The sequence below is a fragment of the Trichlorobacter lovleyi genome, from assembly GCF_015239775.1.
Classification (GTDB): Bacteria; Desulfobacterota; Desulfuromonadia; order Geobacterales; family Pseudopelobacteraceae; genus Trichlorobacter; species Trichlorobacter lovleyi_B.
Genome location: NZ_CP058409.1, coordinates 168,515 through 283,857 on the forward strand (window position 1 = coordinate 168,515; position 115,343 = coordinate 283,857).

Here is a 115,343-nt window from a genome sequence, read left to right on the forward strand (position 1 = left end):
AAATGGTTCCTGAGCAAGTTCGTCGAGTTGAATGCTCTGGCGAGATCCCAATGGATGCGTTTCGGCCATTACAGCAAGAAAATGTTCCTGAAACAAGACCTCACCTGCCAAATCCGGGTACCCGGGAGGTAACGGGCGGGTAAAGCCGATATCGATTTCCCCACGGCTGAATGCGGCCAATTGCCTGTCCGGCGTCAGTTCGTGCATACGTATGGCAACATTTGGATAGATTGCCCGGTAACGACGTATCAGATCCGGCAGAAAAAGCATTGTTGGCGCTGAAAAGAACCCAATGGACAATTGCCCCTCTTGGCCGCGCGACGTACGCAACGCCCTGTCCTTTGCAGCATCCGCTGCAGCCAGAATCGCCTGAGCCTCGATCAGAAACACCTTGCCAGCGGCAGTCAGCTGGACCGAACGTGTATTGCGCAACAAGAGCGGTGTACCGATCTCCTGTTCCAGGTCGATAATTTGCGTACTCAGCGCAGGCTGGGCCACCAGCAGTTTTTCAGCAGCCCTTGAAAAGCTGAGTTCCTGGGCCACGTTCACAAAATAGCGAAGATGTCGTAGTTCCATAGGTAATTAATAGCAAATACGTATAACTGAAACAATAATTATGTATTTAATAAATAGGTAAAAGTGCCCTAAGATCTGAACCAACAAAGCAGTACACAAACAGTGCCAGCTGAAAACCTCACGCTGGCAGTGCAGCTGCACTAACGCACTGCAGGGGACCCTGTACATGAGCATCTCTCTTGAAAACAGCACAGAGCCAAGCTGCCCGCAACCATCCGAAAACCAGCTGACAGCGGCACTGGTAGTGTTTTTAGCCGCGGGAGGCGGCCTGGCAGTGGCCACCCTGTATTACAGCCAACCGATGCTGGGGATACTGGGGGGTGCTATCGGCGCCTCTGATCATGCAGTGGGTTTGGTGCCAACCTTGACGCAACTGGGGTATGCCATGGGGATTCTGCTGCTCGCACCGCTTGGAGACCGCTACGACCGGCGGCGGATTATCCTCGTCAAGGCAGCAGTACTGGTCCTTGCACTGCTGGCTGCAGCAGTAGCGCCTTCGATCCTATGCCTGTTGGCAGCCAGCCTGGTGATCGGTCTTTCCGCCACCATGGCACAGGACATCGTACCTTCAGCAGCCCACCTGGCCTCCGACTCCCAACGGGGCAGGGTTGTTGGCACCGTGATGACCGGGCTGTTGCTTGGCATTGTACTGTCGCGCGTGGTCAGTGGTTACGTGGCAGAGCACTTTGGCTGGCGCACGGTCTTCTGGGGCGCTAGCGCCAGCATTGTGCTGACAGGTGTGGTGGCATGGCGCCGCCTGCCGCGCTTCAAGCCGACCATGCAGGTGCCATACGCTGAACTGATGCGATCGCTGGTGCAGTTGTGGAAACGCCATGGCGAGCTGCGTCGAGCAACCTTGGCGCAAGGCCTGCTGGCGGTCGGATTCAGCGCCTTCTGGTCAACGCTGGCCATAATGCTGCATGCTGCGCCATTTCATCTCGGCAGTCAGGCTGCTGGCGCCTTTGGCCTGGCTGGAGCGGCTGGCGCCTTGGCAGCCCCCGTTGCCGGGCGTGTTGCCGATCGGCAAGGGCCTGAACAGGTGACCAAACTGTGTGCAGCACTCGTTGCCCTGTCATTCGCTGCCATGTTTTTTCTGCCGTTTTTGTCTCCCCATGCTCAACTATGGCTGATTGGGGCCAGTGCAATCGGTTTTGATCTGGGCGTGCAGGGCACCCTGATTGCCCATCAGACCATTATTTACAGCATCGATCCCGGTGCACGGAGCCGCCTCAATGCGATCATGTTCGTAGGTCTGTTTATAGGCATGGCCGCTGGTTCGGCACTGGGCAGCCTGATGCAGGCTGCATGGGGATGGATGGCGGTAACGGCACTGGCAACACTTGCGGCACTGGGTGCATTGGCAACGCGCTTGTGGCCTGCCAGCAGAGTTGCCAGCAGGTCAGCCCTTGCCACTGAAGAAGCATAAGCGCAACAGGACTGCAGACAGGTAAAGCTGTCAGACAGCTGGAGCCAGGGTGTTATGGCTACTCCCCTGCACCCCCCATGGACCACTGCAGGTTGGTCGTGGGCATCATCCACCTCAAGCCGGGTCTTGGTCCCGCACTCAAAGCCCTTTTCTGTCACCTGCAACAGCCGTTCCGCCTGTTTGACCATGCCGGGCACGGGCAGGCATGTATTTCAACTGGCAGGACGGGCAGACTGATGTGCTATACTTCAACGACATGTCAGTGATGCCGTATCTCCATTGGTAGGGTCTTATTATGCCGGAAATCGCCATTTACGCCGAGCTGCTGGATCAGAACGCCCGGGATCAGATCAGGCTGATTCAGGAGCATCCTGCCTTTGAAGGCAGGATCGCCATCATGCCGGATGCCCATGCCGGGGCCGGTTGTGTGATCGGCTTTACCGGCAGGTTCGGCTGCGGGGTGATCCCCAATATTGTTGGGGTGGATATCGGTTGCGGCGTGGCAGCGGTTCCGTTGGCCAGACCGGGACGGATCGATTTTGCCGCACTGGATCGCTACATCCGTCAGCAGATCCCGCTGGGGATGACCTCCCGCAAGAACGACCGCTTTCTGGGCGAAGGCAGCGTGCCCAAAGCACTGGTGACCCAGGCTGCTGCGCTTTGCAAGCGGATTGAAGCGGATTTCTACCGGGCCGGCAAGATCAACAAGTTCATCCCGCCGCTGCTGCAACTGGGTACCCTGGGGGGCGGCAACCATTTCATCGAGATTGGCCGGGAGCAGTCCAGCGGAAGGCTGTACCTGATTGTCCATTCCGGTTCCCGCAACCTGGGCAAGCGGGTGGCGGAGCAGTTTCAGGCCAGGGCGCGGCGCTTCACTGAGCAACGCCATATTCAGGTGCCGCGCGGCCTGGAGTATCTGCCGCAGCAGGAAGGGGGCGCCGACTACATCCACTGCATGCAGGCTGCCCAGGCCTATGCCCGGCTGAACCGGCGGATGATGCTGGCGATCATGCTGGGCTTCTTTGATCAGGAACTGGATGAGGGGCAGGTGGTGGAGTCGGTGCACAACTACATCTCGGAGCAGGATGGGCTGGTGCGCAAGGGGGCCATCTCGGCCCGGGCCGGTGAGGCGGTGATCATCCCGCTCAACATGGCTGACGGCACCATCCTGGGGACCGGCAAGGGGAACCCGGCCTACAACCGCTCGGCACCCCACGGCGCCGGCCGCCTGCATGGCCGCAAGGAGATGTTTCGCAGGCTTCAGGAGGGACAGTTCAGCATGCGCCAGTATGCCGACTCCATGCAGCATGTCTTCTCCACCTCCATCAGCCGCGACACCTTTGATGAGAGCAAGTTTGCCTACAAGCCGCTCTCTGCCATCGAGAAGCATCTGCAGGAAACGGTTGAGATCAAGCAGATCCTGCAGCCGGTCTACAACCTGAAGGCCTCCGGCGACTGATGCGGCTGTTTGTGGCCATAGAGCTGCCTGAGGTCGTGCAACAGCAGCTGTCGCTCCTGCACGAGGAACTGCCCGGGGTCCGCTGGGTGCGGCCGGAGCAACTGCATCTGACGCTGGCGTTTCTGGGGGAGCTGGCAGAGCAGCAGCTTGGGCTGCTTGGTAAGGCGCTTGAAGGTGTCAGTTTTGAACCGTTTACCCTGCGATTTGAGCAGCTGGGCTGTTTCCCTGATCAGCGTCATCCGCGGGTGGTGTGGATCGGCCTGCAGTCCAACCCGGCGCTGCAGCAACTGGCCCGCCAGGTGCAGGCTGCGGCAATGGCCTGCGGCATCATGCTGGAACAGCGTCCCTTTACCCCCCACATCACCCTGGCCCGTTGCAAGCAGGTCAATCCGCAGCAGGTAGCCGCGTTGCTGCTGAAGCAGCAGCCCGAACTGCCGGAGGTGGCGGTCGATGCATTTCTGCTGTTTCAGAGCAGCTTGTCAGCCCGGGGGGCGGAGCACCGGGTGCTGCGCAGGTTTGCTACTCCCCCGCAATCCCCATGGCCCACTGCAGGTTGACCCGGGCCGTCAGGTAATCCCGGTTGGCCCGGGCCAGGTTGCTCTGGGCCCGTAGCAGGTTGGTCTGGGCATCATCCACCTCAAGCCGGGTCTTGACCCCGTACTCAAATCCCTTTTCTGCCATCTGCAACAGCCGTTCCGCCTGTTTGACCGTGCCGGACAGGGCGGTGATCGTCTCGGCGGCCTCAGCCAGGCTGTAGCGGGCCGTGCGCAGCTCCAGGGCAATGCTGTCCCGCAGTTTCTGCTCCTGCAACTGGCTGGTGCGCAGGTCACTGCGGGCCTGCTGGGTGCGGCCCCGGCTGCGCAGGCCGTCAAAGAACGGAAAGGTCAGGTAGATACCGGCATTCCAGGCCGGGCCGTCCGATTGTCTGCGCGGCCCCGGATCAGAAACCTCAAGCTGGTGCCAGCCGGCCGTGCCTTTCAGATCCAGGCGCGGCTTGTCATCGGCATTGGCAATGGTGACCAGTTCCTGGTTGATGCCGATCTGCAGTTTCTGATTGGCCAGTTCAGGCCGTTTATCCAGGGCGATCGTGAGCGATTCGTCAAAGCCCGCGACCTGTTCCGGCCTGGCCTCGATCCTGCCCACCACATCCAGTTCCGGCTGGTCTGCCCCCAGCAGAAAGCGCAGCCGTTCCCGGCTGGTACGGATGCTGTTTGCGGTGCGGATCAGCTCGGGCCGGGCATTCTGCAGCTCCACCTCGGCTGCCAGCAGATCATAGTCGGTGGCTACCCCGGTCTCAAACTTGCGCCTGGCTTCGGTGTGGTGCCGTTCCTTCTGGGCCAGAGTCTCCTGGGCCAGGCGGTGCAGCTCCTTGGCCAGCAGCACGTCATAAAAGGCGATCGAGACATCCCTGAAGGCGGCCTGACGGAACAGCCGCAACTGCTGGTCGGCGGTCTTGAGCCCCACCTCGGCCGCTTTGAGGGCCGCGCCGATTTTGCCCCAGGTGTAGAGCGGCTGGGACAGAGAGAGGTCCACGCTGCGGTTGGCCTGCATCTGGGCTGCTCCGTAAAGTGCCTTGGTGCTGTCATCCTTGCTGTAGCCGAACCCGGCCTGCAGACCCAGCTGCGGCAGGGCAGCAGCCCGCTCTTCGACATATTTGCCCTGGACATAGTTGGCATATTCCCTGGCCTTCCGGATATCCAGGTTCTGCTCCAAGGCGATGCTCAGGCAGTCCTCCAGGGTCAAGAGCCGGGGGGCTGCCAGGGCTGATGTGGCAGAGATGACGATCAGGATGATCGCGAATATTGCAGAGTTCTTAAGGCAGACAACCCACCCCCCGCCCTCCCTTGTCAGGGAGGGGGCTCCCGTTACCCACAAGATACGTCCCCCCTGACAAGGGGGGATTGAGGGGGGTTGGTTTGAACTATTCAGTACTGTTAATCTACCGTTCACGTCTCTACTCCTTTAATCAGCTCGGCCCGCAGCCAGCCCCGCACGCTGTTGATCAGCCAGATTTCCTCGGCCCGCTGCAGATCCTGCGGGTACAGGAGCCGTTCTTCGATGGTGCCCTGCTCCAGCAGTTGCTGGCGCATCACGCCGGGCAGCAGCCCACTGGCCAGCGGCGGTGTTACCAGGCGGTTATCCAGCTTCAGCACCAGGTTGGTGAAACTGCCTTCGGTCAGCTCCCCCCGTCTGTTGCAGAGCAGTACCTCGTCCGCCTCAGGCTGTTCCTGGCGGGCCTGGTCGTAATGTTCGCGCTGTTCAGTCTTGAGGTACAGCAACAGCTCAGCCGGGTCCACCAGGGTGGTGGCCAGGGCAACCTTGAGCGGCTGTTGGAGCTGCTGCAACGGTGCTGATTCGATCTGCAGACTGCCATCCGGAGCCAGCAACAAACGGGTTTTATGCTGACCGGTTGTGCCGGCGGCATGGGCCAGCAACGCCTGTCTGATCTGTTCCCGGTTACCGCAATAGCCCAGCCGGGATGCAGACCAGCAAAGCCGTTCAAGGTGCTGCTCCAGGCGGGGATAGCTGCCCTGCTCCAGCAGCAGCGATTCCAGCAGCCTGGGCTGCGGTCGCGGCTTGAGAAAGGCGGCCTTGTTCAGGCATTCGGCGTACTCGCTGGTGGCCCGGGCATCCCAGGTAATGGCGCTGCCCACCCCCATGCTGATCCGGCCGGTCTGCTGCTCCAGCAGCAGGGTGCGGATCGCCACGGAAAAGGCTGCCTCGCCCCCCGGTGCCAGATAGCCGATGGCGCCGCAGTAGATGCCGCGGGGCTGTTGTTCAAGCCCGCTGATCAGCTCCATGCTGCGACGCTTGGGAGCACCGGTGACCGACCCGCAGGGGAACAGGGCCTTGAACAGGGCTGGCACGCTGGTATCAGGCTTCAGCTTGGCCGTGATGGTGGAGGTCATCTGATGCACGGTGGGATAGGTCTCTACCTCAAACAACCTCTCGGTCTGCACCGTGCCGGTCCGGGCCAGCTGCCCCAGGTCGTTGCGCAGCAGGTCCACGATCATCAGGTTCTCGGCCCGCTCCTTCATATCCTGCTGCAGCTGCTCCCGCAGTGCCCGGTCCTCGGCAGGAAAGCGTCCACGGGGGGCGGTCCCTTTCATCGGCCTGGTGGTGATGGTCTCTCCCTGTACGGCAAAAAACAGCTCAGGCGAGGCAGAGATGATGGTGTGGCTGCCGGTCTCCAGATAGGCACCGAAGGCGGGACGCTGGGCCAGCAACAGGCTGCGATACAGCTGTCGCGGATCACCCTGCCACTGCCCCTGCAGTGGAAAGGTGTGGTTGATCTGGTAGCTTTCACCCTGCTCAATCGCCGTGTGAATCCGGCTGATCGCAATCCCGTAGTCGGCCGGACTGCAGGCAGGCTGGAGCCCCGGTGTGGCAGTTGCACGGTCCGGCAGGCCATCCCCCGCTGTTACGCAATGGCGCTCCCTGAACAGGCTGAACCAGGCCAACGGCAGACCTGACCTGGGAGGCAGCGCCGGCAGGTGCGGATTGAACGCCTGGGCCGCCTCATAGGCCACAAACCCCACCGCATAAAAACCCTGCCGGGTGGCGGTCTCGGCCTGCAGCAGTACCGACAGTACCTGATCCGCAGTCATGGCAGCGAGGGTGCCAACATGGCCGGAAAAGCGCCAGGAGGCGCTGAAACGGTCTGCGCTGCAGGAGTCCAGCAGTATGGTGGGGCAGGTGTCAGGCATGTTTAATCCTGCGTCTTAGATCATCATAGACACCTTCAAGGTTGTGCATGATTTCGTGGTTGGTATAGCGAACAACCGTAAGGCCATAAGCTTCCAATATTCTGGTCCGCTCAGCATCATATTCGACAGCCTCTGCATGGCTGTCACCATCAATTTCAATTACGAGTTGCAAGTCAGAGCAGTAGAAATCGACGATATAGCCCCCGATCGGTTTTTGGCGGGTGAATTTGTAGTTAAAAAACTGCTTGTTGCGTAGAAGTTCCTGCCACATTTTCTGTTCAGCCACTGTCGGGTTCTTACGGTTACTCCGTGCAAGGCTAGTAAGCGTTGTCTTGTACTGCAGGAAACCCACCCCCCGCCCTCCCTTGTCAGGGAGGGGGCTAACAGCACATCCAATATGCTTCCCCCCTGACAAGGGGGGATTGAGGGGGGTTGCTTTTTGCATCAGTGCTGTTCGCCTTTCCACTTCCGTTTCAACCAGAGGCTGAAATCATCCAGATAGGTGTACATCACCGGCACCACGATCAGGGTCAGCACGGATGAGGTGATCAGCCCCCCCACCACGGCGCGGGCCATCGGCGCCCGGCCTTCGCCACCGGCACCGATACCGAAGAAGAGCGGCAGCATGCCGAAGATCATGGCCAGGGTGGTCATGACGATCGGCCGCAACCGGGTGCGGCCCGCCTCGATCACCGCTGCGGTGCGCTCCAGCCCGTCCCGTTTTCGCAGCACCTTGGCATAGTCCACCAGCAGGATCGCGTTCTTGGTGACCAGCCCCATCAGCATGATCAGGCCGATCAGGGACATGATGTTGATGGTGTCGCCCGTGATCCGCAGCATGCCGGCCATCCCCACGATGGAGAGCGGCAGGGAGAACATGATCGCCAGCGGTTCAAAGAACGACTCGAACTGGGCGGCCAGGATCAGGTAGACGAACAGCACCGCCAGGATCAGCGACTCACCCATGTAGCCGAACGATTCGGCCATATCCTCGGCCTCGCCGGAAAAGCCGATGCTGTAGCCCGGCTCCATCTTGATCCGCTTGGCTACCTCTTCCACCTGTTTGACCGCGGTGCCGATCGGCAGGTTGTCCAGGTTGGCCGAGACCGTTACCAGGCGGGAAAGGTCACGGCGGTTGATCTCGGTGGGGGAGGAGGCCACGGCCTCGCTGGTGATACTGGCCAGCGGCACCAGCCGGGTGCTGCCGTCGGGATCGCTGACCGAGATCTTCAGTTCCCGCACCTGGGCCGGATGCTCCCGCAGCTGCCTGGGCAGGCGTACCCGCAGGTCAACCGCATCACCGTCCTCATCTTCATAGGAGGAGACCGCCTCCCCGCCGATCAGCCGTGAAAGGCTGTCCACAATGGCACTGGAGGAGACCCCGGCAGAGCGGGCCTTTTCCCGGTCCACCCGCAGCCGGTATTCCGGGGTGTCGTACTCCAGGGTGGCGGAGATATCCACAACACCGGGAATGCTGTACATCTCCTGCTTGAGCTGGGCTGCGTACTTCTTGAGCCGGGCCGTATCATCCCCCTTGATGTTGACGTTGAGCGGTTTGGCAGCCGAGCCGATCGCCCCCACCTCTTCAAGCGAGAAGTTGATCCCGGCAATGCTGCGGAACCGCTCCCGAATGACCTGTTGAATCTCAAACATGCCCCGGGTACGTTCCGATTTCTCCTTGAGTTTGACGTACAGCAGGCCGTCCCGCACCGTGCCGTTGTCGCCGGCGCCGATGGTGGCGTAGGTGTGGCTGATCTCTTTGATATCCTTGATCAGGGCCAGCATCTGCTGCAGGCGGCCTTCGCTCTCCTTGATGCTGGCATCCGGTGCCGCCTGGAAGGAGATCTGGAATTCGCTGGTGTCCTCTTTGGACATGAAGGATGATTCCAGGGTTGCCATCACCACCAGGCCCAGCACAAAGGCGATTCCGGCTGAGATCACCACCTTGCGCCGGTGCTGCAGGGCCCAGGCGATTATGCCGCGGTATTTGTCGGCGCTGCGGTCAAACCAGTCGTTGAACTGTTCCAGCCAGCGGGCCAGCCCTTTGCGGTTGCCCCGGTTGTGGATCGAGGGGTCATGCCAGCGGGAGGAGAGCATTGGGTCCAGGGTAAAGGAGACAAACAGCGAGACCAGCACCGCAAATGAGACCGTGATGCCGAACGGGAAGAAGAAGCGCCCCACGATCCCCCGCATGTAGGCCACCGGCACAAACACCGCCAGGATCGACATGGTGGTGGCAAAGACCGCCAGGCCGATCTCGGCCGTGCCGAAGCGGGAGGCCTCCATATGGTCCTTGCCCAGTTCCAGGTGGCGCACGATGTTCTCCCGCACCACGATGGCGTCGTCGATCAGCAGGCCAATGGCCAGTGACAGCGCCATCAGGGTCATCACGTTGAGGGTCATCCCCATGGCGTTCATCACGATAAAGGAGGAGATGACCGAGATCGGCAGGGTCACACCGGTGATTACGGTGGAACGCCAGGAGTTGATGAACATGAACACGATCAGTACGGTCAGGATACCGCCCACCAGCAGGGTCTCCTCCACATCGGCCAGTGACTGGCGGGTCATGATCGAGCCGTCCCGTACCAGCGAGATGGTCACCCCTGGCGGCATTTCAGCTTTAACCTTTTGCATCACCTTCTTGATGTTATCCACCACCTGGACCTGGTTGGCGCCGGACTGCTTGTAGATATCCAGACCAATGGCAGGCTGGCCGTTGACCAGGGCCAGCTTGCGGCGCTCCTCCACCCCGTCGGTGACCCTGGCCACCTCCCCCAGGCTGATCGGCCGGTTGTTGCGGGCGGCAATCACCATGCTGCTGTAGCTGTCAGCCTGTTCAGGCTTGCCCTCGATCCGCAGCGGGTATTCGGCCGTTGACTTGGTGATCTTGCCCAGCGGGGTGTTGATGTTCTCCCCCTTCAGGCCGTTCACCAGGTCATTGACCCCCAGCCCTAAGGAGTCCAGCCGGACCGGGTCCACCTCGACATTCACCTCGCGCTTGGCGCCCCCTACCAGTTCCACCTTGCCCACACCGGTGACACTTTCAAACCGTTTGCGGATCTTCTTGTCCACCAGGGTGGTCAGGTCGCGCTGGGAGAGGCTGCTGGACTGGATTGCCACTGCTGCCGACGGCATGGCATTGAAATCCAGCTTCTGGATGATCGGCTCTTCCACCTCTTTGGGCAGCTGGCCGCGGATCGAGCTGATCTTGGCCCTGGCCTCCTGGGCCACCTCGTTGGTCCGCTCTTCCAGCCGGAATTCAGCCACCACCGTGGAGACCGACTCGCGGGAATAGGAGGTGACATGCTTGATCCCGGCGATCTGGTTGACCGCCTCCTCCACCCGTTTGGAAACCTCGCGCTCCACGGTTTCCGGCGAGGCGCCGGGATACTTGGTGACAATCGAGATCACCGGCATCTCAACATTGGGGTACATCTCCACTGAAAGCCGCTTGTAGGAGAAGAACCCCAGGGCAACCAGGGCCAGCATCATCACCGTGGCAAAGATCGGCCGTTTGATGGACAGGTCTGAGAGGATCACTTGGTAGCTCCTGCGCCCTGTACCGCTATCCGGTCGCCATCCCGCAGGGTAAACGCGCCCCGGCTGACATATTTTTCGCCCGGCTTCAGCCCTTCCCTGACCTCGATCAGGTCGCCATTGGCCGCACCGGTCTTCAGCTGGCGCTGGCGGGCTATCTGCCCTTCTGCCACAAACAGGCTGGCGGTCCGGGCAGCACTGTCATACTGCCCCAGCACTGCCCGGGGTACCTGCAGCACACCGGCCCGCTTGCCGGTTATGATCCGGCCTTTGGCAAACAGGCCGCCTTTCAGCAGCTCCGGCTGGTTCCGCACCTCGGCCACCACCTTCAATGAACGGTCTGCCGTGTTCAGCTCCGGGTTGATGAACATGACCCTGCCGCTCAACAGCTTGCCGGGCAGGGCATCCACGCTAAACTCAAGCGGCTGGCCCACCTTGATCCTGGCCGAGTCAACCGACGGCACGGTCACGGTCAGGTTCAGGACCCGGTTGTCCACCACCCGGAAGATCGGCTTGCCTGCTGCAGCGTCGCTGGCCAGATCACCCACATTGACATCCCGCAGGGCAACCACGCCATCCAGCGGCGCCGTGACCAGGCCCTTGCCAAGGCGGGCCCGGCTCTGACGCAGCTCTTCCTCTGCCACCCGGATCTGGGCCTTTGACGAATCAAGCCTTGCCCTGGCTGCAGCGGTCTCGGTGCGGCTGTCATCCACGGCCTGCTGGGTGGCCAGACCGGCCTCCTTCAGCTTGACTGAGCGCGCCTCTTCCCGCTCAGCCCGGGCAAGGGAAACCTGCGACTGGGCCAGCTGGGCCTTGGCCGCCACCACGGCAGCCTCGGCCCGTTTGGTCAGCGCCTCGGTTTCCGCCACATCGATCCGCGCCAACGGCTGGCCCTTGTGGACCCGCACCCACTGGGTTACATAGACCTCTTTGACCAGGCCGGGGATCTGGGTCTTGACGTCGGCGCTGAACTTCGGCTCCAGAGTGCCGGTCACCTCAACCCCTTCAATCAGTTCAGCAGCTGCCACGGTTGCCAGCTCCACCGCCAGCGGCGGTTTGACCGTTGCCGCCTGTTTTTTGCTGCAGCCTGCCAGCAGGGCCAGCGCTACTGTCATCAGTATTGCGGTATATCGTTTCATTTCCTGATCCCTTCAAACAAAAGTGACAAAAGCCGCAGCAAACCGGCGCGATCAACCCGCACCGGCTTGGTCTGGTTGAACTGTTCTTCCATGGCGGTATTGAGCAGCGCCACAATGGCCCAGGCCGTATCAACCGGGTCAACCTTACGAAACTCGCCGGTGCTGATCCCTTCGTTGACCAGCTGCTCCATATGGGCCAGCATGGTGCTGAAGGAGGCCTCAAAATCGATGTGCGGCGCGCCTTGGGGCGGACCGTAGTAGATGGCGTAAATCAGTCGCGCCACCGGCAGCCGTCCAACAAAGATATCCAGCAGCGCCGTGCAGTAGCCGCAGATCCGCTCCCGTACTGAACCGGGCGCCAGACGGGCCTGCTCTGCCACCTGATGAAACTCAGCCAGTCCATCCCCCAACAGGGCCAGATAGAGCCCTTCCTTGTTTTTAAAGTAGTAGTAGAGCACCGGCTTGGTAACACCGGCCGCCTCCACCAGCTCACGCACCGAGGTGGCGGCATAGCCTTTACTGGAAAACAGCTGCAGGGCGGCATCCAGCAGGCGCTGACGTACATTGCCGGATGTATCGGAAACAGGTTGCGTTGACATGGCGGCCTTTCGGAAAAGGGTGTTTACCGATCGGTATATAGAGGATTCCGTTGCAGCTGTCAATTGGCAACTTACCGATCGGTAGGTATACGATACGGAAAAGGCCCGCTGCAGGTGCAACGGGCCTTGGTAGAGATCGTACGGTTCCTTGTCATTCAATATCCGGCGGGCTTTCCCCGCTTCGGCAGAATCCCTCTAGGTACATTCAGCTGAGCAACGTCGTTGGCATGGCAGGGCACATTGTTGAGCCGGCAGAACCGGGAGCAACGTTGTTACTCATCAGCTGCCGGAGCTGTCCACTTCTGCAGTAAGGCCAGCAGTTCCGGTACCTCAAGCGGTTTAGCCAGATAATCATCCATACCGGCAGCAAGACATTTGTCTCTGTCTTCCCGCATGGCGTTGGCAGTCAGGGCAATTACCGGTATGGCATGATTCCTGACTGCCGAGGCGGGGTCCCGGATTGCAGCCGTTGCGGTATAGCCGTCCAGCACCGGCATCATACAATCCATCAGTACAAGCGTGTAGTCGTTCTTTTTCAGTAAATCCAGCGCTTCACGCCCATTTTGCGCCAAGTCCAGCTGGTAACCAAATTTCTGCAGTATTGATCGTATAAAGATCTGATTGGTGGGCTCGTCTTCAGCCAGCAACAGACGGATGGTATCGGCAGCCGGCAACAGGGGCACCACCTGTTGCGGCAGGCTACCCGCTGCGGGGTAACTGCCCCCGGAAACCGTTCCTTCAGGCTGTTTTGCCAGAGGGACGGTAAACCAGAAGGTTGAACCCGTACCTTCACTGCTTTCAACACCGATCGTTCCGCCCATCAACTCAACCAGCTGCCGCGAAATAGTCAGCCCCAGGCCTGTGCCGCCAAACGAACGGGTGGTTGAGGTATCTGCCTGGGTAAAGGGGGCAAAGATTTGCTCCAGCTTGTCAGCGGCAATGCCGATACCGCTGTCCTGTACGGTAAAACGCAGGGTGGCTTGGTGCTGATTCTGCTCCTCCAGACTGACATGCAGCGAAACGGCACCTTTTTGAGTAAATTTAATGGCGTTGCCAAGCAGGTTCGTGATGATCTGGCGCAGCCGCCAGGCATCACCCTTTAACAGCAGCGGAACTTCAGGGTCTATAACCGTAGTACAGGTTAAATCCTTTTCCCGGGCGTGGAGAGTGAGCAGGTTGCTGGTGCTGGCAATTTCCGCTTCAAGATTAAAGTCATGGGTGTCAAGTTCAATCTTGTGTGCCTCAATTTTCGAAAGGTCCAGAATGTCATTGATCAACTGGACCAGATTCCTGCCGGATTGTTTGATGGATGCGACATACCCCTGCTGTTCGTTGTTCAGATCGGTTGTTGCAAGCAGCTGCGCCATACCGATGATGCCGTTCATCGGGGTGCGAATTTCATGGCTCATATTTGCCAAAAACCGGCTCTTCGCCATATTGGCCGCTTCTGCCTGCTCTTGAGCCTCCCGCAGCATTTGATTGGATTCCTGCAGTTCTTCGGTCCGCTCCTGAACCCGCTGTTCCAGGTTCTGATTGTACATAAGCAGCTCTTGTTCAGTCCGCTGGAGATTTTCGGTCATGGCATTAAAACAGCGTGCCAGCTCTCCAATCTCATCATCAACACCGACAGATGCCCGTACCGTTCGGTCTCCATCGGAGATCTGCCGGGTGGCCGTCACCAGTTCGCCGACCGGCCGGGTAATCTGGCGCGAGAGAAACGATGATAAGAACCGTCCCGCAACAATGAAAGTAATGAAAAGTGCCAGCATGAAAACAGAAGCAGCGAATATTCGTTGGCGGATGCCCTGTCTGACTTTACTTTCAAAGGTTTCGCAGATCCGGTTGATCTGCTCCGAAGCGGCAGTAAGTTCCTGTTCGGTTTTTGCTGTCTGCTGCTGGTAGAACAGAAAACGTTCAAAAGCGGAGACGTACTCTTTGGCATCACGGATAATCAGAAAAAAATGCCGCTGCGTCAGACTGTCTGCATGCGTACTTTTTATCTGATTGCCGGATGCAACAAGCTTGTCAATAAGAGGACGCAGCTTCTTGGAAGTAGAAAGTGCCCAGCCTGCATGCTGTTCCTGGCCATGCCTCTGAAGATCAAACAGCTGGTTGATGCTGCTGTAGAATTCATCGCTATCAAATGTAAGCCTGGTGATGGCCCGGGCCCGGGCTGTTGATGTCTCCAGTTTTCTGCCAAGGGCGATGACCCTGCTTTCAAGTGCTGCGGTCTGGTCCTTCTCAACCACAAACTTTTGAAAGTTCCCCTTAAAACGTTCTATCTGCGTGCTGATTCCAGCACCATTGCTGCCTGACTCCAATCGCCCCGGGATCTCTTGCAATTGTAAGCGGGCAGATTCAAGCAGCTGGTATACCTGGTTTGCATCCTTGCGGGAAAGTGTGTGGGTAAAGCTGCGCTCAGAAATGGTAATCTGGTTAACGGTTCGGATCATCTGCTCAATCTTCCAGAGATCGTTCATCTGTGTGGTGATCGAGAAGACGGTAATGCCGGCCACGGCAGCATAGAGCACCATGAGAAGCAGCATGGCAGTAAAGCTGAAGCGGACTTTTTGTCCAAATTTTAATCGTAACAGGAAGCCCGCAATCATTTTTGATTGGCCTTCAGCTTCCGGAACTGACTGGCTGCATCCGTTGCCAGTTTCTGTTGGATCGTCTGGCGGTCTGCCGGGAATTCGAGAAATTCAGTGAAGGCGTTAAGCCCGATCTCTGCTATTTCAGGTGGTGTTGACAGATCATAATTAAAGGCAAAGTGGCTGCTGCGTGCAATCTCCTGCAGGACGCGCCTCTGGATATCTCCATAAAAAGATACGGGTACGGTCCGGCTGGGAGCAAGCGCACCAGAGCCTTTGCTCAGGGCTTCCTGCGGGGCTGCAGCGGTCAGAAAAGCCATGACCTGCTTGGCACCGTCTTTGTTGGTTGCCTTGCGGGGGACCACCAGACCGTCAATCGGCCCCATGGAAACCAATGGCAGGGTGGGGTCAATGATCGGAAACGGGAAAAAATCAAAGTCTTTGCCGGCAACCCATTTGTGAGAGGTATTCGTGAAATAACCGATCACCCAGGTGCCCATTAAGGTCATTGCCGCCTTGCCGGTGTATACGAGCTCATTTGCGCCGCTATCCCACGACAGGTCATTGAGGTTCCGGTTAAAGTATCCCTTCTGTATAAGCTGCTGCCACTGTTCAAAAACTGCGGACACACGAGGGTCTTGGTAGCCAATCTTTCCCTGCATCAGCGCTTGGCGGAACTCATAGGGAGCGGTCCGCAGGAGTAGCAGATCAAACCAGAATTGGGCTGGCCATTTTTCCCTGGCGCCAAGGGCAATCGGAGTGATCCCTTTTGATTTTAGGATCGCGCAAACGTTCAGGAATTCTTTCCAGGTTTTGGGGGGAGTCAGGCCATGGGCGGCAAAGACCTTTTTGTTGTAGAAGAAACCGATGTAGTGTTGCGTCAAGGGTATAAAATACTTTTTGCCGTTGTACTCGCAGGCTGCCTTAATAACCGCAGGCGAGAAGCGCTCATCAAGCCTGGTCTGCGCCCAGACATCGTCAATCGGTTCCAGATACTCGATAATCGAAGCTGTTCGAGCACCTGCCCAATAGGAGTAAAGATCAGGAGGGTTGCCTGCTTCAAGATTGTGTCTGATGCTGGTCTTGAATGATTCGTGATCCAGGGGAATCGGCTTGAGATCATAACGGCTATTCTGGCTGTTAAAAATCTTGGCCATATCATCCAGGCCGCCGTTCATGGAGTCGGTAAAATAGTGCAGAAAGGTAATGCTGGTCTTTATGGAAGCACCCGTCTTTGAACTGTTTGTTCTATCGCAGGCGGCAAGCAGGATGAGAAGCAAAGAAATAACGGCAAAACGCAAGAAATAACAGGCCATCCCATTGTTCTCCGGCTGCTTGCCAACCATTCAGGGCAAAGCAGGTAAAATTATTTTGGCGAGATCATTACTTCCAGGTAATGGTTTCTCCCACCGTCATCTGATGCATCAGAAATTCAAGGCCGTAACGGCGTAGAGCCTTTTTAAACTGTTCCGGGGTGCCGGTCAAGGCCGGGAAGGTGCCAAAATGCATCGGAATGGTCTTTTTTGGGCGGATCATCTCCACGGCCTGGGCTGCCCGGACCGGCCCCATGGTAAATTTGTCACCGATGCAGACCAGCATCAGATCAACCTGGCCTTTCAACAGCGCCATATCGCTGAACAGGTCGGTGTCACCGGTATGGTAGATACGGGGGCCATTTTTGACGCTGATCAGGAAGCCTCCCGGCTCACCGGCATAGACCGGACCGTTGGGGGTATCCATGCTGGCACCGTGGATGGCCGGTACGAACAGCACCGTCACCTCGCCATCCAGCAGGCTGATGGTGCCGCCAAAGCTGCCGGTTTCAGCCCGCTCGGCCTGCTTGGCCGGGAAGCCTTTGTAGGCCACCATCGCCTTTTGCAGGTCAAAGGTGGCCACCAGCTTGGCGCCGGTCTTCTTGGCGATCTCCACCGCATCACCGATATGGTCGCCATGGCCGTGGGTCAGAAAGATCAGATCAACCTTGGTCAGCCCGGCCAGATCCTTTTCAGCGTTGGGGTTGGACGGGTTGCTGATCCAGGGGTCCACCAGCAGCACCTTGCCGTTGGGGGTGACCACCTTGAAGGCGGCATGGCCGTACCAGGTCAGCTGGGCCGGGGCAGCCAGGGCGGCATTGGCTGCAAGGATAATGAACGCAAGCAGGGTAACAATGATGATCAGGCGTTTCATGGTAGGCTCCCTTCTTCAGGTTTGTTTCTCAAATCAGTGCGGTTCATCAGGATGAAATCATGCATGGCCCACATTCACCCTCTGTATCTCTTCTACCAGCAAATCGGGATCGAGTACAACCAGCATATCATCAATCTTTCCACACATCTCCGGCTTGATGATGCTTTTTACATAGCCTGAGTCGGCACCGATAATCGGTGGGACACGCTCTAATCGGGATGCGTCAAATTCCGGCACGGCGTCAAGATCCTGCACCAAAAGCCCAACCAGCCCTTTGGCTGTCCTGATGATCACGATATGGTCTTTGTAGGACAACTCGAGTGCCGTGGTTTGCAGCCCTTGATGCGGTACAATCCCCTTTTTCTGATTGAACAACAGCTTTGGGTTGATGACCGGAACAACTTGCGGGGTACCGCCGAATTCAGCCGTAACAAACGGGGTTGTTCCGACCAGGTACGGCTTTGAACCGGGCAGTGGCACTAGTTTATCGGCCTCAACAGCCTCAACAACCGATGCAGCAGGCAGTGAGTAGATTTTGTCGCTTACGATAAACGTCGCAAGCTCAACCGTCTCGGCACTCTTAATGGTTCCGGTGTTGTAGGTTGCGTTGGTCTGACTGGCCGGCCTGTCCCGGACATCCCCGATCGGCACAAAGACAAACGCGATTAGGTCATTTTTGTAGTCACCGCTGTTCTTGTATTCCCGATATCCACATGAGGTCATACAGCCGACGATAAAATATTTCTGGCGGTGCACAATGATCCGGGAAATCCCTTCACCGTTCGGCAGTGCAAAAAAATCATGGTCAAGTGTGAGCCTGGAACCGATCCGGTAGTCGTCGCAGGTGGTTGAAATAACAACGCCGCTTCTATCGGTAAAGACGGCAAAGGCCCCGCTCTTTTGAGGCAGGTTGTCGTTCAGCATCGCCATAAACTCCGGGGCAGCATCAAAGACGATCCCGATACCTCCAACAACCGTAGCGGTGTCATCCAGGGATCGAATAGCTGCGTTATAGACATAGGTTTCGCATTCACCATACAGCCAGGTCTTCTGAAACGCTGAAACCGAGTATTTTTGGCTGTTGTCGAGCCCCATAACCTTATGCAGCTGGGCCTGATCATACTTCTTGCCGACCAGATTAATGTTGTCACCATGCAGATTGCTCGCCGCCACAATGGTGCCATCCGTGTCATACACAAAAATCCTCGTATAGACCGTGTAGAGCGAGTTGATGTAGATCAGGATATCGGTAATTGTCTGCAGATCGTCTTCACTCCGCTCCGACAAGCTCAGCACCCTGCGGATATCATTGGTCAGCGCCCACCAGCGGCAGTCATTCGCCCTCTCGTACAGGTTGCGATCCATGATGTCGATCATCAGCCGTGCAATAAATTTCACGTCTGACAGACTTGATGAAATAACGGTCTGGTACAGGTTTGAGATCGAACTCTCAAACACCTCCCGGGTCTTTTGCCCGTTTTTCGATATCTGGCGCAGGATCGCCTTGAGCCGCACCAGATCGCCCTTGCCGCCGGCCGCCATGACCTGGCCGTTCCAGACCACCCGGCGCAGTGCCAGGTTGATATCGTCGGCCCCGGAAACGATGGCACTCAGATCCGGGCAGAACGAGTCAGCGTACTGCATGATGTTGTCGAGGGTTTCAGCATCAATCTCGCCCAGCAGCCCTGTTGCTGCCTTAAAGGCGTCCGCAGGAACCATGACATGGCCCTGCCACCCCAGCCCAAAGAACCCCTGGTAGCCTCTGGTCTTGCAGGTCTTGGCGAGATAATCCCGGCCATTGTGTTCAATGACACTGTAGGCGCTGTCTTCCTGAATGGGGAATGCCTTCCCCAGGGAGACCGATGATTCATCGCTGGAGGCGATCACCAGCCCATTATCATCAAGAAGGCACATAATGGATTTGTCCCCTTTGTTCTTCAGGCTGGCAAAAATGCCCTCCATTTCGTTTTCAAACCTGAAACAGAGGCAGAGAACACCAATCACGTTGCCTGATTCAGGGTCTTCAATCTTTTGTGAATAGATCAGGGAACGGTCGTTCATGGGGCGTAGATCAGATTTTTTGAAGCTCTCCAGATAGCCGTCCTGCTGGATGGTGTCCATGACCAGCGGGTCCTTTGAGGAAATGATACCGCTTGTTTCGTCAAGATTTGCCAGCACTCTTTTATAGGTGTCGAGGATGATGATCTCGTCATAGACGGTATATTTGTCGCGGTATTCCTTGAGGCGTTGCACAATCGCCTCCTTCGGCACCTTGCCGAGAATAAACTGGCGGATGTCATTGTCGGTTGCAAGAAAGCCGACGTCGGCAGTCCGTTCGTACAGGTTACGGATGATGATATCGACGACCACCTGCGCCTTTGAGGTGATATCCAGCACAACCTTCTTGATATTCTCGGCAACTAGATTTTCAATGAGTTTTTCTTCGAGAACCCCAAAGCCTTCCTGGGTCTTTTGCATGGTGGAGAGAATAGTCACTGCTTCGTGGGGACAATTCATTTCAGCATTGGCTGAAATAACCGACCAGATAAGATCCAACCCATCGAGACTTTGTTTGCAACGCCTGACGGATGGCATGTAATCAATCATTTCTTCAATAAACTGTTTTTGCATACAACGACTCCTTTGAGTTGGAATGTCAGGACATCGTTGTCCGCAATTTTATAGTTGGTATGTGGTTCAGGTTAGTTTTGTATGGAATGTCCTTTTTGGGGTAGTGTCTTCATGTTGGCTGGTTACAGTTGTGAGGTACAGTGAGGACAACGGCTTGCCTCGTCATGCACCGCTGATTTACAAAAAGGGCACTCACGCGGTGCCGGTGCCGGAGCGGGTTCTTCAGTCTTGCGCACCTTGTTGGCGGCCTTGACAATCATGAAGATCACCAGCGCCATGATCAGAAAATCCAGGGTTGTGTTGAGAAAGATACCGTAGTTGAGGGTGGGGGCACCGGCCGCCTTGGCTGCCGCAACAGTCGCATACTCGCCCCCTTTCAGGCTGATGAAGAGGTTGCTGAAATCAACCTTGCCCAAGGCCAGGCCCACCACCGGCATGATCAGGTCGTTGACGGCAGAGTTGACGATTTTGCCAAAGGCAGCGCCGATAATTACACCAACCGCCAGGTCCAGCACGTTGCCCTTCATGATAAAGGTCTTGAATTCCTGCAGCATGGCAACCTCCCCTATGAAATGTCGTCCGGCTATGCCTGCTCGATCAGAAAGCTCGAGCTGCCGGTAAGCGTAATGGTATCACCGGGATAGAGTTTGCGTCCCCGGCGGGTCTCAACCGCTCCGTTGACCTGAATCTGGCCTTCCTGAATCACGATCTTGGCCTCGCCGCCGCTCATGACCAGGTTGGCAAGCTTCAGGAAGCTGTCCAGCTTGATGTAGTCGGTATCGATTGAAATTTTTTCAGACATGGGAAACCTTTCTATCCAGACTACGGTACTGAATCGCCTCGGCCAGATGCGGTTCATGGATCGCTTCAGATCCGGCCAGGTCGGCAATGGTGCGGGCCACCTTGAGGATGCGGGAGTAGCTGCGGGCCGAGAAGCCCAGCTTGTCTCCGGCCAGTTCCAGCATCCGGTGACCGGCGGCATCAAGCTCACAATGCTTCTTGATCAGGCGGGCGTTCATCTGGGCATTGCAGTGCACCTTGGTGCCGGTGAACCGTTCCTGCTGCACCTGGCGTGCCCGGATCACCCGGGAGGCAATGACGGTGGATGACTCGGTTTCACGGCTGTCGGACAGGTCGCGGTAGGCCACGGCCGGCACCTCGACATGCAGGTCGATCCGGTCCAGCAGAGGACCGGAGATGCGGGAACGGTACCGTTTGATGGCAATCGGCGTGCAGGTGCAGGCATGGGCCGGGTCCCCCAGATAACCGCAGGGGCAGGGGTGTGTGCACCTTTCTCTACTATTCCCATTCAAGACGGCACTCGTTCTCAATCTACATTCCCCTCGCAAAACAGCAGCTTCCCGGTTATCCCGAATTCCCCATCACAGTTGGTGAACACATCCGTAAGAAACGAATGGATCTCGGACTCCTCCAGAGAGAAGTCGCCGAGATCATCGGAGTTACTGAGTCATCAGTATGGAATTGGGAGCACGGAGTTGAACCAGAACAGCACTATAACCCCAATATAATCAAATTTCTAGGGTATATTCCGTTCGACTGTCCGGATGACACTGTTGGTAGGCTTGCGTGGTATAAGAGAGCGAATGGACTCACCCTGAATGAACTGGGGCAACAGATGCAGCGACACCCGGATCAGTTACAGGAGTGGTTGAGCGGAACTAGGATACCATTCAGAAAAAGCCAGGAACGGATCGAGCTGTTTCTGGAAAACCAGGAAACTTTCCTTCAGCAAGGGAAAAAACGAGGGCATATTACTCTTCCAGACGACTCAATGCCTTTTCCAGGATGACATTGTTGACTCCCATGCCCAGATAACCGGTCTGGCCGTATGTGTCGTAGTTCGTCACTTTTTCCGCCAGCTCAAGTATGTCGGCTTCCCTGGCGTGGAATCTGTCCCGGTTTTCAATGATCCAATAGATACGCTCCGCCAAAAAATTCGGCAGCTCCTGTTCATTCTGAGCAGCTTCCGTAACGGATTGTAACTTCTCAAATACTGTCATCGCTATTCCTCCAGCCAGCGCAATGTCCGTTTAATGTCTTCATGGTCGTATGCCCATTTACAACAACCTGCCTCGGCGTAGACATCGTACTCCCGGACCTGGGCGGCAAGAATTTCGACCAGATACTCTTTCCCCTGATAAAGCTCAGGGCTTCTAGCCACCATAAGGACGGGGTCGGCAAGCCATTTCGGCAGATCTTGGTGTTCATACTGCTCAACGGTAACCTCTTCCAGCTCTCTGAATATGTCGCTCATTTGAACCACCTTCCTTATCCGCGCAGCGCACGGAGAATAGTTTCCACTTCATGCCAATCCACTTCAGGGGTCATGTGGCACCACGACAAGCGGATTGATTGTTCAACTTTTTCAGGCGTTAACCCCATTGCTGCCAGTACATGGCTTGGCGTGTGAGTATGTGAGGTGCATGCCGAGGTGCTGGACACTGCAATAACATTTTTCAGAGCTTTAATTGCCAGATCCGAGTTGATTCCTGGCAGCGACACATTGAGCACATGCGGCAACGTATGATCTTCTGCGCCGTTCCTCTGCGCACCAAGTGCCGAGAACGTTGCCAGAGCCTGTTCCCGAAAAACCCGGCATTTATACGTCCGCTCATTGTTGTTTCGTACCGCAAGCTTTGCAGCCTCCCCGAGACCGGCAATCAGGGGAACCGGCAGCGTGCCGGGGCGAAGTCCCTGTTCCTGCCCGCCACCAAACATGAGCGGGCGCAGCGGGGGAAACTGACGGTCACGCTTGCGGGCAATTAGAGCGCCAACACCTTTGGGGCCGTATATCTTGTGACCACTTACGGAAATGAGGTTGATACGCGGATGGCGGAGCTGCTCAAACTCCTTGCCGAATCCCTGGGCAGCATCAACATGCCACCAGGTTTCATGGTTCGATACTATATCCGCAACCTCCGTCAGCGGTTGCAGTACCCCGGTCTCATTGTTTACTTGCATGGTTGAAACCAGAAGCGTGTCCGGACGAAGCGCATCCGCCAATAGCTGCGGATCAAAGCGGCCATCTGTCTCTACCGGAATAATCTGTACCTCGAAGCCCAGACGCGCCATCTCGTCAAACGGTTCAAGCACCGCCTTGTGTTCAATGGCAGTGGTGATCAGATGACGGCGACCGCGCCGTATTCCCTCCTCGGCGAGTCCGAGTATCGCAAGGTTGTTACTCTCCGTTGCACCGCTGGTAAAAATTACTTCATCACGTCGAGCCTTGACCACCTCAGCCACTTGCCCCCTGGCATGTTCCACAGCGGCAAGCGCAAAGACTCCGTAGTCATGAATGGGACTCGCAGCATTACCGAAATCCTTTTCCAGAAATCGCATCACCACTGATGCCACTGACGGATCTACCGGCGTTGTAGCGTTGCAATCAAGATAAATAGCCATGTCATCCTCCCTCAGCGGTAGTTATTGCCAAGTATATGCAGAACATGTATATAAGAAAAATATATTGTTTTTATCATTGCTATATAAATATCGAATGGCTTTGAGGTGAAGAAATCTATGGACGTAAAACAGCTTAGATTCTTCCTGGGTGTGGCGGAGTGTGAAAGCTTTACCAAGGCAGCAGAGAAACTGCATATAGCCCAGCCGGCCCTCAGCATAGCCATCAAAAAGCTTGAGGAAGAGCTGGAAGTGCTTCTGTTCAATCGTAGGGATAGGAAGATAACCTTGACTGCCGAAGGTGAAGCGCTGTTACTTCATGCACAAAGTATTCTTCAGGGGGTAAACAACGCGAAACAGGAGATTGCCGATCTGCGGGGTCTGCTCAAGGGGGAGGTGCGCGTCGGTCTCACCCCGATGTTAAGCAGTTTTTTCTTCCCGAAGATAATCGCATCATTCAAACATAGTCATTCTGGCCTCAGGATTTCCATTTCCGGTGACAGCGCCTGGAATATCCAGCGAAAAATCGAATCTGGTGAATTGGATGTCGGAGTTATCGCCGGAGAAGTGCCAGAGGGCTTGGACTCCCACCACCTTTTACGGGAAGAAATCGTTGCGTGCGTGTACCCCGGACACCCCTTTGCCGGACGTAAAAAGGTTGCGTTGCGCGAACTGCTCAAAGAACCGCTGATTCACTACAAAGAAGGGTATCATCTGCGCGAGTTGATTGATGAACTACATGCCGGGGAAGGGATAACGCCTCTGGTGGTGGCAGAATCTAATTTGTTCACCTTGATCCGAAGTCTGGTCAAGGAGAGGTTGGGGCTGGCGTTTTTCCTCAAGATGGTAGTAGCACGCGATGCAGAAGTAGTCGCCATCTCATCTGATCCGCAACTTTTTATGGATCTCCACATCGCGTGGAAGAAAAATTCGTATCTTTCGAGGGCAAACCGCGCCTTTGTAGATTTTCTTATCCGGGAACTGGATGAGTATTACATGATTACGCAAGCAGCAGGGTCGTTTCCATTACCTTGATCAGAGAATTTTCAACGCTGGAACTTCCGACACAAACTGTCGTCAGAAATCATCATTGACTTTAACCACGCTACGAACCCGCTTGGGCAGCAAGGCCAACTTGTCGTCAATGTGCCTCCCGAAAGTATATCGGATTGAATTCTCTTCGTCGCTGAAAAGCTTTACTCCGACTATATTGGCAACCTCGAACACCAGGCCGATCTCACATTTCGGATCACCCCACTCGATCTTCTGCAAGGTCCTTCTGGAAATCCCCGCCCGTCCGGACAGCTCTTCCTCGGTTATCTTGCGTTCTTTTCTGCCAAGCCGGATGAGTTTACCCAACAGCTCAGCGGCATCCCGGGTCTGACGGAGATATGTGCGGTTAACTGGAGAGGCCATAAAAAACACCAAATGGATATTATCGCAATCGCTAAACAATTGTATGGATACGATAGTATCCGTTTAGGTAAAGATCTAATGAAACGCGGGAAGCATGAAAGCTTACTCAACGCGGCACGAACGGACGAAAGCGGCAAATGGTCGTATATCGCCACCGAATGAGGCAGCATCAAGCGCTTCCATGTATTCTTTACGTCGGTCCACCGGAATGATAGTCCAACTGAAACCGCCCGAAGCGAGCATGGCGTTCATCAGGAAACGACCGATCCTGCCGTTGCCATCCATGTAGGGGTGAATGTAGACAAAGATGAAGTGACCCAGCACCCCCCTGACAGCAGAAGAGGACTCAGCTTCAAGCAGATCACATAACTCCGGCATCATCTCGCGCACAGCCTCCTTCGAAGGGGGCACATGGGCGGCGTTGCGGATATACACCTGTGCGTTGCGGTATCCCGCAAGATCGACAGCCGACAGGATGCCGGCATCCACACTGGGCGAAAACAGACTGCGGTGCCAGGCGGCATGGTCTGAACGGAATGCCGTGCCCGGGTTTGCACCTGAAAATATCCTGCGGATCGTGGCCATGACTTCATTGTGGGCCAACCAATAACCGCGCGCAGCCATGGCATTGCGCGACTCGGAATCCTCCCGGGTATTTTCCGGGTTCCAGTCACCACGGGATACACGACTGATCAGTTCATCGGATACCCGGTATCCTTCTATGGAGAGAGAGTGGTAGGCATCCAGTTGATACTGCTCTTCAATACGGGACATGAAGAGATCGATATTTTCAGGAATCCCCGGTTCCTGTGGAAACAGTTCAAGAACCGGCTGGCGCATCTCATGCCACATGAGTCGTATCCGCAGAGCATGGCGGGATTCGCTGTGCGTCAGCAGATTCATCGGCAGAAGTTCCTCAAAAGGATTGGATTCCGTAACCATGTATCCGCCAGAACGCATGGTTGCCAGAATCTGATCGGCATGTTCCGCCCGCCCGACAGCTCGCAACGCTCCGGCAAGTCTGCCGGCGATTGTGCTGTGTCCACCCTCCAGAAGTTCCCGGAGAAGAGTGGATGCATCCCTGACCCCGGACAGCACAATTTGCGCATCACGGGCATGGTTTCGGTAAAAGGAGGGCGGAGCCTTTATCAGGGCGGTTTCAGGCATGAGAACGCGGAGAGTGCCGACCATCGTCACTTTGTCGGCAGTCATGGATTCCACAGCTTTGTAGTCAAAAAGACTGCAACCGTTCGGCAGGGAGAGAGTTCCGTTCTTTGCCAGGGGGGAGTGGACCGTGACCTGTTTCGGCAACAGTGTGCTACCGGCATGGAGGGACAGGGACAGGTCGGGTGACACATGCCAGTTATCACCGAACCGTTCCGTGCAGTACCCGGCAATAAACTCACGCATGGCAGCAAACCAGGGGGTGCTGTCACCCATCTGTTCATCAGGACGGGACGGCATATACCAACCCTTGAGGATCTGTCTCAGGAAGCCGTTTTTTACAAGCGATGACAACTGGATTCGCTTGAGTTCAGTTGACTTGATGACGGATTTCCCGTCATCCTGCAGTTTTTTCAGGACAGTCAGGGCATCTGCCAGATGTTGCTGAGTCGGACTGGTCTTCATGGTCGCCTTGCTGTTACACGATTATTATGATCAAGCATTACAAGATTATTGTTGAAGTGGCAAGGGGATTGCGGTCGTGGTGGATCGCGGGGACGTACCTTGAACTCGCTGTCTGCCAGTGTTCATTGGTTGGTCCCAAACAAATCTGCATAGATTTAGTTACGCAGTGAGCTGCTTTGAGCTCTTCAAATGCTACAGGACTGATGCGACCATTAGCACTGTGGCGGCGGTTACGATTGTAGTCAACTTCAATATACTCAAACACTGATCTCGGTAATGTCACACCGAAACTTCTCCCTATGAATCACGATGTCTTCCTATCCAAACTCCGATACTGGATCGCCTCGGCCAGGTGCTGGTCGCGGATAGCTTCTGACCCGGCCAGATCGGCAATGGTGCGGGCAACCTTCAGAATACGGGAGTAGCTGCGGGCGGAGAATCCCAGTTTTTCTCCGGCCAGTTCCAGCATTCGGTGCCCGTTCTGGTCAAGTTCACAGTGTTTCTTGATCAGGCGGGCGTTCATCTGGGCGTTGCAGTGGACCTTGGTCCCTTTGAAGCGCTCCTGCTGCAGGTTTCTGGCCTGGGTTACCCGAGCCGCGATTGCGGCAGAGCTTTCAGTTTCACGGCTGTCAGACAGGTCACGGTAGGCGACGGCAGGAACTTCAACATGCAGGTCAATCCGGTCCAGAAGCGGCCCGGAGATGCGGGAACGGTACCGTTTGATGGCAATCGGCGTGCAGGTGCAGGCATGGGCCGGGTCCCCCAGGTAGCCGCAGGGGCAGGGGTTCATGGCTGCCACCAGCATGAAGCGGGAGGGATAGGTCAGGGATAGCAGTGAACGGGAGATGGTTACCCGGCCGTCCTCAAGGGGCTGGCGCAGGACCTCCAGCGCATTTTTCTTGAACTCGGGCAGCTCATCCAAAAACAGCAGTCCGTGGTTTGCCAGGGAGACTTCACCGGGCCGTGGTGAAGCCCCGCCGCCGATCAAACCGACATCCGAGATCGTGTGATGGGGTGACCTGAATGGCCGGGTGGTGACCAGGGCGTGCCCGGATTCCAGCAGGCCGCTGACGCTGAATACGGCGGTGGTTTCAATCGCTTCGTCAAAGCCGAGCGGCGGCAGGATGGAGGGGATCCGGCGGGCCAGCATGGTCTTGCCGGAACCGGGAGGACCGATCATCAGGAGGTTGTGACCACCGGCAGCGGAGACCTCAATGGCCCGCTTGGCATGATCCTGGCCGCGCACCTCGCAGAAGTCTTCACCATGTTCCTCCTGCTGCTGGAAGAGCCGTTTCAGATCAACCTGTTTGGGGGCAATCTCCAGTTCACCCCGCAGGAATTGGACCACGTCGGTCAGGGTGGCTGCCGGCAGTACCTCGATCCCTTCTACAACGGCTGCCTCGGCAGCATTTTCGGGTGGCAGGATCAGCCCGGCAAGACCGGCCTGCCGGGCGGCAACCGCCACCGGCAAGGCGCCCCGCACCGGTTTCAGGCTGCCGTCAAGGGAAAGCTCACCCAGCAGGATATAGCGGTTGACGCGATCACCGGTGATGGTGCCGGTGGCGGTCAGGATGCCGATCGAGATCGGCAGGTCAAAGGCAGAACCTTCCTTTTTCAGGTCGGCCGGTGCCAGGTTGGCGGTGATCCGGCGGGGGGGGAAGTCATAGCCGCTGTTCTTTAAGGCGGCCTTGACCCGGTCCTTGCTCTCCTTGACCGCTCCGTCAGGCAGACCGACCGTGGAAAACTGCGGCAGGCCCTGGGCAATATCCACCTCCACGTCAACCAGGATGGCGTCAATTCCGACAACGGTGGCACTCAACACCTTAGCAAGCATGGCTCCCTTTCAGACATCCTGAGCAGTCTTGCGCTCTCATTCCCGCCGGGTTCAAGCTGGCGCTGGGCAGGCGGGAAGGCGCAGCGGTCTACGAAAGCATGATGAAGCCCATCTGCCGTCCTGTCTCACCGTTATCCCGCCGGTAGGAAAAGAACAGCTCTTTTTGGCAGCAGACACAGTTGCCGGAGGTCTGGATGGAGCCGGAGAGCAGCCCGGCATCCTCAAGTTGCATCCGGTTGGCCAGGGCCAGGTCAAGCCGCCATTTGCCGCTACCGGCAGGCTCTGCCACGGCGTTCCAAAGCTCGGTTTGATCCTTGAAACCATCCTTGACCGGCTGGTCCACTTCATAACAGCAGGGGTTGATACAGGGGCCGATTGCAGCCTGTATATCCCTGGGACGGCTGCCGAATACCTGTTTCATTCCTTCAGCGGCCTGGGCGGCAATCCGGGCCGCTGTACCCTGCCAGCCGGCATGGACCGCGGCAATCACCTTCTTGACCGGATCAAACAGCAGGAGCGGCACGCAGTCTGCCACGGTGACCCCGATCATCACACCGGGCTGGTTGGTGATGATGGCGTCAGCCTCAAGGGCGGTAAAGTGTGAAAAATCATCGTTGGGCGCGTCAATAACCAGGATGTCGCTGCCATGGTTCTGGCGCACCGTGACCAGGCGTTCCTGTGGGATACCAAAGGCCCGGGCCAGCAGGCTGCGGTTACCCTCCACGTTGTGGGGCGAGTCATCGGTGTTCATCCCCAGATTCAGTGAGTTGTAGGGAGGACGTGAGATACCTTCGTGCCGGGTTGTGAAGCCCTGAATCGTTGCCGGGGATGTCGCTTCAAAGCTGGGCGCAAGATAGTGAATGCGTCCGATGCGGGTCGTTTCCATTTGAATTCCTTTGCCTTTCAAGGCTTATTACGGTTTAATGTCTGCCGGCGGCGCTGCCACCAGATATAGCCTGCCACCAGTCCGCAGCTTGCCAGAATGACCCAGGCCAGGGCACGGTGGGACCAGGCCATGACCAGTTCCTGATTCTGGCCGATGGCATAGCCGATCCAGGTCAGGATGCTGCACCAGATGCCGGCTCCCAGCAGGGTGTAGAGGGTAAAACGCAGATGATTCATGCCGGCCACACCGGCAGGAATTGAAATGAGATGCCTGATCACCGGCAGCAAGCGGCCGATAAAGGTGGATATCTCGCCGTGGCGCAGAAAGAATGACTCAACGCGCTCAAACTTGTCCGGTGGAATCAGGACATAACGGCCATACTTAAGGATCAGGGGGCGCCCCAGATAATGGGCGGCATAGTAATTGGCATAGGCCCCGGCCAGACTTCCCAAGGTGCCGGCCAGGATTGCCGGCAGCCATGCCATCCTCCCCTGGTGGATCAGGTAGCCTGCAGGCGGCATCACCAGCTCGCTGGGGACAGGAATGATGGAGCTTTCCATCGCCATGAGCAGAAAAATGCCGGGATACCCCATAGAGCCAATGGTTTCGAGTAGCCAGCTGATCAGTTCGTGAATCATGAAAGTCCTTTACCGGGCAAAATGCCCCTCCTTATACCTTAAAAAGCCGGGCGACACAACCGCCCCCATGAAAGGAGTCTGTTGATGAGTATCAGACTTTGCGTGTTACTGCTGCTGCTGCCGGTACTGGTTGGGGGTTGCGCTTCGTTCCGCGCTAAAAACCGCCAGGACGCCTGTGAAAAGATGATCAAGGATTACAACCGGATGATCCGCTGGCAGGAGGCTGAAAAGGCAGGCATCGCCTTTGTGGATGCAAAACAGCGCCCAAACTTTGACAAAGGGGCCGAAGCGTTGCGCCGTCGTGGAGTCACCGTGGCAGATTACCGTATCCTGGCCAAGGAGTGTCTGGTTGAAAAGAAGAAGGCCGAGTCCACGGTTGAATTTGATTATTTTGTCATGCCCGACAACCGTTTGAAGACCGTGACCGATCATCAGAACTGGATCTTTATTGAAGAGAATCCCGCGGAACCCGGGTTGAAGGAAGGCTGGCGGCTTGTCTCTCCCCTGCCCGAGTTCAAGTAGCGCGCATGATGGATGAGCTGACGCAACAGGTGGCACGGTTTCTTGAGTTTCTGGCAACGCAACGGAATGCCTCGCCCCATACCATTGCTGCCTACCGTAATGATCTGAACGGGTTTACCTCCTTTGTCCGGAGCGAGCGTGGCACTACGGTAAGTACGAAGACGGTTGACCATCTGCTGCTGCGCCTCTATCTGGCGAGTTTAAATGGCGTGAACAAGCAGCAGCAACAGGCCGGGTACGCCAAGAGCAGTATCGGACGTAAACTGGCGGCGGTCAGGGCGTTCTTTGGCTGGCTGGTGCGGACCGGGCAGCTTGAGGTCAACCCGGCAGAGCTGATTGCCACGCCCAAGCGGGAGCAACGCCTTCCCTTTCATCTTAATATTGACCAGACCGTGACGCTGATCGAGGCCCCTGCTCATGCCACGCAGGAGCAACCCACCCTGGCCCGGGATACGGCCATCCTTGAGTTGCTCTATTCAAGCGGCCTGAGGGTTTCGGAGCTGACCGGACTGGCGGTCGCTGATCTTGATCGTGCTGCTGGGATGGTCAGGGTGCAGGGAAAGGGTGGCAAGGAGCGGATTGTGCCGGTCGGATCAGCCGCCTTGGTGGCACTGGAACAGTACCTGGCCGGGCGTGGGCAGCTGGCGGATGATGCCCCGCTCTTTCTCGGCTGCCGCGGCGCCCGGATCAACCGCCGCACGGTTGCCATCCTGGTAAAGCGCTGGTCTTCGGGCATTCCTGCCTTCCGCTCGATCTCACCCCACACCCTGCGTCATACCTTTGCCACACATATGCTGGAAGGAGGGGCTGACCTGCGCTCAATTCAGGAACTGCTGGGGCATTCCTCCCTTTCCACAACCCAGAAATATACCCATGTCGGGCTTGATCGTCTGCTGGAGGTCTATGACAAGGCCCACCCCCGTGCCCGCGAGACAGACCAACAAAACGGGGAGAGCACCTGACGCGCTCTCCCCATGCCATCCTGTCTGTCGATCTGCCGGTTATGCCAGTTCGATGGTGACCCTGGCCCCTTCTTCAACCTTTAACTTGCGCTCGATGCCGGGACCGATCACCAATGCATTTTCATACTGCATTTCAACATCATTGATGATCATGACCGGGAAGACACCACCGCCGCCAGCCTCGGTGCTTATCTTCATCTTCTTGCTGGTCTTGCCGAAGAAATCGCTGATATGTTTGGCCGTTGCCTGGCTGACAGCCACCATGCCCAGTTGGTCAAAGCTGCTGCTGACGTCACCCTGCTGGAGGTGGGCGATCCGCAGGGACATCCCGTCATGGCTGCTGGCGGCAACGGGTGCGGCAGCAGGCGCTGCGCCCGGCTTGGGCAGCATCTGCTCAAGTTTACGTAAGGCCAGATTCAAGGTGATGTTGACCATGGACATGTTCACGTTTTTTGAACAGAGGACGCTGATATAGGCACCGCTAAGCGGCCGTACCATCAGCCTTCCTTCTGAAAAGCGGAGGTCCATTGCCACCAGGTTTTGGGGGATCTGGAGTGCATGCAGGCAGTCAAGGACCGTCCCGGCAGCGGTGGAAAGATGTTTTTCGTCAAGGATCAACGGGCAGGCTGCAGCAAGGATCTTCCCCTGCTCATTATACAACGAAGTGCCGATCACGCCGTCTATAGCGGTTATCTGTTGCAGGATAGTCTGCATGGATCCTTACCTCCCCGGCACCAATGCGGCTCTGATTTCTGCTTCCACAGCATCCAGTTTGTTGCCGGTTGCAACGGCGATACCCAGATAGTGCTGCTTTGAGTCGTACATCAACAGGTCAAAATGCTGGGTCTGAACAGCAGCGGATTTCAACTCCCCCAGACCGAGGAAGTCACCCAGTTTATTGCCGGATTGCGCCAGAAACAGTGCCTTTGCCGCCAGGGCTTCGGCCTCCATACTGTCGTCCTGCACCGGGTGTCCCTGTTTGTCCAGCAGCACGGCATAGGTCACGGCGTCAATCTGCATGACCCTGGCTGCTGCGGCACTCATGGTACGCTGAGGGCTTGCCGGATCAACCGGTCTTGGCTCTTTGCGGCGTTCGCTGGTCTCGATCACATCGGCGAACGACTCCTCAGGCATGTTGTTCTCTTCATCCATCCTGCGATGCGCTTCCAGCAGCAGGAAGTTGAGGCTGCAATGGATGGTGCAGACGTTGGTGGTCATTTCAGGTGCGAGGCTGAAGTTGCCGCCGGGCCACTTGAGGATTTCGTAGATCGCATCCTCACCGCTGAATGAGGCCTGCTCGGCGTGGATGATCTCACCGTCTACAAAATAGATTGCACCGCGATGATCCAGGTACTCTACGGTGATGCAGCCTGAATACCTGTTGTGTCCCTTAATCTGGATGACGTCGGCGAGCGAAAGACCGGCAATCTCACCCTGGAAGCCGCTGACTGCTTCTGCCATGAATGAACTCCCGTGTGGAATGTGCCCTGGATAGAAGAGCTGATATCACGAAAATGGAATCTTACGCACTTTATTGGCTAAGCGCAAGAATGAATTTGATGGTGAAAAAGGTCGCCAGGAAATAAAAAACCCCGCCGGTGACCCGGCGGGGTTTGCGCTACGTAAACAGAATACGCCTATTCGCAGAGGTCGATCTTCACATCCCAGTTTTTGAGCTTCATGGTGCCGTTCTTCTCAAGGTTGAGGTGCATCTTGAAGGCGCGATCCCACAGTTGCGGCTCATGACCAACCTTGCGCTTGAGGCAGTCTGCCTCGGCAATGTTCAGGTACTCGGTCAGCTGGGCCTTGTAGTCAGGGTGGGCGCACTTCTCGATGATGCGACGGGCACGCTCTTTCGGAGCTACACCACGCAGGTCGGCCAGGCCTTGCTCGGTGATGACGCAGTCAAGGTCGTGCTCGGTGTGGTCGATGTGTGAGCAGTGCGGCACAACGCAAGAGATACCGGTCGGGTCGGTCTTGCTTGGGCGGCTTGAAGGGGTATGCATCATCTTCAGGTAGCCGTTACGCAGGAAGTCGCCGGAGCCGCCCAGGCCGTTGATCATACGGGTACCACCAACCAGGGTGGAGTTGGCGTGTGCGTAGATGTCGATCTCAACCGGGGTGTTCATGGCGATACAACCCAGACGGCGGATCGGCTCAGGTGCGTTGGAGATGGACAGCGGACGCAGGGTGATCTTGTCGAAGTACTTGTCCATGTTGGCGAAGAACTTCGGGAAGCCCGGGTCAGCAGACAGGGACAGTGAGCAGGAAGATGCGCAATCCAGTTTGCCGGAGTCAAACAGGTCAAGCATGGTGTCCTGCAGAACTTCGGTGAATACGGTCAGGTTCTGGAAAGGACCTTTTGCCAGGCCACCGATAACAGCGTTGGCAATGGAACCAACACCGGACTGGATCGGCAGCAGGTTCTTGGGCAGACGGCCAGCCTTCACTTCGTGGGTGAAGAAGTCAATGATGTGGTTGGCAATCGCCTCGGAGGTGTCGTCCTGCTCGGCAAAGGCACGGCCCTGGTCACGCAGCTTGGACTCAACAACAGCTACAACCTTGCTTGGATCGCAAGGGATCGAGATGGAACCGATGCGGGAGTCAGCGCGGGTAATGTTGAATACCTGACGGTTCGGCGGAGTCAGTGGGGTCAGCAGGTCGTGGATGCCTTTGAAGGAAGGCTGTCCGGTGTTCACCTCGAGGATGACGCGGTCGCAGATCATCAGGATTTCGGGGATGACGCCGCAGGAGGAGGTGGGAACCAGGCTGCCGTCTTCCAGAACTTCGGAAACTTCGATGATAGCCAGGTCCAGCTTGCCGCTCTCGGTGTCCTTGGTGTAGAAGCCGTAGCCCAGATCCTGAGCAAACAGGGACAGGTGCTTGTCACCCATCCGGATACGACCGGCGTTGATACCGGCAGCGATGTCTTTACCGGTCTGATACGGCCAGCGACGATCGATCATGTCGTTTTGTGCCCAGCGGTTCTCGGTCTCTGCACCAACAGAGGCGCCGATGAACAGGTTGAACTTCAGTTTGCCTTGCAGGTTGTTTTTTTCAACATGCTCGGCCAGGGCGATAGGTACCACTTTAGGGTAACCGGCCGGAGTAAAGCCTGACCAGCCAAGGTTCATACCGTTTTTGAAGTACTCAATGCACTGCTCTGGGGTCTTTACCTTGTCCAGCAGTGATTTGCACTGAACGCGGTCTTGCAAAGTTCCGTACTCTGACATCTTACTACCTCCTGTTTTGTTTTTGTGTCTACAGAGCGTCGAAGCATACACGCAACGGCGAATAAAGCTGAAAAAGCATTCGTAAAAACATTGTCCTGGAAAAAACTTAACTGGCTTACGCTAAAGTAGAACCGGATTTTACTTAAGCGAGTTCGCAGAGTCAAGGCAATTTATTCGGTTTCCCGCATGACGGTTGTCAGTCCGGATAGATTACCTGCAGCAACGACAATCCCTGGGGGGGGGCGGTGACTCCGCCCCGCTGGCGGTCCGGCTCTGCCAGCAGGCCGGCAACATGTTCCGGGGTAAAGCGCCCACGCCCCACATCCACCAGGGTGCCGGCCATGATCCGCACCATGTACTTCAGGAAACCGCCACCGGTAACATCAATGGTGATAAAGGGGCCGCTCTGGTTGATCTGTACCGCATCAATCCTGCGATGGCTGGTTACGGCGCTGCAGTTGGCACCACGAAATGCGGCAAAATCGTGTTCGCCGACAAAGTAGGCCGCTGCCTGCTGCATGGCCTTCAGGTCAAGCTGATCGCGAACATGCCAGGCGGTGCGACGATTGAGCGGACTACGGACAGGGGCGTTATAGATGGTGTAGCGGTAGGTCTTGGAGCGGGCTCCGCCAATGGCGCGAAAACCGGCAGGCACTTCTACGGCAGACTGAATCGCGATGTCGTCAGGCAGATGGCAGTTGACGCCATCCACAAACGCCTTGAGCGGGACCGTTGATTCGGTACGGAATACAGCCGGCATGGCAACGGCATGCACCCCGGCATCGGTGCGGCCGGATGATTGCACCCGCACCCGTTTCCCCAGGATCTTGGCCAGGGCCAGTTCGACCGTTTCCTGGATGCTCGGGCCGTTGGCCTGTTCCTGCCAGCCGCAGTAGTTGGTGCCGTCGTATTGAATAATAAGCTTTATGGTTCGCATAAAAAAGGGAGCGGTCTTTTCCCGCAATCTCGGTGTCAGGCTTTTCATTCCCTTGTGCGGCGTACTGATTCTGTACGCCTCCGCGTGAATGCTCGCCTTCCTTGACCTTGCGAAAAAATCCTCGCTCCCTGAACTCCTCGTCAATTGAGGTTGTAAACGCTTGAGCTTTACTTCTCCAACAAAATTCTCAACATCCGGCGCAACGGTTCCGCTGCACCCCACAACAGCTGGTCGCCGCAGGTAAAGGCCTGCACGTACTGTGGCCCCATCTTCATCTTGCGGACCCGGCCCACCGGTACGGTCAGGGTGCCGGATACGGCAGCCGGGGTCAGACCGGCCAGCGAATCCGCCTTGTTGTTGGGGATCAACTTGACCCACTGGTTGTCGTTGGCGATCAAGGACTCAATTTCGGCCAGCGGCAGGTCCTTGTTCAACTTGATGGTGATGGCCTGGCTGTGGCAGCGCATGGCGCCGACCCGCACACAGATGCCGTCCACCGGGATCGGGCTGCTGGTGCCCAGGATCTTGTTGGTCTCCTGAAACCCTTTCAGCTCTTCGCGGCTCTGGCCATCCTCCACCTCGCGGTCGATCCAGGGCAGTACGTTGCCTGCCAGCGGAAAGCCGAACTCCTTGGTCGGCATGGAGCCGTCCCGCAGGGTCTGGGTCACCTTCTTGTCAATCTCCAGGATGGCAGAACCGGCATCCTTCAGTTCTTCAGCCACCACGCCGTTCAGGGTGCCCATCTGGGCCAGCAGCTCACGCATGTTGGGGGCGCCGGCACCGGAGGCAGCCTGATAGGTCATGGAGGAGATCCACTCCACCAGGCCGGCTTTGAACAGGCCGCCCAGGCCCATCAGCATCAGGCTGACGGTGCAGTTGCCGCCGATGAAGTCCTTCTGGCCATTGGCCAGGGCCTTGTCGATCACGTTGCGGTTGATCGGATCGAGGATAATGACCGCATTGTCTTCCATCCGCAGGGTGGAGGCCGCATCGATCCAATAGCCGTTCCAGCCCTGCTTGCGCAGCTCCGGGTGGACCGCCTTGGTGTAGTCGCCACCCTGGCAGGTGATGATCACATCCAGCTTTTTCAACTCTTCAATATCATCAGCCTTTTTCAGGGTGCCAGCACCCATCGGGGCAGGCTGGCCTGCCTGGGAGGTGGTGAAAAAGACCGGTTCAAAACCGAGGGCAAAGTCGTTCTCCTCCTGCATCCGCTGCATGAGGACCGAGCCGACCATACCGCGCCAACCAACGATTCCGACTTTCATGGTGTGTACTCCTTCAAAATGAATATAGGCAGTTCAATGAGCCACAGTAATTTCAGATTTGAGATGACAGCCGGGCGCCGCCACCGGTAACAACGGCAGCGCTCAAAGGTGGCATTGCCTACAGAGCGGCAATAATCGCGTCGCCCATCTCTTTGGTGTTAACCAGCTTCTCCCCCGACTTGTTCTGGAAGATGTCGCGGGTGCGGTAGCCCTGGTCCAGTACGGTTTCCACGGCGGTATCAATGGCGTCAGCCGCCTCAACCATGCCACAGGAGAATTTGAGCATCATGGCAGCGGACAGGATCTGGGCAATCGGGTTGGCAATCCCCTGGCCGGCGATGTCCGGGGCAGAACCGCCGGATGGCTCGTACATGCCAAAGCTGCCTTCTGCCAGGGAGGCGGAGGGGAGCATCCCCAGGGAACCGGTCAGCATGGCGGCCTCGTCGGACAGGATGTCGCCGAACATGTTTTCGCACAGGATCACGTCAAACTGCTTGGGCCATTTGACCAGCTGCATGGCCGCGTTGTCGACATACATGTGGGACAGCTCCACATCAGGGTACTGCTTGGCAATATCAATCACCACTTCGCGCCAGAGCACGGAAGAGGAGAGCACGTTGGCCTTGTCAATGGAGCAGACCTTTTTGCCGCGCTTCCGGGCAGCCTGGAAGGCGACATGGGTGATCCGCTCGATCTCGGGCACGCTGTACTTCATGGTGTCGATGCCGATCCGGTTGCGGCCTTCACCCTCGATCCCTTTGGGCTGGGAGAAGTAGATCCCGCCGGTCAGCTCACGGATCACCAGCACGTTGAAACCACCGCCGATTACTTCCTCTTTCAGTGACGAAGCGCCGGTCAGGGAGGGGAAGATAATGGCCGGACGCAGGTTGGCGTAGAGACCGAAGATCTTGCGCAGCGGCAGCAGGGCTCCCCGCTCAGGCTGTTCATCCGGCGGCAGGGACTCCCACTTGGGGCCGCCCACCGAACCGAACAGGATCGCATCAGAGGCCTTACAGATATCAATGGTGCTCTGGGGCAGGGCCTTGCCCTCGTTGTCAATCCCGGCACCACCCACGTTGGCAAAGGTGCCCTCAAAGGTTACATTGTATTTCTGGCCAATCACGTCCAGTACCCTGGTTGCCTCAGCCATCACCTCAGGTCCGATACCGTCACCCGGCAGGACCGCAATTTTAAAAGTCTTCGCCATGTTCCACCCCTCTGTCAAAAAAGTGCGCTACCTTACTGTATACATTGGATGTTTGTCAATCATCACGAAAAAGGGGCGATCTCTTCGGAGACCGCCCCTTACGTAAACACTCAGGATAGACGGCTCCGGTTACAGTCCGGCCTTCTGTTTCAGCAGCTCTGCCTTGTCAGTCTTCTCCCAGGTGAATTCAGGCAGTTCGCGGCCAAAGTGACCATAGGCCGCGGTCTTCTGATAGATCGGGCGCAACAGGTCAAGCTGCTCGGTGATGGCGCGGGGACGCATGTCAAAGACCTCCCGGACCAGCTCGGACAGACGGTGCTCAGAGACCACGCCGGTGCCGAAGGCATTGACCATGATCGAGACCGGCTCTGCCACACCGATGGCATAGGCCACCTGCACCTCGCAGCGCTCGCACAGACCGGCAGCCACCAGGTTCTTGGCCACATAACGGCCCATATAGGCAGCAGAGCGGTCAACCTTGGAGGGATCCTTGCCGGAGAAGGCGCCGCCGCCGTGACGGCCCATGCCGCCATAGGTATCCACGATGATCTTGCGGCCGGTCAGACCGCAGTCACCCATCGGCCCGCCCACCACAAAACGGCCGGTGGGGTTGATGAAGAAGCGGGTCTCGCTGTCCATCAGGTGGGCAGGGATGACCTTTTTGATCACCTCGTCCATGACCCCTTCAACAATGGTTTCATGGGTCACATCCGGGGTATGCTGGGTGGAGATGACCACGGTGTTGACCCGTACCGGTTTGCCGTTGTCATACTCAACCGAGACCTGGGATTTGGCATCGGGACGCAGGAACTTCAGCAGGCCGGACTTGCGGACATCGGCCAGCCGCTTGACCAGTTGATGGGAAAGCTGGATCGGCATCGGCATCAGTTCCGGGGTCTCGTTGCAGGCATAGCCGAACATCAGACCCTGGTCGCCAGCGCCCTGCTCCTTGAACATCCCCTCACCCTCGGTGACACCCTGGGAGATGTCCGGGGACTGACGGTCAAGGGAGACCAGCACGGAGCAGGTTTCGTAGTCAAAGCCGGTCTCAGAACCGCAGTAGCCGATCTCCTTGATGGTGTTGCGGACGATCTCGGCATAGTTCACCACCGCAGTGGTGGTGATTTCACCGGCGATCACGGCCATACCGGTGGTCACCATGGTTTCGCAGGCCACACGGGCCTTGGGGTCCTGGGCCAGAATCGCGTCCAGGATGCTGTCGGAGATCTGGTCAGCCATTTTATCAGGGTGACCTTCGGATACGGATTCAGAGGTGAAGATAAATTTTTCAGCCATGTGCGTGAAACTCCTTTTACGTAAAATATAGGTTGTTGCCAGACAAAATGAATCCTTGTGAAACCGGTTTACTGATCCTCTGCATCAGCATGGTTTCTGCTGCGGTGGAGGATGTAGAGCTGCCCGCCCAGATCAAACAGTATCAGGGCGGTTACCAGCAGCAGCAACGGCCCGTTGTAGCGGAAAAAGGCAAAGCAGTTGAAGAACATGTAGAGCAGCACCACGCCGGTCAACAGTTTACGGACCGTGCCGACACCGGACTCGGCTGCCTCGGGATCGCCGCCACCTGCCTGAAACAGCAGTGGTGCCAGGTGGTAGCCCACCGAGGCATCCACCAGTACCAGCAGGATATTCACCACAAACAGCGGCAGTAACAGGGGATCCATGCTCATTAACAGTCGCCTTCAGCAGTGATGTAATCCGGCGGCAAGTCGCAGCCGGACGGGATCTGGAACGGCACCGGGTAGCGGATACCGGCCTTGTGGGTGGCTGCCAGCCCTGCTGCAGTCCGCTCCAGCCAAGTAAACGGGATGCCGATGCACAGCTCATGGTCCTGGGTCATGCCGAAGCGGCGGTCACCCAGGCAGGGGATCTCCACCGTGGGCTCACCGGTTAGCGCCACCTGGGCCACGGCCCGGGAGCAGACCCCGGCATCGCCGGAACTCTTCATGGTAAACTCACCCCCCTGATGAAACAGGAAGGCCTGTACAAAGCGCATGGCCTGGGCTGAGTTGACATACAGCACCACCAGATCAGGGGTTATCCCTTCCACCGGACGGGCCAGGGGATAGGTCAAAAGCCCTTGCACATCAGGGGCCAGGCGGGGCATGGCCTGCTGCATGGCAGCGGCAGCAGCCTGATCCTGCTGATAGATGCCGTTATTGACCGAGCCATCCAGTACCCGTTGCGGCGGCGCAATCAGGCCGACACAACCGGCACCCAGGACGCAGTGGGCGGTATGTTTGTCTGCCCAGGTGGACCAGCCGTACATCCGGCTGTAGGCGATCTGCTGGCAGACCGCCAGGCGCTGCCCCTTGACCCGGATCTTCTTGTCTGCAATCAGTGCAAGGTCTCTGACAATGGTGACGCCGACCGGTTGTGTGACCGGATTGACGGTCTCTTTGACCGTCGCAAGAAAATGCCCAAGCTGTTCCATGTCCCTGACCTCCCTGAGTGCGTGACCGTCTGCGGCTACTGCTTCTGGCGTGCCCGTGCCCGCCGCGATCCCGGCTGGGTATTGCCGGCACCACGGGTGAGCGGCTTTGCCTGCGTCTTCTGGGGATTGGCAATGCTGACCGTGATGACCCGGTTTTCCATCAAGGCACCATCCAGGCACTCAATCGCCTCGTGCAGCTGCGCTTCATCGGCCATCCGTACGTAACCGCACCCTTTCGACTTGCCGGTTGCAGGGTCGGTGATGATATGTACCGAGGTCACGGTGCCGGCCACGCTGAACATCCTGCGCAGATCATCTGCTGTTGCTTCATAGGGCAGGTGCCCCACATAGAGTTCTTTGGCCATGAGCTGGTCCTTTGTCCCTCTTTCATTTTAAGGTCCTGGCTTTGTTGACTCGTCTTCGGCTCCCCAACGTACTGACCTGTACGCCTGCGTCGCCGAATTCCTCGCCGCCTTGCCAGCATCCTTGAACTGAAACCGGAGTTGATAGTCTATGCAGGAGCTGTCTGCTGCTCCCACTGCTGCAGCCGCTGCAGGGCTTCCCCGGCGTTTTGGCCACACATCTCACTGCTGGGCCGCAGCGAACTGCAGACCGCCGGCCGTTCCGGTCTGCCAAAGATACGGCATCGGTTTTCCAACGTCAACTGAACACAGCGGATTCCAGCCGGTTTTCCTTCCGGCATGCCCGGTATGGCAGAGCTGATGGAGGGGGCGATGCAGCAGGCAGCACAACCGGCCCGGCACTGCACCGTCCTATTTCTCCAGCGGCAGTCCGGCCTGACGCCAGCCGGGCATGTCGCCATCCAGATAGGCAATCTTACTGTACCCCCGCTTGGCCAGCATGGAACCAACCATCTCTGCCCGCGCACCTGATTCACAGTACAATACCAGTTTTGTTTGCCTGTCTTTCGGCAGCGCCCCGGTCAGTCTGAAAATGACCTTCCAGAACGGCAGCAGCAGGGCGCCGGGGATATGCCCCAGGCGGTACTCCATCGCGCTGCGTACATCTACCACCGTGGGCGGTGTCTTGGATTTAAGCTGTTTCTGTAACTCTTTTGCATTCATCCGCTGTTCTGCTCCATTACACGTTAGGCCGGCCGGTGGTGGCAAACCAGATGCCGGCCCCCATGCTCAATCCGATATCACGGTGGCCCAGATAATCACTCTGTACCCGCAACCCGTTTTCAAGCAGCGACATGCTGACCTCAACCTTGTTAAAGGCATCATAGCGGTTACGGTCCCCCACCACCAGCAATACGGCGGCAGGTAGCTGGCGCAGCTTCAGGTACAGCTCTGAAATGTTTCTCAGGTTGTCCGGAAAGAAGTCCTCCACTGGGTCCAGCACGATCAGCTTGCACTTGAAGTACGAGCAGAACTGGTGCAGGTAGGCGTAGGTCTTGGTCATGCTGCCGGAGATGTCGATCAGGTGCGGCGATACGCCGTAGCACTCATCAAAGAGCGAGATATGACTGAAGTTATCCAGGTTCTGGTCAATCCGCCCTCCCAGTTCCGGCACCGATTTTGACCACTCCCGGGTCAATCGCTTGAACCTGCGATGACAGTCTTCGTCCGTGTCACGGGCATTGATATACAACACCCTGCCGGACTGCAGGCAGCGAAACTGCTCCAGAAACGGCAGGTCAAAGGCAACCGACATGGCAAGTTGCATTGCCAGGGTGGTTTTGCCATAGACATTGTTGGTCTGCAAGGAGACCAGGGCATTGGCCGGGATAACATCCTCAACCAGGTACTCTTCCGGCTTCGGCTTGACAAACTCACGTTCCTGCCATGCCTTGATCCCCAGTTTTACAGCAAAGGGGTTTTCCTCAATCTTCAGGTTGGATGCGATGGTCATGGGCTTGTACCTAGAGAAGCATCTTCCACGTTTGAGAAAGGCGGGCAGCTGTTGCCGGGCTACCCGCCGGATCATGTTTTAGTAACGGTAATGCTCGGCCTTGTAGGGACCTTCCACCGGCACGCCGATGTAGTCAGCCTGCTCCTTGGTCAACACGGACAGCTGGGCGTTCAGTTTTTTCAGCTGCAGCCGGGCCACCTTCTCATCCAGATGCTTGGGCAGCACATAGACGCCGGTGGGGTATTTGCCCGGGTTGCAGAAGATCTCAATCTGGGCGATGGTCTGGTTGGCAAAGGATGATGACATGACGTAGCTGGGGTGGCCGGTGGCGCAGCCCAGGTTCACCAGGCGCCCCTTGGCCAGCAGGATGATCCGGTTGCCGGAGGGGAGGATGATATGATCCACCTGGGGCTTGATCTCTTCCCACTGGTACTGTTCCAGGGCAGCAACCTCGATCTCGTTGTCAAAGTGACCGATGTTGCAGACAATGGCCTGATCCTTCATCTTCAGCAGGTGCTCATGGGTAATGACATGGTAGTTGCCGGTGCAGGTCACGAAGATGTCGGCCTTGTCGGCAGCATACTCCATGGTCACCACGCGGTAGCCTTCCATGGCGGCCTGCAGGGCGCAGATCGGGTCAACCTCGGTCACCCAGACCTGGGCAGACAGGGCGCGCAGGGCCTGGGCCGAGCCCTTGCCCACATCGCCGTAGCCGCAGACCAGAGCGACCTTGCCGGCCACCATCACGTCGGTGGCCCGCTTGATGCCGTCCACCAGCGATTCGCGGCAGCCGTAGAGGTTGTCGAACTTGGATTTGGTGACCGAGTCATTGACGTTGATGGCCGGGAAGGCCAGCTCGCCACGTTCATGCATCTGATACAGACGGTGCACGCCGGTGGTGGTCTCTTCGGTGACCCCCTTGATCTGGGCCAGGCGAACCGAGTACCAGGTCGGATCAACAGCCAGTTTGGCCTTGATGGCGGCAAACAGGATCGTTTCCTCCTCGGAGCCGGGGTTGTTCAGGACGCTGGCATCCTTTTCAGCCTTGCTGCCCAGGTGCAGCAGCAGGGTGGCATCGCCGCCGTCATCCAGGATCATGTTGGAAAAACCGCCGTCAGCCCATTCAAAGATCTTGTGGGTGTAGTCCCAGTAATCGGTCAGGGATTCGCCCTTGACGGCAAAGACCGGCACGCCGGATGCCGCAATGGCAGCGGCCGCATGGTCCTGGGTGGAAAAGATGTTGCAGGAGGCCCAACGGACCTGGGCACCCAGGGCGGTCAGGGTCTCAATCAGCACCGCGGTCTGGATGGTCATATGCAGCGAACCGGTAATGCGTGCCCCTTTCAGCGGCTGTGAGGCGGCATACTCCTCGCGGATCGCCATCAGGCCAGGCATCTCGGTCTCGGCTATTTTAATCTCTTTACGGCCCCAGTCTGCCAGGCCAAGGTCAGCCACGATGTAATCAGTTCCCATGCTCATTCTCCTTTGGTTGTTGTGTACGCCTGTATCAGCAGCACTGCTTCCTGGCCCTGCAGCGGCGGGACCTGTGCAATGGCAACCGTGCCGAAGTCCGCCTCTTTCAGCCAGTGCTGCAACTCTTCTTCTTCAAAACCCAGCCATTGATCCGCCAGCTGCTCGCGGGCCAGTTCCCGTTCATGGCGCGCCAGATCTGCCAGTAACAGTGCACCGCCGCTGGTCAGTACCCGTCTGATCTCGGCCAGTACCGAAGGGGGATCGGCGGCGTGGTGCAGCACCATGTTCAGGATGGCGCAATCCACGGAACGGTCCGGCAACGGCAGGTGGTTCATCTCACCCAGGCGCAGATCAACCCCCCCAATGCCTGATGCCGTCAGCCTGCGGCGGGCCTCATCCAGCATGGCCGGTGAGTGGTCAACCCCGATCACTGAACAGGCCTTTTCAGTCAGGGCAGGCAACAGGCCACCGGTACCAAGTCCGATCTCCACCACCTGGCTACCCTGCGGTATCAACGCCAGCAGCTGCTCCCGGTAGTCCGGCACCGGCAGCAGGGTGCGGGCCAGATCGTCCCATTGGCGGGCATGCTGGTCAAAAAACTGTCGGCTGCGCTGGCGGCGGGCCTCAAGTACGCCGGCTATGGCTGCAAGATCCCGCTCCCGCTCCGGCAGGTTCTCCAGCTCCTGTTCCAATGCCGGTCTGATGGCATGGAAAAAGGGGGAGTCGTTGCTGGCGCGGTAGTAGCTCCAGGTCCCCTGGCGCTTGACCGACAACACCCCGACCTCGCTCAGGATCTTGAGGTGCCGTGAGATGCGGGACTGTCCCATCTCAAGGATAGTGGTCAGCTCCTGTACGGTAAATTCACCGCGCAGCAGGATTGCCACCAGGCGCAGGCGGCTGGCGTCGCCTAAGGCTTTGAGAACATCAAGAAGCATAGATCCGCTTTCCTGAAACAACTATATCAACTTTTCTTGATATAGCAGTTGGGCTGGATCCGGTCAACAAAAAAACCCGCCTGGAACCAGACGGGTTTTTGAGGATTTAGGGGTAAAAACGGCCATTACTCCCCGAACAGCTCGTCAAAGATCGCCTGCACGGTGGTAATCTTGTCTGCCTTCCAGGCATTGCTGCCGCAGAAGACCAGACCGGTTTCCACATCACCTTTCTGGGCGCGGTCCAGGGCGGTGACGATGCAGAACCGCTCCCCGGACTCCTTGTAGGAACATTTTTTCAGGCAGCCCATCCGGCAGGGGGTGTGGTGATCAAGATCGTACTGGCGGATGTTGGGGGTGTTGGTCAGGATCGCCCGGCCCGGCAGACCGGCCGGTGACATCAGCAGGCCGATGTCGCCCTGCTTGCAGTCCAGATAGGCCTGTTTGAAGGCCATATCGGCATCGCACTCTTCGGTACAGACAAAGCGTGAGGCCATCTGTACACCGTCGGCCCCTTCTGCCAGGGCATGTTCCAGATCGGCCCGGTCCCAGATGCCGCCGGCAGCGATGACCGGTATCTCAACATGGTATTCATCGCGGAAGAACTGTTTGACGCCCCGCACGGTGGCATACTGGTCGTACTCGCCGGTACCGATGTTCTCCATCTTCTCGCCCAGGTGGCCGCCGGCAGTGTCCGGGTCCTCCACCACCACCGCATCGGGCAGGCGGTGGTAACGCTTTTCCCAGGTACGGGCGATCAGCTGGGCCGCCCGCACGGACGAGGCGATCGGTACCAGCGCCACGTCAGGGGCATGGGCGGTCAGCTCTGGCAGGGAAAGCGGCAGACCGGCGCCGCAGACAATCACCTGGGCACCTGCCTCAATCGCGGACTTGACCAGCGGTTCGAAATCCGACAACGCCACCATCACGTTAACGCCGATGATGCCGTCCGGTGCGATGGCGCGGGCCTTGCGGATCTCGGTCTGAAAGGCCTGGGTCTCGGCCTGAAAATAGTTGGTGCCGGTGTAGTGGTCGCTGTTGAGGGCGATACCGGCTGCCGCCACCAGGCCGATGCCGCCGCATTTGGCAACATGTCCGGCCAGATTGCCGCCTGATATCCTGACTCCCATACCACCCTGAATAACCGGAAACCGTGCGGTGTGTTTGCCGATCTTCAATTCTTTGGCCATGCTCAACCCTCCAGTGCAGTGCTGATAGCCCTATCCATATACAACAGCAGCGCGGCAAGGGGTGTAATAGTTATGTAAAAGCGTTGTTCTTGACCGCAGCGGTCGGACACTTCATAATGGCAAACCTAAACCTTTATTGTAAGGGAGGCAGCTAGCATGAATAAAGACTGGAAACTTGAAACCCTCGCCATTCAGGGCGGTTACGAACCCAAGGCCGGTGAGGCCCGCATCGTGCCGATCGTCCAGAGCACCACCTTCAAGTATGATGATGCCGACTACGTGGCCAAGCTGTTTGATCTTGAAGTGCCCGGCTTCTTTTATACCCGCCTGGGTAACCCCACGGCCGATGCCTTTGAAAAGAAGATCGCCCAGATGGAGGGTGGTGTGGCTGCCCTGGCCACCTCATCCGGCCAGGCGGCCATTACCCTGGCCATGTTGAACATCTGCCAGGCCGGCCAGCATATTGTCTCCGCCAGCACGCTCTACGGCGGCACCTACAATCTGTTTTCCTCAACCCTGCCCAAGCTGGGAATCGAGGTCACCTTTGTCGATCCCGATGCCTCGGCAGAGGTGATTGCCGCTGCCTTCCGGCCCACCACCCGGGCCCTGTATGCCGAGACTATCGGCAACCCCGGCATGAATGTGCTTGATTTTGAAAAGTTTGCTGGTGTTGCCGACACCCACAAGGTGCCGCTGGTGATCGACAACACCATGGCCACGCCCTACCTCTGCCGCCCCTTGGAGCTGGGGGCCAGCATTGTGGTCCATTCAGCCACCAAGTACATCGACGGTCATGCCACCAGCGTCGGCGGTGTAATTGTGGATGGCGGCAGTTTCAACTGGGATAACGGCAAATTTCCTGAACTGGTGGAGCCGGACGCCAGCTACCACGGCATGCAGTACGTCAAGACCTTCGGCCCGGCTGCCTACATCATCAAGGCGCGGGTGCAGCTGATGCGGGATCTGGGTGCCACCGTGGCACCGATGAACGCCTTCCTGTTTAACCTGGGGCTGCATACCCTGCCGTTGCGGATGCAGCGGCACAGCGAGAATGCCCTGGCCCTGGCCAAACACCTTGAGGCACATCCGGCAGTTTCCTGGGCCTGTTACCCCGGTCTGGCCAGCCACTCCAGTCATGGACGGGCACAGAAATACCTGCCCAAGGGCTGCAGCGGTGTGCTGACCTTCGGTATCAAAGGGGGGGCCGCAGCCGGCAAGAAGTTCATGGAGGCCTGCAAGTTGATCGCACTGGTGGTGCATGTGGGTGATGCCCGTTCCTGTGTGCTGCACCCGGCCAGCACCACCCACCGTCAGCTGACCGAAGAACAGCAGCTTTCCTCCGGGGTCAGCCCGGACCTGATCCGTCTGTCGGTGGGGATTGAGCATATTGATGACCTGATCGCCGACGTGAATCAGGCCTTGGAGGCAAGTCAGAAATAATGCTTGATATCGCCATTGGCACCTTTACCATGCGTCCCTATGTGTTCGCCTTTTTTGCCGCGTTTCTGCTGGCCTGCGTCCCCCATGTGGGCTGGAAAAAGACCCTGAGCTTTACCGGAGTGGGCTACCTGATCGCCTTTATCTCCGAGAAGCTGTCCATTACCACCGGCATCCCCTATGGCTGGTACTACTACATTGACAGCACCAAGACCAAAGAGCTCTGGATCTGGGGGGTGCCGTTCTTTGACTCGCTCTCCTATGTCTTTCTGACCTACTGCAGCTACACCACCGCCCTGCTGATCCTGTCACCGCTGGCAACCCGCGGCGCAGACCTGATCACCCTGGAGACCCGTGCCATCCGGCGTTCATGGGCGGCGCTGGTGTTGGGTTCATTCCTGCAGACCTTTCTGGATATTATCATTGACCCGGTGGCGCTGCAGGGCAAGCGCTGGTTTCTGGGGCAGATCTACGGCTACAAAGAGGTGGGGGTGCATTTCGGGGTGCCGCTGTCCAACTATGTCGGCTGGCTGTTGACCAGCTTTGTGCTGGTGGCGGCCTTTCAGTGGGTTGACCAGCGGCAGGAGACAGAGACCCCGCGGGGGATCTTTCCGATGCCGTTCAGGTCGCTGCTGGGGCCGCTTTTGTATCTTTCGGTGCTGCTGTTCAACTGGGGGGTGACGCTCTGGATCGGTGAGAAACTGCTGGCCATGACCGGCATCTTCATCTTTACCCTGCCGATTGTGCTGGTGGTGGTGCTGGCCCTGCAGCGGGTCAACCGCTACCGTGAAGAGGAGCTGCGGGAACATCTCAAGGATTATCCCTGGTCGCCGCTGGGCAGGTGGTAGCTATCTTGCTTTCATCGGCAATCTGAAGACAGCCGCCCCCGGTTTTTATCTACAGCATCGGCAGGATCTGCTGCAGGGCCAGGCCGAGATTTTTACCGGCCCTGCCGCTGTTGGCCGCCAGGCGGGCCAGTTGGGGAATGATGCGCGGCTTTTTCAGGCAGGTGAAGAGTACGCGGGGAATGCTGATCCTTAACTGTTCATCGGTAAGCTCATCCAGTGAAAAACCCAGTTCTTCGGCAGCATCATCGCTGATGGCGCGCAGGCCCAGAAAAGGAATCCCTGCTGCAGTGGCTGCCTGGGCTACTGCAGCACTCTCCATCTCCAGTACCGGGGTCGGGAGGTTGTCGGGCAGTGTTTCGGCGCAGGCGCTTTTGGTGGCGATCCTGCCGGTGGTAATGAAGCTGCCCTGCCAGGTCCGCAGCCCTCTATGCTGCAGTTCGGCAGACAACCGTGCAGTGATCAGTTCACTTCCCGGCAGGGTCACTTCGTTCAGGCCGTTCTCGTTGTCAGTGAAGAGACGTTTGCAGAGTACCAGGTCGGCCACCTGCGCCCCCGGGCGTACGGCACCGCAGAATCCGGCCGACAACAGCAGGTTTGGCCGGTCCGCGTTGATCAACTGGCGGGCTGCGAGGGCTGCAGCTGCCGTTCCCATACCGCCTTCAACCACCGTGACCAGCCGGTCCGCCAGCATGCCCCGGTAGCAGGGGATGCCACCCACCAGACGCCGCTTGACCTGCTGCAGGCGCTTGACCAGCGCGACCCGCTCCTCGGGCATTGCCACAATAATGCCGATATGCTTGACTGTATCCATGCTGCGTACTGTACCCCCATTTGTTGCCCCTGAAAAGCCCCTGATCAAAATTCTGGACAAACAGGTCATATTCATGTAATTAAAAAAGTTCTTCCTGGAGAGGTGTCCGAGTGGCTGAAGGAGCACGCCTGGAAAGTGTGTGTACGCTAATCCCGTACCCAGGGTTCAAATCCCTGCCTCTCCGCCATACCTATAAAGGGCTACGTACTTGATTGTCGTAGCCCTTTTTCTTTGCCATCCCCCGTCCTAGCAAGGAGGACAGCCGCATGCGCCCTGCCCGTATCCTTTCCTGTTGTGCCGTCCTGCTGCTGGCTCTGGTCCTGGCGGGCTGCTTTGCCAAACCGCTGCCGCCGGTGGTGGTACCGCTGCCCACCCGCCAGATCAACTATCAGAAAGAGGTCAAGCCGCTGCTGGACAAGCGCTGCACGGTCTGTCACTCCTGTTACAACTCCCCCTGCCAACTCAAGCTCGACTCCTTTGAGGGGCTTGACCGCGGCAGCTCCAAGCAGGCGATCTACAACGGCACCCGCCTGCATACCATGGAGCCGACCCGTCTGTTTGTTGATGCCCAGACAACCGGGCAGTGGCGTGCGAAAGGCTTTTCCAGTGTCACCGACAGTACCGTGTCAGGCAATCTGAACGACTCGCTGATGATCCAGATGCTGGCCCATAAGATCAAAAATCCCAAGAGCAGTGGCGACTACCGGCCTGAGGCCGATGACCTGACCTGTGCAAAGGACCAGGATGAACTGGGCAGCTATCTTGCCAAGCATCCCAATCGCGGCATGCCCTTCGGTTTCCCGCCGCTCAAGCAGGATGAGTTCAATCTGATCGCCGGCTGGCTGGTGCAGGGGGCCAAAGGGCCGGACACTGCCCAACAGCAGGAACTGACGCTGCCCAAGGCGGCAGATGCCCGCGCCATGGCGCAGTGGGAGACGTTTCTGAATCAGGATGATCCCAAGCATGGCATGACCGCCCGTTATCTGTACGAACATCTCTTTCTGGCTCACCTGAAATTTGCTACCGGCACCAATGAATTCTATGAGCTGGTCCGTTCCCGTACAGCACCCGGCACGGCGCTGGAGCTGATCCCGAGTGTGCGGCCCTACGATGACCCCGGCGTGGCGCGGTTCTATTACCGTTTCAGGAAAATTCACTCAACCATTGTCCACAAGACCCACATGGTTGTTGAGCTGGATGATGCCTATCTGAAAAGGATTCAGGAACTGTTCATCCAGCCTGAGTGGCTGCAGACACCGCACCTGATGGGGTATGAACCGCAGTTGAGTGCCAATCCCTTTCTGGTCTATGAACAGATGCCGCCCCGCAGCCGTTATCAGTTTCTGCTGGATAATGCCAGATACATCATCATGACCTTTATCCATGGCCCGGTCTGCAAGGGACAGATCGCCCTGAATGTGATTGATGACCACTTCTGGGTGATGTTCATGGACCCGGCCCATGACCTGATGGTTGCCTATCCCGGTTTTATCAGGCTCTACAGCGATACCCTGCGGATGCCGATTGAGCAGGGCAGCGACATGGGGCTCTTCTCGGCGGTGAGTGACCGCTACAGTAAAGGAGCCCTTACCTACTACCAGGCCCGCCAGAATTTTTATGCGGCCCACCACTATGCCGGGCTGGGGTATGAGGCGATCTGGAAGGGAAACCGGCCGGTCGACGCACCGCTCCTGACGGTCTACCGTCATTTTGATAATGCCTCTGTGCACAAAGGGGCGCTGGGTAATCTCCCCAAGACGCTCTGGGTGATTGACTACCCTCTGCTGGAGCGGATCTACTATGCGCTGGTGGCTGGCTTTGATGTCTACGGCAACGTTGCCCACCAGCTCTCATTACGGCTCTACATGGATACCCTGCGGATGGAGGGTGAGAGCTACTTTCTTGATTTTCTGCCTGCCGATAAACGCCAGGAGCTGATGCAGTCCTGGTACCTGGGGCTTGACCTGAAAAAGGTGGGGTACTATCCCTCGCCGAGGCCGGCCAGGATCGCCTTTGCCACCAACGATCCCAAGCGGGAGTTTGTCGAGCACCTGGTGGACAAGCACCTGTTACCGGCAACCGGCATCACTTTTGATCCGATCAACTACCTGCGGGCCGGTGCCAGCTACCCGCGGCTGCCGGAAAAGCTGCGCAGTATGGATGACTACCTGTTGGCCTTCCGCTCCCTTGCCCGGCCCGGCATGCCGTTTATCACCGTGGTCAACGATTACAACGCCAATCTGGCCTATCTGCGGATTCGTCTTAACAGCGGCAAAGATCTGGTTCATTCCGTTGTGATCAATCGTTGGCATGATAACGTGGCCTTCCTGTTTGGCGAGGATGGCCGCCTGGATCCGGCCCGGGATGATGCCGACTTCATTCCCGGCCTGATCGGTCCCTATCCCAACTACTTTTTTGATGTGTCAGAGCATGATCTGCCTGATTTCTTTCAGCTGCTGTCAAACTTCAAGGGGACGCCGGAGGAGCTGGCGCGGCTCAAAAAGTATGGCATCAACCGTGCTGATGACCGCTTCTGGGAATCCTACGACTGGTTTCAGAAGCGGTTTGATCAGGAAAACCCGGTCAGGGGCGGATTGTTGGACCTGAACCGGTACTACTACCAGGCAAACTGATGCAGCATATCGTTCAGGCGGGGCGTCCCGGCGCCTTGAACAGGTTTTGACAAAACCGCAGCAGTGTGCTATGCAGACAACCTGCTCAATCCTCAGCATTTTCTGTTTGTGGGCGGAGATGACAGCCGGGCCCTGCGCAACGGCAGGCCGTGAACCCCGCCAGGTCCGGAAGGAAGCAACGGCAGCGGCTGTCGCTGTGTGCCGCAGGTAAACCCGGCTGTCATCTCCGCCCACAACGTTTGTACTGCATGTCCAGATTCAGGAAGCCACCCGTGTCCTACGAAGTCCTTGCCCGCAAATATCGCCCCCAGACCTTTGCCGGATTGACCGGTCAGGAGCATGTCAGCCGTACCCTGCAGAACGCCATTGATACCGGCCGGGTGGCCCATGCCTTCCTGTTTACCGGGGCGCGGGGGGTCGGCAAGACCAGTACCGCCCGTATCCTGGCCAAGGCCCTCAACTGCGAGCAGGGTGTCACGCTGGAACCATGCAACGTCTGCCCGCACTGCCGCGAGATTACCGACGGCAGTTCCACCGATGTCTTTGAGATCGACGGCGCCTCCAATACCGGTGTGGATGATGTCCGGGAACTGCGGGACAACAGCCGCTATCTTCCCTCCCACAGCCGCTACAAGATCTACATCATCGACGAAGTGCACATGCTCTCCACCAACGCCTTCAACGCCCTGTTGAAGACGCTGGAAGAGCCGCCGCCCCATGTCAAGTTCATCTTTGCCACCACTGAACCGCATAAACTGCCGATTACCATCCTTTCCCGCTGCCAGCGTTTTGATTTCAAGCGGGTACCGCTGATCAAGATCGTGGGCCGCCTGCGCGAGATCGCTGATCAGGAAGGGATTGTCATCAGCGATGCCGCCCTGGCCCTGATTGCCCGCAAGGGTGACGGCAGCATGCGGGATTCCATCACCTGTTTTGATCAGGTGCTGGCCTTCTGCGGCAACACCGTGGCCGTTGAGGATGTGGCTACCCTGGTGGGGGTGGTGGATCGCCGTCTGCTGGCTGACCTGTCCAGCGCCGTCTTTGCCGGCGACACCCAGGGGGCCCTGGAAGGGGTCCGGCGGGTAGATGCCTTCGGCTATAACGTGCGCCAGTTCACCCAGGAACTGATCAGTCATTTCCGCAATCTGCTGATTATCCGTTCGGTCCCCAAACCGGGCGAGATCCTTGACCTGGCCGAGGCGGAGCTGGAAGAGTTACGGCAGCAGGCAGGTGAACAGAGTGCTGCCGATATCCAGCGCCGCCTGACCCTGCTGGTCAAGGCTGAGTCCGAGATGGCCCATGCCTCGTTTCCGCGGTTGCTGCTGGAGATGGTGCTGCTGAAGATGGCAACCCTGCAACCGGTGCTGCCGATTCAGCAACTGCTGGACCGGATCAAGCACCTCGAGACCGGGGTGGCCCAGACAACCCCGGAGCTGTGGGCTGCCCCCAAACAACAGGCTGCCGTCAAACCGGTCCCGCCGGTGCGCCATGGGCAACCGTCTGTCCAGCAGCCGGTGGCATCCACACCGCAGGGTGGCGGGGGCTGGGAGCGTTTTGTGGCCTTCTGCCTTGAGCAGAAACCGGCCCTGGGGGCGCTGCTTGAGCATGGTTCGCCCCTGGCCTATGCCCCTGACCGGCTGGAGATCGGGTTCCCCGAGGGTTCCTACTTCCTGAACAGTCTGCAGGACCCCGATAACAAACAGGCGGTTGATGCGCTGGCGGCCCAGTACATGCATCAGCCCACCGTGGTCAAGATCGTGTCAATTGCCGCTGTTGCAGACGGGAATTCGCCCTGCTCTCTGGCCGAAAAAAAAAAGCATGATGAGGAACAGCGACGGGAGTCAATCCGGCGCGAGGTGACCGAGCATCCGGTAGTGCAGGAGGCGCTACGGGTACTGGGTGGCGAGATTGTCGAAATCAAGGAAATGTAAACGCTGCATAGCGGAACATCGTTTCAGATGATACCACAGAAGGAGATGCGCAATGTCCAAAGGTTTGGCAGGAATCATGAAGCAGGCCCAGATGATCCAGCAGAAGATGGCAAAACTGCAGGAAGAAGCCGCCCTGAAAGAGGCAGAGGCCTCAGCAGGCGGCGGTGCCGTGACGGTGGTGGTAAACGGTAAGAACGAGATCAAGTCGCTGACTATCAAGCCTGAGGCGGTTGATCCCAATGATGTTGAGATGCTGCAGGACCTGATTATTGCAGCCACCAACGAGGCCCTCAAAAAGGTGCACGAGGAACTTTCGGGCGAGATGTCCAAGATCACCGGCGGCATGAGTATTCCCGGTCTGTTCTAGTGGCCGGCTTTTACTCCTGCTGTAATTGAACTGGCTGATTTCAATGGAAACGTGCAGACGCGGGGCTCCCTTCGTCTGCATATTTTTAACCGCACTATAATTATAAAAAATTGTTTTATCTGGTTAATATTCTATGCTACAACATGCTCCAACACTGACACGGCTGGTGGGAGAACTGAAGAAACTTCCCGGTATTGGCGAACGCACGGCACTGCGTCTGGCCTTCCATCTCCTCAAGTCACCCCAGAATCTCGGCTCCCTGGCAGAGGCGCTTGTGCAGGTTCAGGAACGGGTTTGCGCCTGTTCCGTCTGTTTTGCCCTGACCGAGCAGGATCCCTGTCCGATCTGCAGCGGCGGACGTGACAGCAGTGTGATCTGCGTGGTTGAGACCTCGCAGGATATGCTGGCCCTTGAACGGAGCAACGCCTACCACGGTGCGTACCATGTCCTGCAGGGGGCTATTTCACCGCTCCACGGCGTCAATCCGGATGATCTGCGGATCAAGGAACTTCTGGCGCGGATTGAACAAGGGCAGGTCGACGAGGTGGTGATTGCCACCAACTTCACGGTGGAAGGTGAGACAACCGCCCTCTACCTGGCGCGGCAACTGAAGCCGCTGGGGCTTAGAGTCACCCGGCTGGCACACGGTATCCCGCTGGGCAGCGATATCGAATTTGTGGACCCTGCCACGGTGCAATGGGCCATGAAGGGGAGAAGCGAACTTTAGATCCGTTTTGCGTATCGGACATTACCAGTACCACATCAACAGGAGGAGCAGTATGAGCAAGAAGATGGTCACCATCGACGGCAACACCGCCGCAGCCCACGTGGCCCACGCCACTAACGAAGTTATTGCCATTTATCCGATTACCCCGTCCTCGGTCATGGGTGAGATCTCCGACGCCAAGAGCGCCGTGGGTGAAAAGAACATCTGGGGCAACGTCCCGTCCGTGGTTGAGATGCAGTCCGAAGGCGGCGCTGCCGGTGCCGTACACGGCGCCCTGCAGGCCGGTGCGCTGACCACCACCTTCACCGCCTCCCAGGGCCTCTTGCTGATGATCCCGAACATGTTCAAGATCGCCGGTGAGCTGACCTCCACGGTCTTCCATGTCTCGGCCCGCGCCATTGCTGCCCAGGCGTTGTCGATCTTCGGTGACCACTCCGACGTGATGTCCTGCCGCTCAACCGGCTGGGCCTTCCTCTGCTCCAACAACGTGCAGGAGGTGATGGACTTTGCCCTGATCGCCCAGTCCTCCACCCTGCGCAGCCGTGTGCCGTTCCTGCACTACTTCGACGGCTTCCGTACCTCCCATGAGGTGCAGAAGGTGGTTGAGCTGACCTTTGACGAAATGCGTGCCATGATCGACGACAAGCTGGTTGCCGAGCACAAGGCCCGCGGTCTGAATCCGGACAAGCCGGTTATGCGTGGTACCGCCCAGAACCCTGACGTCTACTTCCAGGGTCGTGAGACCGTGAACCAGTTCTATCCGATCTGTGAGAAGATCGTGCAGGAGGAGATGGACAAATTCGGCAAGCTGACCGGCCGTAAGTACAAGCTGGTTGATTATGTCGGTGCCAAGGATGCCGAGCGCGTGGTTGTGGTGATGGGCTCAGGTGCCGACGTGGTACAGGATACCGTTGAAAACCTGGCTAAAAAAGGTGAGAAGGTCGGCGTGGTTAAAATTCGCCTGTATCGCCCCTTCCCGCTGGATGCCTTTATCAAGGCGCTGCCCAAGACCGTCAAGAAGATTGCTGTTCTGGATCGTACCAAAGAGCCCGGCTCCCTGGGCGAGCCGATCTACCTGGATGTGCGTACTGCCATCGGCGAGGCAATGGCTTCCGGCAAGCTGAAGATGAAGGGCTATCCGGTCATCGTTGGTGGTCGCTACGGTCTGGGCTCCAAAGAGTTCAACCCGGCCATGGCCAAGGCGGTTCTGGACAACCTCAAGGCTGCCAAGCCCAAGAACAAGTTTGTGGTCGGTATTGAGGAAGATGTTACCAACAGCAGCCTCAAGGTTGATTACTCCTTTACCAACCCGATGCCCGGTACCTACGAGGCGATGTTCTTCGGTCTGGGTTCCGACGGTACGGTTGGTGCCAACAAGAACTCCATCAAGATCATTGGTGAAGAGACCAATAACAACGCCCAGGCCTACTTTGTGTATGACTCCAAGAAGGCCGGTTCCATGACTACCTCGCACCTGCGTTTTGGTAAAAAGCCGATCCGTGCACCGTACCTGGTGCAGGAGGCAGACTTTGTGGCCTGCCATAACTTCTCCTTCCTGGAGAAGTACGACATGTTGTCCAAGGCCAAGACCGGCGCAACCTTCCTTCTGAATGCCCCCTTCTCTGCGGAAGAGGTCTGGGACACCATGCCCAAGGAAGTACAGCAGCAGATTATCAGCAAGAAGCTGAAGTTCTACGTGATCGACGGCGTCAAGCTGGGCAATGAAATCGGCCTCGGACCCCGTATCAACGTGATCATGCAGACCGCCTTCTTCAAGATCTCCAACATCATCCCGCTCAAGGATGCCGTGGCCTCCATCAAGGGCGCCATCAAGAAGTCCTATGGCAAGGCAGGTGAGAAGGTGCTGGAGATGAACTACAAGGCGGTTGATGCCGGCTTGAACAACTTCTACGAAGTGAAGGTGCCGACCAAGGCCAGCAGCAAGCTGAAGATGGCTGCTGCCGTGTCCAGCAAGGCACCCAAGTTCGTCAAGGATGTCACCGGCGTGATCGTGGCCGGTCTGGGCGACCAGCTGCCGGTTTCCAAGATGCCCGCCGACGGTACCTTCCCGACCGCAACCAGCCAGTACGAGAAGCGTAACATCGCCACCGAGATTCCGGTCTGGGATGAGAAGCTCTGTATCCAGTGCGGTATCTGCTCCTTTGTCTGCCCCCACGCAGCCGTACGGATGAAGTCCTATGACGGCAAGCTGCTAAAGGATGCCCCCAAGACCTTCAAAACCGCTGATTGCAAGATCAAGGGCCAGGAAGGCAAGAAGCTGACGGTTCAGGTGGCACCGGAAGATTGTACCGGTTGCGGTGCCTGTGCCCACAACTGCCCTGCCAAGGACAAGACCAATGCCAACCACAAGGCGCTGGACATGACCTTCCAGCCGCCGCTGCGTGCCTCAGAGGCAGAGAACTTCGAGTTCTTCCTGAAGCTGCCTGATGTTGATGCCAGCCAGCTCAAGCTGGATACCCTCAGCAACAACCAGCTGGTTCGTCCGCTGTTCGAGTTCTCCGGTGCCTGCGCCGGCTGCGGCGAGACCCCGTACCTGAAGCTGCTGACCCAGCTGTTCGGCGACCGGATGATCGTGGCCAACGCCACCGGCTGCTCCTCCATCTACGGCGGTAACCTGCCCACCACCCCCTATGCTCAGCGTACTGACGGGCGTGGTCCGGCCTGGTCCAACTCCCTGTTCGAGGACAACGCCGAGTTCGGTTACGGTATGCGTCTGACCGTGGACCAGTTCACCAAGTCTGCCGGTGAGTATCTGGTTACCCTGTCCGAGAACAAGGCCTTTGCTGCCAATGCCAAGCTGTTTAAAGAGATCCTCTCCGCTGACCAGTCCACCCAGGCCGGTATTGAGGCCCAGCGTGGCCGGGTTGAGAAGCTGAAGGCCGCTCTGAAAGGCAGCAAGGATGCCACTGCCAAGCTGCTGATCCCGATTGCCGATTACCTGGTCAAGAAGTCGGTCTGGTGTATCGGTGGTGACGGCTGGGCCTATGACATCGGTTTCGGCGGTCTGGACCATGTCATCGCATCCGGCAAGAACATCAACCTGTTCGTACTGGATACCGAGGTCTACTCCAACACCGGCGGACAGGCCTCCAAGTCCACCCCGCTGGGTGCGGTTGCCCAGTTTGCCGCAGGCGGCAAGCCGGTTTCCAAGAAAGACCTGGGCATGATCGCCATGTCCTACGGTTCGGTCTATGTGGCCACCGTGGCACTGTCCAACCCGGCCCAGTGTGTTAAGGCCATGCTTGAGGCCGAGGCCTATGATGGTCCTTCCATCATCATCGCCTACTCGCACTGCATCGCCCACGGCATTGACATGACCGCCGGTGTGGATGCCCAGCGCAAGGCAGTACAGTCAGGCTACTGGCCGCTGTACCGCTACAACCCGGCCCTGGCTGCCGAGTGCAAGAACCCGCTGCAACTGGACAGCAAGGCTGCAACCATCAGCTTTGAAGAGTACACCAATAACGAGAACCGTTACCGGATGCTCAAGAAGGCCAACCCCAAAGGGGCAGACGCCATGATGAAGAAGGCTGCTGAATGGTCCAAGGCGCACTTTGCCTACTACCAGAAGCTGGCAGCACTGAACTTCGAGGACAGCTGCGAGAAGAAGTAGTCTCCTGCTTTATAAAAGTGCTACAATTCAGCCCCGCGGGAAACCGCGGGGCTTTTTTATCTGAACAGGGAGTCCTCTCATGCATGATCATATCGCCCGCGCCATGGCGGTCAAAGGCAAGATCCGGGCTGTGGCCTGCATCACCACCAAATTGGCAAACGATATCTGTTTTCTGCAAGGCACCTCACCCATTGCTTCCATCGCGCTGGGGCGTGCCCTGTCCGGGGCAGCCCTGGTGGGGAGTACCCTCAAGCAGGGTCAACGGACCGCAATCAAGTTCGAGGGGGGCGGGCCGCTCAAAAAGTTGATCGCCGAGGTGGAGTGGGATGGTGCCATCAGGGGGACGGTGGCGGTGCCGGATGCGGTTGCCGAGAGCGTGCCTGCTGCACTGGGCAGGGCCGGATTCCTGACGGTCACCAGGGATCTGGGGATGAAAGATCCCTACACCGGCATGGTGCAGCTCTACACCAGTGAGATTGCCGAGGATCTGGCCTATTACCTGACCGACTCCGAGCAGGTCCCCTCGGCCATGGGACTGGCGGTGAGCCTGGCAGATGATGGGCAGATCGCGGTCAGCGGCGGTTTTCTGATCCAGTCGCTGCCGCCTGCCGATGAGGAGGCCGTGGAGCGGATCATGGCAACCATCGCCACACTGCCGCCACTGACCACGCTTCTGAAGGACGGCACCACACCCCAGCAGCTGCTGGATATACTGCTGGAGGGGGTGGAACACCACCCGCTGGAGTCAACGGACCTGTTCTTCCGTTGCGGCTGCTCCCGTGACAAGGTGGAGCGGGCCCTCCTGTCGCTGGGTGCGGACGGACTTGCCAAGATGATTGCCGAGCAGGGCGAGGCATCGGTCACCTGTGAATTCTGCAAGCAGCAGTACCGGTTTGAAAGGAGCGAACTTGAAACGCTCAGCAGGTCATACTAAGTCGGCAAAGGCTTCAGTGGTGCCAGCAACCGCCAGCGAACCTGTCCGGTCGCAGTCGGCTGCACCGGAAATCCTGGCCCCCTGCGGCTCCCTGGAGGCCTTTTTTGCCGCCATGGAGTCGGGGGCCGATGCGGTGTATGCGGGCTTGAGGGAGTTTTCAGCCCGTGCCCGTGCCAAAAACTTCACCCTGGGCCAGATGGCGCGGATGCTGGCCTATGCCCATCAGCGGGGTCGCAAGATCTATATCACTCTCAACACGCTGGTAAAGCAGCAGGAGCTGCCCCAACTGGTGGAGACCCTGGCAGAACTGGCCCGGCTGCGGGTGGATGGGGTGATCGTGCAGGATATGGCGGTGGCCCGATTGGTGCGGAACCATTTCCCCTCCATTCCGCTGCATGCCTCCACCCAGATGACCATCCACAACTTGCCCGGTGTCAAGCTGCTGGAGGAGTACGGCTTTGAACGGGTGGTGCTGGCCCGTGAACTGCAGCTGGCAGACATCGCCTCGATCGCATCTCAAACCGGTGCCGAGCTGGAGATCTTTGTCCATGGCGCGCTCTGTTTCTGCGTCTCCGGTCAGTGCCACTTTTCCTCCCTGTTGGGGGGGCATAGCGGCAATCGCGGCCGCTGTGCCCAGCCTTGCCGCCGTCTCTACAGTCACCGCGGCAAAGAGGGCTACTATTTCTCACCCAACGACCTTTCTGCGCTGGAGTTGATCCCTGAGCTGGCCGCCGCCGGAGTGACCTCACTGAAGATCGAAGGCAGGATGAAGTCGGCCGATTATGTGGCCAAGGTGGTCAAGGCCTACCGCTTGATGGTCGATGGTGACGCAACAGCACGTAAGGAGACCCTGAAGGCTGCCAAGGAGCTGTTAAAGGACTCCTTTGGCCGCACCCCCACTAAAGGTTTTCTGGCCTCCAGTAATCCGGTTGATATTGCCAACCCCTGGCTGCGGGGCGGCACCGGCCGGTTCAGTGGCGAGGTCAAGCAGGCCCGCCAGGGGCAGATCAGTTTTGAAACCCGCGACGGGTTGCAGGTGGGGGACCGCCTGCGGCTGCAGCCCAAGAGTGACCAGGCCGGCCAGGCCTGGACCCTGCGGGAGTTGTATGTGAATCGCAAGAAGGTGCATGAGTGCAAGGCCGGCACCCTGGTGGAGGTGGCCTGCCCCTTTGAGGCCCGTCCCGGTGATGCCCTGTTCAAGGTGGGGGCTGCCGATGCCTTTGGCATGAGTGATGAGGCGGCCAACCGCAGGCTGCAGGCAGCCGGGCCGGACCGGGTGGCGGTGCGGTTGGAGCTGGCCTGCAGGCAGGGGGACGCTGGCTGGAGCCTGGAGGTTGCTGCGCGGATTGGTGCAGCAGCTTTTTCCTATGTATTCCCCTTGGGAGCACTGGAAGCTGCCCGCAGCAGTGATATGGCCGGGGTGCTGCAGGCCCGTTTCAGTGAAACCGGTGAGACTCCGTTCAGGCTTGAGAGCCTGCAGGCCCCTGACTTTCCGGCACTCTTTATCCCGCCGGCCCGCCTGAAGGAGATCCGGCGCGAGCTGTATCAGCGGCTGGAACAGGAGGGTACTGCAGAGGAACGCAGGCGGATAGCAGAGGCCAAGGCAGCGGCGCTGCGCGAGATCGGTTCAGAAGCCAAAGGAGTGCCTGGCAGAGGGCAGGGCGAGGAACTGATCCTGCAGGTGGATAGCCCGTCGGAGGTGCGTTGGGCCTTATCCCAGGGGGCACAGCAGGTGGTGGTGCCGCTCCACCGGGCTGCCATCCATGAGTTGCCACGCTATCTGGGCCGGCTGAAAGGGGATGCCGCTCAGCTGGTCTGGCAACTGCCGTTCATGCTGTTTGATCAGGAACTGCCCTTTATCATGGAAGTGCTTGATGCACTCTACCAGGCCGGCTTTCGTTGTTTTGAGATCACCAATCCCGGTCAGCTTAAACTGCTGCAACGCTATGCAGGGCTGCAGCTGTCATCCGGCTATCGTCTGTTCACCCTGAACAGTCAGGCCCTGACGTTCTGGCAGGAACAGGGTGTCCAGCGGGCAACCCTTTACCTTGAGGATGACCGGGAAAATCTGGCTGATCTGTTGGGGCTGTCACAGCCTTTGACCGTGCTGGTCTACAGCCCGGTTGAGGTGATGGCCACCCGGGTCAGGATCAAGGAGATCAGCAGCGGTGCCCCCTTACAGTCAGACCGTGGCGAAGGGTACCGGATTCGCGGCCGGGACGGTTTTACCCATATCAGTGCCACTACGCCGTTCTCTCTGCTGGGGCGGCTGGCGGAACTGCGCCGGATGGGCTGCCGCTCTTTCATGCTTGATCTGTCGGAGACCCCGCCTGAGCGGCGCGGCGAACTGCTGGAGGCGTTCAGGTCTGATCGCGTAGTTCAGGGGGCGACGCTCTTTAACTATGAACGGGGGTTGACATGAACAGGGGGCTCTGGTGCGTGATCATGCTGTTGCTACTGCTGCCTGCAGGAGCGCCGGCAGCAGCAGAAACCCTGCGGGGGATGGTCAAGGCGGTACATGACGGTGATACTGTGGTGTTGGTAGGCCGGGGTACCGGCCGGGTAACGGTGCGGTTGTACGGTGTTGATGCGCCTGAGGCCCGCAAGCCGGACAGTCCGGGCCAGCCCTTTGGCAGCCAGGCCAAACGGGTGCTGATGTTCAAGGTGTTGGGCAAGGAGGTAACGGCCGAGGTGCAGGATCGTGACCAGTATGGCCGCACGGTGGCCGTGCTGCAGCTGGCAGGCAGGGATATCAATGCCGAGATGGTGGCAGAAGGGATGGCCTGGGCCTATCGTCAGTTTCTGAACGGCCCCTATGCTTCACGCTACAGTGCGTTGGAAGAACAGGCCCGGCGTCAGCACCGGGGGCTCTGGCGGGATGCTAACCCTCAGCCCCCCTGGGAGTTCAGGCGGGGCCAGAAGCGGCGGCGTTAATTTTTCAGCTTCTTTGACAGTTCCAGGGCCCGCTTGACCCGTGACACCACCCGCAGCGGCTGGACCGGTTTGGGAATGAAGTCAAAAAATCCGGAATCAAGCGCCTTCTGCTCTTCATCGGTGGAGGCGCGGCCGGTCAGCATGATCACCGGAATCGATGCGGTAATCGGATTGGCCTTGATGGCCCGCAGCAGGCCATGCCCATCCAGTTTGGGCATCTGGGCATCGGTAATTACCAGTTGAGGACGGTGGGTCAGCGTGGTCTTGAGCGCCTCAATACCGTCTTTGCAGATAATGACGTTGTAGCCTTCCTTTACCAGGGCTGCCTGCACAACGGTGGCAACCGTAGGAGAATCCTCCACCACCAGAATCGTGTTACCGGCATCCGGGTTAACCGGTGCATTCAGATAGTGCCGGGCGATTGCCTCCAGGATCTCCTTGCGGGTCGCGATTACCGGCACTACCTGCAGTCCGGTGATACGGGCAATCATGTCGGTGGTCTCGCCGTCAAAGGGGTCGGTTATGGCCACTGCCAGCATCATATCCTTGTGTTTCAACGGAAACACGAGCCGTTTCATGACAAACTCGGTGGGCAGCAGGTTGATCGTCTCGGCCGGATAGGTGCGGTTACTGAAGTCAGCAATGGTCTTGAAGCCAAACTGGCGTCCCAGCGCCTCTACCAGCTCAAGCTCGGTGATGACCCCCATCTCTTCCAGCACTTCACCCAGTTTTTTCCCTTCGGCATGCTGCCGTTCCAGCGCCCGTTCCAGGGTCCTTTCGCTGATCAGCTTGGCCTTTACCAGTATGTCGCCCAGCTGCTTTTTCTGGTTGATGTCGGCAAAGGGGCTGTGCTGGCTGACCAGTGCCTCCATCAGCTCTGCCTCGGTAATAACCCCCATCTCTTCCAGGACCTGTCCCAGGCGCTTGGCGGTTGCCTTTTGCCGTTCCAACGCCCGTTCCAGCGTCTTTCTGCTGATCAGCTCGGTATCAACCAGTATGTCGCCCAGCTGCTTTGTCATACGACCTCCAGGTAGTTAAAAACTACTTCGGCACTTTTTCCCAGTCTTCCAGGAATTTCTTGATGCCGGCATCAGTCAGCGGATGCTTGGACAGCTGCAGCATGACCGAGTACGGGATGGTGCAGATATCAGCGCCGATCAGGGCGGAGTTAAGCACATGAATCGGGTTGCGGATGCTGGCTACGATGATCTCGCTGGTGTAGCCGTAGTTGTCGAAGATGGTCCTGATCTCTTCAATGATCCCCATACCGTCCTGGGAGATATCGTCCAGCCGTCCCACAAAGGGAGAGACATAGGTTGCGCCGGCCTTGGCCGCCAAGAGCGCCTGCATCGGAGTAAAGATCAGGGTGACGTTGGTCTTGATCCCCTTGGCTGAAAGCTGCTTGGTGGCTTTCAGGCCTTCCGGTGTCATCGGCAGCTTGATGACGATGTTTTTGTGAATCTTGACTAGGTCCTTGGCCTCTTTGACCATGCCTTCCGCATCCAGGGCAATTACCTCGGCGGAGATCGGGCCGTCTACGATGGCGGTGATCTCTTTGATGACATCCTTGAACTTGCGGCCTGATTTGGCGATCAGGGACGGGTTGGTGGTAACACCATCCACCAGACCCAGGGTGTGTGCTTCACGAATCTCGTGTACGTCAGCGGTGTCGATAAAAAATTTCATGTCTGAACCTCCGGTTTTAGGGATTAATGTATATGGTCAAGTTGATCGCGAAACTTATCCAGGCAGTCCATTGAGCAGAAATAGTGCCGCGTACCGTCCAGGGTTCCGACAATGGCATCCTGTTTTGCCAGGTACACCTTGCAAACCGGATCCTGTACGGTTTCTTCGTCGTTGCGGGCCGGTTTTGACGCAGAAGGTTGCCGGGGGGCAACAAGTGACTTGAAGATCCGGAACCCGATATAGGCCAGCAGCAACCAGATTACGAGGCGAAACATGGTGTCATTACTCCAGTGGCCTGACCTGCTCGTCGGTTTCAAGGCAGGTCAGCAGCTCTGCTATGGTACGTTTGCTGGCCGGTTCGCATAACTCAGGGGCGATATCAGCCAACGGCAGCAGTACAAAACGGCGCGCCGTCATCCGGGGATGGGGCAGGGTCAGGTCAGGTGTTGCAAGTTGTGTGGTGCCGTACAGGAGCAGATCCAGATCCAGCCGTCGTGATTGCGGGCTGGCGGCCGGGGTCCGGCCAAAGACTTCCCGTTCTATCCGTTGCAGCTCCTGCAGCAGGTCATGGGGCGGCAGGGTGGTGGCCAGCCGTGCAACCCCGTTGTAAAAAGCAGGAGTGCCGGATGGCATACCCACCGGTGACGTTTCATAAAACCTGGATAGGGCTGTCACACGGCAACCGGCTATCTTGCCCAGCTCCGCCACGGCCCGTAACAGGTTCAGTTCCCGATCCCCCAGATTAGAGCCGAGGGCGATGTAAGCATCGGTTTCCACAAGGCGGGATTAAACCATACTTGTGGGGGGGCGTCAACCGCGGTACAAAAAAAGCCCCCGTCACCAGGAGGGGCGGCAACGAGGGCGATGAGACCCCCAAGGGGGCTCGCAAACATATTCTCTGCCTATAGTGTACCCAAGCCGGACAGGTGCTGCAATAAAAGTTTTGTAACCAATTGCCTCTGCAAGCAGATTAGCGTTTGCTGACCTTGGGGCTGATTGCATTGTAGGGGCACTGCTCTGCCAGACAGCAGCGGTTGCAGTGCGGTCTGGGGCGGCAAACCTGTTTCCCCAGCTCGACGATCAGCGCATGGTACTCGTTAAACAGGGCTGTATCTGATGCCAGGCTGTCCATGAAGTGACGTCGCAAGCCATCATAGCTGATCTGCTCATCCACCAGTCCCAACCGGCTGAAGATCCGTCTGGTGTAGGCATCCACCACAAAGCTTGGCTTGTGACCAGCATAGAGCAGAATTGAATCGGCGGTTTCAGGTCCGATCCCCTTGACTGCAAGCAGTTCCGCTCTGGTATGCTGCCACGGTCCGGCAAAGAGCCGGTCAAGGCTGCCGTCGTACTGATCCAGTAGAAAGCCGACAAAGGCCTGCAGCCGTGCCGCCTTGATGTTAAAGTAGCCTGCCGGTCTGATCAGTGCGGCCAGCGCGTCCGGCAGCAGGCCGGCAATGCCAGCAACCGACAGTCTGCCGGCTGCCTTCAGGTTTGCAATCGCCTTTTCCACATTGCCCCAGTTGGTATTCTGGGTCAGGATGGCCCCGACACAGACCTCGAAAGGGCTCTCGCCGGGCCACCAGTGCCGGGGACCGTACTGCTCCAGCAGGACAGCGAAAATCCTGTCAAGCTGCTTATCTGCCAACCAGCACCCGCAGGTTTTTGGGATTGACCTTATAACCGCCGGAAACCGTAACATAGCCTTTGTACAGGTCGCTGATATCGGTGATGCGTGCCATGAACCAGCTGCTCTGGCGGGCGTTTGACTTGTCTTGAGGGGCCTGATAGGCATCATTCTGACTGTTTCCCTCAAACATGATCATCACGGTCCCCAGCCTGATCTCGTCCGGCCTGGCAAGCCTGGTGCGCCAGAAGAATTTGGTCCACTGGCTGGCGCCATTTGCAATCTTGAAGAACTCGGCCTCACCCTTGGTTTGCGCGTTGGGCGGCTGGGTCATCTTGGCCAGGGTCACATAGATCCAGGCGTTCTCACCCATCGGCTGTTCACTGATGAAGAAGTCGTCGCTCTGGATATAGTGCCGGTCTTCACCGGCTGTCGGTGCCTCGTAACGCGGCTGTGGCGCAGGCTCCTCCCGGGCAGGGGGCATCTGCTCACGGATCTGTTGGCCATCGGTCACCAGCTTGTCAACTTCATCCATAAAACCTGCCTGCGCGGTTGCGCAGCTAGCCAGCAGCAGTGTCAGCACGCACAGCTTCTTCATGACACACCTCCGTTACCTCATAGGTTTTATCCGTCCCAAAGGGTATTACCCTGCTCCTATACCAGAGATTTCCGATCTGTAAAGGCTCAGAGTGAGGCGGCAATCCCCTGTTGCAGATCGGGATAGCGCAGGGAAATTCCCAGATCATCCAGCATCCGGCGGTTGTCAACCACCCGTGATTCCATGAAATAGTTGAACAGCAGCGGCGGCATCACCCGGCGGGCCTCCTCAAGGTCGATCTGGGGCTGACGGGGTTTCTGCAGGGCATCGGCACAGGCGTTGAAGTAGGCTGTCATGCTGGCCGGATGACCGTCACTGACGTTGTAGATGCCGGTCCCTTTCAGCAGGGCAGAGAGGCAGACCTGGACCAGGTCCTCAACGTGAATCCGGTTGGAGGGCCTGGCCAGCTCCTCCCGCAGCAGCGGCTGGCCCTGATTGATCTGCATCAACGGCAGGCGCCCCTTGCCGTAGATGGCCGAGACCCTCAGGATGACCACCGGAATACGGTGCTGCAGGCCAAAGTCCTGAAACAGTTGTTCGGCATCCAGCCGCCGTTTGCCCATGGCTGAGGTTGGCTCCGTGGGACTCTGCTCGGTCACCAGTGCGCCGCCGGTGTCGCCATAGACGCTGGTGGCACTGAGATAGACGATTTTGGAGGGGCTGAGCTGATCCCGCTCCAAGGCAGCGCAGAAATTGCGGGCACGCAGATCAATACTGCCGCCTCCCTGGGGAGGGACACTGTACAACAGCATCCGTCCGTCCAGCGGCAACCGGGGGATGTCGTCACGTTCGTCCATGCTGCAGAGGCAGACCTCTGCACCGGCCGTGGCCAAGGTTGCAGCCTTTTCCTGATCCCGCAGGTGAACCGTCACGGACCAGCCCTGTGCAAGGGCCTGTGTGGCCACCAGACTGCCGGTGTAGCCGCATCCGGCAATAAACAGCTGCTGCATAATCGTTATCCCTTTCCTTCATCTAGCAGTTCATCCAAGGGCTGCTTTTTCTCAATGGCGATGATCCTGACCTTGATCGCCCCCTTGCCCCACAGGCCGATCTGCTGGGCTGCAGCGCGGGAGAGGTCGATCAGATTGCGGACTGCGTGACGGGGATGGCAGCGGTCATTGATGATCACCGACACCTTCTGGCCGCTCTTGATGTTTTCAACCGTAACAAGGGTCCCCAGCGGCAACAGGGCATGGGCTGCGGTCAGCTTGTCCGGGTGATAGCGCTGGCCAGAGGTGGTGCGCCGTCCGATGAAGCGCGAGGCGTAGTAGGTGGCCACGCCGACCTGCGGGTCTTTAAGCGTGTCCCCGTCCTTTGCCAGCACCTCCAGCAACTGGGCATCACTCATATCATCACGTTCTATCGGGTGAGCAGCATGGACAGCGCCGGGCATGAGCAGGGACAGAATAAGTAGACGCTTAATCATCGTTGCAGGTACTCCCGGATACCGTCTCTGAAGCGGATCGGTTCAAAATCAAAGGTTTTCCTCCAGCAGCCGTCGCAGATATTTTCCTCAAGCAGCATCTGCAGCTGGTCCATGGTAATCGGAAAGGCACGGAACCCCTGCAAGGCCTTGATCACCGGCTTCATCAGGCCGAGCGGCAGGGCCGGTTTCCAGGGGTGGCTCTTGCCCATCGCCTCGGCAATGGCATCCAGCAGTTCACGATAGGTCAGGCGATCCTCGCCGCACAGCTCAAAGACCTGGCCGGCGGTTTCCGGTTTCTCCAGGGCATCGGCGTAACAGCGGGCCACATCGCTGCCGTGGATCGGCTGCAGCCGGTAGTTGCCATCCCCCATGGTGGGCATGACCGGTGCCAGCCGCAGGTTATCTGCCAGCATGTTGACAAAGGCATCCTTGGGGCCAAAGATAAGCGACGGCCGGAAGATGGTCCAGGCCAGGCTGCTGCCCCGCACGATCTCCTCTCCCCGCCATTTGGTGCGATGGTAGCCGGAAACCGCATCGAGCCTGGTGCCGAGGGCGGACATCTGCAGGTAGCGCAGCACGCCGCTGTGTTGGGCCGCCTGTACCATGCCGGCGGTGGCCTCCACATGCAGCCGCTCAAAGCTAATCCCCTGGGCGGGAAACTCGCGGATGATCCCCACCAGATTGATTACCGCGTCACAGCCTTTCATGGCAGCGCCGTAACTGGCCGGATCAACGACATCGCCCTTGACCAAGGTGATGCCTGGCGCTGCTGGCCCGCTACGGGCATGACTCAGAAGTATCAGCTCGTGACCGCGCTTCAGCAGCTCTGCGGTCAGGTGTCCACCCACAAATCCGGTGCCACCGGCGATGAAGATCTTCATTGGCAGTACTCCTCTCCGGAATTTACGCGGCCATTTTAAGTGTTAACCAGGCCACTGCTGCATAGCGTGCCAATTTGCCCGTCGCAACCAGCAGCAGAAAGGTGCTAAAGCGGATCTTCAGCAGCCCCCCCACCAGGCAGAGCGGGTCCCCCACCAGCGGCAGCCAGGAAAACAGCAGCGACAGGATACCGTACTGTTGATACCACGCCTCTGCCCGTTGCCGTTGCTGTTCGCTGATCCTGAACAGGCGGGCCAGCAGCCAGTCACCGCCGTAACGCCCCACCAGCCAGGTGGTACAGGCCCCCAGGCTGTTGCCGGTGGTGGCAGTCACGACGCAAACGGCAGGGTCGTAGCCCCTGACCAGCATCAGCACCAGCAGCCACTCCGACCCCAGCGGCACCAGGGTCGAAGCCAGAAAACTGAGTGCGAACAGGGCCGGATAACCGGGCTGTTGCAGCCAGTTTAACAGGGGGGACAGGTGTGTCAAAAAGCCGTTGTCAAACAGATCCACATCACGTACCTTTTGTCCTCGAATAAGACAGTATAGCCGAAAAATTGCAGTAGCAACAGGGGGGTAGCATGAAAACCCGCGGCAAGCCAACCGGACACTATACCCAGGCAGCACGTCTGCACAATGTAATCCGCCTGATTGAGACCCGTAACGGCATCACGCTGGATGAGCTGGTGGAGGAGACCGGGGTGGATCGCCGCACGGTCCACCGGGATCTGGTGGCGATCCAGGAGGCCGGCTATCCGTTGACCGCAGATCGCCTGGATGGGCGCAAGATCTACCGTTTTCTGACCGCCACTCGCCAGGTGGCACCGATCACCTTTACCCTGGATGAACTGGTCTCACTGCATCTGCTCAAGGCCTGTGCCGGGCTGCTGCCGCCCGAGCCGTTCGGTGGCGAGATCGATGCCATCTTTGCCAAGATTCACGCCTCGCTGCCGCCCCGCTCAGTGGCACATCTGGAGCGGATTGCCCGGGTTTCACTGCCCCGATTCCAGGGGGGCAGGACCTATACAGGTTCAGCCGAGCTGTTGTCCGAGCTGCGCCGGGCGTTGCTGTTTCAGTACCGGATCAAGCTGTCCTACAGCCGCAGCGGCAAGGAGGCTGCGCTGTACGAGATCGATCCCTACACCCTGGTGCTGGCCAAGGGAGGGCTGTACCTGCTGGCCCATGCCCATAACCGCGGGGCCGTACGGCTGTTCGCGGTGGAGCGGATTGTGGGGCTGACCGTGACCCGCCAACGCTTTGAGATGCCGGATGAGTTTAATCCGGAGCAGTACTTTAGTGACGCCTTTGGTCTGGTGACGGACCAGCCGATGCAGCTCAAGATCCGCTTTGACAGTGAGGTGGCCCATATGGTGCGGGACAGGGTCTGGCGGACCGGACAGACCCTGCTGAGTGAGCCGGACGGTTCCGTCCTGCTCTCGTTTGAGGCGGCCGGTTCCCTGGAGATCCTGGCCTGGGTGCTGTCCTACGGACGCCATGCAGAGCTGCTGGAACCGCCTGAGCTGCGCAAGGAGCTGAAGCGCCAGATCAAAGGGCTGCGCGAGATCTATCGCAAGAAGTGATAACGCCGGTTCCAGCTCAAAGGCACTATCTGCACCGGCTCGTCTCCGGCTCCGCCGCGTCCTGATCCCTGCACGCTGCCGTCGCCGGAATCCTTGCCGCCTTGAGGTCATCCGCGATTTGACATTGGAGGATTGAATAGGAACTTGACCCTGCTTTCTTGACCCTGCATAATCCACGACCATGAACGATATGACCTTACATGACCTGATTGCCGACCGTATCCGTGCCGCAGGCCGGATCACCTTTGCCGATTACATGGCTGCCTGCCTCTACGAGCCCGGACTGGGCTACTACACCTCGCCGGGACGCAAGGTGGGGACCGAAGGCGACTTCTATACCAGCATCACGGTGCATGCCACCTTCGGACGGGTCATTGCCCGCGAGATTGCTGCCATGTGGCGCTCCATGGACTGTCCGGCTGACTTTACCCTGGTTGAAGCGGGCGCCGGCCATGGCCGCCTGGCCTGCGACATCATGGACTTTCTGGCAGAGCACCAGCCGGATTGTTATGCCGCGACAAAGCTGGTGCTGGTTGAACAGGAACCGACCCTGGCCGAGGCCCAGGCTGCCCTGCTGGCCAAGCATGCGGCCAGGCTGTCCTGGCTTACCCCGGCAGAACTGCCCGGTTTCCGTTTCAGTGGGGTGCTCTACTCCAACGAACTGCTGGATGCCATGCCGGTGCACCGGGTCCTGATGACCCCGCAGGGGCTGAAAGAGATCTACGTCACCCTTGATGGTGATCAGTTTCAGGATCAGGCTGATCTGCCATCCACCCCGGCGCTGGAGGCCTATCTAGATCGCTTTGGTATCCCGCTGCACCCCGGTCAGGAGGCTGAGGTCTCGCTGGCCGGCCTGGCCTGGTTTGAAGATGTGGCGGAATCTCTGCAGCAGGGCTTTATCCTGACCATTGACTATGGCTGGGCCAAGGCCGAGCTGTACTCACCCCAGCGCAACCTGGGTACCCTGCTCTGCTACTACAAGCATACCGTGGAAGACAACCCCTACCAGCGGCTGGGTCAGCAGGATATCACCACCCATATCAACTTCAGCGCACTGCTTGAACGGGGAGAAGAGCTAGGGCTCAAGCCGCTCTGGTTCGGCGAGCAATCCCGTTTTCTGCTCTCTGCCGGGGTGATTGAAGAGCTGGAGCAGATCGAGGCATCCGAGCTGCCGGAAAAAGACAAGCTGCGCCTGCGGCTGATCATCAAGCGACTGATCATGCCGGAGGGGGGGATGGGAGATACCTTCCGGGTGCTGGTACAGTCAAAAGGGGTGACAGACCCCAGGCTGGGCTGTCTGCGTGGGATCAGCCTGTGAACCGTGGGGCGATCAAGGCGATTGTCTTTGACCTGGATGGCACCCTGTATGTCTCAGAGGCCTTTGAACATGCGGTCTGGGAATCGGTTTCCCGTTATGCCGGGCAGCTGCTGGGGCTTTCAGTTGATGCTGGTGGGAGGCGCCTGAAGGAGCTGCGTGACCGTTTGACTGCAGAGCGGGGGACCGTGCAGACCCTGGCGGTGGCGATCGAGGTGCTGGGCGGTACGGTGCCGGAGATGCATCGCCGCTTTGCTGAAGAACTTGAACCGCAGCAGTATATTCAGCCTGATCCGCGGGTCAAGCCGCTGGTGAACCGCCTGGGGCAACGCTACACCAGCTGGCTGCTGACCAACAACAATCAGACCCTTACCAACAAGATTCTTGCCTGCCTGGATCTTGAAGAGAGTTTCGAGCGGGTGATCACTATTAATGACACCTGGCGTCCCAAGCCCGACCGGAGCGTGCTTGATCAGGTCTTAAGCGAGCTAAGCCTGCCCTCTGAAGCGGTGCTGTTTGTCGGTGACCGCTACGATATTGATCTGCGCCTGCCGGAGCAACAGGGCTGCCCGGTATTGCTGACCAAAACCATTGACGAGCTGATGCAACTGCAAACTCTCTTGGATCAGCCTCCTTCACCTGTCTGACGTCCGGCAGTGCAGAGGGGCGATCGGCCTTGTATTAGATCTGTTTTAGAACAGGGTTATCAGAATCCTTGCCTTTTTAATGAAGGTTTGTTCTAATGGCCGCCCGTGTCCTTTCCCATGCCCGGTGCCAATGGAGGTAGCTTTATGTTCCGCGCCCGTCTGACTGCCAAGGTTCTGATTGCCATTGCTGTAACCCTTTCCGTCGGTTTTGCCTGCCTTGGGGTCTTGAGCCTCTATCTGTCCTACTCCTCCATGCTTGATCTGCAGCGTAACAACGCCCGCCAGGCAGCAGCCAACGTTATCCATGACCTGATTGAGCTGAAGATGAAGGGCGACTTCCAGGCCTTTAACCAGTATGTGGATGAGGTGGTCAAGCGGGGCGGTGCCCTGAAGATTCAACTCTTCCATCCTGATGGCAAGCAGTATAACGGCACGGAAAGCAGTGAGCTGGTGAAGCAGGCGGTAGAGGCCGGGGTACAGAAGGAAAAAAACAGTGTTGTTGACGGCAAGTCGGCTCTGGTGCTGGCTACGCCGCTGGCCAACGAGGCCCGCTGTAATGCCTGCCATGCGGCCGGCCCCAAGTTTCTGGGAGGACTGCAGCTGGTCACCTCCGTGGAAGAGGGGGCTGCCAAGGCCAAAAAACTGGCCGTGGTGCTGACCGGGGTGGGAATCTTCTTCTTCTTCCTGATCATCGGGGTGCTCTACCTGCTGATCTCACGACTGGTGGTGCGGCCGATTCGGGAGCTGTCTGCCCAGGTTGAGGATATTGCCAAGGGGGAAGGCGACCTGACCAAGGTGCTGCCGGTCCACTCAGAGGATGAGATCGGCCATCTGGCCGGTGAGGTCAACCACCTGACCCAGACGGTCCGTGAGATCATCGCTTCTCTCTATCAGCAGGCCTGTGTGCTGGGTGGCAATACCTGTGAACTTTCCAATGCCACCGAACGGATTGCCAAAGAGGTGCAGGAGCAGATGGAGCACGCCGATATGGTGGCCACTGCGGCTGAAGAGATGAGCAGTACCATCCAGAACGTGTCTGAAAACACCCATCAGGCAGTGGAGCTCTCCGCCACGGTGGATGCGGCTGCCAGCACCGGTTTGGCGGTGGTACAGGAAACCTGGCAGTGCATGAGCAGTGTCTCGGAGAGCGTGGAGTCAACCCTGGCCGGTATTGCCGAACTGGAACGCTCTTCCGCCAGCATCGGCGACATGCTCTCCCTGATTGAAGATATTGCTGACCAGACCAACCTGCTGGCCCTGAATGCTGCCATTGAGGCGGCCCGGGCCGGTGAGGCCGGCCGCGGTTTTGCGGTGGTTGCCGATGAGGTCCGTTCCCTGGCTGAGAAGACCACCAAATCAACCAAGGATATTGAGCGGGTGGTGGGCAAGATCCAGCAGGAAAGCGAGCGGGCAGCAGCCAGTATCCGTAAGGAAAGCGCCTTGGTCCGTTCCGGTCTGCAGCAGGCAGAAGAGGCTCGCCGTCAGCTGGAGGATATCAAAAACTGCGCCTCAAGCTCACGGATGATGAGTGAACTGATTGCGGTTGCCGCTGCCGAACAGACCACCGTAACCGGCGAAATTTCAACCAAGATCCACCATATCTCCGATGCTGCCCACGGTACCAACCAGATGATGAAGGCCAATATGGATACCTTCTCCCGTTTTGCAGATACCGTTGAGAGTATCTACGGTACCGTGGGACGCTTCTCGGTGGGTAACTACCATGACCAGGTCAAGGCCTATGCTGCCGAGCTGTCCAATGGTGTGCAAACGGCCATTGCCGAGGCGATCAAAAACGGTAGCCTGTCCGAGGCGGATCTGTTTGATCGCAATTATCAGCCGTACCCCAAGAAGACCGATCCTCCCAAGTTTACCACCCGTTTTGACGGTTTCTTTGACCGGGTCATCTCGCCGCTGCAAGAGGCAATTGTCAACCGTGACAGCCAGCTGGCCTATGTGATCTGCTTTGACGACCACGCCTATGTGCCTACCCACAACCTGCGTGTCAGCAAGCCGCTTACCGGTGATCCGGAGGTGGATCGGATCAACAACCGTACCAAGCGGATCTTTGGTGACAATACCGGCATGCGCTGCGCCAAGAATACCGAAAGTGTCCTGCTGCAGACCTACCGGCGTGATACCGGTGAAATTCTGAATGACCTTTCCGTACCGATCTTCATCAACGGCAAGCACTGGGGCGGCATCCGCTTTGGCTATAAGGCCCCCTGCAGCCTGAAATAGCCTTTGGGCCAGCCTGCTGACTACTGAAAGGAGAACCGACATGGCGTTACTGGTGTGGGGGCCGATGCTTGAAGTAGGGGTTAAGGAGATTGATACCCAGCACAGGAAGCTGGTTGATCTGGCAAATGAACTGTCTGATGCGCAAGTGGCCGGCAAGGCCAAGGATGTGCTGGGCAAGACCCTGTCCGAGCTGGTGCGGTATACCGTCACCCATTTTGCAACGGAAGAGCGGCTGATGGATCAGCACAAGTATCCGGCCGCTGCAGATCACAAGCAACAGCACAAGGATCTGGTCAAGACCGTCTCTGATTTCAAGGCCAAGTTCGACAAGGGGGATGCGGCCCTGTCAGTTGACATCATGCACTTTTTGCGGGACTGGTTGACCAAGCATATCATGAGTACTGACAAGGCCTTTGCCCGTGACCTGATTCAAAAAGGGGTCAAGTAGTCTTGCTCCTGCTGCTGTCGGGGTGCCTCCCCGGCAGCAGCAGATGAATGTCTCTTAATTTCTGTTGATTTCCTTGCATTTTAGTCTGGTTAGGCTAAACTGATCCCCCATGGTTGTTCGTCACCTTACCACGACTTCTCGTAAAGCCATCCTCTGGGCCCTGGCAGCAGGCTGCTGCGGCCTGCTGCTGAACCGTTTTCTGCCGATTGAACTGTACTATCGCCTCTCCTTACTGCTGGGATCGCTGCTGCCGCTGGTAATACTGGGAATGCTGGGTGGACGCTTCGGTATTCTGGCCGGTGTGGTTGCGGCCTCCGGAACCCTGCTGATCTGGCTGCAGCCGATTCCGTTTCTGGCGCTCTCGCTGGAAATAGTGGTAGTCGCCCTGCTGGTCCGGCGCGGGATGCGCCTGACCCAGGCAGTGATGCTCTACTGGCTGGTGGTCGGCATGCCGTTGGTACTGCTTGCCTACCTGTTCCTTCTGGATATCAGCGCGCAGGCCGCTCTGGTCTTTGCACTCAAATTCGGCCTGAACGGCGCCTTTAATGCCCAGATCGCCGCATTGATAATTGTTGCGATCCGCTACTGGCGTTTCAGGGAGAGCGGGGCACAGGAACACCGGATCTCCTTTGTTGAGGCGTTGACCCTGCTGGTCACTGCCGCGGTCTATATTCCGCCTATGATCATGTTACTGGTCGGCCTGCGCGGTGCCCAGCAACAACATCTGGCCGCGATGCACCGTACCGTGTCGCAGGTGACCGATGCGACGCAGGCCTTGTTGGGAGACTGGCTGCAGCGGCGGCTTGATTCAGTTAATGCCGTGGCAAAGGAGGTTGCCCTGCCTCTTGGCGCCTCACCGGAAACCAGACGGCTGATGACCCTGATCAAACAGACCGATCCGGTACTGTTGCGGCTGGGACTGTCTGACCAGCAGGGTAACGAACTCCTGAGCCTGACAAGCGACAGCATTCATGGCAGTGTGAAAAACGTGCCGGCCGACCGTGCCCGGATACTGGAACCGCTCAGGAACGGCATGCCCTATCTGGGAACCGCTGTCCCGCTGGAAGGGGGGCTTGAACCGGGAGAGGTGGTCGCCACCATCGGCCAGCCGATTATTCGCGGCGGACGTGTGGTGGGGGTGGTTACGGCGCTGATACCGGTGACACGGCTGCAGGAACGCTGTGACTTCGTGGTATCCCGCCGGAATGTGCGGCTGAGTGTGATTGACAGAAACGGTATCCCACTGGCCATGTCGAGCGGCAGTACTGCTCACAAGCTGGCGCCCGGGTTGCATGTGGTGCATCCCCCCAAGCGTCCCGGTCTCCCCTGGCTTGCGTTGATGTCGCAGGCCTACCTGACCAATCGAATTCCATTAAGTGCGATTCAACAGTGGGATCTGGTGGTTGAGGTGCCGTACCGTCCCGGGCTGGAGGAGATCAACCGGCGCGCCATCAGAGAGATGAGCATGATCCTGGCCTTGATGCTGTTGGTCTGTATGGCCTCGCGGATTGCCACCAAGGCACTTTCCCTGACCGCCTTCAGGTTGCGTCAGGTGACGGAACAGCTCTCCTGGCAGATCAGCCGGGGCTCCATGCCGGTCTGGCCGGCTCCCACGTTTCTGCGTGAAATTGATGCCCTGAGTAATAATGTCAAGGAAATGGCCGAGAGCCTCGGGCAGACCTTTTCTGAATTGAAAACCGTCAACGAAGAGCTTGAAAAGCGTATTGAAGAACGGACAAGGGAACTGGCTGACGCAAAACAGGCGGCTGAGGCGGCCAATGAGGCCAAAAGCCGTTTTCTGGCGGTCATGAGCCATGAAATCCGCACCCCGATGAACGGTATCATGGGGATCAACAGCCTGCTGAAACAGTCGCAACTTACCCCGGACCAGCGGGAACTGCTGGGGTATGCCTCGGATTCTGCCAACGCCCTGCTGCTGATTATTAACGATATTCTTGATTTTTCCAAGATTGAGGCCAACAAGCTTGAGTTGTGTCCATCGGTATTCCGGCTTGGCCGGCTGATGGAGTCGCTCTGCAATATGTACCAGGTGGTTGCGGACAGAAAGGGGCTGCGACTGGTCTGTGATTATGACAGTGACCTGCCTGAGCTGGTAACCGGTGACCAGGACCGGCTACGCCAGGTGCTGACCAATCTGTTGAATAATGCGATAAAATTTACCCGGCAGGGCGAGGTGCGCCTGTCGGTGCAGCGTCTTTCTGCAACCTCTGCCGACGGCGTGTTGCGGGTCGCCTTCCTGGTCGCGGACAGCGGTATCGGTATCGCGCCTGAAAAGCAGGAGCGGATCTTTGATATGTTCAGCCAGGCGGACAGCTCGACCACCCGTGAGTTTGGCGGTACCGGCCTGGGGCTGGCAATCTGTAAAAGCCTGGTCGGTTTGATGGGGGGGACCATACAGGTGACCTCAGCGCCCGGTGTCGGTTCCACCTTCCGTGTCGAACTGCCGTTTTACCAGGCTGCGGGCCTGACCGAAGCTGAAGGTGAGGGTACTCTGATCGGGCGCCGGATGTCTGCCGTACGGATCCTGCTGGCAGAGGATCAGGCCATCAACCGTCTGGTATTGAGCCGCCTGCTGAACGACCTGGGGCACGAGGTTGTGGCGGTTGAAAATGGCCGCAGACTACTTGAAGAACTGGCCCAAGGGGGCTATGATCTGGTCATAACGGATGTTTCCATGCCTGAACTGGACGGTTTCCAGGCGGTTAAGGCCATCCGTAGCAGGCAGCTGCCGGGCATTGACCCGGCGATTCCCGTACTGGCCATGACTGCCCATGCCTTGGGCGAGGATCGTGAACGCTGTCTGGAGAGCGGTATGAACGGCTACCTCTCCAAACCGGTTGATATTGAAAAGCTGGTGGCGGCGTTACAGCAGCTGCTGCCGGAGCATTGCAGAGAAGGGGGCGGGATGACCATGACTGATAGCGCTGGAGTGCCGCAGGAGCAGGTGGCGGAAGATCCGCTTGACCGTGAATACCATCACAAGAACTACCTGGCGCTGGGATGTGGAGACGTGCTGCTGGATGTCTTCCGGATTTACCTGGAGAGCGCCCCGTTGAAGGTTGAGCAGCTGCGGACCCTCCTGAAAACCGGTGACCTGGAGCAGATTGTCAGCCTGGCCCACGGGCTCAAAGGGGAATCAGGATCCGTGGGAGGCCGCTTTATCATGGCTGCTGCAGCTGCCATGGAAAAGGCCGCCCGTACCGGTGATCTTGAAGAGGCAGGCAGGCTGCTGCCTGAATTGGAACAGCAGTTACAGCGAGTTGTGGCAGCAATTCAGCAGGAGCTTGAGGCGTGAAAAAGAGATCACAGGGGCAGGGATCAACCGGCAGCAGCCAGGAAAAACCGCTTGCTATTCTGTTTGCCGCTTCGGAGGCCGCGCCCTATGCCAAGACCGGTGGCCTGGGCGAGGTGGTGGGTGATCTGCCGCGCTACCTGCACGCCATGGGCCATGATGTCCGGGTGGTGCTGCCCCGTTACTACAGTATTGATCCTGACCGCTATGGCCTGAAACTGCTGCCCGGTACCCTGGTGGTGCCGATGGGGATCATCGGCGAGATGTACTGCGGGGTCTGGGAGGGGCGCCTGCCCAAAAGCGAGGTGCCGGTCTATTTTCTGGAACATCAGGGGCTCTACGGCCGTGATGGGATCTATGGCGTGGACAATGTCGGCTTCATGGACAACGACAACCGCTATGTCTTTCTCTCCCGGGCCGCCCTGGAACTGCCCAAGATGCTGGGCTGGCAGCCGGATATCCTGCATGCCCATGACTGGCATACCGCCGCCGTGCCGGTCTTCCTCAATACCAGCTACCGCAACGATCCGTTGGTGGGTAATGCCGCCTCAATCCTGACCATCCACAACATGCAGTACCAGGGCAACTTCTATCCCGGTCTGATGGAGGTGCTGGATATCGGCTGGGAGTACTTTACCTTTCTGGGGCTGGAAAAGGATGATCAGGTCAACCTGCTGAAAGGCGGTATCTACCACGCCACCCTGCTGAACACGGTCAGCCGGGGCTATGCCCGCGAGATCCAGACCCCGCTTTACGGCTGGGGGCTGGAAGGGGTGCTGCAGGAGCGCAGTGCCGACCTGTACGGCATCCTGAACGGTGTTGATTACAATGAATGGAACCCGGCCACAGATCAGTACCTGCCGGCCACCTACTCGGCAGATGACCTGACCGGCAAACTGACCTGCAAGCGGGCCCTGCAGCGGCGTTTCGGTCTGCCTGAGCTTGATCTGCCGCTGTTCGGGATTGTCTCGCGCATGGTGCCCCAGAAAGGGACCGACCTGCTGGCCGAGGCGATCCACAATATGATCAGGCTGGACCTGCAGGTGGTGGTGGTGGGCAATGGCGAACCCTGGGCCCACTTCTTCTTTGGCGGTATGGCCCATCGTCACCCCGACAAGGTCGGCTGTCACATCGGTTACGACAACGCCCTGGCCCATCTGGTGGAGGCCGGTTCCGACTTCTTCCTGATGCCGTCGGCCTTTGAACCCTGCGGTCTGAACCAGATGTACTCGCTGGCCTACGGTACCCCGCCGGTGGTACGTGCCACCGGAGGGCTGGATGACAGTGTTGAGAACTTTGACGAGTCTGCCCTTACCGGCGATGGCTTCAAGTTCTGGACCAGGACCGCTGCCGCTCTGTACGATACGGTCGGCTGGGCCACCTGGACCTTCTACAACAACCCTGAAGGATTGGCAGCCCTGCGTAAAAACGGCATGACCAAGCGCTTTACCTGGGAGGAGTCTGCCCGCAAGTACGACGCCCTGTACCGGGAGGCGTTACGGAGAAGACGCGGTGCAGAGTAGTTCCGATTCCATTTCAAGACGCCCTCTTCGTTGGCTCGTCATCTGCTGTATCTGCCTGACCACCTTCTGGGTTTCATCAGCGTTGGCCCAGGAGCCAATTGCCGCCTACCCGATCCTGCCGACCGGCTACCACTCCATCAAGGTCTTTGACAGCCAGAGCCGCTTTGTCGGCCGGCTGCTGCCGGAAAAACGCTACTGGGTCAGCATTGACCGGATACCCCTCTTTCTGCAAAAGGCGATTGTTGCGGTTGAGGATGCCCGCTTTTATGAACATGGCGGCGTTGATCTACGCGGTATCGCCCGGGCTGCCGTCAAAAACGTGGTCAGGGGCCGACTGGCTGAAGGCGGCTCCACCATCACCCAGCAGTTGATCAAGAACAAGTATCTCAGCAGCGAAAAGACCCTTGACCGCAAGGTCAACGAAGGGCTGATGGCGCTTGAGTTTGAGAAAAAATACACCAAGCGCCAGATTCTGGAAATGTACCTGAACGAGATCTACTATGGCAATGGAGCTTGGGGCATTGCCCAGGCCGCCCGGATCTACTTTGACAAAAGCCCTGAAGAACTGACCGATATTGAGTGTTCCTTCCTGGCCGGTATTCCCAAGAACCCCGGCCGCTACAACCCGCTGGGCAAACCTGCCGATGTGGCCAGGCGGCGCTCGATTGTGCTGCAAAGGATGGTTGAGGTGGGTGTGCTGCCGGCCAGCCAGCTGCGTCAGCAGATCAGTCACACGGCAGCGCCGGTCCCGCCCAACCGTGCCCCCTGGTATCTGGCACTGGTACAGGCAAAACTGGTTGAACGCTATGGCCCGGCGGTCTTTGAACAGGGGGGGCTTGAGATCACCACAGCCATGGATCTTGGCCTGCAGCTCAAGGCCGAGCAGATTCTCCATGATGGTGTTGTCAAACTGTCACCCCAGCTGCAAGGGGCGCTGGTGGCCTTTGATCCGGTCAGCGGTAATCTGCTGGCTACGGTTGGCGGTACCGAGTATGTGAAGGGCGGTTTTAACCGGGCCTTGCAGGCCAAACGGCAGCCCGGCTCGGCCATCAAGCCGTTGATCTACGCGGCTGCCCTTGAACAGGGGGTGACCGCAGCAAGCCTCTGGAATGATGCGGCAGTCAGCTATCCTCAAGGTGATGGCGAAAGTTGGACCCCGCACAATTATGATGGCAAATCCCACGGCAGCATGACCCTGCGTCAGGCCCTGGCAAGCTCAAACAACGTGATTGCGGTCAAGCTGCTGGAGACCATCGGCATCCCTGCCTTTACGGAGCTGGCTGCGAAAAACGGCCTGGCCCTGCATGGCAACAATCTCTCACTGGCATTGGGCACCGAAGAGGTCACGCTCCATGACCTGGTACTGGCCTATGCACCGTTTGCAACAGGAGGCGTGCGTACCGAGCCGCGCTCCATCCTGCGGATCTATGAAACCTACCGCAAAAACTGGTTTGAAAACACAACCAGCAGCAGTCAGGCCCTCTCGCCGGCCACCGCCTTCATTACCACCAGCATGCTCAAGGATGTCTTGACCAGCGGCACGGCCAAGGGGTTGAAGAAGTTCAGCCAGAAGTACCCGTCAGCCGGCAAGACCGGTACTACCAACGACTACCACGATGCCTGGTTTATCGGCTATACCCCCCATCTGGTAACGGGTGTCTGGGTCGGCTATGACCAGCCACGGTCCGGTGGCAAAGGCTTTACCGGCGGGGCCGTGGCTGCTCCGATCTGGGAGCGCTTTATGCGGCAGGCCCTGGCCGGAAGGCCTGCGGATGATTTTACCCGGCCTGACTCGGTCATATCGGTGAGTATTGACCCAGCCAACGCCCTGCTGGCAACGCCGGCCTGTCCGGCCAAGCGGGAGGAGTTCTTTGCCTGCGGCACGGAGCCGGATGACTACTGTCCCATGCATGATGCGACGGCAGCGCCCGCTGCAGCCGCTCCTGGCCCTGCCCTCAAACCATCCCCATCCCACTAGCCCTTGGTCCGGGGTACCAACAGGCATCGCCTGTCCTGGCTGCTTAACATAACTTTACCTGTCCCGCCTGCCTTTTAACCCACAGATCTTACCCAAACGGGTAGGGTTTCTCCTGAGAGCAGATTTTTCACGCAGTCACTCCGGCGCAATGGTGCGCCGGAGGCACGCTGTTGCAAAGGAGATCACCATGGGCCTATCCCCCAGAAAAAATCTCGTGCTGTTCTGTGTCGTAGCCGCAGTGCTGTCAAGCCAGGGCTGGGCCGGCAGTGATAGTGGCAGGCCGCCCCGCGGTGAGCGCAGAAGGCCGCCCCAGGAGGCTTTTGATGCCTGCAAGGGCAAAACAGAGGGGGCGAGTGTCACCATTGCAACCTCCCATGGCAGCTTCAAGGCGACCTGCAGGAGTTTTGAGGGTGCATTGGCTGCGGTTCCTGAAGGGGCTCCGCCACCACCGCCGACAAACGGTAACGGGCCAACACCGGGCCGTTAGGGAGCAACAGCGCTATGGCCAGTTACGAACAGACCTTTCTGGAGCAGATCACCCATCTCCACGGACAGGATTTTTCCAGTTGGCAGGGCTGGCAGCTATTGATGGACTGGGTCAAACGCCAGCCCTGGCGGCTGGAATTTTTCGGAGGGGCAAAGATCCCGGCCCGTATGCTGCACCCACCCACACTGGTGATGGAATTGACCAGGTTTCTTGAGGGAGCGCCTGCAGCACCAGAAGAAAACAGCCCGGATCCCCAGACCTAAATCTATGTGTGCCCCCTAATTACCTTTGCCTCCATGGTGATGCAGCGGATAGCCAGACGAACCCAGGGCCGTGGTATGCCGGCCATCATTGAAGACATCACGGCCTTTGCCGAACATGTGGTCAGATTTGCCCTGGCCGGTATCAAGGCACACCGTATCAAAGGACGTACGCCATGAATGTTCCTAAACGGAAGCAGATCATCATAGCTATCATCATCATTGTTCTGGTGACAGCCGGCATAGCCATTGCCAGGAAGTTCATGGCGCCGGCAAAAATTACCTTCATAACGGCTCCGGCTGTCCGTATGGATCTGGAAGATAGCGTTCTTGCCACCGGCATTCTGAAGGCATTCAAGACGGTGGCGGTAGGCGCACAGGTGAATGGGCAGCTGAAGACGTTGCACGTTGCTTTGGGGGCCAAGGTGAAAAAGGGACAGTTGCTGGCTGAAATCGACCCGGTGCTGCCGCAAAACACCCTTAAGGATGCCGAAGCCCAGGTTGAAAACCTGCAGGCGCAGCAACGATCAAAACAGGCACTTTTAAGGCAGTATGAACTGGCCTACCAGCGCCAGCGACAGATGCAGGCCAAGGATGCCGGTTCCCGTGCCGATCTTGAGAGCGCACAGGCACAACTGGAAAGCACCCGGTATGAGATCTCTGCCCTTGCAGCCCAGATCAAGAAGGCAATCATTGCGGTTGATACGGCCAGGGCCAATCTTGGTTATACCCGGATCCATGCGCCGATCGAAGGGACGGTCATCTCGATCGATACTGAAGAGGGGCAGACCGTGGTGTCGAATCAAACAGCCACGATGATCCTGACCCTGGCCACGCTGGACAACATGACGGTCAAGGCCAAGATCTCTGAAGCGGATGTGACGAGGGTCAAGGCAGGCTTGCCGACCTACTTCACCCTGCTGGGAGACAGCGATACCCGTTATTACGGCAAACTGCGGGCCATCGAACCGGGTCCGGTTTCAGGCAGCACAACAACCAGTAGCACCAGCAGTTCCAGTAGCTCCAGCTCCGCGATTTACTACTACGGACTCTTTGAGGTGCCCAACCCTGATACGAAGCTGAAGGTTTCAATGACCGCACAAGTTGCAATTGTGCTGAATCAGGCCAGGCAGGCACTCTGCATTCCGGTATCGGCCCTTGCTGAAAGGCAGAAGGACGGCAGGGCAACCGTCAAGGTGTTGGCCGGTGAGCAGGTGGAAGTCCGGGCGATCCAGACCGGCATTTCCAACAATGTCCAGATTCAGGTTGTGAACGGACTGCGGGAGGGGGAAAAGGTCATCATCGGTGACAGCTCCAACCTGCCGAAGAGCGATCCCAACAACATGCCGCCTCCCCCGGGGAGGCGGTAGGTATGGCCAAGACGCTCCTTGAAATAGATGCCGTGGTGCGCCGGTTCTCAACCGGTGACCAGCAGGTGGAGGTCCTCAAGGGGATCGACCTGACCATCCGTAGCGGAGAGATGGTGGCCATTGTCGGTGCCTCCGGTTCGGGCAAGTCCACCCTGATGAATATCCTAGGCTGCCTGGACCGTCCCAGTGAGGGGAGCTACCGGATCGACGGCCGGGAGACCGGCAGCCTGTCAAATGACGAATTGGCCAGTCTCAGGCGTGACTACTTCGGATTCATCTTCCAGCGTTACCACCTGCTGCCCCACCTGACCGCCATTCAGAATACGGAGATACCGGCCATCTATGCCGGCGCGAACAAGCATTTCCGGCAGGAACGTGCCAGAAAGATCCTTGAACGGCTTGGCCTGGGAGACCGGTGCGATCACCGTCCCAATCAGCTTTCCGGTGGCCAGCAGCAGCGAGTCAGTATTGCCAGGGCGTTGATGAACGGCGGTGACGTCATTCTGGCGGATGAGCCAACCGGCGCCCTGGACAGCACAAGCGGCAAAGAGATGATGGCGGTGCTGCATGAACTGCATGCCAGTGGCCATACCATCATTCTGGTGACCCACGATCAGCAGGTGGCCGCCCATGCTGAACGGATCATCGAGATCAGTGACGGTGCGATTATCCGCGACCAGGCGAACCCGAAACGGCAGGCTTCAGCAACTGCCGCACTGGCGGAAAAGGTTGTTGTCAAACAGGCGGGTAACTTCCTGCAGGCCAACTGGGGCAGATTTGCCGAAGCCTTCAAAATGGCCCTGATCGCCATGCTGTCCCACCGCATGCGGACCCTGTTGACCATGCTGGGGATCATCATCGGCATAACCTCGGTTGTTTCTGTTGTGGCACTTGGCCAGGGAGCGCAACAAAAGGTCATCAAGGATATCAGCGCCATGGGTACGAATGTCATCGACGTCAACCCCGGCAAGGACTGGGGTGATGAAGACGCTGCCGGTATCCAGACCCTTGTGCAGTCCGACCTGGAGGCCCTCAAGGCGCAGGTGTATGTCGACAGCGCCTCGCCCACAACCGGAGGCAGCCATTTGCTGCGCTACCGCAACCTGACCGCCAATGCTTCGGTGAACGGCGTCAGTGAACAGTACTTCCGGGTCAAGGGGTATGAGATTGCCGATGGCATCGCCTTCAGCGCCGCCGACGTCAAACAGCAGGCCCAGGTGGTGGTCATTGACCAGAATACGCGCAAAAAGTTCTTCAGCAACCAGGACCCGATCGGCATGATTCTGTTTGTCGGCTCGCTGCCCTGCCGGGTCATCGGTATCACCAAAGTCAAAGACGGCCCCATGGGAAACAGCTCGAATCTTGAGGTCTGGATACCCTACACGGCTGCCATGAACCGGCTCCTGGGGCAGCAGTATTTCAGCTCGATTACGGTGCGGGTCAAGGATGGCATCTCCAACCCGGTTGCAGAACAGAGTATCACCAGGCTGGTCACCCAGCGCCATGGCCGCAAGGACTTCTACACCAACAGCAGCGACAGCATCATGAAGACCATCAACAAGACCACCACCACGCTGAAGCTGATGATCTCGGCCATTGCTGTGATATCGCTGATTGTCGGCGGCATCGGCGTCATGAACATCATGCTGGTGTCGGTCACGGAGCGGACCCACGAGATCGGCATCCGGATGGCGGTTGGAGCGCGTCAGGAGGATATCATGCAGCAGTTTCTGATCGAGTCGGTTCTGGTCTGCCTGCAGGGGGGGGTGATCGGCATCGTCTGTTCCTGGGGCGTGGCAAAGGTGTTCTCGCTGTTCGTGACCAGCTTTGCCATGCAGTTTTCGCTCATGTCGATTGTCTCGGCCTTCCTCTGTTCAACCATGATCGGTGTCATCTTCGGCTTCCTGCCGGCCCGCAATGCGGCCCGCTTGGATCCGATCGAAGCACTAGCCAGGGAGTGACTGCAGCTATGAAGATACTGTCCAGGTTTGCCTGCGCCATTGTTCTGACAATCTGTTGTTCCCTTGCAGGCTGCAGCGGCCTGCTGCCGCGCAGCCAGTATACCCGGCCGGAGGTGACGCTCCCGCAACAATGGCAGGCAACCGGCGTAACCGGTTCAGCTGTTGCAACAAAAAGACAGTGGTGGCGGGACTACAATGATCAGGCCTTGAGCGACCTGATCGAGCTGGCACTCAGATCCAACAACAACCTTGCAGCGGCCACGATCAAGGTAAAGCGGGCACAGCTTTCGGCCAGGCTTACCAACACCAATCTGACTCCGACGGTTTCTGCCAATCTCAGCAGCAGCCTGAGCCGTGACCTCACTACCCGCAGGGAGACCAAGTCGAGCGTGGCCACACTCTCGGCAAGCTATGAGCTGGATCTGTGGGGGAAGCTGGCCAGCGCCCGTGACGCCGGCAAGTGGGAGGCCGAAGCAACCGAGTATGATCGCCAGAGTACCGCGTTGGCGCTGGTTGGCACCGTCGCAACGAACTACTGGACCATCGCCTACCTGAATGAACGGATCGCCTCGGTTGACGCAAGTATTCTCAACGCCGAAAGAGTCCTGGGGCTGGTGGAGGTCAAATATCAGGCAGGAGCCGTTTCCGCATTGGATAAACTGCAGGCCCAACAGACCGTTGCCAGCCAGAAGGCGCAGCTGACTGAACTTTGGCAACAGCGGACTGAAGCGCGTAATGCCCTGGCGATTCTGTTCAACCAGGCACCGGTGCCTGCCGTGCCGGAACGTCAGCGCCTGCCGGAGGGGGCGTTGCCGCAGGTGCAGGCCGGTCTCCCTGCCAGCCTGCTTGGCCAACGGCCTGATCTGCAGGCTGCCGAGCAGAGACTGAAAAAATACCTGGCGAATATTGACACTACCCGCGCCAGCTACTATCCCAGTTTTACCCTGACCGGGACGCTTGGCACAAGCAGCACCAGCCTGGTTGAGGTCATCAAAAACCCCTACGCCGCATTGGGTGCGGGGCTGGCACTGCCGTTTATCCAATGGAATACGATGAGGTTGCATGTGGAAACCGCACAAGCGGATTATGAGGAGGCAGTGGTAAACTTCAGGCAGACACTCTACGCAGCGCTCAGTGATGTCGAGAATGCCCTGGCTGCACGCAAGAATTACGCAGAAGAGATCAAACAGCTGCAAGACTCCCTCGACCTGGCCAAAAAGGCGGAACAGCTGGCGGAGGTCCGTTATCTGACAGGCGCTACCGATCTGCAAACCTGGCTGGATACCCAGGAGCGCCGCAGAGATGCCGAACGGGCATTCGCGCTGGTCCGGTTGGCACAACTCAAAAACAGCATGGCGTTATATCAGGTGATTGGCGGCAGCACCGCTTTAGCAGCGCCGTAACAGGGCAGCCCCGCGAAACAGGATTGACAATCCCCTGAAAGCTCCTATCCTCTCTTAATCCTGACAGCCATTTGAGGAGCGCCACCCCATGCTCTCATCCCTGCATGATTTTATCGAACGCCTTGAACACCTGCGTGACCTGCAGCAGGTCAGCGTGCCGGTCGCAACCCGGCTGGAGATCGCTGCCATTACCCGCCGGATCAGCAGCTATCCCAAAGGCGGCCCGGCCCTGCTGTTTCAGCAGCCGGATGAGTCTCCCTTTCCGGTGGCCACCAACCTGTTCGGCTCACAGCGCAGGATGCGGCTGGCCCTGGGGCTGGACAGCCTGGAAGACCTGACTGCCGCCTTTGACAGGGTTCTGCAGGCCATCCCCCTGCAGGGCCTGACCGGTCTTGGTACGCTGCTGGCAGGTCATCCCGAGCTGGCCTGTTGCACGCCGGTAGCGGTCGCGCACGGCCCCTGCCGGGAGGAGCTGGTGCCAGGGGCAGACCTGCTCCAGTTCCCGTTTCTGCACAACTGGCCTGATGACGGCACAGCCGCCGGAACCGGGCGTTATCTGACCCTGGGACAGGTGGTTACCACTGCCCCGGACGGCAGTGACCCCAACTGTGGCATCTACCGCTGCCAGATCCATGATGCCCATACCCTGGCGATCCGCTGGCGGCGGGGCAGCGGGGCAGCGCGGCACTATCAGCAGTTTGTCCAGCAGGGTATACGGATGCCGCTGGCAATTGTGCTGGGCGGCCCGCCGAGCCTGACGCTGGCCGCTGCCTGGCCGCTGCCGGAAGGGCTGGATGAGTTCAGTTTTGCCGGCTGGCTGCGGGGCGCTTCGATCCCCACTGTGGCCTGCTCCCATGGGCCGCTGCAGGTGCCGGCAGAGGCAGAACTGGTGATTGAGGGCTTTGCGGAGCCGGACAGGCCGCTTGTGGAGGGGCCCTTTGGCAATCACACCGGGCAGTATGATCCGGCCGGTCCTGCAGCCCGCGTGACGGTCACGCGGATTACCCGGCGCCGCAATCCGATTGTCCCGGCCACCGTGGTTGGGCCGCCGCCCCAGGAGGATTGCTGGATGATGCTGGGCTGGGAGCGGCTGCTGGCTGCCCTGTTGCCCGGACTGGTGCCGGGGGTGCGGGATATCAGGATGCCGCTGCCCTGGGTCTTCCGCAGCAGTGCGGTCATTTCCCTTGAAAATCCGTCTCCCCACATGGTACGAAAAACCGTGCAGGCCCTGTGGCAGCTGCCCTGGTTCCGTAAGGCCCACCTGCTGATCCTGGTGGACGCCGGGATCGCTGCCCGCAACCTGCAACAGGTGGCCTGGCGAACCGTTAATGAAACCGATTGGCTGGACGATCTGATCAAGGACGAGGCTGGCGGCCGTCTGGCCGTTGATGCCACCCGGCGCTCGGTTGAGGCGCTGCTGCCTGATGCAGCAACCAGCCAGCTGATGACACAACGTTGGAAGGAGTATGGTCTGCCATGACCGCAGTCGTGCAAAAAATCACCATCTTTATGGAGATGATCAAATTCTCCCACACCATCTTTGCCCTGCCCTTTGCCCTGTCCGGGGCCCTGTTGGCGATCCGCGGCCTGCCCAGCGCTAGGCAACTGCTGTTCATCATACTGGCCATGGTGGGGGCCCGCACCGCAGCCATGGCCATGAACCGGCTGATTGATGCCGATATTGATGCCAAAAATCCTCGCACTGCCGGACGTGCCATTCCGGCCGGTCTGCTCTCCAAAGGGGCGGTCTTTGGCGCCATTGTGCTGTCCGTGGCCCTGCTGCTCTGGTCGGCAGCCATGCTGAATCCGCTCTGTCTCAAGCTCTCGCCGATCGCGCTGGGGTTTCTGCTGCTCTATTCCTACTGCAAACGGTTTACTGCCCTGGCCCATATCGTCCTGGGGATCTGTCTGGCAGCCGCACCGATCGGCGCCTGGGTGGCGCTTACCGGCAGGATCGAGCTGCCTGCCCTGGTGCTGGGACTGATCGTGCTGTTCTGGGTCTCCGCCTTTGACATGCTCTATGCCCTGCAGGATTTGGAGTATGACCGCTCGGTGGGGCTGCACTCCATCCCGGTGGCACTGGGAGTGGACGGCTCGCTCCGGCTTTCGCGCCTGTTCCACCTGATCACGGTTGGCCTGCTGCTCTGGCTGATCATCCTGATGGGGCTGGGGATCTGGTTCTGGATCGGCACTGCAGCCATGACCGCCATGCTGTTGTACGAACACTGGCTGCTGCGGGGGGGCGATCTGACCAAACTGGATGCCGCCTTTTTCACCATGAACGGCTACATCAGCCTGACCTTCCTGGCTGCCACGGCAGCGGATGTCTTTCTGTAACGGGCGAAAGCCACTCGCCTCTACTTCCTCCTACACGCCACAAGGTAGCCATGCCAATCAAGAAATCAGAACTCTACTCCTCCCTCTGGAAATCCTGCGACGAACTGCGTGGCGGTATGGATGCCAGCCAGTACAAGGATTACGTGCTGGTGCTGCTGTTCGTCAAATACGTCTCAGACAAGTACGCCGGTGATCCTAATGCCCTGATTGACGTCCCTGACGGCGGCAGCTTTGCTGACATGGTTGCCCTCAAGGGGGACAAGGAGATCGGCGACAAGATCAACAAGATTATCGGCAGGCTGGCTGAGGCCAATGAGTTGAAGGGTGTCATTGACGTTGCCGACTTCAACGATGCCGACAAGCTGGGTAAGGGCAAGGAGATGGTGGACCGCCTCTCCAATCTGGTGGCGATCTTCGAGACCCCCGGCCTTGACTTCAGCCGTAACCGGGCCGAAGGGGATGACATCCTCGGTGATGCCTACGAATACCTGATGCGCCACTTTGCCACTGAATCCGGCAAGAGCAAGGGGCAGTTCTACACCCCTGCAGAGGTCTCCCGGATCATGGCCAAGGTGATCGGTATCGGCAGCGCAACCAGCTCCACCCAGACCATCTACGACCCCACCTGCGGTTCCGGTTCGTTGCTGTTGAAGGCCCACGATGAGGCACCGGTGGATGTTTCCATCTACGGGCAGGAGATGGACAACGCCACAGCCGCTCTGGCCAAGATGAACATGATCCTGCACGACTGCCCCACCGCAGAGGTCTGGCAGGATAACACCCTCTCCACCCCGCACTTCAAAGAGAAAGAAGGCGGCCTCAAGCGCCACGACTATGTGGTGGCCAACCCTCCCTTTTCCACCAAGGCGTGGAGCAACGGCTTTGATCCGGCCAATGACCTGTATGGGCGCTTTGCTGACGGCATACCGCCAGCCAAGAACGGCGATTACGCCTTTCTGCTGCATATCCTTGCCTCACTGAAAAGCAGCGGCAAAGGGGCGGTGATTCTCCCCCACGGTGTCCTGTTTCGTGGCGGCGCTGAAGGCACCATCCGCAGCAACATCATCCGCAAAGGCTACATCAAGGGGATCATCGGCCTGCCTGCCAACCTGTTCTACGGCACCGGCATCCCGGCCTGCATCATCGTGCTGGATAAGGAACATGCCAACGCCCGCAGCGGCATCTTTATGATCGATGCCAGCAAGGGGTTTGTGAAGGATGGCAACAAGAACCGGCTGCGGCATCAGGATATCCACAAGATCGTGGATCTCTTTACCAAGCAGATCGAGGTTGAAAAATATTCTCGCATGGTCAGCCGGGCCGAGATCGAGGCCAACGACTTCAACCTCAACATCCCGCGCTATATTGATGCCACCGAAGCAGAGGATATTCAGGACATTGAGGCCCACCTGAAAGGGGGCATCCCCAACCGCGATGTAGCAGGGCTGGCCCCCTACTGGCAGGTCTGCCCCGGCCTGAAGTCGCAATTGTTTACCGCCGCAGATCGCCCCGGCTACAGCAGGCTGACGGTGGAGAGCAGCAGCATCAAGAATACCATCTTTGACAATGACGAGTTCATCGCCTTTACCAGCTCAGTCTCCAACAGGTTTGGTCAGTGGAAGAACAGCGTCACCCCGGCACTCAAAGGTATCGCCATTGGCAGCCACCCCAAACAGTTGATCGAACAGATCAGCGAGGAGCTGCTGACCGTGTTTAACGATGTGGCGTTGATCGACCGTTACGACGTCTACCAGCACCTGATGAGCTACTGGAGCGAGATCATGCAGGATGATGTCTACCTGATCGCCAGTGACGGCTGGCTGGGTTCAGCGGAACTGATTCCCCAGCAGTTGATCGTTAACCGCTACTTTGCAGCAGACCAGCAGCAGATTGAAAAGCTGGAGACCCAGCGGGACGCCATCAGCCGCCGGATGGAAGAGCTGGAAGAAGAGCAGAGCGGCGAAGATGGCCTGCTGGAAGAGGCCAAGAACGACAAGGGCAAGCTGACCAGCAAGAGCATCAAGGACCGGCTCAAGGTCATCAAGAACGACAAGGATGCTGTTGATGAGCGCAAACTGCTGGAGCAGTATCTGGAACTGATCGAGCAGGAGGCTGCTGCCAGCAAAAAGGTGAAAGAGAGCCAGAAGGCGCTGGATGCCAAGGTAAAGGCCAGGTATGCCGACCTAACCGTGGATGAGGTAAAGACGCTGGTGGTAGATGACAAATGGCTGGCCACACTGGCGGCTGATGTGCAGACTGAGCTTGATCGGGTATCGCAGGCCCTGACCAGCCGGATCAGGCAGCTGGCTGAACGGTATGCCACACCGTTGCCGCAGTTGACGCAGGAGGTGGAGGCGTTGAGCGTCACGGTGGACCAGCATCTCAAGCGGATGGGGTTTGTATGGAACTGAAGCCGGGCTACAAACAGACCGAGGTGGGGGTGATCCCGGAGGAGTGGGATATAGTGCCGGTTGGGAGCCTGTTCAGCTTCAAAAATGGACTTAACAAGGCAAAGGAATTTTTCGGTTACGGAACTCCTATCGTCAACTATATGGATGTATTTCAGTATTCAGGATTGCTTGTTAAAGACATTCATGGTCGGGTTGATGCAAACCGAAATGAACTGAAAGCCTATGAGGTTCGTAAGGGTGATGTCTTTTTTACACGAACATCTGAAACAGTAGAGGAGATCGGCATTGCTGCCGTAATGCTTGATGATGCTCAAGATACAGTATTCAGCGGTTTCGTACTACGCGCCCGCCCTACAGATGACAGCCTTGAAAATGAGTTTAAAAAATACTGTTTTTCTGCACGCTACTACCGTCAGCAAGTGACATCTCAAGCAAGTTACACGACCCGCGCTTTAACCAATGGGCGCTCCCTCTCAGCAAGTTTGATTGCCCGCCCCCCTCTCCCCGAACAACGCGCCATCGCCGCCGCCCTCTCCGATGTGGATGCCCTGATCGCCTCGCTGGACAAGCTGATCGCCAAAAAGCGCAACATGAAACAGGCCGCCATGCAGGAACTGCTGACCGCTAAGCGCCGCCTGCCGGGGTTTAGTGGGGAGTGGGAGGTGAAGAAGCTGGGTGAGATTGCCACCTTCTTTTCAGGTGGGACGCCCCCAACATCAGTCTCTGCATATTACGGTGGCGATATTGCTTGGATAACGTCTGGTGATCTCAATAAAAGTGTAATCACAGGCGTTAGCGGCAGGATTACAAAGGCAGGACTTGAAAACTCGTCTGCCAAATTAATTGAAGAAAATACTCTACTTATAGCATTGTATGGGGCAACATCCGGAGTTACTGCAATGTCCAAGATTCGTGCTGCTATAAACCAAGCAGTTTTAGCTATAGTGCCGAAAACAGACAGTAGCTTATTCCTATTCTTCAAACTCAGTTATCTCAAAGATTGGATTATCACAACATACACACAAGGTGGTCAGCCAAACTTGAGTGGAGATATTGTTAAGGCAATAGAAATATCGTTTCCTCCTCTCCCCGAGCAAACCGCCATCGCCGCCATCCTTTCCGACATGGACGCAGAGATCGCTGCATTGGAGCAGAAACGGGACAAGACCCGGCTGCTGAAGCAGGGGATGATGCAGGAACTGCTGACCGGGAGGATACGGCTGGTATGACCGAGACATATTCTGCGGGAGGCTGTATGAAAAAGATTGATCTTGATACCTATAAGCGAAGAGGCATGTTTGAGGCCTTTAAGGATCGGGAAATCCCTTTTCTGGCAACATCCTGCATGGTGGACATTACCAATTTGAAACTCTTTGTAGATATGCAGCGGTGTGGATTTTTTGTGGCCATCAGCTATTTGATCTCAAAGACCGTGAATCGTGTTCCGGAATTACGGCAGAGGATAATCAATGGCGAGCTGTACGAGTTTGACCGTGTCGATCCCGGCTTTACGGTGTTACTGGAGGATGAAACCTTCTCTTTTTGCGACTCACGCTATTTTGAAGCTTTTGCAGAGTACCGCGAGTATGCCAGTGCCAGAATCCGGGCAGTGAAGGCATGCCCGGACCAGAGTGTCGGCGATAAAAACCACATGTTTTTCATCACGAGTGCCCCTTGGTTCAGCTTCACCTCGATTGTACATCCCTATACAAGCCAGTACGGGTCGATCCCGATTGTGACGATCGGCAAGTATTTTGAGCAGGGTGGCGCGCTGTTGATCCCTATTGGTATTCAGGCACATCATGGGGTCGTCGACGGGATTCATGTTGGCAAGTTCTACGGGCAGCTGTCAGCTATGTGTCTTGAGCCGGCTGAGTGGCTTGTTTAATGGATGCATTGTAGAGAATAGAAAGCTGATGCTGGAATTGCTGACCGGGAGGATACGGCTGGTATAGCAATCTAAAATAAGACGTTGCCTTATTTTAGATTTTTGTTAAAAACTAAAATAACAGTCAGGCTTGTTTTAGTTTTTAGAAGGTGGAACCCATGAAAAAATTTCAGGCTGGTCGCTATATCCAGCAGGGTCATTATAGAAGTTTTCAGCCTAACCTGATGAACCGGGCCTGGACCATAGACGATATGGGGCTGATCCAGTTGCTCGGTAAGGCAGACCGGGAACTGGGCCGCCTGGATATGTACTCGGACTATGTCCCCAACCTCGCCCTGTTTATTCAGATGCACGTCCTGAAGGAGGCAACGCAGTCAAGCAAGATTGAAGGCACCCAGACAAATATGGAGGAGGCCCTGCTTGACAAGGAAGATGTGGCTTTGGACAAGCGTGATGACTGGGAGGAGGTGCAGAACTACGTGGCTGCCATGAATGAGGCCATAGAGAAGCTGCAGTCGTTGCCGTTTTCTGCTCGCCTGATCAAAGAGACCCACCGGACACTGCTACAGGGTGTGCGCGGCAAGCACAAGATGCCGGGGGAGTTTCGGGAAAGCCAGAACTGGATCGGCGGTGCAACTATCAGCGATGCGGTTTTTGTGCCACCGGTACATACTTCGATCGGTGAACTGATTGGTGATCTGGAAAAATTCGCCCATAACGACGAGCAGTATTTTCCGGAACTGCTCAAAATCGCCCTGATCCACTACCAGTTTGAAACCATCCACCCGTTTCTGGACGGCAACGGCAGGGTCGGCAGACTGATGATTACGTTGTATCTGGTCAGTAAAAGGATACTGAAACAGCCGGTGTTGTATCTCTCAGACTTTTTTGAACGCAACCGTAGCCATTATTATGACAACCTGAACCGGATGAGAGATAAAAACGATCTGGTGCGCTGGTTCAAGTTCTTTTTGGTTGGGGTGATTGAGACTGCGCAAAGCGGTATAGCAACCTTTGACAACATCCTGAAGCTTCAGAAGCAGGTGGAGGCCCAGATTCAGACATTGGGCAGCAGGGCCTCAAATGCCCAAAAGGTTGTAAATTACCTGTACCAACGTCCATTGCTTGATGCCGCCAAGGTTGGCGAGGTGGCAGGCGTTTCTCCTGCATCAGCCTACAAGCTGATTGCCGATTTTGAGCAGTTGGGCATTTTGAAAGAGATTACCGGCGGCAAGCGGGGCAAGCACTACCTGTTTGACGACTATCTGAAACTGTTCCGGTAACAGGGAAGGGCTATGCCAGTGTCCACCGTCGGCCAGATCGAAAAGAAAACCCAACAGCGTATCGTCACGCTGTTCCGTGATCAGTTGGGCTACGACTACCTTGGTGACCGGCACGACTGCGAAAATAACCGCAATGTAGAGCCTGACCTGCTCCGCACCTTCCTGAAGAAACAGGGCTACGACGACTCTCTTATCTCCCGCACCCTCCACCAGCTTGATAAAGCCGCCACTGACCAGAGCAAGAAGTTGTATGACCGCAACAAAGAGGTCTACGACCTGCTGCGCTACGGCGTAAAGGTGAAGCCGGATGTGGGGGAGAACACCGTCACGGTCTGGCTGATTGACTGGGCCACCCCGCTGAACAACCGGTTTGCCATTGCTGAAGAGGTGACTGTTAAAGGTGCCGATGCCACGGCCAGCACCAAGCGGCCAGACATTGTGCTGTACGTGAACGGCATCGCCCTTGGGGTGCTGGAGCTGAAACGCTCCACTGTTTCAGTATCTGAAGGTATCCGCCAGAATCTGGATAACCAGAAAAGGGTCTTTATCGAACCGTTTTTCTCCACCATGCAACTGGTGATGGCTGGTAACGATACAGAGGGGCTGCGCTACGGCACCATAGAAACCCCGGAGAAGTATTACCTGACCTGGAAGGAAGACAGTCCAGTCGAAAACCTGCTTGATCGAGGGCTGCTCCAGATCTGCAACAAAACCCGCCTGCTGGAGCTGATCCACGACTTTGTGGTATTTGACAGCGGCACAAAGAAACTTTGCCGCCATAATCAGTATTTTGGTGTCCGTGCTGCACAGGATCATGTCAGACGTCGCGAAGGCGGTATCATCTGGCACACGCAGGGTTCGGGCAAATCCCTGACCATGGTCTGGCTGGCCAAGTGGATACGGGAGAACATTTCCGACAGCCGGGTGCTGATCATCACCGACCGCACTGAACTGGATGGCCAGATAGCAAAGGTCTTCAAGGGGGTGCATGAAGAGATCTACCGCACGGTCAGCGGCGCTGATCTGATCAACACCCTTAACAACACTGCGCCGTGGTTGCTCTGTTCGCTGATTCACAAGTTTGGCGGCAAAGAGGATGGTGAAGAGGTTGGTGATATAAACGGCTATGTTGCAGAGGTAAAAAAGGCACTCCCCGCTGGTTTTACGGCCAAGGGTAATCTGTACGTCTTTGTGGATGAGTGCCACCGCACCCAGTCGGGCGAGCTGCACAAGGCCATGAAGGCAATTCTGCCCAATGCCCTGTTCATCGGCTTTACCGGTACACCGCTTTTAAAGGCCGACAAGCAAAAGAGCATTGAGGTGTTTGGCCGCTATATCCACACCTACAAGTTTGACGAGGCAGTGGCGGACAAGGTGGTGCTGGACCTGCGCTATGAGGCGCGGGATATTGACCAGAGTGTGAAGTCACAGAAGAAGATTGATGACTGGTTTGAGGCCAAAACCAAAGGGTTGACCGATCTGGCCAAGGCACAGCTGAAGGCTCGTTGGGGCACGTTACAGAAGGTGCTCTCCTGCAAGGAACGGCTGGAGATGATCGTCAACGACATCCTGATCGATATGAACACCAAACCGCGCCTGATGGACGGCCGGGGTAACGCCATGCTGGTGGCAGGCAGTATCTATGAGGCATGCAAATACTTTGAGCTGTTTAGCAAGACCGAGCTGAAGGGCAAATGCGCCATTGTGACCAGCTACAAACCGCAGGTGAGTGACACCAAGGGGGAGACCACCGGCGACGGCGAGACCGACAACCTGCGTAAGTACGATATCTACCGCACCATGCTGGCGGACTGGTTCAATGAGGCGCCGGAGGCAGCGGTCAACAAGGTGGAGCTGTTTGAGGATCAGGTAAAGAAGAAGTTTCTTGATGAACCGGGGCAGATGAAGCTGCTGATTGTGGTAGACAAGCTGCTGACCGGTTTTGACGCTCCATCGGCCACCTACCTCTACATCGACAAGCAGATGCGTGACCATGGCCTGTTCCAGGCCATCTGCCGGGTGAACCGGTTGGATGGTGATGATAAGGAGTATGGCTACATCGTTGACTACAAGGATCTGTTCAGAAAGCTGGAGGGGGCGGTGCAGGATTATACCTCCGGCGCGCTGGACGGCTATGACAGGGAAGATGTGGCCGGACTGCTGGAAGATCGCCTGACCAAGGCCAAGGAAGATCTGGAAGAGGCACGGGAGGCGATCAAGGCACTCTGCGAACCGGTGGCATTGCCAAAGGATACATTAGCCTACCTGCGATTCTTTTGCGCTGTTGAATCCGGCAATGCCGAGCAGTTGAAAGAGAACGAGCCGAAACGTCTGGCTCTGTATAAGATGACCGCTACCCTGCTGCGGGCCTTTGCCAATCTGGCCAGTGAACTGACTGATGCCGGATATACCCTTGCAGAGCTCGTCACCATCCAGCACGAGGTTGATCATTTTGACAAGGTGCGCAATGAGGTGAAGTTGGCCAGTGGCGACTACATTGACCTGAAGATGTACGAGCCTGCCATGCGGCACCTGATTGATACCTATATCCGGGCTGATGAGAGCGAGAAAATATCCGCTTTTGATGACCTGTCGTTGGTGGAACTGATTGTGAAGCGGGGCGAGGATGCTGTAGAGGCGTTACCCAGGTCTATTCGATCAAATAAAAATGCCACTGCCGAAACCATTGAGAATAACGTCCGCAAGCTGATTATCAATGAGCACCCGATCAATCCCAAATACTATGAAGAGATGTCGGCACTGTTGAAGGCGTTGATCGAGCAGCGTCGCCAGGAGGCGATCAGCTATCAGGAATATCTGGCAAAGATCGTTGCTCTGACAAGGCAGGCCAAAAATCCTGGGGGCAAGAGCTATCCTGCCGGTCTCAATACCAGAGCCAAGCAGGCGCTCTATGACAACCTCGACAAGGATGAAATAATGGCCGTTGCCGTGGACCATGCCGTGAAGGAGAGCATGCAGGATGGTTGGCGTGACAACGTCATTAAGGTTAAGAAGGTCAAGAACGCCATCAAGGCTGCCTTGCATGAGCATGAAACACGTACTGACGATATCCTTGAGCTGGTAAAAAAGCAGCATGACTACTAAGACAAAGCAGATCGAGGTCAGCGGAATTACGCTTGAGGTGGTGCGCAAGGCGATCAAGAATCTGCATATCGGGGTCTATCCGCCTGACGGCAGGGTACGGGTGGCCGCTCCAAGCAGGATGAGTATGGAGGCGATCCGGCTGGCGGTGATCGGCAAGCTGGGCTGGATCAAAAAACATCAGGCAAAGTTTGCAGCTCAGGAGCGACAATCCCCCCGTGAGTACATCACCGGCGAGACCCACTACTATCAGGGGAAACGCTATCGCCTGAATGTCCTGCTCACCGGCGGGCGACCTGCGGTGCTGCTGCGCCATGGCACTCTTGAGCTGCATGTATCGCCCGACCATGGCAGCGATTACCGCGAGGCACTGCTCTACAACTGGTACCGCAGACAGATGAAGCTACAGCTGCCGGAACTGGTGGCCAAGTGGGAGCAGATTATCGGTGTGCAGGTCTCTGAGTATGGTATCAAACGGATGAAGACCCGCTGGGGAACCTGTAATCCTTCAGCCAAACGAATCTGGCTGAATCTGGAGTTGATCAAGAAGCCGGTACACTGCCTTGAGTACATCATTGTCCATGAGCTGGTGCATCTACTGGAGAAATACCATAACGACCGGTTCAAGGGATTAATGGATCAGTATCTGCCGTTATGGCGGCAGTACAGGGAAGAGCTGAATCGCCAACCTCTGGGACATGAGGAGTGGGGGGAGTAGGGGATATGAAGATCCTTGTGGCCATCACCGGTGCATCAGGCAGTATCTACGGCCTGCGCCTGCTGGAAGAGTTGCTGCGTGGCGGCCATCAGGTGCCCCTGGTGGCCAGTCAGAGCGGTCTGGAGGTCTGCCGGTATGAAACCGGGCTTGAGCTTGGGGACGCCGAGGCACTGAAACAGCAGTGGAAACTACCGGACGCCAGTTTGACCATCCGTGCTGTGACTGACCTCTGGGCGCCGGAGGCCAGCGGCTCGGCTGCGCCGGATGCCATGGTGATCGCCCCCTGCAGCATGGGCACGCTGGGGCGGATTGCCCATGGTATCTCCGCCAACCTGATCGAACGGGCAGCGGATGTGATGCTGAAGGAACATCGCCCGTTGCTGCTGCTGCCGCGGGAGACGCCGTTTTCGACCATCCACCTGGAGAATCTGCTGAAGCTCTCCCAGTGCGGGGCACGGATCATTCCGGCCATGCCAGCTTTCTACCATAGACCTGCATCAGTGAGCGAGCTGGTGGATTTTGTGGTGGGCAAGCTGCTGGATCAGCTGGGGGTGGAACATCAGCTGTTCAGGCGTTGGGGGGGATAAAAAAGGGCGGCCAGTTTGGCCGCCCTTCGCACATCAACCCACCCCAGCCCTTCTTGTCAGGGAGGGAGTCAACATCCCCCCTGACAAGGGGGGGATGAGGGGGGTTACTTTTTTGCCACCTCTTCCGATACGGCGGCTCCCAGGGCGCGGCATTGTTCCAGGGCGTCCGCTGTTGGGGTGAAGACCGCCCGGACCGGGTCACTGACCAGTTTGAAGCCCATCCCTTTCAGGCGTTCTTCCACCATCTTGCAGGCCTCACCGCTCCAGCCATAGCTGCCGAAGACCGCTGCCAGGTTGGTCTTGAGCTTGATGGTGCTCAGGTAGGCCAGCACATCCCACATCGGCTTGGGCACATCCCGGTTGATGGTCGGCACGCCGAAGACCAGGGCATCAGCCTCCTCCATCAGGTCGCGCAGCTCATTGTCGGTCAGCCCGACAATGTGGTGGCTGGCCACCTCGATCTCGTCCCGTGCAGCCCCTGCAACCAGGGCCTGGGCCATCTTTTCGGTACTGCCGTGGGGAGAGATATAGAACACCAGCACCTTTTTGCCAAAGGATTTCGGCTTGCTCCAGTTCTCGTACTGTTCAATCACCCGCCAGGGATCTTTACGGATGATCGGACCGTGGCTGGGACAGATCATGTCGATCACGTCATGGCGGATCTTTTCAATGGCAGCCAGTACCTTGTCCTTGAAGGGGCGCATCAGGCAGTCAAAATAGAATTCACGGGCCGAGGTGAAGTCCTCGATCTCATCGTTGAAGATGCTGCGGGTGTTGCAGTAGTGGGCCCCGAAGCCATCGCAGGTAAAGAGGATATGTTCCTCTTCCAGTCTGGTGAACATGGTGTCCGGCCAGTGCAGGAAGGGGGCCATGATAAAGCGCAGGGTGCGGCCGCCCAGATCAATGGTCTCGCCATCCTTGACGGTCTTTGACTGGAACGGTTTGTGGATCATGTTGCCCACAAAGTTTTTGGCCGCCTGGGTGGAGACCACGGTTGCATTGGGGCAGTGTTCCAGCAGAAAGGAGAGGGAGCCGGAGTGGTCCGGTTCGGCATGGTTGACGATGATGTAATCAACCTTGGCAGGGTCAACCAGGGATTTGAGCTTGTCCATGAACTGGTCAACGAATTTGATCTTGACCGTGTCGATCAGGGCGATCTTTTCGCTGCCTTGTACCAGGTAGCTGTTGTAGGTGGTGCCGTGCTCAGTGGGGAAAAGGTCGTCAAAGACGCGCAGCTCGGGATGTTGGGCTCCCAGCCAGTGAATACCGGTTTTTATTTCAATAGTGCCGATCATGATCTGAGTCTCCTTGTAACCATATGCCTACTATTGAGTCACCTGTCTCTTTTAAGGTCGCGCAGTATACCAAACCGGATTTGTGTATACAAGCTGCAATTCAGCGGTTGTAGGGGCTGAACGGCTCTGTTAGAGTGCTGGTGCTGCTGTTGAATATGCAGTGATCGTGCCGCCGGAGGTGAAGTTGTGCGTCAAAAAACCGTTTTCAGTTGCAGCCAGTGTGGCTGTCAGTCTCCCAAGTGGCTGGGCAAATGCCCTGACTGTGGAGCCTGGAACAGCATGCTGGAGGAGCAGCAGCCATCAGCAGCAGCTGTCCGCAGCGGCCGGCAGCTGCCGGGCAAGAGCGTTGCCCTGCCGATTGGCGAGGTGCCGCCCCAGGCGGAAGTGCGGCTGGGCTGCGGCATTGGCGAGCTGGACCGGGTGCTGGGTGGCGGTCTGGTGCCCGGATCACTGGTGTTGATCGGCGGCGATCCCGGCATCGGCAAGTCAACCCTGTTGCTGCAGGCGATGCACCACCTGGCGGCTGACGGAGCGGTGCTGTATGTGTCCGGTGAGGAGTCGGCCGCCCAGACCCGTCTGCGGGGCGAACGGCTGGGGGTGAGCGGCAGACCGCTGTTGGTGCTGGCTGAGAACGGGCTGGAAGAGATCGTGGCCCAGGTGGAGAAACTCAAGCCGCGGGCCGTGGTGGTGGACTCGATCCAGACCGTCTGGACCCAGGCACTGGAATCTGCCCCCGGTTCGGTCAGCCAGGTGCGGGAGTCGGCCGGCCGGCTGATGCTGCTGGCCAAAGGCAGCGGCATTCCGATCTTTATTGTCGGCCATGTCACCAAGGACGGTGCCATTGCCGGACCGCGGGTGCTGGAGCATATGGTGGACACGGTGCTCTATTTTGAGGGTGATCGCGGCCACCCCTACCGGATCCTGCGGGCAGTCAAGAACCGCTTTGGTTCTACCAATGAGATCGGTGTCTTTGAGATGAAGTCCGGCGGCCTGGCCGAGGTGGCCAATCCATCCGAGCTGTTCCTGTCCGAGCGTCCCCTTGATGCCCCCGGCTCGGTGGTGACCGCCTCGCTGGAGGGTAGCCGCACCCTGCTGGTCGAGATCCAGGCCCTGGTGACCCCCAGCGCCTACGGGACGCCCCGCCGGACCACTATCGGGGTTGACAGTAACCGTCTGGCGCTGCTGGTGGCGGTGCTGGAAAAGAAGGCCGGGCTGCACCTGGGGGGGCAGGATATCTTCCTGAATGTGGCCGGCGGTGCCCGGCTGAATGAACCGGCAGCTGATCTGGCCATGTTGCTGGCGGTGGCCTCAAGTCACCTGGATCGTCCGGTTGCAGCCGGTGCCGTGGTGTTTGGCGAGGTCGGTCTGGCCGGTGAGGTGCGGGCCGTTAACCAGCCGGAGCCGAGGCTGGGTGAGGCCACGAAACTTGGTTTCCAGCAGTGCATCCTGCCTGCCGGTAATCTGAGGCGGCTCTCCGAGGCGGGACTGGAGCTGCACGGCGTAGCGACGGTGCAGGAGGTGCTGCAGTTCCTGCTGTAACATACTTTTTACTGGACTTGGGCGTTCAAAGCACTTAAAATTGATCAATTATAGCTGATGTAGGTGAGGAGAGCCATGGACGCCGAGAAACTTGAACAATTTCGTCAGCTGCTCCAGGAAGAGATGAAGGCGCTGCTGTCAGAAGCGGATAAGACCGTGCAGGAGATGGGGGACGATGCCTCCCATTTCCCCGATCCGACCGATCGTGCCACGCAAGAGTCCGATCGTACCTTTGAGCTGCGGATTCGTGACCGTGAGCGCAAGCTGGCCAACAAGGTCCGGGAGGCGCTGGAACGGATTGACGATGGCAGCTACGGCATCTGCGAGGATTGCGGTGGCGAGATCAGTGAGGCGCGCCTGAAAGCCCGTCCGGTCACCACGCAATGCATCGATTGCAAGATTGAAGCTGAGGAAAGGGAAAAACGGCTCTGATTTGATTTTGTGTCCCGTCCACCGGTAGCTTGATACTTGTTGTATTGCAGGGTTTCCTATGCCTGACACTACCATCCAGAAATCCTCTGCCCCAATAACGGAGACCCTGCAGGCCCAGAGGGATCTCCAGCTTTTCTATCTGTTCAGCAGCACCCTGCTTTCCACCATGCAGCTTAACAAGCTGCTGCACCTGATCCTCTCCGCCCTGGTCTGCGAAGACAACGGCCTGTTTTGCCGGGCCATGCTGTTCCTCTACAATCAGAAGACAGATATGCTGCAGGGGATGCTGGGCATCTGCCGCTCGAGCACGGATGGTTTTCGCGTGGTCTTCTCCGACCCGGACAACCCTTTGTCGGGCTATTGGGATCTTGATCCGGATGCCATCGCACGGCAGATGCAGTCCGATTTGTGTCAGAAGGTGCGTGAAACAAGGATTGATCTGTCGGAAGGCTGTCAGATCGTGTCACATGTTGTTGAAAACAAACGGCTGTATCGCATTGATGATCTGGAGTGTCTCAACTGTCAGGACTGTGATTTTATCAGCCGTTTCGGGATCAGTTCCTTTGTTGCGGTGCCGTTGGTCACCCGTAATAATCTGATCGGCGTGATCATTGTGGATAATCCGTTCAAGCATCAGCCCATTAACGATCAACAACTCAAGGTGTTGCAGCTGTTTGCCAATCAGGCCGGCATGGCAATCGAAAACACCCGCCTGTACCGCAATCTTGAGGAGACCCACAACGAATTGCAGGACACCCGGCAACGTCTGGTGCATGGTGCCCATCTGGCGGCGATCGGTGAAATGGCTGCGTCAATTTCCCACGAACTGAAGACCCCCTTGATCACCATCGGCGGTTTCGCGGCCCGTCTGGGGCGCATGCTGCCGGAGGACACCCCGCAACGCCATTACCTGGATACCATTATCAGTGAATCGCACCGGCTTGAGCGGCTTCTGGGGGATATCCTGGCCTTTTCCCGCAAGCCGACCATCTGCTTTCAGGAGTGTAAGCTGCAGCGGGTTGTCAAGGAATGCCTGGACGATTATGTGGTGCTGCTGGGAGAGCGGAAGATTGCCCTTGAGGCCTCTGTCCCGTCCGGTAGCTGGACCGTGCTTGGGGACGGTAATCAGTTGAAACAGGTCTTTATCAATCTTCTGGTAAACGCCCAGGAGGCCATGCCGCAGGGGGGCAGATTGCAGGTTGCGCTCAAGGCCGGGGGGGATGGGGCCAGACCCTGCGCGGTCGTCTCAATTGCCGACAGCGGGGGAGGCATTCCCGAAGAACTGCTGAGTAAGATCTTTACCCCGTTTTTTACCACCAAACGTCATGGTACCGGGCTGGGGCTGGCCATTGTCAACCGGATCGTCCAGAACCACGGTGGCAGTCTGAAGATCTGCAACATCGATGGCGGGGCGGAGTTTCAGGTCATCCTGCCATTGGCGCCCTTTGAGGACCCGCAGGCTGACTGAGCAGCTTCAGCAGCAGTTTCCGCAGTCTCTTCAGCTGAACCCGTATGACCAGGTGCATCCAGTCCTGACTGAGAAATTCCATTCTACCCCATAGTGCTCAGTCTGTTTATCCGGCTGGGTATTCTGCAGACGGCTCCAGGTGAAGGTACCGGTTAATCCTTCAGTTCACGTATGATCTCGGCCTGACGCTGGGCAATATACCTGCCGATCAGGTCTTCACTGCGGCGATCGTGTTCAAACAACAGGATACAGCGGCAGGGATTCTGGTTGCTTTCAAAACGGAGCAGACGGGCCATCACCCGCAGTTTTTGGGGGTCGGGCTGGTTTTTCAGGTCAAAGGACAGGTTGAGATAGAAGTAGGTGAAGTTTCCCAGCAGGCTTTTATCGGGCACCTCCAGGGCACACCCCCCCAGGGAGAGGTCTTTCAGTTTGGCGGTAAAGGTGGTGGTGCCGGCCTCCATGGGCACCTGGAAGAGGCCGCCGATCTTGACCCGCAGGGTGTTGCGCCGGTCCGGCAACACCTCGACATAGGAAAATTCAGACAGGGTTATCTCGTCTGTTTCCGCATCGTACTCTGCCGAGGCATAGACGTCATGGCCAAGCCGTGAGGAGCGGATAATGGTATACCGGCTGGCCTTTAAGGCACGGGTCTGGGTCGGGTTGGAGCGGCAGACCAGGGTGTCGCCAAAGAGATACAGTACCTCGGCAGCCGACGAGATCGGCACCTCCTTGTAATGATTGAAAAACTGAAGATCATGGGAGGCTTGCTGGGAGATACGCAGCAGGAGTTCAAGAATCTCCCCTGACTCCCCGCGGTCCAGCAGCCGTAACTGGTCTTCATACTGCATTTTTTCCATGTGGATCCCCCTAAACGGCTACTGTACCATTCAGCTGTATACCCCGCAAGAGCTGACCACTTGCCTTCGGCCAAAAATCATGACAAAGTAGCCAAAAATCAGGAACTCTGGAGTTTTTATGGCGTTGCGTCTCTATAACACCCTCAGTGGCGAGAAAGAACCGTTTGTTCCCCGTATTGCAGGCAAGGTCGGCATGTACGTCTGTGGTGTCACCGTGTATGATTTCTGCCATATCGGCCATGCCCGGGCCGGTATCGTATTTGACATGATCTATCGCTACCTGCGTTTCAGCGGGTATGACGTCACCTATATCCGCAACTATACCGATATTGACGACAAGATCATTAACCGGGCCAATCAGGAGGGAACTGATTACCGTACCATTGCCGACCGCTACATCGCCACCTTTGATGAGGATATGGACCGGTTGGGGATGCTGCGTCCCACCATTGAACCAAAGGCCACGGATCATATTGAGGATATCGTCGCGATCATTCAGCGCCTGATCGAGAATGGCCACGCCTATGCCGTTGACGGCGACGTCTATTTTGCGGTGGAGACCTTTTCCACCTACCTGAAGCTTTCCGGCCGTAACCTTGAAGATATGCTGGCAGGCGCCAGGGTCGATGTCGATGAGCGCAAGCGAAACCCGATGGACTTCGCACTCTGGAAAGGCTCCAAGCCGGGTGAGCCGTTCTGGCAGTCACCCTGGGGTGCCGGTCGGCCGGGCTGGCATATTGAGTGCTCCGCCATGAGCATGCGTTTTCTTGGCCCTTCCTTTGATATCCACGGCGGTGGCAAGGATCTGGTCTTTCCGCACCATGAAAATGAGATCGCCCAGTCCGAAGGGGCCAATGGCTGTCAGTTTGTCAAATACTGGTTGCACAACGGCTTCGTTAATATCAACAGCGAAAAAATGAGCAAGTCGCTGGGTAACTTCTTTACCATCCGTGAGGTGCTGGAGCTGTTTGATCCCGAGACGCTGCGTTTCTTTATCCTGCAGGCCCATTACCGTTCACCGCTGGACTACTCCGACCAGAATCTGCGGGAGGCTCAGGCCGGTCTTTCCCGGATCTATGAGGCGCTGGCCGCCTTGGATCTGGCACTTGAAAAACCTGCAACCGCAACCGCTCCGCTGGCTTCGGCAGCAGAGTTTGCCGAAAAGGTCGCCGGTCTGCTGCCCCGCTTCAAAGAGGCGATGGATGATGACTTCAACACGGCCCAGGCCCTGGGAAGCCTCTTTGACGTTGTCCGCACCCTGAACCGTCTTTTGGCGGAAGGCGGAGGCAATAGCAGTGCTGTTCGTGCCGATCTTGAGCGACTGCAGGCGGCTGTGGCGGAGATCGGTGCCGTACTGGGCCTGTTCCTGATCAAACCGTCTGACTGGCTGGCGGCCCGTGAGGCTGAGAAGGCGCAGCACCTGGAAATCAGTCCGGAAGAAATTGATGGGTTACTCCTCGAACGGGCCGCTGCCAGGAAAAACAAGGATTTTAAACGTAGTGATGAGATCAGGGACTACCTGCTGGCGCGGGATATCCAGCTTCTTGATACACCGCAGGGGACAACCTGGAAGGTGAAGTAGGACGAAGCCAGCAATAAAGGCGGTACAAGGTGAAAAGGCATTGTTTTCCGCAGGCCTTGACCCTTGACCCTGTGCATTCCCGTGGTATGCTTGGTGCCGGAGCCAGCTAAATGGAGATTACCGCGATAACAGAATGGGAGTGCTGCTGGGATCGGGACAGCATTGTCATGGGGGACTGTCCCAATATTGGCGAAGGAGACGAAGATCTCCTGTCATCCCGCAGCCGCCGTATCCTTGAAAAATGCTGCGAGTGCGAAAAGTTCAAACGCGATCTGGCCCGCTTCCGTGACAGCGGCCACCCGCTGGCCCCGATTTTTTCCATCCTGCATGCGGATTACCGTCGCCAGAAGGCCCAGATCCAGTCTCTGGCCAACTTTCTTGATACCAAAACCCTTGAGGTCCGCTTCCTGCATGAACTGGGATCGGTACTGCAAAGCTCGGTTGACCTGGATGAAGTCCTGTCGGTGGCCCTGACCGCCATTACGGCCGGTAAGGGCTTTGGTATGAACCGGGCCTTTCTGCTCCTGGCCGACAAGGAACGCCATATCCTGAAGGGGCACCTTGCCATTGGCCCACGCTCGGCAGAAGAGGCTGGCCAGACCTGGCATGAAATTGAGTCAGGCGATCAGGATCTGCAAGGGCTTTCCCAGGAGTTCCGGAAGCATAAACTGACCGCAGAACGCTACAAGTTTCATGACATCCTTGAACGCCTGATTATCCCGCTTGATGATGAACAGCATATTGTCGTACGTGCGCTGGAGGAGCGGAAACCGCTCATGGTCAGCGACGCCTTCCACGATCCCGATGTGGATACTGAGTTCGCCCGCGTCCTGGGTGTAGATACCTTTCTGGTGCTGCCGCTGATTGCCCGTAACCGTCGTGTCGGGGCGATCATTGCTGACAACTTCATCACCCACCGGGCCATTTCTGAGCAGGATATGCGCTCAATTGAGACCTTCACCTTTCCGGTTGCCTTCGCCATTGAACGTGCCTCGCTGTATGAGCGGGTTCAGGAAGAGGTGGACAAGCTGCGCCTGGCCAACTCCCGCCTGCAGGAACAGCAGGAACAGCTGGTCAGGATGGAGAAGATGGCGCTGGTGGGGCGGATCACCTCCAGCATTGCCCATTCCATCCGTAACCCCCTGATGGTGATCGGCGGTTTTGCCCGCAGTATCCTCAAGAACACCCCCGGTAATGATCCCAAACGCACCTTTATCGAGTCGATTGTCACTGAGGCCCGCCAGCTGGAGGAGGTGCTGGGGGAGATCCTGACCTATTCCGATGCGCTGTTTCCCTCCTGTGATTTCTGGGACCCCAACCAGCTGGTGGAGTCCGCCCTGCGCGATGTGCAGGAGCGGATCGTGACCCAGGACTATTCCTGCCGTTTTCACGCCGGAGACCAGCTGCCGCCGGTCTATATCGACTATAAGCAGACCACCTACTGCATTCGCAACATCCTGCTCAGCACCATTGACGGCCTGCAGAACGGGTCCATCGATATCAGTACCAGAGCGGAGGGGGAGCATGTCGATGTACGGATCGTGGACCATAACCGGACCTTGTCGGAAGACGAGCTTGAGGCGCTCTTGACCCCCTTTACCGAAACCTGTGAGATGGGGTCAGGCCTGAATATGGCGTTAAGCCGCAGCATGCTGGACAAACAGAATATCCCCCTGATTGTGGTCGCGCCGCCAGAGGGGGGAGTCACCTATACCATTAAACTTCCCATCAACAAGGAGGAGAAAAACCATGAGCAGATTGCTGGTAGTTGACGACGAGGCCAATATCCGGCTGCTCTACAGCGAAGAGCTGTCAGATGAAGGCTATAGCGTTGAGACCGCTGCCACCATTGCCGAGGCTGTTGAGAAGCTGGAACAGCAGGCTTTTGACCTGGCAGTGCTGGATATCAAGCTGAAGAACGAGAGCGGGATTGAGCTGTTGCAGAAAATTGTCAAGGAGCGTCATGATATGCCGGTGATCCTCTGTTCTGCCTTCTCCTGCTACAAGGATGATTTCTCGGCCTGGCTGGCAGACAGCTACGTGGTCAAGTCAGGTGACATGACCGAGTTGAAAGAGGAGATCAAGCGGGTGTTGGCCAAAAAGGCCCAACGCCGGGCAACGGGGATGTAGCGACGCAGTGAACCAATACTAACCCATGAGGAACGAGGATTTTTTTCGTTCCGGGTCTGACACACGAGGAATGGCGCGGAGGCGTACTGTGCGAAGTACGCCGCACAAGACATTCCGGAGAGTGGCTGGGCCAGAACGGAAAAAGACCGTTCCGCCAAGGAGATGCTATGAAAGCAGTGATTATGGCCGGCGGCTTCGGCACCCGCATCCAACCGCTCACCAGCAGCATGCCAAAACCGATGATTCCGCTCTTTAACCGGCCAATCATGCTGCATATCGTTGAACTGCTCAAGAAACACGACATTACCGATCTGGTGATGCTGCTCTACCACCAGCCTGAAGTGATTAAAAAGTTCTTTCGGGATGGTTCCGACTTCGGGGTCAAGATCACCTATGTCACCCCGATTGAGGATATGGGCACTGCCGGTGCGGTCAAGGCGGCAGAGAAGTATCTGGATGAACGTTTCCTGGTTATCTCCGGCGACCTGCTGACCGATTTCAACCTGAAAAAGGTGCTTGATTTCCACGCCGACAACAAGGCCATGGCCACCATTACCCTCACCTCGGTCAAGGACCCGCTCCAGTTTGGCGTGGTGATCACCGACAAGGAGAAGCGGATCACCCAGTTTCTGGAGAAACCGGGCTGGGGCGAGGTGATCTCCGACACCATCAACACCGGTATCTATGTGCTGGAGCCGGAGATCTTCAACTATATCCCCAAAGGTGAAAACTTCGACTTTTCCCAGGATCTGTTTCCGCTGATGCTGCAGAACAACGACCCGCTGTTCGGCTTTTCAGCCAAGGGGTACTGGCGCGACATCGGCAATACTGACTCCTACCGCGAGGCCTATCACGATATCTTCAAGGGCAGGGTCAACCTTAAGATTGATGAGGAAAAACAGGATTTCGTGGGCAAGGACCTGCGGATCGGGGCCGATGTGACCCTTGAGGAGCCGGCCGGTCTGTCCGGCACCGTGGTGATCGGCGACAACTCCCAGATCCGGGGCGAGGTCCAGATCAAGGATTCGGTCATCGGCCGCAACTGCACTATCGAGGCCGGGGTCAAGCTGAACCGTTGCGTGTTGTGGGATAACGCCTACGTCAAGAAGGGGGCCAAGGTTACCGACAGCGTGATCTGCACCAATGTACGGGTGGGCCAGAATGCGGTGCTGGACGAAGGGGTGATTGTGGCCGATGACACCTCCATCGGTGACGATGTCAAGATCAAGTCCGATGTCAAGATCTGGCCCCGCAAGGTGATTGAGGCGGGCGCCACGGTGACTGCCAACCTGATCTGGGGTGAAAAATGGAAAAAATCGCTCTTTGAGGGGGCGATCATCAAGGGGCTCTCCAATGTGGAGCTGACCCCTGAGTTTGTGGCCAAGCTGGGCTGTGCCTATGGCACCACCCTGCCCAAGGGGAGCTATGTGCTGGGCGGCAGGGACGCCAACCGTTCCTCCCGCATGCTGAAACGCTGCTTTGTGGGTGGACTGCTTTCAGCCGGGGTCAATGTGCGGGACATGACCATGACCTCGCTGCCGTTGATCCGCTACAAGCTGAAGACCTTTGGTGAGGTGGGCGGCTTCCACTTCCGCCAATCCAGCGATGATCCGGCCTCAATGGAGATCATCTTCCTGGATGGCGATGGCCTGGATTTTTCCAGCAACATGGCCAAAAACCTGGAGCGGATCTTCTTTAAGGAGAACTTCCGGCGTGCCCATCATACTGAGCCGGGCGCCTTGATTGATATCCCCCAGGCAATTGATTTCTATCGTGAAGGCTATCTGCGGGCCCTGAACGTGGATGTCTGCCGCAAGGCAGCCTGGACCGTGGTGGTGGACTTTAACTACTCACCTGCCAGCCAGGTGCTGCCGATGCTGCTGAACGAGCTGGGTTGTAACGTGGTTGCCCTGAACGCCTACGTGGATGACGGTCGTGGCGGTTGCGTCCCCAAGCCGAAGCAGGAAGGGCTCAGGCAGCTTTCAGCCATTGTCAGTTCGCTGGGGGCACAAGCCGGTTTCTGGCTGGAGCCTGCGGTTGAATCAATTACCCTGCTGGATGAAACCGGGGCGATCTACGACGGGATCCAGCTCCTGAGCCTGGTGGTGGCCCTTCAGCTCAAGACCGACCAGCGTGGTACCATTGCGGTGCCGGTACAGGCGCCGTCAAGTATCGAGCAGATGGCGCTCAAGAAGAAATGCAGCGTCACCCGCACCAAAAGCAGCGACCGGGCCATGCTGGAGGCGGCCTCCTCATCCGAGGTAATCCTGGCTGCAGCCCCTGATGGCCGTTTTGCCTTCCCCCGCTTCCAGGCTGCCTTTGACGGCATGTATGCCATTGCCAAGCTGGTGGAGCTGGGGGCAACCGTGGGCGTCCCTTTCTCCCGTGTTATTGAAGAGGCACCGAGCCGCGCCTTTCTGGAGACCAGCATCCCCTGTCCCTTTGAGATGAAGGGGGGGATCATGCGCAAGATGAGTGAGGACTCTCTGGAGCAGGAGGCCTCCTTTATCGACGGGATCAAGGTCCAGTTTGATAATGACTGGGCCCTGGTGCTGCCGGATCAGTACAGCTCCTTCGTGCATATCTTTGCCGAGGCAAAGGATGAAAAGACCGCTGGCAAATTACTGGATGAATACCGGAAAAAAGTTGAGAAGTGGAAGAAAGAGCTGGAGTAATTGAACCGTGACCACGCCGATTGACGTCATATTCCTCTGGCATATGCACCAGCCCTATTACAAGGACCCGGTCAAGGGGGAATATGCCCTGCCCTGGACCTATCTGCATGCCATCAAGGATTATTACGACATGCCGGCCATTGTGGAGGATACGCCAGGGGCCAGGGCGGTCTTTAACCTGGTGCCGTCGCTGGTTGAGCAGTTACTGGAGTATGCTGCCGGTACGGCTGTGGACCCCTTTCTGATCAAGGGGCAGATGAATCCGGCAGATATGTCGGAAGACGACCGGATCTTCCTGCTGGAGAACTTCTTTTCCGCCAACCGGCAGCGGATGATCGAGCCGCACCGGCGCTACCTTGAGCTGCTCTACATGGCCGGCGAGGGGAAAGCTGGCGCGGTGCGGGAGCGGGTGCGGCATTTCAACCATCAGGATCTGCAGGATCTGCAGGTCTGCTTCTTTCTGGCCTGGACCGGCGAGGCTGCCCGGCGGCGTTTCCCTGTCTTTCGGGAGCTGTTGGCCAAGGGGCAGGGTTACACCGCAGAGGACCGGGCCCTGTTGTTTACCACCCAGCGCAAGCTGCTGAACGAGATTGTGCCGCTCTACAAGCGGTTGCATGCCTCAGGGCAGGTCGAGCTGTCAGTCACCCCCTATTTCCATCCGATTCTGCCGCTTTTGTGTGACACCCAGCTGGCACGGGAGGCGATGCCACGGGTGACGCTGCCCCGGGAACGGTTCCGCCATCCGGAGGATGCCCGGGCCCATATCTGCCATGGTCTGCGTTATTTCCAGGAGGTCTTCGGCATCACACCCCGGGGGATGTGGCCCTCTGAAGGCTCGGTCAGTGACGAGGCCCTGCAGTTGATCCGCGAGTGCGGCCTCGACTGGGTGGCGACCGATGAAGAGGTGCTGGCCCGTTCGCTGGATGGCGGTCTGGGGCCGCATCATGAGCGGCTCTACCATCCCTGGCGGTTTGCCACTGCCAAGGGGGATCTGGGGATCTTCTTCCGTGACCACCAGCTTTCCGACCTGATCGGCTTTACCTACAGCCAGTGGGATGCCCGCCGGGCAGTGGCCGACTTTACCGGACGCCTGCGTCAGATCGGCCGCCAGGTGGGCAGCGAAGGCAAGGTGATCCCGGTCATTCTGGATGGTGAAAACGCCTGGGAGTTTTATCCAGACAACGCCTATGACTTCCTCTCCGGTATCTATACCGCTGTTGCCGAGGCTCAGGATCTCAATCTGACCACCTGTAGTGATGTCCTGGCCCAATCACATTTTGAAGGTCGTCTGCACCGGATTCATCCCGGTTCATGGATCAATGCCAACTACGGCATCTGGATCGGTCACCCGGAGGAGAATCTGGCCTGGGATTTGGTGGCAGGCGCCCGCCGGGCGATTGTGGAACATCACCCCGAAGCTGCCCGTCAGCTTGCCAATGCTGGCATGGATGGCGATCAGGTGGCCCGCCTGCTCTGTACCTCGCTCTACGCGGCCGAAGGAAGCGACTGGTTCTGGTGGTTTGGCGACGATCACTTCTCGCCCCACAGCGATCGTTTTGACCGGCTGTTCCGTCAGCATCTCACCAATATCTACACCATGCTGGGAATCAGTCCGCCCCGGGAGTTGCTGGAGCCGATCAAGAAGAAGAGCCCGGCAGGTCTGGTGCGTGAACCGGCCGGTTTTATCGAGCCAGAGATCAACGGCCGGGTGGGCGACTACTTTGAATGGCTGGCAGCCGGACTGTTTGACCTGACCCGCCAGGGTTCTGCCATGCACTCGTCTGATCGTCTGCTGCAGGGCTTCTACTGGGGCTATAACCATGATCAGCTCTACTTCAGAATTGACGGTATCCAGGAACTCTCGCGCCTGTTGAAAGAGAACGACATCCTGGCCCTGCACCTGATTGCCGACCGGGAATACCGTCTGCCGATGCAGCGCAGCATGGAGGAAGGGTTGTTACTGGTCAGGGAGCTGGGCAACTGGACCCCTACTAACAGTTGCTGCCGCTGGGCCATTGATCGAACCTGCGAGGTGGCAATACCGCTGGAAGGACTGCATCTGCTGCCGAAATCCAAGCTCTTTGCCAGTGTGACCCTGACCCGTAACAGTGAAGAGATCGGGCGCTGGCCGTCGGATGCGCCGTTGATGCTGCAGTATGAAGGGCCGGATCTGGAAGCAAATGACTGGTTGATTTAACCCCTCCCAACCTCCCCTTGTCAGGGGAGGTGTTTGCCCTCTCGTTCCCCCCTGATAAGGGGGGACAGGGGGGTTGAGGTTTCGAGGAGATAGACCGATATGTCCGAATTGCGTTGGGACCCATTAAAACTGCACTGGGTGATTATTGCCACCGAACGGGGCCGCCGTCCGCGGGACTTTCAGTCGGAGCCGGAGGCGCTGCCGGTTACCTCCTGTCCGTTCTGTTACGGCAATGAAGACAAGACCCCGTCGGAGATCTTTGCCATCCGCCCCAGCGGCATGCCCAATACCCCCAACTGGAAGGTGCGGGTCATCCCCAACAAATATCCGGCCCTGCGGATAGAAGGCGAGCTGGAAAACCGGGGGCATGGCCCCTATGATGTGATGAACGGTATCGGTGCCCATGAGGTGATTATTGAGACACCGGATCATGACAAGTCCATGGCTGATCTGGCACCGGCAGAGCTGACCGATGTGCTGGTTACCTGGCGTACGCGCCTGCTGGACCTGCGCCGGGATTTCCGATTCCGCTACATGATCCTGTTCAAAAACCACGGCGCACGGGCCGGTGCCTCACTGGCCCACTCCCACAGCCAGCTGATTGCGGTGCCGATGCTGCCGCCGGTGGCCACCACCGAACTGAAGGTCTGCCGCACCCACTATGCCAACAAGGAACGCTGTCTGTTCTGTGACCTGATCGCCTTTGAGCTGGAGCAGGGGGTACGGGTGGTGCGGGAGTTTTCCAATTTTGTGACTCTGGCCCCCTATGCTGCCAGTTTCCCCTTTGAACTGCGGCTGTACCCCAAACGGCACAGCCACGACTTTGCCCTGATGAACGATGCGCAGCTGGCAGAGCTGGCCGTGGCCCTGAAGGATATGCTGATGCGGGTCAAGCTGGTGCTGAAGGATGCCCCGTACAACTTTATCCTGCATACCTGCCCGCCCATGCACAAACGTCCCGGCAAGCCGGCCATGTGGACCTCGCTTGAATATGATTACCATTGGCATATTGAGCTGGTGCCGCGTCTGACCTCGATTGCCGGTTTTGAATGGGGCACCGGTTTTTTCATCAATCCGACCTCACCGGAGGACGCAGCCCTGTTCCTGCGTGAGGCGGAGGTCTAGTTGCCCTCTCCCCGCTCCCTCAAAAAGGTCCTGGAACAGCTTTACGCCAGCCGTTCCCAGCAGCATCTGGCCAATGACCCGCTTTCCTTTTGCCACCGTTACCCTGCCCCGGCTGATCAGGAGGTCGCCGCCCTGGTGGCGGCGGTGTTTGCCTACGGTTCGGTCAAGGTGATCAAAGGCAGTCTCAGCCGTATTTTCAGCATCATGGGTGATTCTCCGGCAGGTTTTGTGGATGGCTTTGATCCGAAGCGGGACACACAACTCTGTGCCGGCTTTAAACATCGCTTTAACGATGCGGATGATCTGGCAGCCCTGTTCTGGGCTATCCGGCTGATGCGGCAGCAGCAGGGCAGTATTGAGAAGTTTTTCTGTCAGTTCCACCCAGAAGATGCAGCAACGGTGGAACAGGCCTTGAACGGTTTTTGCGCAGCGGTGTCCGGTTTTGATTATCGCCCGCTCTTCGGCAGGGCCGCCCTGCCGGCAGAAAGCAGCTTCCGTTTTCTGTTTCCTTCGCCGTCCGGCGGTAGTGCCTGCAAGCGGCTCTGTATGTTCCTGCGCTGGGTGGTACGCCCTGCGGATGGTATCGATCTGGGGCTCTGGCAGCAGGTGCGTCCGGCCCAGCTGGTTATCCCGGTGGATCGGCATATCGAGCGGATCAGCCGGATGCTGGGGCTGACCAGCCGCCGTACGCCGGACTGGCGTATGGCTTGCGAAATCACTGCGGCACTCAGGCAGTTTGATCCGCTTGATCCGGTCAAGTACGACTTTTCAATCTGTCATCTGGGGATTTCCGAGGGATGTAACGGCACAAGCTCGGCCTGCTGCCCTGCCTGTCCGGTTGCGCAGCACTGTTCACTGGTACAGTGCTGAGAATTCCGATTCCAGATCAAGGATGCTATTAAGGCGGCGAGGAAATTGGCGACGAAGGCGTACATGCAGTACGTTGAGGAGCCAATGACGAGCCAACGAAGATAGGGCCTTGAGATGGAA

Annotated in this window: 99 protein-coding genes, 1 tRNA gene, 1 other RNA gene and 1 pseudogene (1 of these 102 cut by a window edge); 50 read left to right on the forward strand and 52 right to left on the reverse strand. The window is 57.8% G+C overall.

Annotated features, from left to right (window positions below; all coding sequences use genetic code 11):
* A protein-coding gene (locus FY034_RS00850) for a LysR family transcriptional regulator (RefSeq protein WP_265553078.1) crosses the window boundary here: on the reverse strand, positions 1 to 576 show its 5' portion. 333 nt of this gene lie to the left of the window's left edge; 576 of the gene's 909 nt are visible here — the first part of the coding sequence; the start codon lies at positions 574 to 576; its stop codon lies off the left edge, out of view.
* Between the two features lie 166 nt (positions 577 to 742).
* Between FY034_RS00850 and FY034_RS00855 the strand changes: the two genes are divergently transcribed.
* From FY034_RS00855 to thpR, 3 genes are all read left to right on the forward strand, one after another.
* Positions 743 to 2,002 (forward strand): MFS transporter, encoded by a 1,260-nt coding sequence (locus FY034_RS00855; protein WP_265553080.1) that lies wholly within the window; start codon positions 743 to 745, stop codon positions 2,000 to 2,002.
* Between the two features lie 295 nt (positions 2,003 to 2,297).
* The gene (locus tag FY034_RS00860) at positions 2,298 to 3,461 is read left to right on the forward strand and encodes an RtcB family protein (RefSeq protein WP_265553083.1); all 1,164 of its coding nucleotides are present in this window, start codon (positions 2,298 to 2,300) and stop codon (positions 3,459 to 3,461) included.
* Positions 3,461 to 4,018: an RNA 2',3'-cyclic phosphodiesterase gene (gene thpR, locus FY034_RS00865; RefSeq protein ID WP_265553084.1), complete on the forward strand. Its 558-nt coding sequence runs from the start codon at positions 3,461 to 3,463 to the stop codon at positions 4,016 to 4,018. The genes FY034_RS00860 and thpR overlap by 1 nt, the downstream gene beginning before the upstream one ends.
* Here thpR and FY034_RS00870 read toward each other — a convergent pair.
* The 16 genes from FY034_RS00870 to dndA form a co-directional block, all read right to left on the reverse strand.
* Positions 3,981 to 5,336 (reverse strand): TolC family protein, encoded by a 1,356-nt coding sequence (locus FY034_RS00870; protein WP_265553086.1) that lies wholly within the window; start codon positions 5,334 to 5,336, stop codon positions 3,981 to 3,983. The genes thpR and FY034_RS00870 overlap by 38 nt on opposite strands.
* A gap of 71 nt (positions 5,337 to 5,407) precedes the next feature.
* On the reverse strand, positions 5,408 to 7,168 hold the full coding sequence (pabB, locus tag FY034_RS00875; RefSeq protein ID WP_265553088.1) for an aminodeoxychorismate synthase component I: 1,761 nt from the start codon (positions 7,166 to 7,168) through the stop codon (positions 5,408 to 5,410).
* Positions 7,161 to 7,613: an endonuclease domain-containing protein gene (locus tag FY034_RS00880; RefSeq protein WP_265553090.1), complete on the reverse strand. Its 453-nt coding sequence runs from the start codon at positions 7,611 to 7,613 to the stop codon at positions 7,161 to 7,163. The genes pabB and FY034_RS00880 overlap by 8 nt, the downstream gene beginning before the upstream one ends.
* Complete coding sequence (locus FY034_RS00885) at positions 7,613 to 10,711, reverse strand: efflux RND transporter permease subunit (RefSeq protein ID WP_265553093.1); 3,099 nt, start codon at positions 10,709 to 10,711, stop codon at positions 7,613 to 7,615. The genes FY034_RS00880 and FY034_RS00885 overlap by 1 nt, the downstream gene beginning before the upstream one ends.
* Positions 10,708 to 11,847, reverse strand: coding sequence for an efflux RND transporter periplasmic adaptor subunit (locus tag FY034_RS00890; protein WP_265553095.1), 1,140 nt, complete (start codon positions 11,845 to 11,847; stop codon positions 10,708 to 10,710). Before FY034_RS00890 ends, FY034_RS00885 begins: the two co-directional genes overlap by 4 nt.
* Entirely contained in the window at positions 11,844 to 12,446 is a 603-nt protein-coding gene (locus FY034_RS00895; protein WP_265553096.1) for a TetR/AcrR family transcriptional regulator, read from the reverse strand. The genes FY034_RS00890 and FY034_RS00895 overlap by 4 nt, the downstream gene beginning before the upstream one ends.
* A gap of 272 nt (positions 12,447 to 12,718) precedes the next feature.
* On the reverse strand, positions 12,719 to 14,992 hold the full coding sequence (locus FY034_RS00900; protein ID WP_265553097.1) for an ATP-binding protein: 2,274 nt from the start codon (positions 14,990 to 14,992) through the stop codon (positions 12,719 to 12,721).
* Between the two features lie 59 nt (positions 14,993 to 15,051).
* The gene (locus FY034_RS00905) at positions 15,052 to 16,353 is read right to left on the reverse strand and encodes an ABC transporter substrate-binding protein (RefSeq protein WP_265553098.1); all 1,302 of its coding nucleotides are present in this window, start codon (positions 16,351 to 16,353) and stop codon (positions 15,052 to 15,054) included.
* Positions 16,354 to 16,420: 67 nt separating this feature from the next.
* Complete coding sequence (locus FY034_RS00910) at positions 16,421 to 17,224, reverse strand: metal-dependent hydrolase (RefSeq protein ID WP_265553099.1); 804 nt, start codon at positions 17,222 to 17,224, stop codon at positions 16,421 to 16,423.
* Between the two features lie 57 nt (positions 17,225 to 17,281).
* Positions 17,282 to 19,855: a chemotaxis protein CheW gene (locus FY034_RS00915; protein WP_265553100.1), complete on the reverse strand. Its 2,574-nt coding sequence runs from the start codon at positions 19,853 to 19,855 to the stop codon at positions 17,282 to 17,284.
* A 122-nt stretch (positions 19,856 to 19,977) separates the two neighbouring features.
* Complete coding sequence (mscL, locus tag FY034_RS00920; protein ID WP_265553101.1) at positions 19,978 to 20,409, reverse strand: large conductance mechanosensitive channel protein MscL; 432 nt, start codon at positions 20,407 to 20,409, stop codon at positions 19,978 to 19,980.
* Between the two features lie 29 nt (positions 20,410 to 20,438).
* The gene (yaaA, locus tag FY034_RS00925) at positions 20,439 to 20,657 is read right to left on the reverse strand and encodes a S4 domain-containing protein YaaA (RefSeq protein WP_265553102.1); all 219 of its coding nucleotides are present in this window, start codon (positions 20,655 to 20,657) and stop codon (positions 20,439 to 20,441) included.
* On the reverse strand, positions 20,650 to 21,168 hold the full coding sequence (locus FY034_RS00930; protein WP_265553103.1) for an ATP-binding protein: 519 nt from the start codon (positions 21,166 to 21,168) through the stop codon (positions 20,650 to 20,652). The genes yaaA and FY034_RS00930 overlap by 8 nt, the downstream gene beginning before the upstream one ends.
* A 459-nt stretch (positions 21,169 to 21,627) precedes the next feature.
* The gene (locus tag FY034_RS00935; RefSeq protein WP_265553104.1) at positions 21,628 to 21,876 is read right to left on the reverse strand and encodes a GSU3529 family protein; all 249 of its coding nucleotides are present in this window, start codon (positions 21,874 to 21,876) and stop codon (positions 21,628 to 21,630) included.
* A 2-nt stretch (positions 21,877 to 21,878) separates the two neighbouring features.
* Entirely contained in the window at positions 21,879 to 22,130 is a 252-nt protein-coding gene (locus tag FY034_RS00940; RefSeq protein ID WP_265553105.1) for a GSU3529 family protein, read from the reverse strand.
* Between the two features lie 14 nt (positions 22,131 to 22,144).
* On the reverse strand, positions 22,145 to 23,278 hold the full coding sequence (dndA, locus tag FY034_RS00945; RefSeq protein ID WP_265553106.1) for a cysteine desulfurase DndA: 1,134 nt from the start codon (positions 23,276 to 23,278) through the stop codon (positions 22,145 to 22,147).
* 117 nt (positions 23,279 to 23,395) lie between these two features.
* Between dndA and FY034_RS00950 the strand changes: the two genes are divergently transcribed.
* Positions 23,396 to 24,310, forward strand: coding sequence for a LysR family transcriptional regulator (locus FY034_RS00950; RefSeq protein ID WP_265553107.1), 915 nt, complete (start codon positions 23,396 to 23,398; stop codon positions 24,308 to 24,310).
* A gap of 42 nt (positions 24,311 to 24,352) precedes the next feature.
* On the opposite strand, the gene FY034_RS00955 is transcribed toward FY034_RS00950, so the two are convergent.
* The 6 genes and pseudogenes from FY034_RS00955 to FY034_RS00975 all read right to left on the reverse strand — a co-directional run bounded on the left by FY034_RS00955 (position 24,353) and on the right by FY034_RS00975 (position 29,678).
* Entirely contained in the window at positions 24,353 to 24,691 is a 339-nt protein-coding gene (locus FY034_RS00955) for a helix-turn-helix transcriptional regulator (RefSeq protein ID WP_265553108.1), read from the reverse strand.
* A 102-nt stretch (positions 24,692 to 24,793) separates the two neighbouring features.
* Positions 24,794 to 26,320, reverse strand: a complete 1,527-nt coding sequence (locus tag FY034_RS00960; RefSeq protein ID WP_265553109.1) for a Fic family protein — start codon at positions 26,318 to 26,320, stop codon at positions 24,794 to 24,796.
* Between the two features lie 184 nt (positions 26,321 to 26,504).
* Positions 26,505 to 26,591 (reverse strand): annotated as a pseudogene (locus tag FY034_RS19015) (IS3 family transposase); the annotation flags it as partial.
* A 33-nt stretch (positions 26,592 to 26,624) separates the two neighbouring features.
* The gene (locus FY034_RS00965) at positions 26,625 to 28,154 is read right to left on the reverse strand and encodes a YifB family Mg chelatase-like AAA ATPase (RefSeq protein WP_265553110.1); all 1,530 of its coding nucleotides are present in this window, start codon (positions 28,152 to 28,154) and stop codon (positions 26,625 to 26,627) included.
* Between the two features lie 88 nt (positions 28,155 to 28,242).
* On the reverse strand, positions 28,243 to 29,040 hold the full coding sequence (gene pgeF / locus FY034_RS00970) for a peptidoglycan editing factor PgeF (protein ID WP_265553111.1): 798 nt from the start codon (positions 29,038 to 29,040) through the stop codon (positions 28,243 to 28,245).
* 17 nt (positions 29,041 to 29,057) lie between these two features.
* Positions 29,058 to 29,678: a DedA family protein gene (locus tag FY034_RS00975; RefSeq protein WP_416222768.1), complete on the reverse strand. Its 621-nt coding sequence runs from the start codon at positions 29,676 to 29,678 to the stop codon at positions 29,058 to 29,060.
* A gap of 84 nt (positions 29,679 to 29,762) precedes the next feature.
* On the opposite strand from FY034_RS00975, the gene FY034_RS00980 reads away from it, so the two are divergent.
* Both FY034_RS00980 and FY034_RS00985 read left to right on the forward strand, forming a co-directional pair.
* Positions 29,763 to 30,200, forward strand: coding sequence for a hypothetical protein (locus tag FY034_RS00980; protein ID WP_265553112.1), 438 nt, complete (start codon positions 29,763 to 29,765; stop codon positions 30,198 to 30,200).
* An 8-nt stretch (positions 30,201 to 30,208) separates the two neighbouring features.
* Positions 30,209 to 31,162, forward strand: coding sequence for a tyrosine recombinase XerC (locus FY034_RS00985; protein ID WP_265555195.1), 954 nt, complete (start codon positions 30,209 to 30,211; stop codon positions 31,160 to 31,162).
* Positions 31,163 to 31,201: 39 nt separating this feature from the next.
* Here FY034_RS00985 and FY034_RS00990 read toward each other — a convergent pair whose 3' ends face one another.
* The 16 genes from FY034_RS00990 to FY034_RS01065 form a co-directional block, all read right to left on the reverse strand.
* A complete protein-coding gene (locus FY034_RS00990) occupies positions 31,202 to 31,876 on the reverse strand; it encodes a hypothetical protein (RefSeq protein ID WP_265553113.1) in 675 nt (224 codons plus the stop codon).
* Positions 31,877 to 31,882: 6 nt separating this feature from the next.
* Positions 31,883 to 32,623, reverse strand: a complete 741-nt coding sequence (locus FY034_RS00995) for a DUF4388 domain-containing protein (RefSeq protein ID WP_265553114.1) — start codon at positions 32,621 to 32,623, stop codon at positions 31,883 to 31,885.
* A 176-nt stretch (positions 32,624 to 32,799) separates the two neighbouring features.
* Positions 32,800 to 34,395 (reverse strand): acetyl-CoA hydrolase/transferase C-terminal domain-containing protein, encoded by a 1,596-nt coding sequence (locus tag FY034_RS01000; RefSeq protein ID WP_265553115.1) that lies wholly within the window; start codon positions 34,393 to 34,395, stop codon positions 32,800 to 32,802.
* Between the two features lie 196 nt (positions 34,396 to 34,591).
* Complete coding sequence (truA, locus tag FY034_RS01005) at positions 34,592 to 35,332, reverse strand: tRNA pseudouridine(38-40) synthase TruA (protein WP_265553116.1); 741 nt, start codon at positions 35,330 to 35,332, stop codon at positions 34,592 to 34,594.
* Positions 35,333 to 35,499: 167 nt separating this feature from the next.
* Positions 35,500 to 36,600: an aspartate-semialdehyde dehydrogenase gene (asd, locus tag FY034_RS01010; protein WP_265553117.1), complete on the reverse strand. Its 1,101-nt coding sequence runs from the start codon at positions 36,598 to 36,600 to the stop codon at positions 35,500 to 35,502.
* Positions 36,601 to 36,718: 118 nt separating this feature from the next.
* Entirely contained in the window at positions 36,719 to 37,807 is a 1,089-nt protein-coding gene (gene leuB, locus FY034_RS01015; protein WP_265553118.1) for a 3-isopropylmalate dehydrogenase, read from the reverse strand.
* A 129-nt stretch (positions 37,808 to 37,936) separates the two neighbouring features.
* Positions 37,937 to 39,103 (reverse strand): methionine adenosyltransferase, encoded by a 1,167-nt coding sequence (gene metK / locus FY034_RS01020; protein ID WP_265553119.1) that lies wholly within the window; start codon positions 39,101 to 39,103, stop codon positions 37,937 to 37,939.
* Between the two features lie 68 nt (positions 39,104 to 39,171).
* Positions 39,172 to 39,495 (reverse strand): hypothetical protein, encoded by a 324-nt coding sequence (locus FY034_RS01025; RefSeq protein ID WP_265553120.1) that lies wholly within the window; start codon positions 39,493 to 39,495, stop codon positions 39,172 to 39,174.
* Positions 39,495 to 40,259 (reverse strand): DUF169 domain-containing protein, encoded by a 765-nt coding sequence (locus FY034_RS01030; RefSeq protein ID WP_265553121.1) that lies wholly within the window; start codon positions 40,257 to 40,259, stop codon positions 39,495 to 39,497. Before FY034_RS01030 ends, FY034_RS01025 begins: the two co-directional genes overlap by 1 nt.
* Before the next feature lie 35 nt (positions 40,260 to 40,294).
* Positions 40,295 to 40,624, reverse strand: coding sequence for an RNA recognition motif domain-containing protein (locus FY034_RS01035; protein WP_265553122.1), 330 nt, complete (start codon positions 40,622 to 40,624; stop codon positions 40,295 to 40,297).
* Between the two features lie 146 nt (positions 40,625 to 40,770).
* Positions 40,771 to 41,028 (reverse strand): YkgJ family cysteine cluster protein, encoded by a 258-nt coding sequence (locus FY034_RS01040; RefSeq protein WP_265553123.1) that lies wholly within the window; start codon positions 41,026 to 41,028, stop codon positions 40,771 to 40,773.
* A 4-nt stretch (positions 41,029 to 41,032) separates the two neighbouring features.
* A complete protein-coding gene (locus FY034_RS01045; RefSeq protein ID WP_265553124.1) occupies positions 41,033 to 41,344 on the reverse strand; it encodes a rhodanese-like domain-containing protein in 312 nt (103 codons plus the stop codon).
* Positions 41,345 to 41,360: 16 nt separating this feature from the next.
* On the reverse strand, positions 41,361 to 42,134 hold the full coding sequence (locus tag FY034_RS01050) for an AAA family ATPase (RefSeq protein WP_265553125.1): 774 nt from the start codon (positions 42,132 to 42,134) through the stop codon (positions 41,361 to 41,363).
* A gap of 78 nt (positions 42,135 to 42,212) precedes the next feature.
* Positions 42,213 to 43,607, reverse strand: a complete 1,395-nt coding sequence (gene ahcY / locus FY034_RS01055; protein ID WP_265553126.1) for an adenosylhomocysteinase — start codon at positions 43,605 to 43,607, stop codon at positions 42,213 to 42,215.
* A gap of 2 nt (positions 43,608 to 43,609) precedes the next feature.
* Complete coding sequence (locus tag FY034_RS01060; RefSeq protein WP_265553127.1) at positions 43,610 to 44,542, reverse strand: ArsR/SmtB family transcription factor; 933 nt, start codon at positions 44,540 to 44,542, stop codon at positions 43,610 to 43,612.
* 125 nt (positions 44,543 to 44,667) lie between these two features.
* A complete protein-coding gene (locus tag FY034_RS01065) occupies positions 44,668 to 45,729 on the reverse strand; it encodes an NAD(P)H-dependent flavin oxidoreductase (RefSeq protein WP_265553128.1) in 1,062 nt (353 codons plus the stop codon).
* A 156-nt stretch (positions 45,730 to 45,885) separates the two neighbouring features.
* On the opposite strand from FY034_RS01065, the gene FY034_RS01070 reads away from it, so the two are divergent.
* Both FY034_RS01070 and FY034_RS01075 read left to right on the forward strand, forming a co-directional pair.
* Positions 45,886 to 47,169 (forward strand): O-acetylhomoserine aminocarboxypropyltransferase/cysteine synthase family protein, encoded by a 1,284-nt coding sequence (locus tag FY034_RS01070; protein ID WP_265553129.1) that lies wholly within the window; start codon positions 45,886 to 45,888, stop codon positions 47,167 to 47,169.
* A complete protein-coding gene (locus FY034_RS01075) occupies positions 47,169 to 48,014 on the forward strand; it encodes a carotenoid biosynthesis protein (protein ID WP_265553130.1) in 846 nt (281 codons plus the stop codon). Before FY034_RS01070 ends, FY034_RS01075 begins: the two co-directional genes overlap by 1 nt.
* Positions 48,015 to 48,063: 49 nt before the next feature.
* Here FY034_RS01075 and FY034_RS01080 read toward each other — a convergent pair whose 3' ends face one another.
* The gene (locus tag FY034_RS01080; RefSeq protein WP_265553131.1) at positions 48,064 to 48,825 is read right to left on the reverse strand and encodes a nucleoside phosphorylase; all 762 of its coding nucleotides are present in this window, start codon (positions 48,823 to 48,825) and stop codon (positions 48,064 to 48,066) included.
* A 96-nt stretch (positions 48,826 to 48,921) separates the two neighbouring features.
* On the opposite strand from FY034_RS01080, the gene FY034_RS01085 reads away from it, so the two are divergent.
* The 10 genes from FY034_RS01085 (at position 48,922) to FY034_RS01130 (ending at position 61,985) form a co-directional block, all read left to right on the forward strand.
* Positions 48,922 to 49,012, forward strand: a tRNA-Ser gene (locus FY034_RS01085).
* Positions 49,013 to 49,091: 79 nt separating this feature from the next.
* A complete protein-coding gene (locus FY034_RS01090; RefSeq protein WP_265553132.1) occupies positions 49,092 to 51,458 on the forward strand; it encodes a fatty acid cis/trans isomerase in 2,367 nt (788 codons plus the stop codon).
* A 123-nt stretch (positions 51,459 to 51,581) separates the two neighbouring features.
* Positions 51,582 to 51,680, forward strand: an RNA gene (gene ffs / locus FY034_RS01095) — signal recognition particle sRNA small type.
* Positions 51,681 to 51,730: 50 nt separating this feature from the next.
* Positions 51,731 to 53,389, forward strand: a complete 1,659-nt coding sequence (gene dnaX, locus FY034_RS01100; protein ID WP_265553133.1) for a DNA polymerase III subunit gamma/tau — start codon at positions 51,731 to 51,733, stop codon at positions 53,387 to 53,389.
* Positions 53,390 to 53,441: 52 nt separating this feature from the next.
* Positions 53,442 to 53,756, forward strand: a complete 315-nt coding sequence (locus FY034_RS01105; protein ID WP_265553134.1) for a YbaB/EbfC family nucleoid-associated protein — start codon at positions 53,442 to 53,444, stop codon at positions 53,754 to 53,756.
* A 133-nt stretch (positions 53,757 to 53,889) separates the two neighbouring features.
* Complete coding sequence (gene recR / locus FY034_RS01110; protein ID WP_265553135.1) at positions 53,890 to 54,483, forward strand: recombination mediator RecR; 594 nt, start codon at positions 53,890 to 53,892, stop codon at positions 54,481 to 54,483.
* A 52-nt stretch (positions 54,484 to 54,535) separates the two neighbouring features.
* Entirely contained in the window at positions 54,536 to 58,117 is a 3,582-nt protein-coding gene (gene nifJ, locus FY034_RS01115) for a pyruvate:ferredoxin (flavodoxin) oxidoreductase (RefSeq protein ID WP_265553136.1), read from the forward strand.
* Positions 58,118 to 58,196: 79 nt separating this feature from the next.
* Positions 58,197 to 59,051, forward strand: a complete 855-nt coding sequence (gene hslO / locus FY034_RS01120; protein WP_265553137.1) for an Hsp33 family molecular chaperone HslO — start codon at positions 58,197 to 58,199, stop codon at positions 59,049 to 59,051.
* Positions 59,026 to 61,473: a U32 family peptidase gene (locus FY034_RS01125; RefSeq protein ID WP_265553138.1), complete on the forward strand. Its 2,448-nt coding sequence runs from the start codon at positions 59,026 to 59,028 to the stop codon at positions 61,471 to 61,473. The genes hslO and FY034_RS01125 overlap by 26 nt, the downstream gene beginning before the upstream one ends.
* Positions 61,470 to 61,985, forward strand: coding sequence for a thermonuclease family protein (locus tag FY034_RS01130; protein WP_265553139.1), 516 nt, complete (start codon positions 61,470 to 61,472; stop codon positions 61,983 to 61,985). The genes FY034_RS01125 and FY034_RS01130 overlap by 4 nt, the downstream gene beginning before the upstream one ends.
* Here the strand turns inward: FY034_RS01130 and FY034_RS01135 are convergent.
* From FY034_RS01135 to FY034_RS01180, 10 genes are all read right to left on the reverse strand, one after another.
* Positions 61,982 to 63,004: a response regulator gene (locus tag FY034_RS01135; RefSeq protein ID WP_265553140.1), complete on the reverse strand. Its 1,023-nt coding sequence runs from the start codon at positions 63,002 to 63,004 to the stop codon at positions 61,982 to 61,984. The genes FY034_RS01130 and FY034_RS01135 overlap by 4 nt on opposite strands.
* A gap of 22 nt (positions 63,005 to 63,026) precedes the next feature.
* A complete protein-coding gene (gene fsa / locus FY034_RS01140) occupies positions 63,027 to 63,671 on the reverse strand; it encodes a fructose-6-phosphate aldolase (protein WP_012468458.1) in 645 nt (214 codons plus the stop codon).
* A 23-nt stretch (positions 63,672 to 63,694) separates the two neighbouring features.
* The gene (locus tag FY034_RS01145; protein WP_265553141.1) at positions 63,695 to 63,946 is read right to left on the reverse strand and encodes a YHS domain-containing protein; all 252 of its coding nucleotides are present in this window, start codon (positions 63,944 to 63,946) and stop codon (positions 63,695 to 63,697) included.
* 7 nt (positions 63,947 to 63,953) lie between these two features.
* The gene (gene folK / locus FY034_RS01150; protein ID WP_265553142.1) at positions 63,954 to 64,448 is read right to left on the reverse strand and encodes a 2-amino-4-hydroxy-6-hydroxymethyldihydropteridine diphosphokinase; all 495 of its coding nucleotides are present in this window, start codon (positions 64,446 to 64,448) and stop codon (positions 63,954 to 63,956) included.
* Positions 64,449 to 64,641: 193 nt separating this feature from the next.
* Positions 64,642 to 65,319, reverse strand: coding sequence for an endonuclease III domain-containing protein (locus tag FY034_RS01155; protein ID WP_265553143.1), 678 nt, complete (start codon positions 65,317 to 65,319; stop codon positions 64,642 to 64,644).
* The gene (locus tag FY034_RS01160; RefSeq protein WP_265553144.1) at positions 65,309 to 65,896 is read right to left on the reverse strand and encodes a hypothetical protein; all 588 of its coding nucleotides are present in this window, start codon (positions 65,894 to 65,896) and stop codon (positions 65,309 to 65,311) included. Before FY034_RS01160 ends, FY034_RS01155 begins: the two co-directional genes overlap by 11 nt.
* A gap of 86 nt (positions 65,897 to 65,982) precedes the next feature.
* Positions 65,983 to 66,846, reverse strand: a complete 864-nt coding sequence (locus FY034_RS01165) for an NAD-dependent epimerase/dehydratase family protein (protein WP_265553145.1) — start codon at positions 66,844 to 66,846, stop codon at positions 65,983 to 65,985.
* Between the two features lie 5 nt (positions 66,847 to 66,851).
* Positions 66,852 to 67,322, reverse strand: a complete 471-nt coding sequence (locus FY034_RS01170; RefSeq protein ID WP_265553146.1) for a septal ring lytic transglycosylase RlpA family protein — start codon at positions 67,320 to 67,322, stop codon at positions 66,852 to 66,854.
* A complete protein-coding gene (locus FY034_RS01175; protein ID WP_265553147.1) occupies positions 67,319 to 68,203 on the reverse strand; it encodes a complex I NDUFA9 subunit family protein in 885 nt (294 codons plus the stop codon). Before FY034_RS01175 ends, FY034_RS01170 begins: the two co-directional genes overlap by 4 nt.
* Before the next feature lie 22 nt (positions 68,204 to 68,225).
* Positions 68,226 to 68,714, reverse strand: coding sequence for a YqaA family protein (locus FY034_RS01180; protein WP_265553148.1), 489 nt, complete (start codon positions 68,712 to 68,714; stop codon positions 68,226 to 68,228).
* 68 nt (positions 68,715 to 68,782) lie between these two features.
* Here FY034_RS01180 and FY034_RS01185 point away from each other — a divergent pair, with 68 nt between their 5' ends.
* From FY034_RS01185 to FY034_RS01290, 22 genes are all read left to right on the forward strand, one after another.
* Positions 68,783 to 69,781 (forward strand): helix-turn-helix transcriptional regulator, encoded by a 999-nt coding sequence (locus tag FY034_RS01185; protein WP_265553149.1) that lies wholly within the window; start codon positions 68,783 to 68,785, stop codon positions 69,779 to 69,781.
* 181 nt (positions 69,782 to 69,962) lie between these two features.
* A complete protein-coding gene (locus tag FY034_RS01190) occupies positions 69,963 to 71,099 on the forward strand; it encodes a class I SAM-dependent methyltransferase (protein ID WP_265553150.1) in 1,137 nt (378 codons plus the stop codon).
* Positions 71,096 to 71,743, forward strand: coding sequence for an HAD family hydrolase (locus FY034_RS01195; protein ID WP_265553151.1), 648 nt, complete (start codon positions 71,096 to 71,098; stop codon positions 71,741 to 71,743). Before FY034_RS01190 ends, FY034_RS01195 begins: the two co-directional genes overlap by 4 nt.
* 144 nt (positions 71,744 to 71,887) lie before the next feature.
* On the forward strand, positions 71,888 to 73,984 hold the full coding sequence (locus tag FY034_RS01200; protein WP_265553152.1) for a methyl-accepting chemotaxis protein: 2,097 nt from the start codon (positions 71,888 to 71,890) through the stop codon (positions 73,982 to 73,984).
* A gap of 40 nt (positions 73,985 to 74,024) precedes the next feature.
* Positions 74,025 to 74,432, forward strand: coding sequence for a bacteriohemerythrin (locus FY034_RS01205; RefSeq protein ID WP_265553153.1), 408 nt, complete (start codon positions 74,025 to 74,027; stop codon positions 74,430 to 74,432).
* Positions 74,433 to 74,541: 109 nt separating this feature from the next.
* On the forward strand, positions 74,542 to 77,748 hold the full coding sequence (locus FY034_RS01210; RefSeq protein WP_265553154.1) for a hybrid sensor histidine kinase/response regulator: 3,207 nt from the start codon (positions 74,542 to 74,544) through the stop codon (positions 77,746 to 77,748).
* Entirely contained in the window at positions 77,745 to 79,268 is a 1,524-nt protein-coding gene (locus FY034_RS01215) for a glycogen synthase (protein ID WP_265553155.1), read from the forward strand. The genes FY034_RS01210 and FY034_RS01215 overlap by 4 nt, the downstream gene beginning before the upstream one ends.
* The gene (locus FY034_RS01220; RefSeq protein ID WP_416222769.1) at positions 79,258 to 81,246 is read left to right on the forward strand and encodes a transglycosylase domain-containing protein; all 1,989 of its coding nucleotides are present in this window, start codon (positions 79,258 to 79,260) and stop codon (positions 81,244 to 81,246) included. The genes FY034_RS01215 and FY034_RS01220 overlap by 11 nt, the downstream gene beginning before the upstream one ends.
* A 187-nt stretch (positions 81,247 to 81,433) precedes the next feature.
* A complete protein-coding gene (locus FY034_RS01225) occupies positions 81,434 to 81,733 on the forward strand; it encodes a hypothetical protein (protein ID WP_265553156.1) in 300 nt (99 codons plus the stop codon).
* Between the two features lie 14 nt (positions 81,734 to 81,747).
* Complete coding sequence (locus tag FY034_RS01230; protein WP_265553157.1) at positions 81,748 to 81,996, forward strand: hypothetical protein; 249 nt, start codon at positions 81,748 to 81,750, stop codon at positions 81,994 to 81,996.
* Positions 81,997 to 82,169: 173 nt separating this feature from the next.
* Positions 82,170 to 83,363, forward strand: a complete 1,194-nt coding sequence (locus FY034_RS01235; protein WP_265553158.1) for an efflux RND transporter periplasmic adaptor subunit — start codon at positions 82,170 to 82,172, stop codon at positions 83,361 to 83,363.
* A 2-nt stretch (positions 83,364 to 83,365) separates the two neighbouring features.
* A complete protein-coding gene (locus tag FY034_RS01240; RefSeq protein ID WP_265553159.1) occupies positions 83,366 to 85,324 on the forward strand; it encodes a MacB family efflux pump subunit in 1,959 nt (652 codons plus the stop codon).
* 8 nt (positions 85,325 to 85,332) lie between these two features.
* Positions 85,333 to 86,727, forward strand: a complete 1,395-nt coding sequence (locus tag FY034_RS01245; protein WP_265553160.1) for an efflux transporter outer membrane subunit — start codon at positions 85,333 to 85,335, stop codon at positions 86,725 to 86,727.
* 88 nt (positions 86,728 to 86,815) lie between these two features.
* Positions 86,816 to 88,207, forward strand: coding sequence for a UbiD family decarboxylase (locus FY034_RS01250; RefSeq protein ID WP_265553161.1), 1,392 nt, complete (start codon positions 86,816 to 86,818; stop codon positions 88,205 to 88,207).
* Positions 88,204 to 89,064, forward strand: a complete 861-nt coding sequence (locus tag FY034_RS01255) for a 4-hydroxybenzoate octaprenyltransferase (protein ID WP_265553162.1) — start codon at positions 88,204 to 88,206, stop codon at positions 89,062 to 89,064. The genes FY034_RS01250 and FY034_RS01255 overlap by 4 nt, the downstream gene beginning before the upstream one ends.
* 50 nt (positions 89,065 to 89,114) lie before the next feature.
* The gene (locus tag FY034_RS01260; protein ID WP_265553163.1) at positions 89,115 to 91,475 is read left to right on the forward strand and encodes a type I restriction-modification system subunit M; all 2,361 of its coding nucleotides are present in this window, start codon (positions 89,115 to 89,117) and stop codon (positions 91,473 to 91,475) included.
* Positions 91,466 to 92,704: a restriction endonuclease subunit S gene (locus FY034_RS01265; RefSeq protein WP_265553164.1), complete on the forward strand. Its 1,239-nt coding sequence runs from the start codon at positions 91,466 to 91,468 to the stop codon at positions 92,702 to 92,704. The genes FY034_RS01260 and FY034_RS01265 overlap by 10 nt, the downstream gene beginning before the upstream one ends.
* Positions 92,705 to 92,730: 26 nt before the next feature.
* Complete coding sequence (locus tag FY034_RS01270) at positions 92,731 to 93,363, forward strand: chloramphenicol acetyltransferase (RefSeq protein WP_265553165.1); 633 nt, start codon at positions 92,731 to 92,733, stop codon at positions 93,361 to 93,363.
* A gap of 158 nt (positions 93,364 to 93,521) precedes the next feature.
* On the forward strand, positions 93,522 to 94,646 hold the full coding sequence (locus FY034_RS01275; protein ID WP_265553166.1) for a Fic family protein: 1,125 nt from the start codon (positions 93,522 to 93,524) through the stop codon (positions 94,644 to 94,646).
* Positions 94,647 to 94,658: 12 nt separating this feature from the next.
* Entirely contained in the window at positions 94,659 to 97,751 is a 3,093-nt protein-coding gene (locus tag FY034_RS01280; RefSeq protein ID WP_265553167.1) for a type I restriction endonuclease subunit R, read from the forward strand.
* Positions 97,741 to 98,466, forward strand: coding sequence for a M48 family metallopeptidase (locus FY034_RS01285; RefSeq protein ID WP_265553168.1), 726 nt, complete (start codon positions 97,741 to 97,743; stop codon positions 98,464 to 98,466). Before FY034_RS01280 ends, FY034_RS01285 begins: the two co-directional genes overlap by 11 nt.
* A gap of 5 nt (positions 98,467 to 98,471) precedes the next feature.
* Positions 98,472 to 99,053, forward strand: coding sequence for a UbiX family flavin prenyltransferase (locus FY034_RS01290; RefSeq protein ID WP_265553169.1), 582 nt, complete (start codon positions 98,472 to 98,474; stop codon positions 99,051 to 99,053).
* Between the two features lie 104 nt (positions 99,054 to 99,157).
* Here the strand turns inward: FY034_RS01290 and FY034_RS01295 are convergent, their stop codons facing one another.
* A complete protein-coding gene (locus FY034_RS01295) occupies positions 99,158 to 100,348 on the reverse strand; it encodes an FprA family A-type flavoprotein (protein WP_265553170.1) in 1,191 nt (396 codons plus the stop codon).
* 186 nt (positions 100,349 to 100,534) lie between these two features.
* On the opposite strand from FY034_RS01295, the gene radA reads away from it, so the two are divergent.
* The 3 genes from radA to FY034_RS01310 all read left to right on the forward strand — a co-directional run bounded on the left by radA (position 100,535) and on the right by FY034_RS01310 (position 103,787).
* Positions 100,535 to 101,887 (forward strand): DNA repair protein RadA, encoded by a 1,353-nt coding sequence (gene radA, locus FY034_RS01300; protein ID WP_265553171.1) that lies wholly within the window; start codon positions 100,535 to 100,537, stop codon positions 101,885 to 101,887.
* Positions 101,888 to 101,962: 75 nt separating this feature from the next.
* On the forward strand, positions 101,963 to 102,319 hold the full coding sequence (gene dksA / locus FY034_RS01305) for an RNA polymerase-binding protein DksA (protein WP_265553172.1): 357 nt from the start codon (positions 101,963 to 101,965) through the stop codon (positions 102,317 to 102,319).
* A 58-nt stretch (positions 102,320 to 102,377) separates the two neighbouring features.
* Positions 102,378 to 103,787, forward strand: coding sequence for a GAF domain-containing sensor histidine kinase (locus FY034_RS01310; protein ID WP_265553173.1), 1,410 nt, complete (start codon positions 102,378 to 102,380; stop codon positions 103,785 to 103,787).
* A gap of 152 nt (positions 103,788 to 103,939) precedes the next feature.
* On the opposite strand, the gene FY034_RS01315 is transcribed toward FY034_RS01310, so the two are convergent.
* On the reverse strand, positions 103,940 to 104,644 hold the full coding sequence (locus FY034_RS01315) for a PilZ domain-containing protein (protein WP_265553174.1): 705 nt from the start codon (positions 104,642 to 104,644) through the stop codon (positions 103,940 to 103,942).
* A gap of 118 nt (positions 104,645 to 104,762) precedes the next feature.
* Between FY034_RS01315 and cysS the strand changes: the two genes are divergently transcribed.
* The 7 genes from cysS to FY034_RS01350 all read left to right on the forward strand — a co-directional run bounded on the left by cysS (position 104,763) and on the right by FY034_RS01350 (position 115,223).
* Positions 104,763 to 106,226 (forward strand): cysteine--tRNA ligase, encoded by a 1,464-nt coding sequence (gene cysS, locus FY034_RS01320; RefSeq protein WP_265553175.1) that lies wholly within the window; start codon positions 104,763 to 104,765, stop codon positions 106,224 to 106,226.
* A 110-nt stretch (positions 106,227 to 106,336) separates the two neighbouring features.
* Entirely contained in the window at positions 106,337 to 107,998 is a 1,662-nt protein-coding gene (locus FY034_RS01325; protein ID WP_265553176.1) for a sensor histidine kinase, read from the forward strand.
* Positions 107,976 to 108,356: a response regulator gene (locus tag FY034_RS01330; RefSeq protein WP_265553177.1), complete on the forward strand. Its 381-nt coding sequence runs from the start codon at positions 107,976 to 107,978 to the stop codon at positions 108,354 to 108,356. Before FY034_RS01325 ends, FY034_RS01330 begins: the two co-directional genes overlap by 23 nt.
* A 167-nt stretch (positions 108,357 to 108,523) precedes the next feature.
* Positions 108,524 to 111,031, forward strand: coding sequence for a mannose-1-phosphate guanyltransferase (locus FY034_RS01335; RefSeq protein WP_265553178.1), 2,508 nt, complete (start codon positions 108,524 to 108,526; stop codon positions 111,029 to 111,031).
* Between the two features lie 7 nt (positions 111,032 to 111,038).
* Positions 111,039 to 113,228, forward strand: a complete 2,190-nt coding sequence (locus tag FY034_RS01340) for a glycoside hydrolase family 57 protein (RefSeq protein WP_265553179.1) — start codon at positions 111,039 to 111,041, stop codon at positions 113,226 to 113,228.
* A gap of 99 nt (positions 113,229 to 113,327) precedes the next feature.
* Positions 113,328 to 114,353, forward strand: coding sequence for a galactose-1-phosphate uridylyltransferase (galT, locus tag FY034_RS01345; RefSeq protein WP_265553180.1), 1,026 nt, complete (start codon positions 113,328 to 113,330; stop codon positions 114,351 to 114,353).
* The gene (locus FY034_RS01350) at positions 114,354 to 115,223 is read left to right on the forward strand and encodes a TIGR02757 family protein (protein ID WP_265553181.1); all 870 of its coding nucleotides are present in this window, start codon (positions 114,354 to 114,356) and stop codon (positions 115,221 to 115,223) included.
* Positions 115,224 to 115,343: the final 120 nt, after the last annotated feature.

What these genes read in the sequence shown, in the direction of transcription:
- FY034_RS00960 (WP_265553109.1), bottom strand. Translation starts at nt 26,320, where the DNA reads ATGAAGACCAGTCCGACTCAGCAACATCTGGCAGATGCCCTGACTGTC.
- yaaA (WP_265553102.1), bottom strand. Translation starts at nt 20,657, where the DNA reads ATGTCTGAAAAAATTTCAATCGATACCGACTACATCAAGCTGGACAGC.
- FY034_RS01325 (WP_265553176.1), top strand. Translation starts at nt 106,337, where the DNA reads ATGGAGATTACCGCGATAACAGAATGGGAGTGCTGCTGGGATCGGGAC.
- FY034_RS01070 (WP_265553129.1), top strand. Translation starts at nt 45,886, where the DNA reads ATGAATAAAGACTGGAAACTTGAAACCCTCGCCATTCAGGGCGGTTAC.
- FY034_RS01285 (WP_265553168.1), top strand. Translation starts at nt 97,741, where the DNA reads ATGACTACTAAGACAAAGCAGATCGAGGTCAGCGGAATTACGCTTGAG.
- FY034_RS01080 (WP_265553131.1), bottom strand. Translation starts at nt 48,825, where the DNA reads ATGGATACAGTCAAGCATATCGGCATTATTGTGGCAATGCCCGAGGAG.
- FY034_RS01075 (WP_265553130.1), top strand. Translation starts at nt 47,169, where the DNA reads ATGCTTGATATCGCCATTGGCACCTTTACCATGCGTCCCTATGTGTTC.
- FY034_RS01050 (WP_265553125.1), bottom strand. Translation starts at nt 42,134, where the DNA reads ATGACCATCGCATCCAACCTGAAGATTGAGGAAAACCCCTTTGCTGTA.
- thpR (WP_265553084.1), top strand. Translation starts at nt 3,461, where the DNA reads ATGCGGCTGTTTGTGGCCATAGAGCTGCCTGAGGTCGTGCAACAGCAG.
- mscL (WP_265553101.1), bottom strand. Translation starts at nt 20,409, where the DNA reads ATGCTGCAGGAATTCAAGACCTTTATCATGAAGGGCAACGTGCTGGAC.
- FY034_RS01190 (WP_265553150.1), top strand. Translation starts at nt 69,963, where the DNA reads ATGAACGATATGACCTTACATGACCTGATTGCCGACCGTATCCGTGCC.
- FY034_RS01175 (WP_265553147.1), bottom strand. Translation starts at nt 68,203, where the DNA reads ATGAAGATCTTCATCGCCGGTGGCACCGGATTTGTGGGTGGACACCTG.
- FY034_RS01065 (WP_265553128.1), bottom strand. Translation starts at nt 45,729, where the DNA reads ATGGCCAAAGAATTGAAGATCGGCAAACACACCGCACGGTTTCCGGTT.
- FY034_RS01145 (WP_265553141.1), bottom strand. Translation starts at nt 63,946, where the DNA reads ATGTTTCGCCTCGTAATCTGGTTGCTGCTGGCCTATATCGGGTTCCGG.
- FY034_RS00905 (WP_265553098.1), bottom strand. Translation starts at nt 16,353, where the DNA reads ATGGCCTGTTATTTCTTGCGTTTTGCCGTTATTTCTTTGCTTCTCATC.
- FY034_RS00980 (WP_265553112.1), top strand. Translation starts at nt 29,763, where the DNA reads ATGAGTATCAGACTTTGCGTGTTACTGCTGCTGCTGCCGGTACTGGTT.
- leuB (WP_265553118.1), bottom strand. Translation starts at nt 37,807, where the DNA reads ATGGCGAAGACTTTTAAAATTGCGGTCCTGCCGGGTGACGGTATCGGA.
- FY034_RS01210 (WP_265553154.1), top strand. Translation starts at nt 74,542, where the DNA reads ATGGTTGTTCGTCACCTTACCACGACTTCTCGTAAAGCCATCCTCTGG.
- FY034_RS01335 (WP_265553178.1), top strand. Translation starts at nt 108,524, where the DNA reads ATGAAAGCAGTGATTATGGCCGGCGGCTTCGGCACCCGCATCCAACCG.
- FY034_RS01250 (WP_265553161.1), top strand. Translation starts at nt 86,816, where the DNA reads ATGCTCTCATCCCTGCATGATTTTATCGAACGCCTTGAACACCTGCGT.
- FY034_RS01160 (WP_265553144.1), bottom strand. Translation starts at nt 65,896, where the DNA reads ATGAAGAAGCTGTGCGTGCTGACACTGCTGCTGGCTAGCTGCGCAACC.
- FY034_RS01295 (WP_265553170.1), bottom strand. Translation starts at nt 100,348, where the DNA reads ATGATCGGCACTATTGAAATAAAAACCGGTATTCACTGGCTGGGAGCC.
- metK (WP_265553119.1), bottom strand. Translation starts at nt 39,103, where the DNA reads ATGGCTGAAAAATTTATCTTCACCTCTGAATCCGTATCCGAAGGTCAC.
- FY034_RS01060 (WP_265553127.1), bottom strand. Translation starts at nt 44,542, where the DNA reads ATGCTTCTTGATGTTCTCAAAGCCTTAGGCGACGCCAGCCGCCTGCGC.
- FY034_RS01090 (WP_265553132.1), top strand. Translation starts at nt 49,092, where the DNA reads ATGCGCCCTGCCCGTATCCTTTCCTGTTGTGCCGTCCTGCTGCTGGCT.
- FY034_RS01235 (WP_265553158.1), top strand. Translation starts at nt 82,170, where the DNA reads ATGAATGTTCCTAAACGGAAGCAGATCATCATAGCTATCATCATCATT.
- FY034_RS01260 (WP_265553163.1), top strand. Translation starts at nt 89,115, where the DNA reads ATGCCAATCAAGAAATCAGAACTCTACTCCTCCCTCTGGAAATCCTGC.
- FY034_RS00955 (WP_265553108.1), bottom strand. Translation starts at nt 24,691, where the DNA reads ATGGCCTCTCCAGTTAACCGCACATATCTCCGTCAGACCCGGGATGCC.
- hslO (WP_265553137.1), top strand. Translation starts at nt 58,197, where the DNA reads ATGCATGATCATATCGCCCGCGCCATGGCGGTCAAAGGCAAGATCCGG.
- FY034_RS01105 (WP_265553134.1), top strand. Translation starts at nt 53,442, where the DNA reads ATGTCCAAAGGTTTGGCAGGAATCATGAAGCAGGCCCAGATGATCCAG.
- FY034_RS01330 (WP_265553177.1), top strand. Translation starts at nt 107,976, where the DNA reads ATGAGCAGATTGCTGGTAGTTGACGACGAGGCCAATATCCGGCTGCTC.
- FY034_RS01315 (WP_265553174.1), bottom strand. Translation starts at nt 104,644, where the DNA reads ATGGAAAAAATGCAGTATGAAGACCAGTTACGGCTGCTGGACCGCGGG.
- FY034_RS00860 (WP_265553083.1), top strand. Translation starts at nt 2,298, where the DNA reads ATGCCGGAAATCGCCATTTACGCCGAGCTGCTGGATCAGAACGCCCGG.
- FY034_RS01035 (WP_265553122.1), bottom strand. Translation starts at nt 40,624, where the DNA reads ATGGCCAAAGAACTCTATGTGGGGCACCTGCCCTATGAAGCAACAGCA.
- recR (WP_265553135.1), top strand. Translation starts at nt 53,890, where the DNA reads ATGCTACAACATGCTCCAACACTGACACGGCTGGTGGGAGAACTGAAG.
- FY034_RS00990 (WP_265553113.1), bottom strand. Translation starts at nt 31,876, where the DNA reads ATGCAGACTATCCTGCAACAGATAACCGCTATAGACGGCGTGATCGGC.
- FY034_RS01135 (WP_265553140.1), bottom strand. Translation starts at nt 63,004, where the DNA reads ATGACAAAGCAGCTGGGCGACATACTGGTTGATACCGAGCTGATCAGC.
- FY034_RS00985 (WP_265555195.1), top strand. Translation starts at nt 30,209, where the DNA reads ATGGATGAGCTGACGCAACAGGTGGCACGGTTTCTTGAGTTTCTGGCA.
- FY034_RS01130 (WP_265553139.1), top strand. Translation starts at nt 61,470, where the DNA reads ATGAACAGGGGGCTCTGGTGCGTGATCATGCTGTTGCTACTGCTGCCT.
- asd (WP_265553117.1), bottom strand. Translation starts at nt 36,600, where the DNA reads ATGAAAGTCGGAATCGTTGGTTGGCGCGGTATGGTCGGCTCGGTCCTC.
- ahcY (WP_265553126.1), bottom strand. Translation starts at nt 43,607, where the DNA reads ATGGGAACTGATTACATCGTGGCTGACCTTGGCCTGGCAGACTGGGGC.
- FY034_RS00895 (WP_265553096.1), bottom strand. Translation starts at nt 12,446, where the DNA reads ATGTCAACGCAACCTGTTTCCGATACATCCGGCAATGTACGTCAGCGC.
- FY034_RS00965 (WP_265553110.1), bottom strand. Translation starts at nt 28,154, where the DNA reads ATGCTTGCTAAGGTGTTGAGTGCCACCGTTGTCGGAATTGACGCCATC.
- FY034_RS01165 (WP_265553145.1), bottom strand. Translation starts at nt 66,846, where the DNA reads ATGCAGCAGCTGTTTATTGCCGGATGCGGCTACACCGGCAGTCTGGTG.
- FY034_RS01025 (WP_265553120.1), bottom strand. Translation starts at nt 39,495, where the DNA reads ATGAGCATGGATCCCCTGTTACTGCCGCTGTTTGTGGTGAATATCCTG.
- FY034_RS01275 (WP_265553166.1), top strand. Translation starts at nt 93,522, where the DNA reads ATGAAAAAATTTCAGGCTGGTCGCTATATCCAGCAGGGTCATTATAGA.
- FY034_RS01225 (WP_265553156.1), top strand. Translation starts at nt 81,434, where the DNA reads ATGGGCCTATCCCCCAGAAAAAATCTCGTGCTGTTCTGTGTCGTAGCC.
- FY034_RS00880 (WP_265553090.1), bottom strand. Translation starts at nt 7,613, where the DNA reads ATGCAAAAAGCAACCCCCCTCAATCCCCCCTTGTCAGGGGGGAAGCAT.
- FY034_RS00855 (WP_265553080.1), top strand. Translation starts at nt 743, where the DNA reads ATGAGCATCTCTCTTGAAAACAGCACAGAGCCAAGCTGCCCGCAACCA.
- pgeF (WP_265553111.1), bottom strand. Translation starts at nt 29,040, where the DNA reads ATGGAAACGACCCGCATCGGACGCATTCACTATCTTGCGCCCAGCTTT.
- FY034_RS01230 (WP_265553157.1), top strand. Translation starts at nt 81,748, where the DNA reads ATGGCCAGTTACGAACAGACCTTTCTGGAGCAGATCACCCATCTCCAC.
- FY034_RS00935 (WP_265553104.1), bottom strand. Translation starts at nt 21,876, where the DNA reads ATGACAGTATTTGAGAAGTTACAATCCGTTACGGAAGCTGCTCAGAAT.
- FY034_RS01185 (WP_265553149.1), top strand. Translation starts at nt 68,783, where the DNA reads ATGAAAACCCGCGGCAAGCCAACCGGACACTATACCCAGGCAGCACGT.
- cysS (WP_265553175.1), top strand. Translation starts at nt 104,763, where the DNA reads ATGGCGTTGCGTCTCTATAACACCCTCAGTGGCGAGAAAGAACCGTTT.
- FY034_RS01265 (WP_265553164.1), top strand. Translation starts at nt 91,466, where the DNA reads ATGGAACTGAAGCCGGGCTACAAACAGACCGAGGTGGGGGTGATCCCG.
- FY034_RS01045 (WP_265553124.1), bottom strand. Translation starts at nt 41,344, where the DNA reads ATGAATGCAAAAGAGTTACAGAAACAGCTTAAATCCAAGACACCGCCC.
- FY034_RS01255 (WP_265553162.1), top strand. Translation starts at nt 88,204, where the DNA reads ATGACCGCAGTCGTGCAAAAAATCACCATCTTTATGGAGATGATCAAA.
- FY034_RS01270 (WP_265553165.1), top strand. Translation starts at nt 92,731, where the DNA reads ATGAAAAAGATTGATCTTGATACCTATAAGCGAAGAGGCATGTTTGAG.
- dndA (WP_265553106.1), bottom strand. Translation starts at nt 23,278, where the DNA reads ATGGCTATTTATCTTGATTGCAACGCTACAACGCCGGTAGATCCGTCA.
- nifJ (WP_265553136.1), top strand. Translation starts at nt 54,536, where the DNA reads ATGAGCAAGAAGATGGTCACCATCGACGGCAACACCGCCGCAGCCCAC.
- FY034_RS00975 (WP_416222768.1), bottom strand. Translation starts at nt 29,678, where the DNA reads ATGATTCACGAACTGATCAGCTGGCTACTCGAAACCATTGGCTCTATG.
- FY034_RS01290 (WP_265553169.1), top strand. Translation starts at nt 98,472, where the DNA reads ATGAAGATCCTTGTGGCCATCACCGGTGCATCAGGCAGTATCTACGGC.
- truA (WP_265553116.1), bottom strand. Translation starts at nt 35,332, where the DNA reads ATGCGAACCATAAAGCTTATTATTCAATACGACGGCACCAACTACTGC.
- FY034_RS00900 (WP_265553097.1), bottom strand. Translation starts at nt 14,992, where the DNA reads ATGCTGCTTCTCATGGTGCTCTATGCTGCCGTGGCCGGCATTACCGTC.
- FY034_RS01310 (WP_265553173.1), top strand. Translation starts at nt 102,378, where the DNA reads ATGCCTGACACTACCATCCAGAAATCCTCTGCCCCAATAACGGAGACC.
- FY034_RS01245 (WP_265553160.1), top strand. Translation starts at nt 85,333, where the DNA reads ATGAAGATACTGTCCAGGTTTGCCTGCGCCATTGTTCTGACAATCTGT.
- FY034_RS00910 (WP_265553099.1), bottom strand. Translation starts at nt 17,224, where the DNA reads ATGAAACGCCTGATCATCATTGTTACCCTGCTTGCGTTCATTATCCTT.
- galT (WP_265553180.1), top strand. Translation starts at nt 113,328, where the DNA reads ATGTCCGAATTGCGTTGGGACCCATTAAAACTGCACTGGGTGATTATT.
- FY034_RS00915 (WP_265553100.1), bottom strand. Translation starts at nt 19,855, where the DNA reads ATGCAAAAACAGTTTATTGAAGAAATGATTGATTACATGCCATCCGTC.
- FY034_RS01200 (WP_265553152.1), top strand. Translation starts at nt 71,888, where the DNA reads ATGTTCCGCGCCCGTCTGACTGCCAAGGTTCTGATTGCCATTGCTGTA.
- FY034_RS01280 (WP_265553167.1), top strand. Translation starts at nt 94,659, where the DNA reads ATGCCAGTGTCCACCGTCGGCCAGATCGAAAAGAAAACCCAACAGCGT.
- fsa (WP_012468458.1), bottom strand. Translation starts at nt 63,671, where the DNA reads ATGAAATTTTTTATCGACACCGCTGACGTACACGAGATTCGTGAAGCA.
- FY034_RS01205 (WP_265553153.1), top strand. Translation starts at nt 74,025, where the DNA reads ATGGCGTTACTGGTGTGGGGGCCGATGCTTGAAGTAGGGGTTAAGGAG.
- pabB (WP_265553088.1), bottom strand. Translation starts at nt 7,168, where the DNA reads ATGCCTGACACCTGCCCCACCATACTGCTGGACTCCTGCAGCGCAGAC.
- FY034_RS00940 (WP_265553105.1), bottom strand. Translation starts at nt 22,130, where the DNA reads ATGAGCGACATATTCAGAGAGCTGGAAGAGGTTACCGTTGAGCAGTAT.
- dksA (WP_265553172.1), top strand. Translation starts at nt 101,963, where the DNA reads ATGGACGCCGAGAAACTTGAACAATTTCGTCAGCTGCTCCAGGAAGAG.
- FY034_RS00950 (WP_265553107.1), top strand. Translation starts at nt 23,396, where the DNA reads ATGGACGTAAAACAGCTTAGATTCTTCCTGGGTGTGGCGGAGTGTGAA.
- FY034_RS01000 (WP_265553115.1), bottom strand. Translation starts at nt 34,395, where the DNA reads ATGTCAGAGTACGGAACTTTGCAAGACCGCGTTCAGTGCAAATCACTG.
- FY034_RS01170 (WP_265553146.1), bottom strand. Translation starts at nt 67,322, where the DNA reads ATGATTAAGCGTCTACTTATTCTGTCCCTGCTCATGCCCGGCGCTGTC.
- FY034_RS01030 (WP_265553121.1), bottom strand. Translation starts at nt 40,259, where the DNA reads ATGGAACAGCTTGGGCATTTTCTTGCGACGGTCAAAGAGACCGTCAAT.
- FY034_RS00995 (WP_265553114.1), bottom strand. Translation starts at nt 32,623, where the DNA reads ATGGCAGAAGCAGTCAGCGGCTTCCAGGGTGAGATTGCCGGTCTTTCG.
- FY034_RS01240 (WP_265553159.1), top strand. Translation starts at nt 83,366, where the DNA reads ATGGCCAAGACGCTCCTTGAAATAGATGCCGTGGTGCGCCGGTTCTCA.
- FY034_RS00890 (WP_265553095.1), bottom strand. Translation starts at nt 11,847, where the DNA reads ATGAAACGATATACCGCAATACTGATGACAGTAGCGCTGGCCCTGCTG.